Source organism: Wolbachia endosymbiont of Culex quinquefasciatus Pel, assembly GCF_000073005.1.
GTDB lineage: Bacteria > Pseudomonadota > Alphaproteobacteria > Rickettsiales > Anaplasmataceae > Wolbachia.
In genome coordinates this window covers 807,530-922,872 of sequence record NC_010981.1, presented here as the reverse complement: position 1 = coordinate 922,872, position 115,343 = coordinate 807,530, and the positions used below count along the sequence as shown (strand labels likewise).

Annotated in this window: 97 protein-coding genes, 2 tRNA genes and 4 pseudogenes (2 of these 103 running past the window's edge); 41 read left to right on the top strand and 62 right to left on the bottom strand. The window is 33.9% G+C overall.

Annotation, left to right across the window (positions count from 1 at the left end; genetic code table 11):
* Positions 1–509, bottom strand: the 5' portion of a protein-coding gene (locus WP_RS04205) for an IS982-like element ISWpi16 family transposase (RefSeq protein WP_007301954.1). Its footprint begins 364 nt before the window's first position; only the first 509 of its 873 coding nucleotides appear in the window; it begins with the start codon at positions 507–509; the stop codon falls past the left edge of the window.
* 95 nt (positions 510–604) lie between these two features.
* On the opposite strand from WP_RS04205, the pseudogene WP_RS07405 reads away from it, so the two are divergent.
* Positions 605–823: pseudogene (locus WP_RS07405) on the top strand (transposase); the annotation flags it as partial.
* Positions 824–1,062: 239 nt separating this feature from the next.
* Here WP_RS07405 and WP_RS04200 read toward each other — a convergent pair.
* Positions 1,063–1,881, bottom strand: a complete 819-nt coding sequence (locus tag WP_RS04200) for a transporter associated domain-containing protein (protein ID WP_007302250.1) — start codon at positions 1,879–1,881, stop codon at positions 1,063–1,065.
* Positions 1,882–2,283: 402 nt separating this feature from the next.
* Between WP_RS04200 and hemE the strand changes: the two genes are divergently transcribed.
* From hemE to WP_RS04185, 3 genes are all read left to right on the top strand, one after another.
* On the top strand, positions 2,284–3,300 hold the full coding sequence (hemE, locus tag WP_RS04195; RefSeq protein ID WP_007302249.1) for a uroporphyrinogen decarboxylase: 1,017 nt from the start codon (positions 2,284–2,286) through the stop codon (positions 3,298–3,300).
* A 438-nt stretch (positions 3,301–3,738) separates the two neighbouring features.
* A complete protein-coding gene (locus WP_RS04190; RefSeq protein ID WP_007302247.1) occupies positions 3,739–4,932 on the top strand; it encodes a pyridoxal phosphate-dependent aminotransferase in 1,194 nt (397 codons plus the stop codon).
* A 48-nt stretch (positions 4,933–4,980) separates the two neighbouring features.
* Positions 4,981–5,298, top strand: coding sequence for a DMT family transporter (locus tag WP_RS04185; protein WP_010403511.1), 318 nt, complete (start codon positions 4,981–4,983; stop codon positions 5,296–5,298).
* Positions 5,299–5,314: 16 nt separating this feature from the next.
* Here WP_RS04185 and WP_RS04180 read toward each other — a convergent pair whose 3' ends face one another.
* Entirely contained in the window at positions 5,315–5,827 is a 513-nt protein-coding gene (locus tag WP_RS04180) for a hypothetical protein (RefSeq protein ID WP_007302245.1), read from the bottom strand.
* 388 nt (positions 5,828–6,215) lie between these two features.
* On the opposite strand from WP_RS04180, the gene WP_RS04175 reads away from it, so the two are divergent.
* From WP_RS04175 to rpe, 6 genes are all read left to right on the top strand, one after another.
* Positions 6,216–7,451, top strand: a complete 1,236-nt coding sequence (locus tag WP_RS04175) for an MFS transporter (protein ID WP_007302244.1) — start codon at positions 6,216–6,218, stop codon at positions 7,449–7,451.
* Positions 7,423–8,700 (top strand): serine hydroxymethyltransferase, encoded by a 1,278-nt coding sequence (glyA, locus tag WP_RS04170; RefSeq protein WP_007302243.1) that lies wholly within the window; start codon positions 7,423–7,425, stop codon positions 8,698–8,700. Before WP_RS04175 ends, glyA begins: the two co-directional genes overlap by 29 nt.
* A gap of 79 nt (positions 8,701–8,779) precedes the next feature.
* Positions 8,780–9,967 (top strand): phosphoglycerate kinase, encoded by a 1,188-nt coding sequence (locus tag WP_RS04165; protein WP_179943647.1) that lies wholly within the window; start codon positions 8,780–8,782, stop codon positions 9,965–9,967.
* Between the two features lie 49 nt (positions 9,968–10,016).
* On the top strand, positions 10,017–10,844 hold the full coding sequence (locus tag WP_RS04160) for an EndoU domain-containing protein (RefSeq protein ID WP_012481925.1): 828 nt from the start codon (positions 10,017–10,019) through the stop codon (positions 10,842–10,844).
* A 74-nt stretch (positions 10,845–10,918) separates the two neighbouring features.
* Positions 10,919–12,394 (top strand): N-acetylmuramoyl-L-alanine amidase, encoded by a 1,476-nt coding sequence (locus tag WP_RS04155; protein ID WP_007302240.1) that lies wholly within the window; start codon positions 10,919–10,921, stop codon positions 12,392–12,394.
* Positions 12,395–12,547: 153 nt separating this feature from the next.
* The gene (rpe, locus tag WP_RS04150; protein ID WP_007302239.1) at positions 12,548–13,222 is read left to right on the top strand and encodes a ribulose-phosphate 3-epimerase; all 675 of its coding nucleotides are present in this window, start codon (positions 12,548–12,550) and stop codon (positions 13,220–13,222) included.
* Positions 13,223–13,322: 100 nt separating this feature from the next.
* Here the strand turns inward: rpe and pnp are convergent, their stop codons facing one another.
* From pnp to truB, 3 genes are read right to left on the bottom strand one after another with little or no spacing between them, the layout of a single operon-like run.
* Positions 13,323–15,599, bottom strand: a complete 2,277-nt coding sequence (gene pnp / locus WP_RS04145; RefSeq protein WP_012481924.1) for a polyribonucleotide nucleotidyltransferase — start codon at positions 15,597–15,599, stop codon at positions 13,323–13,325.
* Positions 15,600–15,613: 14 nt separating this feature from the next.
* The gene (gene rpsO / locus WP_RS04140; RefSeq protein WP_007302237.1) at positions 15,614–15,886 is read right to left on the bottom strand and encodes a 30S ribosomal protein S15; all 273 of its coding nucleotides are present in this window, start codon (positions 15,884–15,886) and stop codon (positions 15,614–15,616) included.
* A 7-nt stretch (positions 15,887–15,893) separates the two neighbouring features.
* Entirely contained in the window at positions 15,894–16,955 is a 1,062-nt protein-coding gene (gene truB / locus WP_RS04135) for a tRNA pseudouridine(55) synthase TruB (RefSeq protein ID WP_007302236.1), read from the bottom strand.
* Positions 16,956–17,089: 134 nt separating this feature from the next.
* Here truB and WP_RS04130 point away from each other — a divergent pair, with 134 nt between their 5' ends.
* On the top strand, positions 17,090–17,767 hold the full coding sequence (locus WP_RS04130; RefSeq protein ID WP_007302235.1) for a hypothetical protein: 678 nt from the start codon (positions 17,090–17,092) through the stop codon (positions 17,765–17,767).
* Positions 17,768–17,821: 54 nt separating this feature from the next.
* Here WP_RS04130 and ribD read toward each other — a convergent pair whose 3' ends face one another.
* Together ribD and WP_RS04120 are read right to left on the bottom strand one after the other, a co-directional pair.
* Entirely contained in the window at positions 17,822–19,039 is a 1,218-nt protein-coding gene (ribD, locus tag WP_RS04125) for a bifunctional diaminohydroxyphosphoribosylaminopyrimidine deaminase/5-amino-6-(5-phosphoribosylamino)uracil reductase RibD (protein WP_012481923.1), read from the bottom strand.
* Positions 19,039–20,220, bottom strand: a complete 1,182-nt coding sequence (locus WP_RS04120; RefSeq protein WP_007302233.1) for a deoxyguanosinetriphosphate triphosphohydrolase — start codon at positions 20,218–20,220, stop codon at positions 19,039–19,041. Before WP_RS04120 ends, ribD begins: the two co-directional genes overlap by 1 nt.
* A 47-nt stretch (positions 20,221–20,267) precedes the next feature.
* Here WP_RS04120 and WP_RS04115 point away from each other — a divergent pair, with 47 nt between their 5' ends.
* Complete coding sequence (locus tag WP_RS04115; protein ID WP_007302232.1) at positions 20,268–20,714, top strand: HesB/IscA family protein; 447 nt, start codon at positions 20,268–20,270, stop codon at positions 20,712–20,714.
* A gap of 26 nt (positions 20,715–20,740) precedes the next feature.
* Positions 20,741–21,415 (top strand): ABC transporter ATP-binding protein, encoded by a 675-nt coding sequence (locus WP_RS04110; protein ID WP_007302231.1) that lies wholly within the window; start codon positions 20,741–20,743, stop codon positions 21,413–21,415.
* A gap of 246 nt (positions 21,416–21,661) precedes the next feature.
* Here WP_RS04110 and WP_RS04100 read toward each other — a convergent pair whose 3' ends face one another.
* Positions 21,662–22,360, bottom strand: coding sequence for an alpha/beta hydrolase (locus WP_RS04100; RefSeq protein WP_007302230.1), 699 nt, complete (start codon positions 22,358–22,360; stop codon positions 21,662–21,664).
* 135 nt (positions 22,361–22,495) lie between these two features.
* Here WP_RS04100 and WP_RS04095 point away from each other — a divergent pair, with 135 nt between their 5' ends.
* The 3 genes from WP_RS04095 (at position 22,496) to WP_RS04085 (ending at position 25,144) form a co-directional block, all read left to right on the top strand.
* Complete coding sequence (locus WP_RS04095; protein WP_007302229.1) at positions 22,496–23,683, top strand: cysteine desulfurase family protein; 1,188 nt, start codon at positions 22,496–22,498, stop codon at positions 23,681–23,683.
* A gap of 201 nt (positions 23,684–23,884) precedes the next feature.
* On the top strand, positions 23,885–24,607 hold the full coding sequence (locus WP_RS04090; RefSeq protein WP_007302228.1) for a Bax inhibitor-1/YccA family protein: 723 nt from the start codon (positions 23,885–23,887) through the stop codon (positions 24,605–24,607).
* Complete coding sequence (locus tag WP_RS04085; RefSeq protein ID WP_010407017.1) at positions 24,608–25,144, top strand: cytochrome c oxidase assembly protein; 537 nt, start codon at positions 24,608–24,610, stop codon at positions 25,142–25,144.
* Positions 25,145–25,188: 44 nt separating this feature from the next.
* Here WP_RS04085 and WP_RS04080 read toward each other — a convergent pair whose 3' ends face one another.
* Both WP_RS04080 and WP_RS07720 read right to left on the bottom strand, forming a co-directional pair.
* On the bottom strand, positions 25,189–25,680 hold the full coding sequence (locus WP_RS04080; protein WP_019078644.1) for an ankyrin repeat domain-containing protein: 492 nt from the start codon (positions 25,678–25,680) through the stop codon (positions 25,189–25,191).
* Positions 25,677–25,889, bottom strand: coding sequence for a hypothetical protein (locus WP_RS07720; RefSeq protein WP_231834395.1), 213 nt, complete (start codon positions 25,887–25,889; stop codon positions 25,677–25,679). The genes WP_RS04080 and WP_RS07720 overlap by 4 nt, the downstream gene beginning before the upstream one ends.
* Before the next feature lie 120 nt (positions 25,890–26,009).
* Here WP_RS07720 and WP_RS04070 point away from each other — a divergent pair, with 120 nt between their 5' ends.
* Positions 26,010–26,987 (top strand): quinone oxidoreductase family protein, encoded by a 978-nt coding sequence (locus WP_RS04070; protein ID WP_007302226.1) that lies wholly within the window; start codon positions 26,010–26,012, stop codon positions 26,985–26,987.
* A gap of 127 nt (positions 26,988–27,114) precedes the next feature.
* On the opposite strand, the gene dapA is transcribed toward WP_RS04070, so the two are convergent.
* From dapA to elbB, 9 genes are all read right to left on the bottom strand, one after another.
* Positions 27,115–27,996 carry a 4-hydroxy-tetrahydrodipicolinate synthase gene (dapA, locus tag WP_RS04065; protein ID WP_012481921.1) on the bottom strand — a complete coding sequence of 294 codons (882 nt, stop codon included), beginning with the start codon at positions 27,994–27,996 and terminating at the stop codon, positions 27,115–27,117.
* Between the two features lie 9 nt (positions 27,997–28,005).
* Entirely contained in the window at positions 28,006–28,488 is a 483-nt protein-coding gene (gene ssb, locus WP_RS04060) for a single-stranded DNA-binding protein (protein WP_006014313.1), read from the bottom strand.
* Positions 28,489–28,556: 68 nt separating this feature from the next.
* Positions 28,557–28,630: transfer RNA gene (locus WP_RS04055), tRNA-Arg, on the bottom strand.
* Between the two features lie 12 nt (positions 28,631–28,642).
* On the bottom strand, positions 28,643–29,431 hold the full coding sequence (locus WP_RS04050; RefSeq protein WP_007302224.1) for a hypothetical protein: 789 nt from the start codon (positions 29,429–29,431) through the stop codon (positions 28,643–28,645).
* The gene (locus tag WP_RS04045; RefSeq protein WP_007302223.1) at positions 29,428–30,036 is read right to left on the bottom strand and encodes a hypothetical protein; all 609 of its coding nucleotides are present in this window, start codon (positions 30,034–30,036) and stop codon (positions 29,428–29,430) included. Before WP_RS04045 ends, WP_RS04050 begins: the two co-directional genes overlap by 4 nt.
* Positions 30,037–30,040: 4 nt before the next feature.
* Positions 30,041–31,480: a hypothetical protein gene (locus WP_RS04040; RefSeq protein WP_019236785.1), complete on the bottom strand. Its 1,440-nt coding sequence runs from the start codon at positions 31,478–31,480 to the stop codon at positions 30,041–30,043.
* A gap of 270 nt (positions 31,481–31,750) precedes the next feature.
* Entirely contained in the window at positions 31,751–32,677 is a 927-nt protein-coding gene (gene ispH, locus WP_RS04035) for a 4-hydroxy-3-methylbut-2-enyl diphosphate reductase (RefSeq protein ID WP_007302221.1), read from the bottom strand.
* 58 nt (positions 32,678–32,735) lie between these two features.
* Positions 32,736–33,044 carry a hypothetical protein gene (locus tag WP_RS04030; protein ID WP_007302220.1) on the bottom strand — a complete coding sequence of 103 codons (309 nt, stop codon included), beginning with the start codon at positions 33,042–33,044 and terminating at the stop codon, positions 32,736–32,738.
* A 129-nt stretch (positions 33,045–33,173) separates the two neighbouring features.
* Entirely contained in the window at positions 33,174–33,872 is a 699-nt protein-coding gene (elbB, locus tag WP_RS04025) for an isoprenoid biosynthesis glyoxalase ElbB (RefSeq protein ID WP_007302219.1), read from the bottom strand.
* A 141-nt stretch (positions 33,873–34,013) separates the two neighbouring features.
* On the opposite strand from elbB, the gene WP_RS04020 reads away from it, so the two are divergent.
* Entirely contained in the window at positions 34,014–35,027 is a 1,014-nt protein-coding gene (locus tag WP_RS04020) for a hypothetical protein (RefSeq protein WP_007302218.1), read from the top strand.
* Positions 35,028–35,078: 51 nt separating this feature from the next.
* On the opposite strand, the pseudogene WP_RS04015 reads toward WP_RS04020, so the two are convergent.
* The 10 genes and pseudogenes from WP_RS04015 to WP_RS03970 form a co-directional block, all read right to left on the bottom strand.
* A pseudogene (locus tag WP_RS04015) lies at positions 35,079–36,309 on the bottom strand (IS256-like element ISWpi15 family transposase).
* 641 nt (positions 36,310–36,950) lie between these two features.
* Positions 36,951–37,502 carry a 5-formyltetrahydrofolate cyclo-ligase gene (locus WP_RS04010; protein ID WP_007302216.1) on the bottom strand — a complete coding sequence of 184 codons (552 nt, stop codon included), beginning with the start codon at positions 37,500–37,502 and terminating at the stop codon, positions 36,951–36,953.
* Positions 37,486–38,115: a ferredoxin reductase domain-containing protein gene (locus WP_RS04005; RefSeq protein ID WP_007302215.1), complete on the bottom strand. Its 630-nt coding sequence runs from the start codon at positions 38,113–38,115 to the stop codon at positions 37,486–37,488. The genes WP_RS04010 and WP_RS04005 overlap by 17 nt, the downstream gene beginning before the upstream one ends.
* A gap of 33 nt (positions 38,116–38,148) precedes the next feature.
* Complete coding sequence (locus WP_RS04000; protein WP_012481918.1) at positions 38,149–39,276, bottom strand: SurA N-terminal domain-containing protein; 1,128 nt, start codon at positions 39,274–39,276, stop codon at positions 38,149–38,151.
* 118 nt (positions 39,277–39,394) lie between these two features.
* Positions 39,395–39,485, bottom strand: a tRNA-Ser gene (locus WP_RS03995).
* 98 nt (positions 39,486–39,583) lie between these two features.
* The gene (gene ppa, locus WP_RS03990; protein WP_007302213.1) at positions 39,584–40,090 is read right to left on the bottom strand and encodes an inorganic diphosphatase; all 507 of its coding nucleotides are present in this window, start codon (positions 40,088–40,090) and stop codon (positions 39,584–39,586) included.
* 80 nt (positions 40,091–40,170) lie between these two features.
* On the bottom strand, positions 40,171–41,469 hold the full coding sequence (locus tag WP_RS03985) for a WD1261 family protein (protein ID WP_012481917.1): 1,299 nt from the start codon (positions 41,467–41,469) through the stop codon (positions 40,171–40,173).
* 112 nt (positions 41,470–41,581) lie between these two features.
* Positions 41,582–42,688 (bottom strand): tRNA 2-thiouridine(34) synthase MnmA, encoded by a 1,107-nt coding sequence (mnmA, locus tag WP_RS03980; protein ID WP_007302211.1) that lies wholly within the window; start codon positions 42,686–42,688, stop codon positions 41,582–41,584.
* Positions 42,689–42,907: 219 nt separating this feature from the next.
* Positions 42,908–43,975 carry a rod shape-determining protein gene (locus WP_RS03975; protein WP_007302210.1) on the bottom strand — a complete coding sequence of 356 codons (1,068 nt, stop codon included), beginning with the start codon at positions 43,973–43,975 and terminating at the stop codon, positions 42,908–42,910.
* A gap of 20 nt (positions 43,976–43,995) precedes the next feature.
* Positions 43,996–45,414 (bottom strand): gluzincin family metallopeptidase, encoded by a 1,419-nt coding sequence (locus tag WP_RS03970; RefSeq protein WP_007302209.1) that lies wholly within the window; start codon positions 45,412–45,414, stop codon positions 43,996–43,998.
* A 274-nt stretch (positions 45,415–45,688) separates the two neighbouring features.
* Here WP_RS03970 and WP_RS03965 point away from each other — a divergent pair, with 274 nt between their 5' ends.
* The 3 genes from WP_RS03965 to ftsH all read left to right on the top strand — a co-directional run bounded on the left by WP_RS03965 (position 45,689) and on the right by ftsH (position 49,445).
* Positions 45,689–46,168, top strand: a complete 480-nt coding sequence (locus tag WP_RS03965) for an OmpA family protein (RefSeq protein WP_007302208.1) — start codon at positions 45,689–45,691, stop codon at positions 46,166–46,168.
* Between the two features lie 142 nt (positions 46,169–46,310).
* Positions 46,311–47,603: a tRNA lysidine(34) synthetase TilS gene (gene tilS / locus WP_RS03960; RefSeq protein ID WP_007302207.1), complete on the top strand. Its 1,293-nt coding sequence runs from the start codon at positions 46,311–46,313 to the stop codon at positions 47,601–47,603.
* Positions 47,604–47,615: 12 nt separating this feature from the next.
* Positions 47,616–49,445, top strand: coding sequence for an ATP-dependent zinc metalloprotease FtsH (ftsH, locus tag WP_RS03955; RefSeq protein WP_007302206.1), 1,830 nt, complete (start codon positions 47,616–47,618; stop codon positions 49,443–49,445).
* A gap of 124 nt (positions 49,446–49,569) precedes the next feature.
* Here the strand turns inward: ftsH and WP_RS03950 are convergent, their stop codons facing one another.
* Positions 49,570–50,511: a hypothetical protein gene (locus WP_RS03950; RefSeq protein WP_007302205.1), complete on the bottom strand. Its 942-nt coding sequence runs from the start codon at positions 50,509–50,511 to the stop codon at positions 49,570–49,572.
* A gap of 246 nt (positions 50,512–50,757) precedes the next feature.
* On the opposite strand from WP_RS03950, the gene WP_RS03945 reads away from it, so the two are divergent.
* From WP_RS03945 to WP_RS03935, 3 genes are all read left to right on the top strand, one after another.
* Positions 50,758–51,252 (top strand): WBM0748 family T4SS-associated protein, encoded by a 495-nt coding sequence (locus WP_RS03945; RefSeq protein ID WP_007302204.1) that lies wholly within the window; start codon positions 50,758–50,760, stop codon positions 51,250–51,252.
* A gap of 284 nt (positions 51,253–51,536) precedes the next feature.
* Positions 51,537–52,799: a pyruvate dehydrogenase complex dihydrolipoamide acetyltransferase gene (locus WP_RS03940; protein WP_007302203.1), complete on the top strand. Its 1,263-nt coding sequence runs from the start codon at positions 51,537–51,539 to the stop codon at positions 52,797–52,799.
* A 57-nt stretch (positions 52,800–52,856) separates the two neighbouring features.
* Positions 52,857–53,618, top strand: coding sequence for a hypothetical protein (locus tag WP_RS03935; protein ID WP_007302202.1), 762 nt, complete (start codon positions 52,857–52,859; stop codon positions 53,616–53,618).
* A 99-nt stretch (positions 53,619–53,717) separates the two neighbouring features.
* On the opposite strand, the gene WP_RS03930 is transcribed toward WP_RS03935, so the two are convergent.
* From WP_RS03930 to WP_RS03910, 6 genes are all read right to left on the bottom strand, one after another.
* On the bottom strand, positions 53,718–55,463 hold the full coding sequence (locus tag WP_RS03930) for a type I secretion system permease/ATPase (RefSeq protein WP_007302201.1): 1,746 nt from the start codon (positions 55,461–55,463) through the stop codon (positions 53,718–53,720).
* Positions 55,464–55,747: 284 nt separating this feature from the next.
* Entirely contained in the window at positions 55,748–56,941 is a 1,194-nt protein-coding gene (locus WP_RS07715) for a hypothetical protein (protein WP_231834394.1), read from the bottom strand.
* 32 nt (positions 56,942–56,973) lie between these two features.
* A complete protein-coding gene (locus WP_RS03925; protein ID WP_231834393.1) occupies positions 56,974–59,373 on the bottom strand; it encodes an ankyrin repeat domain-containing protein in 2,400 nt (799 codons plus the stop codon).
* 111 nt (positions 59,374–59,484) lie between these two features.
* A complete protein-coding gene (tsaD, locus tag WP_RS03920) occupies positions 59,485–60,495 on the bottom strand; it encodes a tRNA (adenosine(37)-N6)-threonylcarbamoyltransferase complex transferase subunit TsaD (protein ID WP_007302199.1) in 1,011 nt (336 codons plus the stop codon).
* Between the two features lie 72 nt (positions 60,496–60,567).
* Positions 60,568–61,305 (bottom strand): WD_0702 family putative metalloprotease, encoded by a 738-nt coding sequence (locus tag WP_RS03915; protein ID WP_012481913.1) that lies wholly within the window; start codon positions 61,303–61,305, stop codon positions 60,568–60,570.
* 176 nt (positions 61,306–61,481) lie between these two features.
* Complete coding sequence (locus WP_RS03910; RefSeq protein WP_010403276.1) at positions 61,482–62,909, bottom strand: sensor histidine kinase; 1,428 nt, start codon at positions 62,907–62,909, stop codon at positions 61,482–61,484.
* Between the two features lie 64 nt (positions 62,910–62,973).
* Here WP_RS03910 and WP_RS03905 point away from each other — a divergent pair, with 64 nt between their 5' ends.
* Positions 62,974–64,143 carry an aspartate aminotransferase family protein gene (locus WP_RS03905; RefSeq protein ID WP_007302196.1) on the top strand — a complete coding sequence of 390 codons (1,170 nt, stop codon included), beginning with the start codon at positions 62,974–62,976 and terminating at the stop codon, positions 64,141–64,143.
* Here WP_RS03905 and WP_RS03900 read toward each other — a convergent pair.
* A complete protein-coding gene (locus WP_RS03900) occupies positions 64,140–67,790 on the bottom strand; it encodes a DEAD/DEAH box helicase (protein ID WP_007302195.1) in 3,651 nt (1,216 codons plus the stop codon). The genes WP_RS03905 and WP_RS03900 overlap by 4 nt on opposite strands.
* A gap of 97 nt (positions 67,791–67,887) precedes the next feature.
* Between WP_RS03900 and rimM the strand changes: the two genes are divergently transcribed.
* From rimM to WP_RS03885, 3 genes are read left to right on the top strand one after another with little or no spacing between them, the layout of a single operon-like run.
* Entirely contained in the window at positions 67,888–68,388 is a 501-nt protein-coding gene (gene rimM, locus WP_RS03895) for a ribosome maturation factor RimM (RefSeq protein ID WP_007302194.1), read from the top strand.
* Positions 68,389–68,447: 59 nt separating this feature from the next.
* Positions 68,448–69,014 carry an elongation factor P gene (gene efp / locus WP_RS03890; RefSeq protein ID WP_007302193.1) on the top strand — a complete coding sequence of 189 codons (567 nt, stop codon included), beginning with the start codon at positions 68,448–68,450 and terminating at the stop codon, positions 69,012–69,014.
* Positions 69,015–69,707, top strand: coding sequence for an inositol monophosphatase family protein (locus tag WP_RS03885; RefSeq protein ID WP_007302192.1), 693 nt, complete (start codon positions 69,015–69,017; stop codon positions 69,705–69,707). It abuts the gene before it with no gap.
* Between the two features lie 280 nt (positions 69,708–69,987).
* On the opposite strand, the gene hemA is transcribed toward WP_RS03885, so the two are convergent.
* The 11 genes and pseudogenes from hemA to priA all read right to left on the bottom strand — a co-directional run bounded on the left by hemA (position 69,988) and on the right by priA (position 86,528).
* Positions 69,988–71,184: a 5-aminolevulinate synthase gene (gene hemA / locus WP_RS03880; RefSeq protein WP_007302191.1), complete on the bottom strand. Its 1,197-nt coding sequence runs from the start codon at positions 71,182–71,184 to the stop codon at positions 69,988–69,990.
* 64 nt (positions 71,185–71,248) lie between these two features.
* Positions 71,249–73,080: pseudogene (locus WP_RS07895) on the bottom strand (ankyrin repeat domain-containing protein).
* Between the two features lie 150 nt (positions 73,081–73,230).
* Positions 73,231–74,895: an ankyrin repeat domain-containing protein gene (locus WP_RS07705; RefSeq protein WP_012481910.1), complete on the bottom strand. Its 1,665-nt coding sequence runs from the start codon at positions 74,893–74,895 to the stop codon at positions 73,231–73,233.
* A gap of 5 nt (positions 74,896–74,900) precedes the next feature.
* On the bottom strand, positions 74,901–76,406 hold the full coding sequence (locus tag WP_RS07700) for a hypothetical protein (protein WP_012481909.1): 1,506 nt from the start codon (positions 76,404–76,406) through the stop codon (positions 74,901–74,903).
* 38 nt (positions 76,407–76,444) lie between these two features.
* On the bottom strand, positions 76,445–78,349 hold the full coding sequence (gene htpG, locus WP_RS03855; RefSeq protein WP_007302187.1) for a molecular chaperone HtpG: 1,905 nt from the start codon (positions 78,347–78,349) through the stop codon (positions 76,445–76,447).
* A gap of 158 nt (positions 78,350–78,507) precedes the next feature.
* Positions 78,508–79,728 (bottom strand): KAP family P-loop NTPase fold protein, encoded by a 1,221-nt coding sequence (locus WP_RS03850; protein WP_007302186.1) that lies wholly within the window; start codon positions 79,726–79,728, stop codon positions 78,508–78,510.
* 55 nt (positions 79,729–79,783) lie between these two features.
* Entirely contained in the window at positions 79,784–80,866 is a 1,083-nt protein-coding gene (locus WP_RS03845) for a hypothetical protein (RefSeq protein WP_007302185.1), read from the bottom strand.
* Between the two features lie 118 nt (positions 80,867–80,984).
* The gene (gene recR / locus WP_RS03840) at positions 80,985–81,572 is read right to left on the bottom strand and encodes a recombination mediator RecR (RefSeq protein ID WP_179943646.1); all 588 of its coding nucleotides are present in this window, start codon (positions 81,570–81,572) and stop codon (positions 80,985–80,987) included.
* Between the two features lie 132 nt (positions 81,573–81,704).
* A complete protein-coding gene (locus WP_RS03835; RefSeq protein WP_007302183.1) occupies positions 81,705–83,093 on the bottom strand; it encodes an ankyrin repeat domain-containing protein in 1,389 nt (462 codons plus the stop codon).
* Between the two features lie 558 nt (positions 83,094–83,651).
* Positions 83,652–84,440, bottom strand: coding sequence for an ankyrin repeat domain-containing protein (locus WP_RS03830; protein ID WP_007302182.1), 789 nt, complete (start codon positions 84,438–84,440; stop codon positions 83,652–83,654).
* A gap of 123 nt (positions 84,441–84,563) precedes the next feature.
* Positions 84,564–86,528 carry a replication restart helicase PriA gene (priA, locus tag WP_RS03825; RefSeq protein WP_007302181.1) on the bottom strand — a complete coding sequence of 655 codons (1,965 nt, stop codon included), beginning with the start codon at positions 86,526–86,528 and terminating at the stop codon, positions 84,564–84,566.
* A 98-nt stretch (positions 86,529–86,626) separates the two neighbouring features.
* Here priA and WP_RS03820 point away from each other — a divergent pair, with 98 nt between their 5' ends.
* The 4 genes and pseudogenes from WP_RS03820 to WP_RS03805 all read left to right on the top strand — a co-directional run bounded on the left by WP_RS03820 (position 86,627) and on the right by WP_RS03805 (position 94,358).
* Entirely contained in the window at positions 86,627–88,273 is a 1,647-nt protein-coding gene (locus WP_RS03820; RefSeq protein WP_012481906.1) for a hypothetical protein, read from the top strand.
* A gap of 144 nt (positions 88,274–88,417) precedes the next feature.
* Complete coding sequence (locus WP_RS03815; protein ID WP_007302179.1) at positions 88,418–89,386, top strand: hypothetical protein; 969 nt, start codon at positions 88,418–88,420, stop codon at positions 89,384–89,386.
* Between the two features lie 9 nt (positions 89,387–89,395).
* A pseudogene (locus WP_RS03810) lies at positions 89,396–92,850 on the top strand (ankyrin repeat domain-containing protein).
* 335 nt (positions 92,851–93,185) lie between these two features.
* The gene (locus WP_RS03805; protein WP_007302177.1) at positions 93,186–94,358 is read left to right on the top strand and encodes a hypothetical protein; all 1,173 of its coding nucleotides are present in this window, start codon (positions 93,186–93,188) and stop codon (positions 94,356–94,358) included.
* 24 nt (positions 94,359–94,382) lie between these two features.
* Here the strand turns inward: WP_RS03805 and thyX are convergent, their stop codons facing one another.
* The 5 genes from thyX to acpP form a co-directional block, all read right to left on the bottom strand.
* Positions 94,383–95,225 (bottom strand): FAD-dependent thymidylate synthase, encoded by an 843-nt coding sequence (gene thyX, locus WP_RS03800; RefSeq protein WP_007302176.1) that lies wholly within the window; start codon positions 95,223–95,225, stop codon positions 94,383–94,385.
* A 9-nt stretch (positions 95,226–95,234) separates the two neighbouring features.
* A complete protein-coding gene (gene murA / locus WP_RS03795; protein WP_012481905.1) occupies positions 95,235–96,512 on the bottom strand; it encodes a UDP-N-acetylglucosamine 1-carboxyvinyltransferase in 1,278 nt (425 codons plus the stop codon).
* A 4-nt stretch (positions 96,513–96,516) separates the two neighbouring features.
* Positions 96,517–96,654: a hypothetical protein gene (locus WP_RS07485; RefSeq protein ID WP_158307661.1), complete on the bottom strand. Its 138-nt coding sequence runs from the start codon at positions 96,652–96,654 to the stop codon at positions 96,517–96,519.
* A 413-nt stretch (positions 96,655–97,067) separates the two neighbouring features.
* Complete coding sequence (gene fabF / locus WP_RS03790) at positions 97,068–98,330, bottom strand: beta-ketoacyl-ACP synthase II (RefSeq protein ID WP_007302174.1); 1,263 nt, start codon at positions 98,328–98,330, stop codon at positions 97,068–97,070.
* 6 nt (positions 98,331–98,336) lie between these two features.
* On the bottom strand, positions 98,337–98,597 hold the full coding sequence (gene acpP / locus WP_RS03785) for an acyl carrier protein (RefSeq protein ID WP_007302173.1): 261 nt from the start codon (positions 98,595–98,597) through the stop codon (positions 98,337–98,339).
* A gap of 127 nt (positions 98,598–98,724) precedes the next feature.
* Between acpP and WP_RS03780 the strand changes: the two genes are divergently transcribed.
* Both WP_RS03780 and WP_RS03775 read left to right on the top strand, forming a co-directional pair.
* Complete coding sequence (locus WP_RS03780) at positions 98,725–99,507, top strand: polyprenyl synthetase family protein (RefSeq protein WP_006014603.1); 783 nt, start codon at positions 98,725–98,727, stop codon at positions 99,505–99,507.
* Positions 99,500–100,381, top strand: coding sequence for an FKBP-type peptidyl-prolyl cis-trans isomerase (locus WP_RS03775; RefSeq protein WP_007302172.1), 882 nt, complete (start codon positions 99,500–99,502; stop codon positions 100,379–100,381). Before WP_RS03780 ends, WP_RS03775 begins: the two co-directional genes overlap by 8 nt.
* Positions 100,382–100,451: 70 nt before the next feature.
* On the opposite strand, the gene hslU is transcribed toward WP_RS03775, so the two are convergent.
* Entirely contained in the window at positions 100,452–101,903 is a 1,452-nt protein-coding gene (gene hslU / locus WP_RS03770) for an ATP-dependent protease ATPase subunit HslU (protein WP_007302171.1), read from the bottom strand.
* Position 101,904: 1 nt separating this feature from the next.
* On the bottom strand, positions 101,905–102,459 hold the full coding sequence (gene hslV / locus WP_RS03765; RefSeq protein WP_012481904.1) for an ATP-dependent protease subunit HslV: 555 nt from the start codon (positions 102,457–102,459) through the stop codon (positions 101,905–101,907).
* 82 nt (positions 102,460–102,541) lie between these two features.
* Here hslV and gshA point away from each other — a divergent pair, with 82 nt between their 5' ends.
* Positions 102,542–103,699, top strand: coding sequence for a glutamate--cysteine ligase (gene gshA / locus WP_RS03760; protein ID WP_007302169.1), 1,158 nt, complete (start codon positions 102,542–102,544; stop codon positions 103,697–103,699).
* Here the strand turns inward: gshA and WP_RS03755 are convergent.
* From WP_RS03755 to WP_RS03745, 3 genes are all read right to left on the bottom strand, one after another.
* Complete coding sequence (locus WP_RS03755) at positions 103,687–104,550, bottom strand: hypothetical protein (RefSeq protein ID WP_007302168.1); 864 nt, start codon at positions 104,548–104,550, stop codon at positions 103,687–103,689. The two genes, gshA and WP_RS03755, sit on opposite strands and share 13 nt — an antisense overlap.
* A gap of 61 nt (positions 104,551–104,611) precedes the next feature.
* A complete protein-coding gene (gene hemH / locus WP_RS03750; RefSeq protein WP_007302167.1) occupies positions 104,612–105,565 on the bottom strand; it encodes a ferrochelatase in 954 nt (317 codons plus the stop codon).
* Entirely contained in the window at positions 105,562–106,323 is a 762-nt protein-coding gene (locus WP_RS03745) for a hypothetical protein (protein WP_012481903.1), read from the bottom strand. Before WP_RS03745 ends, hemH begins: the two co-directional genes overlap by 4 nt.
* Before the next feature lie 105 nt (positions 106,324–106,428).
* Here WP_RS03745 and ndk point away from each other — a divergent pair, with 105 nt between their 5' ends.
* The 6 genes from ndk (at position 106,429) to folD (ending at position 111,201) form a co-directional block, all read left to right on the top strand.
* The gene (gene ndk / locus WP_RS03740; protein ID WP_007302165.1) at positions 106,429–106,848 is read left to right on the top strand and encodes a nucleoside-diphosphate kinase; all 420 of its coding nucleotides are present in this window, start codon (positions 106,429–106,431) and stop codon (positions 106,846–106,848) included.
* A gap of 122 nt (positions 106,849–106,970) precedes the next feature.
* Positions 106,971–108,149 carry an aspartate aminotransferase family protein gene (locus WP_RS03735; protein ID WP_007302164.1) on the top strand — a complete coding sequence of 393 codons (1,179 nt, stop codon included), beginning with the start codon at positions 106,971–106,973 and terminating at the stop codon, positions 108,147–108,149.
* Between the two features lie 68 nt (positions 108,150–108,217).
* Positions 108,218–109,495, top strand: a complete 1,278-nt coding sequence (locus tag WP_RS03730; protein ID WP_007302163.1) for an HlyC/CorC family transporter — start codon at positions 108,218–108,220, stop codon at positions 109,493–109,495.
* Between the two features lie 9 nt (positions 109,496–109,504).
* Positions 109,505–109,762, top strand: coding sequence for a DUF2312 domain-containing protein (locus WP_RS03725; RefSeq protein ID WP_007302162.1), 258 nt, complete (start codon positions 109,505–109,507; stop codon positions 109,760–109,762).
* Complete coding sequence (locus WP_RS03720) at positions 109,755–110,330, top strand: UbiX family flavin prenyltransferase (protein WP_007302161.1); 576 nt, start codon at positions 109,755–109,757, stop codon at positions 110,328–110,330. Before WP_RS03725 ends, WP_RS03720 begins: the two co-directional genes overlap by 8 nt.
* The gene (gene folD, locus WP_RS03715; protein ID WP_007302160.1) at positions 110,314–111,201 is read left to right on the top strand and encodes a bifunctional methylenetetrahydrofolate dehydrogenase/methenyltetrahydrofolate cyclohydrolase FolD; all 888 of its coding nucleotides are present in this window, start codon (positions 110,314–110,316) and stop codon (positions 111,199–111,201) included. The genes WP_RS03720 and folD overlap by 17 nt, the downstream gene beginning before the upstream one ends.
* A gap of 99 nt (positions 111,202–111,300) precedes the next feature.
* Here the strand turns inward: folD and WP_RS03710 are convergent, their stop codons facing one another.
* The 3 genes from WP_RS03710 to leuS form a co-directional block, all read right to left on the bottom strand.
* A complete protein-coding gene (locus WP_RS03710) occupies positions 111,301–112,038 on the bottom strand; it encodes a hypothetical protein (protein ID WP_012481902.1) in 738 nt (245 codons plus the stop codon).
* Positions 112,039–112,148: 110 nt separating this feature from the next.
* Positions 112,149–112,808: a hypothetical protein gene (locus tag WP_RS03705; protein ID WP_007302158.1), complete on the bottom strand. Its 660-nt coding sequence runs from the start codon at positions 112,806–112,808 to the stop codon at positions 112,149–112,151.
* Positions 112,809–112,928: 120 nt separating this feature from the next.
* Positions 112,929–115,343: the 3' portion of a leucine--tRNA ligase gene (gene leuS, locus WP_RS03700; RefSeq protein ID WP_012481901.1), read on the bottom strand. Its footprint extends 45 nt past the window's final position; the window shows 2,415 of its 2,460 coding nt (coding positions 46–2,460); its start codon lies off the right edge, out of view — the gene reads right to left on this strand; it ends in the stop codon at positions 112,929–112,931.

Here is a 115,343-nt window from a genome sequence, read left to right as displayed (position 1 = left end):
TTGGTTAGGGTAAGTGCTTGAATTTCACCAATTTCGTTAATCACTAAGTGCAACTTGAAGCCAAAAAACCAACCATACGTACTCTTACTAATTTCTGCTAGATGATTAAAAACTTTATTCCTAGAGATCCTTTTTTTGTGGCAAACGGCAATCGTAGAGGTGTCGATGTAGGAAGTGCCGGTCATTTTCGCTTGTTCACAGAACCATTGCAAAAGTAATGCTAAATACCACAAAACTCGCGGCTTTAAGGCAATAAATCTGTGATATGAAGGCAGCTTTGAAAACTCTGATCTATAGAATAACTGAAGATAACAAAGATAAAAAGCCTTGAAGTTTTTACATGGTGATTTATGGTATAACAGGATTATGGTTAGAATTTCTGAGTGCGCTATTTCTGGTACTCTGGTTGGTTTTTTGCCGTTTGATAAGAACCTATTTGCAAAATTATCATCTACCGCACGACAAAAATCCTCGACGCAACAGTACAGTTCTGTAATATCTTTCTTCATGGGTAACCTCTTATTATTACTAAAATACTCGAGTTTACCCTGTTTCCCTCTTCTTAGTTATACTTTTATCTATTTTCTAATCCATAACTGAGGTTGTAAGAAAATTAATTTATACCACAAATCCTATTGAAGGGTTACATAGACAGATCAGAAAATTTACTAAAACTAAGGGCTCATTTACTAGCACAAATGCCTTCTATGAACAGGTATATTGTGCTATAAAAAAGTTAGGAGAAAAATGGGCTATGCCTATACATGATTGGGCTTTGACTATGTCTCAACTTGATATTTTTTTTCTTGTAGAGTTGAATTAAAAATGCGGCTTGACACAGTTTATTTAACACTCCCTTTTTGAAAGTTACAGATCGCTAAAAATATTTAAACAACTAATTTTTATAACTTTATACCAAAAAAACTATTCCCACCTTAATTATCAAACAGTAACGTATAGAACTACAAACTTTTGTATATTAAGAAATTGTTTAAATTGCATACCTGGCTACTATGTCTCCTACTTCCAAGATAAAGTACCTTTCACTAAAAAATATTGAATTTAATTTTTGTAATCACTTAAGTCTAGTATTATTTTGTTAATGTATCGTTCATTTGCATCCTTGATGATAAATTTTATACCATTTTTATATCTTATAACTTCATCTACAGAAGGTACCTTACCAGCAATTGAAAGAACCAAACCACTAAGTGTGGCATAATGCTCTTCAGAGTCACACAACTCTATTTTTAGATTTTCCTCTATATCCTTTATAAGGGCCCTTGCCGATATTTCAAACTTATTTTGAGATAATTCAGTAATGGTGTGTTCTGAATTTACCTCATTCTCGTTATCAATATTTGGTATCAATTCTTCTATAAGATCATTTATCGAAATTAAACCATCAGTTCCGCCATATTCATCCAGTACAATAGCTAAATATGACTTGGAAGATTTCATTCTAACAAAAAGATTTGTTGCTTTCATTGAGGCTGGGACAAATATTACATTTTGTATAATATTTCTCAGATTAAAATCTTTATTCTTATTGAAAATGATATCTTTTACGTAAAAAAAGCCTATTACGTTGTCAAAGTTATTCTTATAAGTTGGTATCTTAGCATGGTAAGTGTTTTTCACCTTCTTTATTACCTCATCCTTGCTCGATTCAATGTCTATTGCACATATCTCCTTACGTGGAGTCATTATATCCATGATACTACAATCACGGAATTTTAATAGACTATTAAGTATGTCAAGACCTGACAGATCACCCATTAATGCCTCAGTCGCACATTTTTTTAACACAGAAGTTTTGTTGAAGAGAAAGAAAAAAATTTTGTATGCTATTTTTTCTACTAAAGTTCTTTTCTTATTCAATTTATTCCCTTTAATGGTGAAAATATCTTTAGATAAGGTCTATCAAGAAAACTGTTATTAAATGTTTAATAAGCATGTGAATAATGTCAAATTAATTTGTGAATTATTTGTTAATATAAAATACTAACAATTGATCAACAACTTTCTCAACGACATATACATAATTGTGTAACAATACATGATAGTAAAGTATTTTCCGTAAAAGAAAATTACTAACATTATAAATATCTTACTTATACACATAAATTATAAGGCAAAATCAATAGTATATAGAAGTTATTAACATATTTATCCACAAGTTAAGTAACAATAATTTTTACTGAATTTTAAGTTAATAACAATTTATTGATAGAACTATTATTACTACTATACTTTAGTATAGAAAAAAGTAGATAAAATAGATTGGAAAGCAACAAACCAGCGATAGTAAGAATTATTAAGCAGAATAAGCCAAATGAAAAAGTACCTATTTGGTTAATGCGCCAGGCTGGTAGATCTCTTCCTGAGTATCGCAAAGCCGTAGAAAAAACGAGTAATTTCATGGAGATATGCTATAGCATAGATTTAGTGGTAGAGCTGACGCTACAGCCAATAAAAAGATTTGATATGGACGCAGCCATAATTTTTTCAGACATTTTAATAATAGCTGACGTTTTAGGTTGTGATGTGAATTTTGTTCGCGGTGTGGGTCCAATAATAAAACCTGTGAAAAGCTCTGAGGAGTTAAAAAATTCACAAGAATTTGAAACTAAAACCTTTCCAATCTTAAATGCCATCAGGAAAGTAAGAAGCCAATTATCAGAGGAAAAGTCCCTTATAGGCTTTGCTGGAGGGCCGTGGACGGTAGCTTCCTACATCATAGAGGGTGGTAGTAGTAAAACTTTTTCTAAAGTATTACATTTCTGTTCCCTAGAACTAGAAGAAGTAATTAAAAAAATAACAGAAGCGACAATTATTTATCTAATCAAACAGATAGAGTTTGGAGCAGATGTTATTCAGTTATTCGACAGCAATGCTGGTATATTGCAGGGAGAACTGTTTGAAAGGTATGTAATCAAGCCAACAAAGGAAATTGTTTCAGCAATAAAGAATAAGTTTCCTGATTTTCCTATAATAGGTTTTCCACGCTCTGCTGGAAATCTTTATAAGGATTACTATGAGAAAACAGGTGTATCTGCAGTAAGTATAGATTATAATGTTCCAATAGAATGGGCGAAAGCAAATCTAAAAATTCCTCTGCAAGGGAACCTTAATCCTAGTCTTTTGGCCTACAATAAGGCAGAAGCAATTGAAGAAGCAAAGCGTATAATAGATTGTTTTAGAGGGTTACCTTTTATATTTAATCTTGGACATGGAGTGCTTCCTGATACTCCGGTTGAAAATATTGCTGCATTAGTGGACCTAGTAAGAAACTACTAAAACTCTTGTATGAAAAGCCTTTATGAGGGTGGAATGAAAACCTTACTTGACAAATCTTTACACTTTCCTTATTATGGCAATAAGAGTATTTATCCTTGTTTTTGGGCTCAACGACAAAATTCAGTAAAAAAACTCAGATATCTATTGGCAGGTTACAAAAAATTATAGCGGCTGCATGTCTTTTTTATTTCTTCTACATTCAGCCAAATCGCGCTTATTTTAAGCGTTAGCACATTATTACAATGCCAATTTACATTATTATAGGGTCAAAACTCGCTATACGGGGATTTATTTGCCTTTTTAAATTTATTAAGCTTTTTAATATCTATAGTTAATATATTTAAGAGTACAAAAATACCAACCTTTATGTAAAATAATAAAACTTCTAGCTTTTTTGTTGTGTAGAGTTTATCATTTTTATTTAACTTTAGTGAGATTATGTCAGACCTTGCAAAGAGGATGTCTCTGATAAAACCATCGCCTACAATCGCTGTGACCGATAAGGCAAACAGATTAAAAAGCGAAGGAAAGAAAATTTGCGTTTTAGCTGCGGGAGAGCCGGATTTTGACACTCCAGATCATATAAAAAAGGCAGCTATTCAATCGATAAATGAAGGCAAAACTAAATATACTGCTGTTGATGGAACGCGTGAGCTTAAAGAGGCGATAATCAATAAGTTAAAAAGGGATAACATTCTAGAATACACACTTAGCCAAATCTGTGTTGGTGCTGGTGCTAAGCAGGTGTTATTCAATTTGTTCATGGCAACAATTAACCCTGGGGATGAAGCTATAATACCAGCTCCTTATTGGGTTTCATATGTTGATATGGTAAGTCTTTTTGGCGGACTGCCAGTTGTTGTAGGGTGCAAACAAAACTTTAAGCTGATACCGGAGTTACTGGAAAGCAATATAACTGAGAAAACTAAGTGGTTAATTCTCAACTCACCAAATAATCCAGCAGGAATTGTCTATACATATGATGAATTGAAAAGCATAGCGCAAGTATTGCTTAAACATCCACATGTGAATGTTGTTACAGATGATATTTATGAGCACATAGTATACGACGAAAAGTTTTTTACCATTGCTCAGGTTGAGCCAAAACTTTATGATAGAGTTTTTGTGGTCAATGGAGTATCAAAAGCCTATGCAATGACTGGCTGGAGAATAGGTTATATTGCAGGTAGGAGTGATATAGTAAAAGCTATTTCTACACTGCAGTCTCAAAGTACTTCTAACCCAAATTCAATAGCACAAGCAGCAGCAGTTGAAGCGTTAAACGGTGATCATAGTTTTTTGAAAGAAAGAACAAGAATCTTTAAGGGTCGTAGAGATTTTGTAGTAAAGAAGCTAAATTCTGCTCCAGGATTGTCAGCATCTATTCCGCAAGGTGCATTCTATTTGTTTGTCTCGTGTGAAGGTTTATTGGGTAAGAGTACGAAAAGTGGTAAAGTAATAAATAGTGATCTTGATTTCGCCGAATATTTATTAGAAGATCATTTAGTTGCTGTTGTTCCAGGAATTGCATTTGGTCTGAAAAATTTTATCAGAATTTCTTATGCAACCTCTCAGGAACAATTAGAAATTGGATGTGATAGTATTACTAAAGCATGCGAAATGCTAAGTTAACTTTTTAATATTCCTATATATAATATTTCAGTAAGATAGAGTTGATTTATGGCTTGGGTGTATTTGCTATTAGCTGGTTTGGTTGAAATAATATGGACCACAGCACTGAAATATAGCAATGGCTTTACTCGTGTTATACCTGTAGTAATTATTTTAGTTAGCGGTTCTGTGAGTCTTTACTGGCTATCGTTAGCAATGAAGTCTATTCCTCTTGGAACATCTTATGCAGTTTGGACTGGTATAGGCTCTATAGGTGCAGCGATAATAGGAATAATGTTTTTTAATGACCCAGTAAATTTTGGGCGTTTATTTTCCCTTGCTTTGGTAGTGCTGGGTATCATAGGATTAAAAGTATTTTCCAATTAGGAAAAGTTAAGTACGTCTATTTTACCACCTCAGGACTTTCTACTAAAGTTGCTTTGGATTTTTCAGTTCTCGAAGAGGGCATTCCTATTGATTTAGAAAGTACCTTTCTAATGTTCAATATTTCATTTTTCTCATTTTGTTGAGTTAAGTTAATGTCGTTTATTTTATTCACTAAATCTTTTCCTTCCTTTAAAATTTTTAAATCGCTTTCGTTGATATGATGTTCATTTTTAAATTCTGCAACGATTTCTTTCTTCTTTGGATGAGTATTCAGAAATTCTAATATCTGGTGTTTAGCAACAGCTTGAATAAATTTCTTATCGTGAAATATTGAATTGTTATGTAGTTCTTCTAGGCTTTTATCATATTGTTTTGCTTCGTTTACAGTAAGTTTTATTATTTCTTCTGCGCTACTTAAAAGTTCCCTGTATAACTTGTCGTATCTATTGCCTGTGTGTGCGGCAAATGTTTGTTCAATGTATTTTGTTATGTAGTTTTGTAGCGTATTGTCTATTGTACCTATGTTCATTCACTCACCTTGCTTTTATATTATATTTTACACACAAAAAGGTTAATATTTAGTTAACTACAGCGTTTCTGATACTGAATTTCATTAAAAATTATATTATTTAAAGTATAATCGGTATCACGAAATAAAAGCGTAAGTAAAATGAATTTTGTAACAAAACTAAAACTTATAGTAAAAAAAATAAAGCTTAAGATGAACAAGGGTAAAATTATAAAAATCCTTATCATCTGTGGTATAATTTTTTTCATATACCTTATCCATGAACCAGTTATAGATATGCTAAAAGGTCTCTTTTAAGAAAGATACTCGGATTAGAGTAGCTATTTACAAAAGTGTTGCTCCTTGCTGATAAAATACCTATAATTCTGTTTTTTAGGTAATATTAGGATTGCAGAGAAACTTTTTCATATGGTTGCTAGCATCACTATTTTATGCATACCAGTATATATTGCGTGTAATTCCAAATATAATCGCGCCTGAATTAATAACAAAATTTAACATAAGTATTACAGATGTTGGTCAATTTGGTGGGCTATATTATATAGGCTATACGCTTGCTCACATACCTGTTGGTCTTGCCCTTGATAGATTTGGGCCAAAGTTTGTTTTACCTGCGTGTATTGTCTTAACATTTGCTGGAACATTGCCGCTAATATGCTTTGATCAGTGGTATTACTCAATACTTGGTAGAATGATTGTTGGAGTTGGGTCATCTGCTTCAGCAATTGGGCTTTTCAAAGTTGCAAGCATGTATTTTTCACAAGAAAAATCAGCAAGGATGGCTAGCTTATCTATAATAATAGGGTTACTGGGAGCTATTTATGGTGGATTACCTCTAGACTTCTTGCTCAATAAATTTGGTTGGAATTATGTTATATACACTTTCTCAGCGTTTGGTTGCTTGCTCGCCCTACTTTTATTCTTAATAACGCCAAATTCTAACATAGAGGAGAGTAGAAATGACAACATACTTCAAGATTTAAAAACTGTACTTTTCAATAAACATATCATTCTAATCAGCTTTTTTGGGGGCTTGATGGTTGGGCCACTAGAAGGTTTTGCTGATGGTTGGGCAAAAGCGTTCTTATGTGAAGCATATCAAATGACCGGAGATTTGGCATCTTCACTTTCCTCTCTCATGTTTATAGGTATGGGAGCTGGATCATTCTTTCTCGCTTATTTACTGGAGAAGTATCCAGACAAACATTACGAGGTGATTATTGCGTGTTCTTTTGCAATGATCGCTAGCTTCCTCTTGCTTTTTACACAATTTGGCGGTTTATATATTGCATTACCTACACTTCTTGTTATCGGCTTTGCATCTGGGTATCAGGTAATTACTATTTACAAGGCAATAAGTTATGTAAACAATAACTTGGTAGGCTTAGCCACAGCTGTATCAAACATGATAGTTATGGTTTTTGGCTATTTTTTTCATACTGGAATTGCAAAAATAATAGACTTATGTTGGAATGGAACGGTAATACAAGGAAATCCTGTGTATGGTACTGAGTTACTAGTAAAAGCAATATCAATTATTCCTGTATGTTTGCTTTTGGCTGTTTTTGGATTTATGTGGTTAAGGAAAAGGTCTTATGACAATTGCTTCAGAAAGGATTTGTAACTCTGAAAATAATTTAAAGTCTTGTGATAATGAAGTTTATCTCTCTATAGAGAAGGAACTGCAGCGTCAAAGATCGCAGTTGCAATTGATTGCATCGGAGAATTTTGCAAGTAAAGCAGTGATGGAAGCACAGGGTTCTTTTCTGACTAATAAATATGCAGAAGGTTATCCTGGTAAAAGATATTACTGTGGCTGTGAGTATGTAGATGAAGTTGAAAATCTGGCTATAGAAAGGCTTTGTAAGCTGTTTAATGTTAAATTTGCAAATGTTCAACCTCACTCTGGTTCTCAGGCAAATCAAGCAGTGTTTGCTTCACTACTTACTCCGGGTGATACAATACTTGGATTGTCACTGAATTGTGGTGGACATTTAACTCATGGTGCAGCACCAAACCTTTCTGGTAAGTGGTTTAAGTCGATCCAGTATACAGTTAATAGAGACACTTACCTGCTTGATATGGATGAGGTGGAAAGGCTAGCGCTAGAGCATAAACCGAAGCTAATCATTGCTGGTGCTTCTGCTTATCCAAGAAAAATAGATTTCGAGCGCTTTCGTGAAATTGCGAATAAAGTTGGTGCATATCTGCTTGCAGATATTGCTCACTATTCAGGGCTTATTGCTGCAGGTTGTTACCCATCACCTGCTGAATATGCGCATATTATAACTTCTACAACTCACAAGACTCTACGTGGTCCTCGTGGTGGAGTGGTAATGACAAATGATGAAGCGTTACATAAAAAAATTCAGTCTGCAGTTTTTCCAGGATTGCAAGGTGGGCCACTTATGCATGTGATAGCTGCAAAAGCTGTTGCATTTAAGGAAGCATTAGCGCCAGAGTTTAAAACTTATAGTAAAAAAGTTGTGGAAAATGCGAAAGTGTTAGCTCAAGCGCTGCAAGGGCATGGGCTGAACATTATAACCGGTGGCACTGACTCTCATATAGTGCTAGTTGATTTAAGATCACAGAAGTTGAAGGGAAAAGACGTTGTAAATAGCCTTGAGAGAGCTGGCATTACCTGCAATAAAAACTCCGTGCCGTTTGACACAGAAAAACCAACCATTACTTCAGGGCTCCGTTTTGGTACCGCTGCTGAGACAACACGCGGACTTGAGAAAAAAGATTTTAAAGAGATAGCTGATCTGATAAATGAAATAATTCAGGGATTAATTGATGGAAATAGCCCTGATGTTGAAAAAGCAGTGAAAAATAAAGTTGAAAGTATTTGTAGTAATTTTCCTATTTATTAATTTATTTAGCATTGGAATTTCCTTCCTTTACTTTGGATTAAACTATTGTATAGTGATTTTATACCTCTTTAATTTTATGATAAATGTACCTAGCATAGAGAGTTGTGATTTTCACAATAAAAATGTTCTGCTCAGGGTTGACTTCAATGTTCCTATAAAAAATGGAAGAATTTGTGATGCCACTCGTATTTTGAGAGCGCTACCTACCATTCAGTATTTGGCAAATGCGGGTGCAAAAGTTATTGTTATCTCACATTTTGGGCGTCCAAAAGCCAAAGACAGTAACTTATCGCTAAAAAACGTAGTTGAAACTTTATCGCGGCTGCTAAGCAAAGAAGTGAAATTTATTGATGATTGTATTGGTGAGAGAGTACAAAGAGCAATAAATGCGATGGATGGAGGAGATATAATATTACTAGAGAATCTGAGGTTTTATAAAGAAGAAGAGCAGAATGATTCAAATTTTGCTAAACAATTAGCATCTCTAGCAGATATATATATAAATGATGCGTTTTCTTGCTCTCACAGAGCTCACGCTTCTATTTCACGCATTACGGAATTTTTACCTTCTTATGCAGGATTTTGCTTGCAAGATGAGCTAAAGTATCTTGAGCAAGCTATATCGTTTGACGCTAAACCTATTACTGCGATAGTTGGTGGAGCTAAAATATCAACTAAAATAAAAATGCTTATAAAGCTAGCAGAAAAGGTTGATTACCTTATTCTGGGCGGCGCAATTGCTAATAATTTTTTGTTATTTAATAAAGTTAATATAGGCAAGTCTTTTTTTCAAAATGGCGTTGATGATCTTCTGCACGATATTGTTGAGACGGCAAATAAAAACAATTGCAAAATAGTTGTGCCAGAAGACGTTTTGGTTGCAGTAAATTCTGATTATAGCACTGGCGTTTTAAGAAAAATTGAATCCATTTTGGACGGTGATATAATTTTAGATATCGGACCTCAAACTTTAAGCACAATAAGCGGTATAATAGCAAGCAGTAAAACTCTGCTGTGGAACGGACCTATTGGTGTTTTTGAACATTCAGCTTTTGCAAATGGTACAGTAGAGGTGATGAGAGTAGTAAGTGATTTGACACACGAAGGAAAATTAACCAGTGTAATAGGAGGAGGAGATAGTCTATCTGCAATAAATACTGCAGGTCTTGCCGATAAAGATTTTACATATATTTCAACTGGTGGGGGAGCGTTTTTAAGTTGGCTAAGTGGTGATGAGATGCCAGGACTGCGATCAACATTAGATTAAAACTTTTTTAAGTTGTTGCTTATACCCTAGCTTCTTTATGAATATGATTATGTCGAAAATAGCTAAGTTAATCTTGTGCTTAATAATACCAGTAATAGGATTTGTTTTTTACATTAAGGAGCATTATCTCAATGATGCAAATTCACAAATTGGCTTTGAGCCGTTTTTCAAAACAGATTCTTCAGATCCAGACTATATTCCACCACTTCCAGAGTTGACTGATTTTGATAGAGGAGTGTTAAGGGTTTGTGGAGATTGGGGAACACAGCCTGATGAAGAAGATTTCAGAATTTTGCTTGATTGTCCGCAGCATCAAGAAGTGGTGAAAAGGATATACGATAAGCTTGATCATCAGGTGATTACACCTAGTGCAGACTTGGGGTTGTTTAAAGATGAATTGACTAAGATTTGGTTTACAAATAGCGGAACTGAAAAAGAAACTATAGGGTTTGGGCATATTTTTTGTGGTGAACCAGATAGATTGGGGCTAGGTGGTATGCATTTTGTAGGTAGATATGTTGAGGCTCAAGAAAATAAGTGGGCGGGTGCGATTTGGGATAATGAATCTCTGTGCAATAAATTAGATATTAAGCCACCTGTTTACACATTTGGAATGAAATATCTAGGTAAGGATGGAGAAGTGAAAGTTAAGTGCCCAAGTGGGTACGCGTATAACCTTCATGCTGATGATATTTTAGTTTCTGCAACTAAGGCGTTTAAGGAGCTGGGAAAAGATGGAATGTGTCTGTATAAAATGGAAGATGACAATTATCAATCAGTGTTTGTGAGAAAGAAAGACGCTATACTCACATTCTATCCTGACTTAACACCAAAATGTAATGATAAGAGTATTAATTGTAGCTGTAGCAAGTCTTGATTGGCTGAAAAAAAGTAAACATTTTATGTGTGTTATGCTAATTTAGTTATATTAAGGGCAATTTGTAGAGCTACATGAAACTTATAGTAAAAAAATGTTTGTCTGTTTTATTTCTGTTGCTGCTTGTAGCGCCTCTTTTATATGGACAACAATCTTGTTTAAGTGATATTGAGAACGATTTTCAAGATTTGAAAACATCATTAAAAAATCCAATATTTTTAGATCCTGCACCGAGTTTAAATTATGATGATAGAGAAGGCAAAAAAGTGTTGATGGTGGTGGTGCACCATACCGAATCACCAACATTAAAAAGTACAAAATACGCATTAAATTCTTCAGGGATATCAGTACAGCTTATTGTTGATAGAGATGGTAGCATTACTCTGATGGTTCCACTTGAAAAACGAGCATGGCATGCTGGTATAAGTTATGCGAAAGTTCAAGTAGATAATGTGGTTGAAGAGCTACGAAAACTGAATGATTATTCTATAGGTATAGAGATTGTAAACACAGGGCTTGAGCCTTTTCCAGAAGAGCAAATGAAATCTGTCAAAGATCTGATTTTGTACCTCATGAAGCGCTTTAAGATTAGAAAAGATATGATATTTAGTCACGCTGAGATAGGCACTATAGTGTACAACTCAGCAATTGAAGGTTACGCAATGCGTAAGCCTGATCCACATAAGTTATTTGATTGGGAGTTATTAGAGAAAAGTGGTATTGGATTGCATATAGGTGATAGAATCAGTCCTCAAGACGCAGAACAAAAAGTAAATGAGGTTTTGTATAAGGTAGGTGATAAGAGTGAAAATATTTTGAAATTAAAAAAAAGGTTAAACGGTTTTTTTTATAAAATACTGCCTTGGAATGATAGGGAAGGTAATATGATTTTTCCTGACAATAATGCTAATTACTCAAATGAGTTTGATGAAAATTTTGCGTGGGTTATCAATCAGTTTTCAATGCACCACTTGCCGAAAGAGATTAGAAAAGACTTGCCTCTAAAATTAGAACAAGAAGATATTTTGCCTGAATTTTTAGTTAAGTATAGAAATCTTATTTTTAGTGAATTCTTATCTTTAAGTGATAAAACTCAATTAAGCTTAAAGCCACCATTTTTGAATGAAGAGGATTATAAGCATTTATTATCTTCTCTTGCAGAATATGAAAATAATATTTCTTCTGATGCATTTGCTATGCTCATGTACAAGATTAAGCTATATTATGACTCTTATCTAAGATACAATATAAGATCTTCACTTTATATTCCATTTAGACTTAATTCATTTGAAAAGCTAGATATTTTAAAGAATGAAATATTATCTTTTAAGTCTATAAGCCCTGAAAAGGCTATAGAAGTCTCGAATTTGATTAATGAGTTTAGGTCGAAAATTTTATCTGATTTCCAAAATTTTGAAAAGCAATGGTTTCAAGAATTTAAGGACACTTGGAAACAAAAATTTATACCGAATATGGAAAGGCAAATGTCTTGGACTGCGCTACATGAAACTGTGTTGGAATATTTAGAAAAGGCGAAGAAAGAAGTCTAATGAGTATTACAATGACCAGATGCATGGGCAGAGAAAAATAAAGGCACATGCATCTGGAAGTATACAAAAATTTCTAAATGAGATTAATATAGTATTGGGATGACAGAGTTTAAAAAATAAGTTACTTTTTTTATTTTTGGTAAAAAGTATTCTATGGGTATTAAAATTGCACCTTCTATACTTTCAGCAGACTTTGCAAAATTAGGGGAGGAAGTAAAAAGAATTAGCGACTTGAATGTAGATTATATACACATAGACGTTATGGATGGAAATTTTGTTCCAAATATTACAATAGGTCCGAATGTTATCTATGCGATACGTAAATATAGCAACCTTCCTTTTGATGTGCACTTAATGATTAAATCTCCTGGTGACCATATTGAAAGTTTTATAAATGCTGGTGCTGATATTATCACTATACATGCAGAAGCAGAGATACATCTTGAGAGGCTAGTAAGAAAGATAAAATCATATAAAAACAATACAAAAAAAATAATACAAGTTGGAGCTTCAATTGTTCCTTCAACTTCTCCAAGCGTGCTTGAGTATATAATAGATGAGCTAGATATTGTGCTAATTATGACAGTCAATCCTGGATTTGGAGGACAGGAGTTTATTCATTCGCAGTTGAGTAAGATATCTACTGTGAGGAAAATGATACAGGACCGTAATCTTAAAACACAAGTTTCAGTAGATGGTGGAGTTAACTTTTCTAACGCAGCTGATATAATAAAAGCAGGTGCAAATATATTAGTTGCTGGATCAGCAATATTTAAAGCTGAAGACATGAAAAAGGCTGTAAACGATCTTAAAAATCTTTCGTTATAACCCTACAGATAACACAAACCATTTTTGTTATCTTGTCAGTTTTAAAAATTCCTATTATCCCAGTGTTTCGACACTGAGATAATAGAAAGTAAGTTCAACCTCAATAGAAACCTGATGACGAGTCATTATTACCAAATTTTGGTCTGCTTCTATTACTAAAACCAGAACGAGGACGAGTAGGTCTATTACTATGATAATTATCTTCAGGTTTTTTATTAAACGAGTTGTTATAATAATTATCCCTATTATTTAAACCATCTCTCCTTTCTTCATTGTAAAGCTTACCTTCAAAAAATTCACCTGTTTCTTGATCAACACGACGTCTTGATAATTTTGGACATCCACCTTTTTCAAAGTCAATTATCAAAGCTTTGAAGGTATCACCCTGTTTAAGTATATCCTCAATGGACTCTACATGTTGATTAGCTACCTCGCTTATATGCATTTTTCCTTTTCTTCCATTAAGAAGTTCTAGCTCTACAATAGACTTCTCTATCTTTACAACTTTAGCATCAATTATAGAACCTTGTTCTAGCTCTGTTATTGAATCAATCATCATATTCTTTGCAGCTTCAGCTTCAGTACTACTAATGGCAAAAACAGAAACTTTACCGTCATCCCCTATTTCAATTTTTGCATTACTTCTTTCACATACACTGCGTATATTTTTTCCTTTAGTACCAATAGCTGCAGAAATTTTATCTTTATCTATATAAAACGATAACACTCTTGGTACATGATCTTTTATATCCTTACGATGTTCTGAAATTACTGCATTCATTTTTTCTAAGATATGTAATCTTCCGACTTTTGCTTGTTCTAAAGATTTTTCAACAATTTCAAAGCTTATACCAGGAATTTTCATATCCATCTGCAGTGCTGTAATCCCTTCGCTAGTTCCTGCTACTTTGAAGTCCATATCACCAAGATAGTCTTCATCGCCCAGTATATCAGAAAGTATTATATGCTCATTTTTGTCTTTGATGAGACCCATAGCAATTCCTGCAACGGGAGCCTTTATTGGCACACCTGTATCCATTAATGCAATGGAAGTTCCACAAACTGTTGCCATAGAAGAAGAACCATCAGATTCCATAATCTCAGATACTACCCTTATTGTATAAGGAAATTCAGATTTATCAGGTAAAACAGGATGAATTGCTTTCCAAGCAAGTTTACCATGACCAATTTCTCTCCTTCCTGGTGCGCGTATAGCAGAAGCCTCTCCAACAGCAAATGGAGGAAAATTATAATGCAACATAAAATGTTCACGTCTATCCCCTTCAATGTCATCCACAATTTGCTCATCTTGTGTAGTACCAAGAGCAGTAACAACTAGTGCCTGAGTGCTACCCCTTGTAAATAGCGCAGAACCGTGAGTCTTGGGTAGAATGTCAGCCTCAATTTCTATCTGGCGTATTTCATCATACTTACGGCTGTCTATTCTCACACTTTTCCTTCTAATCATTTCACGCACTAAAGATCTTTCAAAGCTTTTTACTGCATAAGTAATTAACTTTTCGTCTTTTCCAGCCTCTTTAAGAGTATTCAATATATTATTCCTGACTACTTCTAGAGCTTGGACTCGCTCTTGTTTTACTGTTTTTGAATATGCTTCTTCAAAGTCTTTTCGATATTTTTCAAGTTCTTGAGTTATATCTGATATATCAACAGGAGCAAAGCTTTCAGGTTTATTGCCAACTGTATCAGCAAATTCTTTTATGAGCTTAATAACAGGTTGAAGGTGTTCATGACCAAATTTTATTGCGTTTAAAACATTTTCTTCAGAGAGCTCTTTGACTTCCGATTCGACCATTAAGATCGAATTTTCATCACCAGACAAAAACAGATCCAAGTTGCTCGCTTTCATCTCTTGAACGGAAGGATTGAGTATATAATTGTTATTTTCATCACAACCGACCATGACTCCAGCTATAGTAAAGTGGAAAGGAACACCAGAAATTGCAAGAGCTGCGACGGTACCTATCAATGCTGGTACTTCAGGAGAATTGACCGTATCGTAAGTTAACAGATTACATACTACACTAATTTCATCATGAAAACCTTCAGGAAATAACGGCCTTATACTTCTATCTATTACTCTTGAAATTAAAGTTTCTCTATCAGATGGTTTTCCTTCTCTTTTAAAAAAACCACCAGGAATCTTACCCATGGCATAACTTTTTGCAATAAACTGCACATTTAAAGGGAGAAAATCAACACTTTCTTCCTTCTTTTTTCGTACAACAGTGACTAAGATAGAAGTATCTCCATAATTTACAACTACTGAACCATCAGCTTGACGTGCTATTTTCCCAGTTTCTAAAGATAAGGTACGCCCCTCCCAATCTATAGATTTTTTTATAATTTCAAACATACAAAATTCCTCGATTATTTTCTAATGCCTAACTTCTCTATTAACTCTTGATAGGCTTCATTACCAAATTTACGTTTTATATAATTTAAGTGCTTGCGCCTTCTACCTATCAATATAAGTAAACCGCGCTTAGAATTATGGTCATGCTTATGCGCTTTAAAATGCTCAGTTAAATTACTGATCCTCTCGGTCAAAATTGCACACTGTACAAAAGATGAACCTGTATCATCTTCTTTAATTGCATATGTACTAATCAAACTTTTTTTCTTTTGGGATGTTATTGACATCTAAACCTCATTTCAAAATATTAAAAACACGAATAGGCTTCACATAACCATGAGTAAAACTGCAAATTGCAATAGGTACATTACCCACTATCGTACAAAAAATATCATAATTCTTTAAATTACGCAAGTTATTTAATATAATTTCTTGACCTTTTCTGATTTTCTCCGCTTCCTCTAAGGAAATTTCAACTTTGAACATCGATTTTAAAGCCGATTCAATGGGAATGATGAAGCCTTTTGTATTACCTCCATCATCTTCTGTCATCCCACCCTCCGATGTCATCCCAGTGTCAAGCACTGGGATCAAGCCTATTTCATCACGAACATTGTTTTTGACATATGCTCCTAGAATCTTTTGTCCATTACATGATTTGTAAGTATTTGTATCCAGTGTCAAGCACTGGGGAGAGTAAGTTGTTGTGTTTTTTTTAGTAAGTTGCTCAATTGTCACTGATTCATCTTCCTTAAAATCACCTACCATCGTTCTTCTTAATTGTGTAATATGTCCAAAACAATTTAATTCAATTCCAAGATCTCTTGCAATTGATCTTACATATACGCCGCTACCGCAGATCATAGAAAAATCGGCAATATTATTTATGGTGTCCAAAAATATCATCTTTAGTTCATGTATTTTGACTTGTCGAGGTTTTATATTTACCTTTTGCCCACTTCTTGCTAATTTATATGCTCTTGCTCCCTTGATTTTCACTGCTGAAAATTGAGGAGGAGTTTGTGTTATCTCACCAATAAAATCCTTAATCGCACAGTTTATTTGGTTATATTCGGGTTTTATATCGCTAGTTCTAATGATATCACCACCCAAATCATCCGTAGTTGTTTGTTTTCCCCATTTTATTGTGAAATTGTATGCCTTTAAGTCACAAGATAAATACGGTATAGTTTTTGTTGCTTCACCAAGAGCGATCGGTAATATACCTGAAGCCAAAGGATCAAGTGTTCCCAAATGTCCGGCTTTTTTTATTCCAAAAATCCTTTTAATTTGAGTTACAGCTTGTGCAGAACTCATTCCTGTTGGTTTATCAAGATTCAGCCAGCCATTTACCATGTATCAATCTTACATAATTAGTAACAATTTAGAAAGTAGATAAAATATTAAGTTGTTAATAAAAATGCTTGACTAGTGTGCATTGTTAATATACAATTAACTTTTTATTAACCTTAATTAAGGAGGAAGTAATTATGACTACTATATGGAAATTGAAAAATATAGCACCCATAACAAAAATGAGTATTGAAAGTACAGTTGCAACTGCATCTTTAGCAGCAGCAATAACAACATTATTGATTGCTACTAAAGTAATTGCTGGACCTGCGTCTTTAGCACTTATTGCTAGCCCTGCTGGAATTGCAGTTCTATTTATTGCCGCTGTATATTTTGCCGCAGCAGCTTATGCTTCATATCAGCAAATGCATAAGAATGAAGAAATAGGAGTGAATGTTAAAGATACAGATTTCTTTGTTCTTCTTGGTGATATGGTAAAGAGTGGTGAAGTTGTTGAAGAAAATCAGAAATTAAATCTGAAACTTTCAAAAGATGATTATGAAGCATTAACAAATGGTAAAAATGTTGGTGATGAAGTAACTCTGAATGTGTTGCTAAAAAATAAATCAGTTGAAGTTAAATTTAAACACGTTGCTGTTGCTAACGATAATGATAACTATAAATTGGAATTAATTAGCGTAGATGGTGAAGTTCAGCTTGCTGAAATGAAAGAAAGGTTAGCTATGGCTCCTGATTCTAAGTCATTAACAGTTGCGGTAGGTGATAAAGATCTTGAAGCTTTAAAGAATGAAGTTCAAGCTAAATTAGCAGAGGTTGCAGTAAATGCAGCTCTATCAAAAATTGCTCAGAAGTAAGCAGTTTTAAATCGAGAAAAAAAGAGGTAGAGTTATCTCTACTTCTTTTCTCTATCATTTAGGTACGTAAGATCTATCCCACACCTCAACTACATCCTCACTGAACTCTATTATCTTTACTTTTTTGAATTTATGGCAGTTGTTTATGGATTGAATCCCTAGATCTCCTATAAAAGGAGTGGCATCATTGCCTAGAATTTTACCACTGCGACAGATTATTAATCTATCAATCAAATTATGCTTTAATAGCTCTGTAATTAATATTCCTCCACCTTCAACTAATAACCTTGTTATGCCAATTTCTGAAACAAGTTTTGATGCCATGTCTTTTAGGCAGACTTTGCCAGCATTGTTTGAATTAACTACTAAGTAGTTAATGTTTTTTATTTTTTTCTTTACTTTATTGTTTGTAATTACCCAAGTTGAACCTCCTGTCATCCCAGTGCGTGACACTGGGATCCATTCTTCTTCTTTTTTTCTAGATTCCAGCGTCACGCGCTGGAATGACATCGAAAGGTATGCTGTTGGCTCTTTGCTTAAATCATGGTTATATAAGGTATCTGCAGTCTTTGCAATATTATGCTCTTCCTTCAATTTCCCTTGGCTATCGATAATTAGCCTTATTGGCGACCTGTCTTCGAGTCCTGGTAATCTGCAAGTTAAGAGAGGATCGTCATTGATAAGGGTACTACTGCCAATCATAATTGCATCATATTTTGCTCTGAGCTCATGTACCCAATTTCTCGTATCTTCACTTGTTATCCATTTGCTATCACCTGTAAATGTTGCGATTTTTCCGTCAAGAGTTGTTGCGATTTTGCAAGCTATGAATGGTCTATGAAATTCTTTAGTGGTGAAAAAACCGACATTCAATACTTCTGCCTCTTTTTGCATAATACCTTGCTCAACTTCAATTCCTGCTTCTTTCAGAGCTTTAATTCCTCCACCTGAAACTCTACTATCTGGATCAATTGCTGCAATTACTACTCTTTTTATTCCTGATTTTATGATTTCTGCAGTGCAAGGTTCTGTAACTCCAAAGTGGCAGCATGGTTCAAGAGTGACGTACATAGTTGCACTATGAGTTAAATCTTTAGCATTTTGCAAAGCAACTACTTCTGCATGTGGACGTCCACCGATTCCTGTGTAGCCTTCACCGATCACCATACCGTTTTTTACAATGATACATCCAACAGCGGGATTTGGTGCAACACTTCCAAGACTTTTTTCTGCAAGTTTTAATGCGATCGACATGAAATAATCATCGGTCATTAGAAAGAAGTCATTTCGTATGAGGTATCAAAAATTCTTCTGTGCTCGTGTATGGCAAATCTATCTGTCATACCTGAGATATAATCACATATTATTACTGAACGCTGAGATTCACAAGCAAGCTTGTTCCACTCTATAGGTAATAACCCTGGGTTTTCATAAAAGCATTGAAAAAGCTCCTGTACTATACGTTTTGCTTTGTTCATTGTTCTGGTCAGTTTATAACTTCTGTATATTTTTTCCATGTTAAATTTTTTCATCTCTTTTGTGGCATTTGCAATTTCTGGTGAAAATGTGACTAGCATTGTATTTAGACCTCTTACATCTTCTACGCTTTTTATTTTGTAGTCTTTAATATTTCTTTCAGTCTGAAAAACGACATCATTTATCATAATTCCTATAGTTCTACTCAGTGATTCATGTATGAGTTTGCTTTGAGCCAATTCTGAATGTTCGCTTTTTACTTCTTTGAACATTTTGCCAATTAAAGGAACATCGAGCAAATCTTCGGTTATTACTAAATTTGCCCTGAGTGCATCATCAAGATCATGAACACTATAAGCAATGTCATCAGCAATCGAAGCAACTTGTGCTTCAAGACTTGAAAATTCTTCAAGCTTTAGATCATATTTTTCATTGTATTCTAATAGTAGCTGATTATTTGTGTGGGATACCGTATTTTGACCGAGTAAAGGACCGTTATGCTTTGCAACGCCTTCAATCACTTCCCAACTTAGATTCATGCCATTAAAGTCAGCATGTTTTTGTTCAAGATAAGTTAAAATCCTTATAGCTTGAACATTATGATCAAACTTATACTTCTCCTTATCAACTTGAACTAGAGCATCCTCACCTGTGTGACCAAATGGAGGATGACCAAGGTCATGTGCAAGCGCTATGCATTCAGTGATGTCCTCATCTAAGCCAAGTCTACGAGCAATGGATCTTGCAATTTGTGCAACTTCAAGGCTATGAGTTAGCCGAGTACGATAGTAATCATGCTCATAATTGATAAAAACTTGTGTTTTGTACCCCAATTTCCTAAACGCATTAGAGTGAATAATGCGGTCCCTATCACGCTGAAAGCAGCTGCGATTTTCATCTTCTGGCTCTTTAAAATTTCTTCCTTTTGTTTTATTTGGAAAGCACGCGTAACTTAATAGAAAATTATTGTTTGACATGTAAAATTTCTACTATAATAGGTTATCAATAATGAACGGTGGTTGTTATGTCAACAGATTACAATATTAGCTTAACTGACAATGCATTAAGGAAAATCCACTCCCTTGTAGAACAGGAAGGAGATGAGAGTTCTATTTTGCGGGTTGCAGTTTCAGGTGGTGGATGCTCTGGCTTCAAGTATAATTTTCTTATGGATCAAATAAATAAGAAGATGTCTTTGGATGACGATTTTGACGATGATGAAGACGACGATTTTGACGATGACGAAGATAGCGAGGATTATAGAAGCCACTCCAGTTTTAGTGAAAAAGGTAAAGATATAGTAATTAATGATGAGAATGGAAACCCTGTATTAATGGTTGATAATTGTTCAGCGAAATTTTTAAATAACTCAACTATAGATTATACTGAAGATCTAAGTGGTTCTGGTTTTCAAATCAAGAATGCTCTCGCTAAGTCTCGATGTGGGTGTGGTAACAGTTTCTCGGTCTAATTCTCCCTCCTGGATCTTTTTATAATATGGACAGTGATGTAGCACTAGAGCTAGCTTCTGTGAGTAAGAGCTTCAAAAAAAGTCCTGCCATTGTAAAAGATATCAACCTGAAGATTACAAGAGGGCAAGTAGTTGCATTGATTGGTAGTTCAGGATCAGGAAAAACAACTATATTGCAAATTGCAGGTCTATTGGATGAGCCAACTTTAGGTATAGTGACGATAGATGGAATAAATTGCACACAAGCCAGTAATAAGCATAAAACTCATGTAAGAAGAAATTTTCTTAGCTTTGTTTATCAATTTCACTATTTATTACAAGAGTTATCAGTGTTGGAAAACGTTATGCTTCCTCAGCTCATTGCAGGAAAAAGCAAAGCTGAAGCAAAAAAAAAATCGCAAGCAATATTGGAAAAATTTGGTTTGGAAAGTAAAGCAAGTAGTATGGTATCTGAAATTTCTGGTGGAGAGAGACAGAGGGTTGCAATTGCAAGAAGCATTGTAAACTCTCCAAAGCTTTTACTTGCAGATGAACCAACGGGAAATTTAGACCCAACAAATTCTTTGAATGTATTTTTACTGTTACATTCCTATGTAAAGGAAAATAACAACTCTATGCTTATAGTAACGCACAACTATCTCCTTGCAGAAAAAGCAGATCACATTTTTCAGTTAAAAAACCGATCATTAGTAAAGCTGTAAATGGAAGAAACAGTACAATACAAAGCTACCTATAACTTGTACTTATTTAACCAATGGTCATTAACAGAGTGTAATTCGCATGAAATGCTTTCATTGTTTTTTATACACGGGCTCTTTAACTTACGCTGTTTACTTAGAAAGCATCCTGACAGCATAAACATTGCTAAAACGAGAAATAATAATTGCCTAAACATAACAAGACTTTTTTTATTTATATTAATACGTTCATTTCTCTCATTTGTAAAGTTAGGCATATTCTTTTACTCTTATCTCTTTTTTAACTTTTTTGGAGGAAGTGACTGCACTGTTTAAGCGTAGTTTTATATAATTATCTATAATTTGAGCTACTTCCTCTTCTTTATCCCTTAAAAAGTGGTTAGTATCGTCTACTATATGGTATTCCATATGGTTATTTTTTACCGAATTTATTAACCTTTGTGCTAATTCTGTTACATCGCTTTCTTCTGAAATTGTATCATTATTACTTTGTATTATAAGTCCAGGAACTGGGCAAGGAGAGAGAAAAGAGAAATCGTACTTAGTTGCTGGAAGAGAAAGGGCAACAAAACTTACTATCTCTGGACGGCGCATTGTCAACTGCATAGCTACCCATGCTCCAAAAGAAAAACCGACTATCCAAATTGGAACGTTGTTAGAGTTATGCTCCTGAAGCCAATCAATAGCTACTGCAGCATCAGTTAATTCTCCTATACCCTTATCAAAAGTTCCGGTAGATTTTCCGACACCACGAAAATTAATTGTCAATGCAGAAAAGTTATTATCGATAAAAGATTCATATATAGTATGTATAATCTTACTATCCATACTACCACCATATTGAGGGTGATGATGTAAAATTAGCACAACTGGTGCATTGGTATCTTTGCTTTGATGATATCTACCTTCTATCTTTTTTGTTGCATTATTTAAAAAGACTTCTACCATGATTGCTCCTAATAAAAACCTGTTTTGACAGGGCTTGATAATGTAAATTATTTATTAATTATGTATTAATTTCACTGTTTTTGCAATAAATTTTTTATCGTGTTAAAGTTAACATACATAATTGGTTAATGGTAAGTGACAAATAAGCCTGTGAGTTTATTCTCTCTGGAAGAAAGTAGTTGCGTGTATGCTGATTATAATGCAACTGCTCCAGTGAGTAAAAATGTAAAAAAAAGTATACTTGAGATTTTGTCAAAACAAACACTAAATCCATCATCTCTGCATAAAAGAGGACAAGAAGCGAGGAAGATTCTTAAAGAGGTAAGAGATAACGTACGTGATGCTCTTAGCATTCCAGATGATAAAGAAATAGTTTTTACGTCTGGTGCAACTGAAGCAAACAACCTCGTCATGAGAGGAATGAAAGGCTATCTGCATGTAATTTCAGCTACAGAGCATCCTTCAATTCTTAATTCTGCATGTAATCCACATATAATACCCGTTAATCAAGAGGGTATTGTTGACTTTTTAGAGCTAGAGAAAATTCTAAGCGAACTTGAAGGGAATAAAGTAATAATTTCAGTGATGATGGCTAATAACGAAACTGGAGTTATCCAGCCTGTTAAGGAAATAGCTAAAATAGCACATAAATTCGGGGCAATCTGTCACACTGACGCTGCTCAAAGTGTTGGGAAAATCAAAGTAAATATGGAAGATTTAGGAGTGGATTTACTTACTTTATCTGCTCACAAATTTGGTGGTATAGCAGGTAGTGGAGTTTTAATATTTGACAAAAAGCTTGTAATAGAACCTACTATAATAGGTGGTGGGCAAGAAAGAGGATTGCGTGGTGGTACAGAAAACATTGTTGCAATTGCAGGTCTTTCTGCTGCATTGCAAAACATTCCAGATCTTCTATCAAAAATGAATGAAGTGGAGAAGCTGCGTGATCAATTGGAGTGTGAATTATTAAGTCTTGTCAGTGATATCAAGATCTTTGGCAGAAATTCTGAAAGATTGCCAAATACAAGTTTTATTTATATGCCGAGGGTAAAGAATGATCTGCAGCTCATGCATTTTGACTTAAATAATATTGCAGTCAGCAATGGTTCTGCATGCTCTTCTGGAAAAGTTGGGCCTTCTCATGTTTTGCTTGCAATGGGAGCAACAAAAGAGCAAGCAGAATGTTCAATTAGAATCAGTATAGGTCCGGAGGTTAAACCGCGAGACATAGAAAAAATAGTGGATTGTTGGTATAGTATCTATAAGAAGAATGCTTTAGTAAATGCAAAAACTACTTTCACCATTCCCCTTAAATCATGATAGAGGGAATGGTGAAAGTAATTTCTATTGCCAGAGGTTGTTATAATAGTTAAATGCTGCTGAAAACCGATTTGCTTATAGTTATGGAAGAAATTCTCTAATTGCATACCACACCATTCAATTGTAGTATGTCATTTTATACTTGATAAAAACGCTGTATTGTATTATAATATATCATCAAGAGATAATAAGGAGTTACATATGTCTTATATGAAAAACGAACAGGATATTCGCTCTCAGGGCGTTTATTATAGTGCTGGACTCAGGAGTTACCTAACTAAAGTATACAATTATATGGCTTTAGCTTTAGGTGTTACAGGGCTTGTTGCGTTTTTAACAGTGTTTTCTGGTCTTTTCCAGGTGATTTATTCCAATCCTGTTCTATCGCTTGTGGTAATGCTATCTCCAGTTGCATTGGTGTTTTATATGTCTTTTAGGCTTCAACACCTAAGTGCTCAGTCAACACTTACTGTATTTTTTCTATTCTCAGTTTTAATGGGAATTTCTTTATCTCATATTTTTATAATTTATACTGCAGAAAATATAGCGAGAGCATTTTTCATTACATCGATCATGTTTGGTTCTATGGCTTTATATGGTAATACTACAAAAAAAGATCTTACCAGCATGGGTTCTTTTTTGATTATGGGAATCTGGGGGTTAATCATTGCATCTATAGTTAATCTGTTTCTTGGAAGCAGTCCTCTCTATTTTGCAATATCGTTTGTATCAGTGATAGTGTTTACTTTAATGACCGCATACGATGCTCAGAGAATCAAAGATGTTTATTATAGATATAATGATGGCTCAGAAGTTGCAACTACTAAGCTGGCAATACTTGGTGCAACTAATCTTTACTTTGACTTCATCAATATATTCCTCAATTTACTCAGGTTACTTAACTTGTTCAACAATAAGGATTAGATGATTTCCTTTTTAAGGGGAAACAATAAAAGTTCTATAGTTTTCCTCCTAATATCTTTAGTGGTATTGATGCTGTGTCTTGCATATGCTTCAGTACCGTTGTATAGCATCTTTTGTAAAGCTACTGGATATGGTGGCACAACGAGAAAAGTAACTAATGCAACAATAAATGCAACTGACCAAAAAATCAGGGTTCACCTTAATGCTGATATAATATCAGGTCTGCCTTGGGAATTTAAATCAGAAACTAACTACATCGATACAAATATAGGGCAACAAAGTTTAGTATTTTATTATGCAAAAAATTTATCTGATCAGCCTTCTTTTGGAATGGCAGTGTATAATGTCACACCTTTTAAAGCAGGTAAATATTTCAATAAAGTTGCATGCTTTTGTTTTGAAGAGCAAATGCTGCTACCAAAACAAAAAGCGGCTATGCCCGTATCCTTTTACGTAGACCCTGAAATAATGCGTGACAATAGTACAAAAGATTTAAGTGAAATAACACTATCATATACGTTTTTTAAGCTTAAATAACAAACCTTTTCCTATTGTAATCCGAACAAGGTTGTACGATACATCTATTGAATTGAGCAGGAGCTCTTATTTGCTTTTTGCACACTGACTACTTGTGTTTCAGTGTTCGTTGTTGCTAATTCCCATCCTTCATTATTTGCTTCACAAGCATTCCAACATTGAGCCAACTCCTTATTATTTTTTACAGAATCTGGTATTTCTATGTTGGGTTTTTTTTCTAATGTATGCTCAATTAGAATTTTACAGCAATCCTTGGATTTCGTTGACTTATCTCTACCATATAATTTAGCAACATAGTCTAAAGCGGTATTTCCACCATAGTTTTCATTTGGGTTATCATTTACTCCCGCTTTTATGAGAGCTTTTAATATATCTGGAGAACGAGCCAAAACGCAGGCATGTAAATATCCTTTTTCATTTTGCACATTAGCTCCTGCTTTTATTAAAACTTGCGCTAAATTTGTTAAAGTGTATAATTTATAATTAATGGCAATAGAAAAAAGACTATCTATTGGAAAGCCATCATAATCTTTCAAGTCAAATTGGTGATTAATATCAAATCCTTTTTTTCCCAAGAAGTATATAAATATTTACAATAATCTCTTTTTTTATCTGATTTTTGTATTCTATATTCTAACCTTTCTTTTATTTTTTTTATTACATTGTTAACATCCAAATCATTATCTTCATCCACTTTGCACAACACATTGAATAAAACACCATAAAGCCAAATTTCTCTGTTCATGATAATTTGTGCCTCAAAACTATTAACAATACGCTTATGTAGTGTATAAACTCTAAATAACATTTTGCAAAAATATTAATTGCTAGATAACATAATTAAAGTTTTTGTCTTACATTTATCATGGTTAGAGCTATACAAATTAAAAAAACTGGGGGGCCAGAAGTATTAGAATTTGTAGATAAGAGCATAGGTGAGCCAAAAGATGAGGAAGTCTTAATACGTCATACAACTATCGGCTTAAATCGTTATGATTTAGAACACAGAAAAGGTACACGCAAAATTAAAGATCTGCCATCAGTACTTGGAGTAGAGGCAGTAGGAGTTGTTGAAAAGCTTGGTAAAAAAATTAGTGATGGACTTAAGGTTGGAGATAGAGTTGGATATTGCACAGCTCCTCCAGGGGCATATTGTGAAAAGCGCATTGTACACCAGAAATATTTGATAAAAATTCCGAATGATATACCTGATGAAGTTGCTGCTGCAGTATTGTTTAAAGGTATGACAGCTCACTATTTAGTTAATCAATCTTATAAAATCAGGCCTGGTGCTTTTGTACTAGTTCATGGAGCTAATGGTGGTTTGGGGCAAATAATATGCCAATGGGCAAAGGATAAAAAAGGTATAGTGATAGGTTCTATAAGCTCTGACGAAAAAATGAAGATAGCTTTACAAAGTGGCTGCACATACGCAATAAACTACAATGATAAAGACTTCGTTTCTAAAATCATGGAGATTACGAAAAATAGAGGAGTAGGTGCAGTGTATGACCCTATAGGTTACGCTACAAGCAAGCTCTCTTTTGAATCTTTAGGTAAGTTTGGCATATATGTTTCCTATGGGCAGATATCAGGTAATGCTCCTATTAATTTCTCTTTACTTAGTTCGCGTTCGTTATTTGCAGCTGGAACTTCGATATATCACTACAAGCACAATAGACTTACGTTAGTGCTTACTGCAATGGAAATTTTTGAAATGATAAGAAAAAAACTTTTAATTGTACGAATTAATAAAAAATATAAATTTGATGAAATAATAGAGGCTCATCGTGACATGGAAAATAGAAAAGTAAGTGGGCTAAATATTATCAAAGTTTCTTAAATAACTTAGTAACCTAAAATAATTATTCATTAAGTCATATCAACAAGAATTTCACATGGTTAGTTTTCTTATAACAAGTTAGTTTATTTGATGCAGGTGTAGAAGTTGATGATGTGTGTTCCTAGCTTTAGCTATTAGTCAATTCTTTCCATCCAAGAATCATTTTATTAGCTTGCCTCAATGTTTCAATAGAAGGCAAGTCTTCTGTGCTTAGTGGTAGACGAACAGTTTTGTGTTCTATAAGCCCAATGTCATGCAAGAGTGCTTTAGTAGGTATTGGATTGCTGGCAGTAAATAGAGTTTTGCAAGCTTGTTGCCAACTGTCTGCCTGAGGGTTCTCGCCACTCATGCATTGCTTAACATATTCATGTACTACACTTGGCCAAACATTGGCAGCAACAGAAACCAGACCAGCCGCACCCTTAGCAGCCATATCGGGTATCATATTATCATCTCCGCAAAAGACCTCAATATTTGGTGCAACTTTCTTATACTGAGTTAAAGTATCAACGGTGCCACTTGAATCTTTGATAGCCCAAAATTTTTCGTGGCTGGATAAGTTGCGTACAGTTTCAGCGTGAAGACTCACTCCTGCTCTTGATGGAATATTGTAAAGCATGGCTGGCACATGTGCTTTTTCAAGCAGCTTTTCAAACCATAAAGTTTGCCCCATGATTCCAGGCTTTGCATAAATGGGAGTTGTCATTAGATAGCCATGAATAGGCATACCCTTGCAAAAATCAAGCCATTCAAGAGTCTGATATAGATTCACTCCTGGTACACCAATTATAATTTTCGTATTTAATTTTAGCTCACATACAAATTCAACTAATGTGCGCTTTTCAGAATCAGTAAGTGATAAGCTTTCACCTGTGCTACCTAGCAACACTACACCATTTTCAGTTTCAGCTTGCATTGTTAGTAAACGCTGCAAGCTTTGGTAATCTATACTATCTCCACTGCAATTAAAAGGAGTAACACAAGCAGTCCATAAAAATGTAGATTTCAATTGAAGTTATTAAAATGGTATTTCATCATCGATTAGTTCGTCTTTTATATCGTTGTCAAAACTTCCGTGTTTATCTTTTTGTTCTGTTTCATTTTGTTTGTATTCACTTGGCTTGTAATCGGAGTTTGACATACTGTTTCGTGAATCTAAAAGGGTAAGGGCACTATTAAAGTTATATAGCACCACCTCTGTCGTATACCTTTCGCTACCATTTTGGTCAGTCCATTTTCTAGTTCTCAGAGAACCTTCAACGTAAACTTTACTACCTTTGCGCGCAAAATCCTTAACAATTTTTACTAATCCTTCACTAAAAATTACAATATTATGCCATTCTGTCTTTTCAGAGCGCGTACCAGAAAATTTGTCAGTCCAACTTTCAGACGTGGCTATTGAAAAACTTGCCATCTCTTTTCCATTTTGTGTAGTCCTAATTTCAGGATCTTTTCCTAGATTACCAACTAATATGACTTTATTTATAGTACCACTAGACATAATTATGCTTTAAAATAAATCTCTTTATTATCTTATGTGAGAGTATTATTGTCAAATTTAATTAAAAACGCGCTTGGAGGGATTCGAACCCGCGACCTTTGCCTCCGGAGGGCAACGCTCTATCCAACTGAGCTACAAGCGCAGATGTATTAGATTATTTAATAGATAAACTATCTAAATCAAATTTTTGTTCTGGATAAAGCGTAAACATAATACCTCCATGTCCAAAATGTACATTTTTAGAATTGCTTATCCGTTCTTTTGTTATCTTTTGGTTTACAGCCCATGAAAAAGTTACATAATTTTCAGTTACTGAGTGCACTTTTAAATCCTTAGTATTTATAAACAACTTTCCATTTACCCATATTTTCCATGTATCGGGGGAAAAGTATAAAATTGAATCTAAACTGACTACTTTACAATTGAAATTTTCTTCCTCTGTAACTCCTGAAGACTGTAAGTTAAACTTTTCCATCTCACTAACTATTCTATTAACCTGCTCTTCATCAAAAAAAATGCTTTTTATGCTACCATATTGCGATAAAGTACTCTCTGCTGCCTCTTTTATTATATCGTCTAGATCTATATAATAATTGTTGATAAAAAAACACTCCTTCGCACGCAAATTTGCTATATCAATGAAGTCATTTATTTCTTGATTTCCAACTTTTAAAATACTTTTTAAGTACTTCTTTTCTATAATCATTCCATCATTAGAATGATGACAGACCATTTCATCATTGCCTTGTCTTTCTATATATACACATAAATTTTCACTATTTAACCCTAATATTTTATGCTCAATAAAATCTTCATTACTAATATGCTGTTGGCAAGAATATTTTTTACAAATCCCTATATTTTCTACAAGATCTTCGCAATTGCAATATGCACTAACATTAAAAAACAGCAGCGTAAAAATAAAAAACAACTTTATATTCATCTACTTAATATGGTATACCAATCAAAAACTATACTAGCTCTCACTATCTCTATCATATTACCACTTAAAATCTGGTTTATAACTTTAGCATCTATATTTCTCTGCTTATTCAAGGTAAGAGATCTGATCATAACATAACCAGGAAGATTTGGAATAGACTGTAGAAATAAAAAAATATGCTTATCGCTAATTGAGCTTAAACTTAGAACCACTTCACTTCTTATTACTTTTGTATGTTCACTTTTATTGTGGAGTTCAGCTTCTTCAGGTATAGAAATTGATATTTCAGGTTCTAACATGTAGTGTTTTTTATATAGCTTGTTAAGCTCAAAATTTAAATTTGTAATGTATCTGCTACTATGTAAATTTGAAGAAGAAATTCTTTTCCATAAATCTAGGTTTTTATTTAGAACGACTTCTTTCTTTTGAATTTCAATGATCTGTAAATTAATAGAGCGTATTTCTTCAGCTGCAGTTTGATTTTTATTATAAACCTTTTTGTTATAGATAATAAAACACGTTGATAACCCTATTAATACAACAGATAACAATAAGTAATATATGCACTGAATTGTAGCTTTTCTTTTTAGTTGAGAGATAGTCATCAATCTACATTGCCTCTCCTATTTCAACATCAATAGATAGATTTTTCTCTTTAGTAGTAGGTAAGCTAGAAATACTAATATCATGAGTACGGAAATTATCGTTTAAATTTTTCTGTAGTTTCTCGTATTGATAAGAAATGTCTTTACCAGATTGAAAATTAAACCTTAAAGTTGTGGTAATATAACTTTTTGCCTCATTATAATTCCACTCAAATAATTGAAGCTCTACATCTGGTACTTTTAGCTTTTCTACATACTTAACTTGTGTGAGAGGAGAGTACTCTATTTTTGATAAAATATTATTGATATTAATAAAATCGTAAACTTCATCTATCTTTTTTACATTATAGCTTTGGCTAAGTTTTATTAGTTTGTTATTTAAAGCACTCCGCTTTGCAGATAAATTATCAGCAATATTAAAATTCGAATACAAATTCCGCAAACAAAAGGTGTTAATTACAATTAAAGTCAAAAGGAGGTATAGAAAAATCCGAGGAGAGTTTAAATAAAGGTAATTGAATAGATAAAATTCTTTAGTTTCTTTTGTATTAAAAACATCTGTTGGCTTATTCTTAAAGCTGTGAAACAAAATTGTAGTATCACAAAAGCTATCTTTTTCGCTTATAGCTAATTCTGCCCCCAATAGTTTACCCAGCTCATATGGAGTCAATATGTTCACACTATTCTCTGAAAAATTTATAACTGATAAACTAGATTTAATAGCTTCTGATACTATAATGCAGAGGTCGACAGGGTCATTTTTTTCAAATCCAAACTTAGTTAAAGATTGAATTGTATTTTTCACTTCCTGATATATTTCACCAGCAATGATTCCTGGTAAATTATCATTAGTAAATGGTATTAAACGTGTAAATATCATTTTGTTCTCTTTAAGAACCACTTGTCTATAGCCACCTGTTTTAGTTGCAGCAACTATAATTTTCCAGTTACTAGGATCTTTGTGTAGAATCTTTTTTGCTATACTGACTAGTTCTATAGGAAACATTAATATTCCTTTAAAGTTAGAGCCTATTTCAACAAACACGTCCAACCAATATTCTATTAAATGATTTGCTTTTGATGAAACAAATAGATACCACCAGTTTTGATTAAATTTATTCGGCTTTTCGACCAAGAGAATAGAATTTATATCGTTATTATGAGCAAAATGCTCTACTTTTGTTTTTGCTGATAGATAAGCACTAATCCTATTTACTCTTGGGATAGACTGTAGCAAATAGTTCTGATCAGTGTGATTGAGAACCAGATATAAGGGTGCTTTTTTATCTGATGAAAGACATGAAATTAAGTCAGAAACAGCTTTATTATTTTTGTCCTTAGCAAAATATCTTTTATTTAAAGTATCATTTTTAAAATATAGTAACATTGTGCCTTCTTTTCCTATAGAAAGCATAAACTTACTTTTGGGTTTTGACCCAAACATATTAACAAAGTGTATACTCATCTAGAATTAAAAAGGTAATTTATTGAAATTCATTAAACATTAGATGACAATATTACTTATATTATAAGTTTTTGATAAAATTAGTAGTAATATTAACCCTTTTGTATGATGAAGGTTTTTTATATTTGTGCTAGACACAACTTAACCTGACAAACGAGGATTAATTATATCTCAGCTTGATATTTTATTCTCCAACAGACTGAAAATTGAATTAAGCTAAAGACTTGATTTGACGCACGTTGTTGCACATTACCATTTAGTATACTTGAACTGAACATTTTCAGTGAATCCATCTGGCATGACTGAAACTTTTGTATTCATATTTATTTTTAAGTAATTTACTAGCTCATCAACTAATATATCAGGAGCAGAAGCACCTGCAGTAATTCCTATTTTTTCTGCGCCCTGCAACCAATTTTTGTTCATACATTTATAATTATCAATCAAATAGGCTCTTTTTCCTGTGGAAATGCACAGGTCTAATAAACGGTTTGAATTTGAACTGTTTTTGCTTCCTACAATTAACACTACGTCTGTAATTTTAGCCAATTTTTTAACAGCGTTCTGCCTATTTTGTGTTGCATAGCATATATCTTTTAAGTCGGGGCCTGTAATGCTTGGAAATCTGAGCTTCAGTGTAGCAATAATTTCTTTGGTATCGTCAATACTTAACGTGGTTTGTGTTACATAAGATAAATTATCTGGATCTTTGATTTGTAAATTGTATACGTCTTGCATAGTTTGCACTAGAGATATAGGATTACTTACTCTTCCTATAATTCCTTTAACTTCTGGATGATTTTCATGTCCAATTAGAATTAATTCTTTACCACTATCCTCATACCTTTTTGCCTCTTTATGTACTTTGCTAACTAATGGACATGTTGCATCAATCACTTGAACACCCTTTCTTTTTGCCTCATCCTCTATACTTTTCGACACTCCATGTGCACTGAAGATCAATATTCCTCTATTGTCTTTAATGTCTTCTATGCTGCTTACAAAAACCACTCCTTGTTTCTTAAAGCCCTCTACTATATATTTATTATGAACGATTTCGTGTAGTACATAAACTTGGCGTTCATTTTTGTATTTCTCTAAAGTGATTGCTAATATGTCTACAGCTCTTTTAACACCTGCACAGAAACCGCGTGGTTCAGCTAAGATAATCTCCATTTTTTAAGTAAGTATGTAAACATTGCTAAAAAGTAAGCTCCGCTCACTATGTTTCATATCATGACTGCTTTACTATAATTTCAAATTTATCATTACCAAGATTCTTATTAATATACCAGGAACCGTCATCTTTAATTACAAATTCGGGACTCTTGAGGTCTCTTTTTATTGTCTTTCCATCTTGGCCATCCATAGCAATATGGATATCGAATGTAACGATGTCTATATTTACCATGGCTTTTTTCCCACTGTGTGAATTTAGACTAAACTTGCCCAACATGACATCATTAATACTCACTTCTCCTGCATAAGTATCACACTGACCATCTACACAACACTCACTTTCAATATAAAAAAGATCTGACATATTTATATCTATAAAAAAAAGAACTAAACTTACATACTAAATATAGCTTATCATTAATAAGCAATTACAGATTACTTTGGCTACAACAATAATGCAACAGACATAATTAATTGTATAAGAAACTACACTTTAGAGAAATGGTTGTTTGGTTTTTTTATTAATTTTTTTCACCATACTGTCAATCATGTGTTTTATTCCTTGATATACAGAGTGTGTACTTTCATCACTACGCATATAAGCAGAGCAGGAAAATATATTATGCTTTTCGTCTTCTATTGATAGCTTTGTATCGCATGTTATATGTTCGCCGCCGAGCTTCTCTATCAACTGGTCTTTGTCGTCTCCTATAGTTACCTTAATCTTACTTTCTTCTTTACCTATTTTGCTACTTAAAATTAAAACAATAATGGCTGGAGATATACATATAGTTCCTATTGGCTTTTTTGCAACAAAGAACTCTGAGACTAATCTTTCAAACTCAGGCATTACTGTTTTATTTTCAGCTAAGTCAGATAAATTTTTCGCAACTCCATATCCACCAGGTACGACTAGCATGTCAAAATTTTCAGCTTTAGCTTCTCTTAGGTCATATATCTCACCTCTTGCGATTCTTGCTGCTTCTACAAGTACATTCCTTTTTTCTTTTACCGCCTCTTTTGTTTTGTGATCCATAACTTGTGTGATATTGATATCAGGTGCAAAACATTTAACATCCACTTCCTGCTGATCAAGCACAAGCAAACTTAAAACTGCTTCTCTCACCTCTGTGCCGTCGAGGTGGCCGCATCCTGATAAAACCACAGCGGCTCTTAATTTTTTCTCACCCATAAAATACCTTGATTTCATATAATCTAGGTATTGTAATACAAATTCCATATTTGGAAAGGAGTAATTATTTTATGTTAATTATAATATAATTAATAATTAGTATATATAATTAGGCATATTTATAATTGATGGGAATTGAATATGGTACAAGGTGGTGCAGTAGATACTGGTAACAGCGAGTACCTTGCTCAAGGTATATTTGAAATTATTCAAGGAGATAAAGCTTTACAGGAAGAAGCAAGAAAGTTTTTGGATCAAAATGAAGATCTGAAAAATTTAGATTCAATTAAAAAGGCAGACATAATCAGTTTATTAGAAAATGAGAAAAGCGAAAAATTTTTTACAGCTGTGTCAAAAAAATTATCAGGAAGAGAAAAATTCAAAAAACTAGCTGAGCAAGTTGGTAAAAATCTAGTAATGGAGGAAAAACTTGAAGCTTTAGGCAACCAACTGTTAGTTCAAGGAGTTATAAGTGGAGCAGCATTTACAACATTGACAGGTGCATTAGTAGGTACATTAGCAATAGGGGGAGTGGCTGGTGCATTGTTGGGTGGTGGAATAGCGTTGTTAGGGCTTTTAGCAATAGCGGCTATAGCTGCTATTGGTTATGCCATATATCAGCATAGAGATGAAATAAAAGAAAATGCAGATAAAAGTATTGGTAAAGTAAAAAAGGGTGCAATTAAATGCGGAAAAGCAGTGAAAAGTTTTGTGAAAGATGTGATCGATGAATTGACTTGGGAAAAGATTAACTTCTCTAGATTAGAGAAAGAGTTCATTGATGATATGGTATACCCTGAAAACGCTGAAAAATCAAAAGAGGCCCAGAATAAAATAAGGATCATAAAAATGCTTAAAAATGAAGAGCAACGATCTGCTATACAAGAGTTAGTAAAGAATGGAAATATTCAAAATTTTTCAGAAGCTGATATGATCAGACTTCTGGAAAAAGGCCTCAGTACTCATGAGGAAGATATGCAGAAATTGCTAAATTTGATGGAAGATTTTCTACCTGCAATTATGGACAGTGGTAATAATAAAATAGAGAAAGTGGAAAAAATAGTTGGTGATAAAGTTAAACAAATGGAGCCAAATTCTGAAGTGAAGAATCCAAGTTCTGAACGAGTTAGTGAAGAAAGGAAAGGAGTGAATTGATACATTTGAAGAGCGTTGGGAGTGTTAAATAAACTGTGTCAAACCGCATTTTTAGTTCAACTCAATTTTCAATCTGCCAGGAAAGAAAACATCAAGTTGAGAGATAGTTAATGCCCAATCATGTACAGGCATCGTCGACTTTTCCTCTACCTTCTTTATAGCACAATATACCTGCTTATACAAGGCATTTATGCTGGTAAATGAGCCTTTGGTCTTAGTGAATTTCCTAATTTGCCTATGTAGCCCCTCTATGGGATTGGTGGTGTAGATTATCCTCCTAACTGGACCAGAATACTTAAAATAACCAGACAAGTTTTCCCAATTATTCTGCCAAGATTTTATAACCATAGGGTACTTTGTGCCCCATTTTTCATCCAATTCCAACAGATAATTCTCGGCAATTTCCTTGCTTGAAGCTTGATATACCTTCTTTAAATCGCTCAAAAAACTCTTCGCATCTTTACTGGCCACATACTTCAGTGAGTTGCGTATCTGATGCACTATACACATCTGCACTTCCGCATTAGGAAAGACACTGTTTATAGCTGCAGGAAAGCTTTTCAGCCCATCAACGCAGGCAATAAGGATATCTTCTACTCCTCTTTCTTTGAGGTCATTTAGCACTCCCAACCAGAACTTCACTTTCAGCCAAATAAAAACCTAATACTTCTTTTTTGCCATTTTGATCTATGCCTAATATGTTATACATGCATTTACTTACGCAATGCCCGTCCTCTTTGACTTTAAAAAACATGCCATCCATGAAAACTATCGGATATACAGACTGCAGCGGGCGACTACGCCATTCGTTGATTACTGGTAGCAATTTGTCAGTAATACTTGATATCTCTGCCGCCGATATTTTGTGATCATAAATTTCCTCAACATGTGACACTATATCTCTATAGCCCATACCACTGGCAAATGTGCTCAAAATCTTCGTTTCAAGCTCTGGATGTAAGTTTGTTTGCCTTTTTTTGACTATTTGTGGTTCGAAACTTCCTTCCCTATCTCTTGGCGTCAAAAGCTCAAATGACCCTGCGCTTGTACGTAAAGTCTTTGCATTCCTCCCATTTCTTCGATTATTCTCTTCGCTTTCGGCCGACAAGTGGTTTTCTATTTCACCTTCCAGGCTTACCTCCAGCAACTTTTTTATAAACGGTGTTAATGCTCCATCTCTTCCTGTCAACGGTCTTCCTTCTCGTATAGACGACAGGATATTTGTTTCTAATTCTTTATAATCTACCAAACCGGTAGTTCTGTTTACTACTTTCTGACTCATTGTCAAACCTCCATTTTTTTATATCAATTTATTACTTTTTTTTCGGTTTGACACAGTTTATTTAACACTCCCAGAGCGTTTTAATGTATCTGTCTATCTTATTTTGCCACCCTGCTAAGCGGACACAAAAAATTACTTCCGCATATTTTAAATCTCATTATAATGACAATTAGAGATATCTTTAGAGCTCAAAAATTTATCTTTGTCTGCAGACTTTTTCTATTAAACAACAAAAAAATGTAGCGTATCCTCTTCAGCGTATGTGGGTGCACACACACATACTTAATTTCTGTCGTATGTGCACTGCATTTTTTCTAATCTTTTTTTCACAGGGGGATTTTATGTTCAGAATTCCAGATATTTGACCTTTACTTTAGCTAATAAAAACCAACTGGTACCTGCGGTTTTTATAGCTACGTTTCTCAAACAAGTTTCAAATGAATAGATTTCTTGCATAACTGGAATTTAAAAGTTGATGTCATTCTAGCGCGTGACACTAGAATCCAGTCCTTTTGTGCAAAAAACGTTGTAAAGTAACTTAGTTGGATCCCAGTGTCAGCTACTCTGATGACAAGACAGGTTTCAATATTTGCATGCATCTGAACAGATAAGCAATTACTATCAGAAAGAGGGAGACTATGCTACTCCTTTCTATCCACTTTTTTGAGCAATCCACTTCTACATCTAACACACATCTCAGTGATTATAATATCCAATTTTTGATCATGTTTTTCTACAGGTAAATTTTTACAATATTGCTTCTCATAGGCTACACCTATAAATATTTTTCCAAGTGGCCGTAATTTTTTTATCATTTCATCATACCAACCACCGCCAAAACCTAACCTATTAAAATGATCATCAAAAGCAATAACAGGAGTAATGATTGTATCGGGGATTATATCTTCATCTGCTTTATTCCATTCCTCAAATTTTAATAACTTATTTTTATTAGGAATTGCTACTTTATATCCTAAATCGAGTAAATGATGCATCAAAGGCACAACATTAATTTCTCCGTCTGTTGGAATGTACGCTGCTATTGTTTTACCTTTAACGTAGCTTAAGTTCTGATTAAAGAGATTAATAAGGGAACTTGCTGCATAACTGGAATAACTTTCATCAACATCTTTTCTTATGGTTCTATATTGCTTCCTTAGTTCCTCTTTGTGCTGTTTAGTGTCTTTGAACATGTTCTATCCATTTTGCAGTGAGCTTTTCTTGTAAACTATTTTGCTTCAAGCGCTCACTTAAAAAATCAAAGTCAACAAGCTCCATATCCTGGTCTTGATTACTGCAACTATAAACAAAACTTATTTCTCCTGTTTCCTTATTTATGTGTTGCTGAATACATTGAGCGCAGATTTCTTTCATCATGCACTGCATAGGAGAGTTAACTGATGATATTGCTATGTGTTTTGGTTTTAGATATGGCTTTAAAATTGTTTTTCTAGCTTCATTTATAGCTTTCATCATTTTATCAGAACCAATAGTGATGATTTTATCTATAGTGTTTAAATTAATAGTAATTTTACCTAACTTTCCTTGCTGATATGAGATTATTGCATCAACTATATTACCATGAAAGGATTTATCCTGTTCTCTGCTTGTTTCTATCAATCCTTCTTCACATGCCCAAATTACTGCACTTGATGCACGTTCTATCAGTGCTCGTTTAAATACATCACTTAATTTTTTATAGCCAGCGAAATATAAAACCTTATGATTGTTTTCAAGACATGCCTTCCCTATCGAAAATAACACTGCATTTCCAACTCCACCGCCAATGAGCATTATATTCTTCATAAACTTTTTATGGAGTAGAAAACCTCTCTAACTTCAATTAAACTGATAACTAACAGCTGCATTTTTACGCATATTATCCAATAACAGGTTGCTTTGTATCATAATCTTTTGTTGATACATTTCCTGTTTGATTGCTTCTATATCCATTGCATTATTTTTGATATCACATAACATCATCAACTTTGCAGTGCTATTTTCTCTTAATTCTACTATTTCATTCATATTTGTTTTACTAAATAAAATCTGTAAATCAGGATTTAAATTTCGCATTTTTATTTCAAACTCTTTTACGCTTGGCAACTTGAAATCATCTGCTAACTTGTCAAAATTTAAACAACTGACCTTTTGCTCCTTAAAACTAGAGAGTAAACTTTCTGAACCTTCAACTACAACCTGTTTCAGTTTTAAAGTACTTTTCAGCAGTGTATGATCGAGCTGTACCTTATCTATGACTTTTATAACAGAGTAACCTTCGCTTAAACTAACCGGACCTGCTACATCACTGATTTCTAATCCTTCCAAAACGTCCTTGAGTTTACCTTTTAGCTGACTTAAATTAACGGTTGCTTTGCTCATCTTTATTGAAGATTCTGGATTATTACTGGTACGTAATTTTTTTACTAAGTCTTCAGCTATCTTCTGATCGGGAATTATGAACTCCTGAAACGTAATAAGGTAATCAGACTTCTCTTTTTGCTTTCTTGCATCATCCACTTCTTGATCGCTGATATTAATAAGCGGTACAACTCCTACTTCAATAATCTTGTTCCACAGCAGCTGACACTTTATTTGTTTTTTTAGGGTATTGAGATCTATATTATGCTTTTTTACGTATTGATCAACTTCATCAGCCTTAAGTTTTAAACTTTGAGTTAAGAATAACGTGACAGCATTATTTAACTCCTCGTTACTCAATTCTATATTCATCTTCTGTGCTTCGCTGACAATGATAATTTCGTCTATTAACTGTCTTAGAATTTGAGATTTTACCTCTTTTTGATTAATCTTCTGAGTGCCAAGCAATGAATTTATGAAGTTTATACGTCTTTCGATATCTAAATTTGAAATTGGCTCACCATTTACATCTGCAACAATTTCAATCTCAGTTGCAAGTAACCTAAGCGGCAGCATTATTAATATCAAAATTAGTATTTTATGCATATAAAATTATTTAGCTAATAACTAATTCTATAATAAATACTGAATAAACGCTAGCTAACTTTTTAATAATTAAAAAAGAGGGTGAAATTACTGTAATGAATACCTAAACAATAATATACGGAAGGAGAGGGATTCGAACCCTCGATACGACTTTTCAATCGTATAACGGTTTAGCAAACCGCCGCCTTCAGCCGCTCGGCCACCCTTCCAAATTATTACTATAATATCAAGACCTTTACTGCCTGTCTAATGCTTTTAACCGCAATATAAAAAACAACAATATTTTTCTGAGCAGCTCTAATGCAAACTAATTTCTACTTTTTTCAATGATTTTTTTTGCTTTTTCCACATTAGCCCATTCTCCAACTGTCACCGTTTTTCCCTTTTCTAAATCTTTATAATGAGAAAAGAAATGAGCTATTTTATCTAGTAAGTTTTTAGATAAATCAGAATAGTTTTTTATATTCTCATAATAGCTGTCAACACTGGAGATAGGTACAGCTAATATTTTTTCATCCTCTCCTTTCTCGTCTTTGGTAAGTAATGCACCTACTGGACGCACCGATATCAAAACTCCAGGCGCTAAAGGAAATTGAGTTAGCACCAAAACATCCGCAGGGTCACCATCACCTGCGCAGGTATTTGGTATAAACCCATAATTGCAAGGATAAGTCATTGAGGTAGACAAAAATCTGTCAACTTGTAACAACCCAAGCTCTTTATTAAATTCATACTTTACAGGCTCAGCATTTGCACTTATTTCAATTACTACATTTATTTCATCTGGTTTTGTTGTTACTTTGCTTAAATCCATGGATTACCTCGTTATTCAAGAGAAGATATTATATAGCATACACTTTAAAAGTGCTACATTTATCATTCATAAGTAGAGATTCATGATTGAATAGGACCATTTGCAAAACTGTTAATAGTTGTATCATTGATCGTTGAATGTGGCGGTTCTTGAGGTGATTTTAGTAGTTGAAATAAAGCATATACTATTACGATAGTAAGTACTGCAGCAACTATGAAATTGATGAGATTATTTTGTGGCAAAATATTTGTTATTGAGTTGAATAACTTTTGCTCCATAAAGAAATAATCAGCAGTATATAATCCAATAGACAATATAAACATACCTAAAGCTAATTTACAAAATGTGTTTTTATGATTTTTGTTTTTTTTGTTACTGATACTAGAGTTTAGTCTGCATTCACTTTGTGGCACTGAGTAATACGTATTCTCAGGGTTTGTTACTAATTGTTCAAATGCATCACTATTTTGGTTTTTTAGTAGTTGCTCTAGAGTACGTTTGATATTTTTAGGATATAGAGAATCTTGACTGTCTTGCTCTCTTGCAGCTGTAAATGTCCCGTTCAATTCACTTATACCTCTATAATTAAGTGTATACTTGGTGAATCCATTTCTATACGGTAACTCAATTTTTCTTAATACCTTTATTAACTGTAAGATGTAACTGTAATACAGTGGTGTGTTGATTACTCTAGCTTTCTCATTAATATATTGATTGAGTGATAAAATATCTCCATTTCCAGTACATGTAGAAAATATACCATAACTAGAAAATAGTAATGCTATGTCTTTATCTATTTTTATACTGTGAATCGAGTAATAATGATTTATTACCTCTTTACATAAGCTAAACTCTTTATCAAATTCATTTGCATAGCTTATTTTGAGTAACTTTTTAATATTATTGAGTACTTGTTTCTCAAAGTCATCATTATTGTTAAATAGAGCTTCACCTTTCGGATTTGCTAGAATATTAAAAAGCTTTAGTTTTTTTTGATCTTCTGTCAATTCTACTTGATCTACAATTTCCCTTAGCAGTTTCTTCGAAGTGTCACAAAGAGTAGGTATTTTTTTACTTTCAACTGCAGCATATATTTTATCAATTACTTCTTGAGTATTGAACTGAGCATTTTCTGCAAGAACTCTATAAGCTTGAACATAAATTAAAAACAATCCTTGTAGACTAAATTTTAAGTTAAAATATTTATCTAATGGCTCTTGTTCTTTTTTATTAATGAATTCGAATAGACCTATATGATTTCTGCAATCCATGCAATGATGTAAGTCAGCATGTTGAAAACTGCCCAAACGAATAAATGCGGCTTCTAGTAAATTGCCCTTACCAACAATTTTTATTAACTCTTCAACTTCTTTAACCATCCCTCTAGTCCACAATATAATAATTATCTTTATAGTATAAAGAATATAGGATAAAACAGCAATAAATTTTATTGTATGTTTACATTCTGCATTAAAAAATTAAACCACCAAGTTAGGAGCATATCCAACCTCCACCTATAACTTGTTCGCCCTTATATGCTACACAGGCTTGACCTGGACTGATGCCAAAGTAATCGTCGTTTAAAATTACACAGGCTTTGTTCTTTTCGTCAGTTGAATATATTGTCGCTGAGCTTCCTGCATGTGATGACCTAAGCTTCACAGTTACTTCCATGCCTTCTTTTGGTTGTTCTAACCAATTTAACTCTTTGACCAATATCTTTTTTTGCATTAGAGCGTTGATCGGGCCTACTACAACTTCATTATTTTCTGTATTAATTTTTATCACGTAAAGAGGCTCATTGTGTGCGATGCAGAGGCCTCTTCTCTGTCCCACTGTAAAATTTACTATGCCGCTGTGCTCACCTAGCACTTTTCCATGAATATCTACTATTTTACCTTTCTGCACAGATTGTGGAGCTAATTTAGCTATTGTTTTACTATAGCTTTCGGAAACAAAGCATATATCTTGACTATCCGGCTTTTCAGAAATTTGTAAGCCAAAATACTTTGCTAATTTTCTTATATCACTTTTATAGAACCCACCTAATGGAAATCGCAAAAGCTTTAACTGCTCCTCAGTAGTTGCAAACAAAAAATAACTTTGATCTTTACTTTTATCAATACTTCTGCACAACTTTACCTCACCATTTTCTTCTAATCTTCTTACGTAATGTCCTGTTACGAGCACATCCGCACCAAGATTTTTTGTAACTTGCAATAGATCGCGAAATTTTACTGTTTGGTTACACCTTACGCACGGTATGGGAGTTTCTCCACGCATATAGGTATTTGCAAAATCCTCTATTACTTCCTTTTTGAATATTTCCTCGTAGTTTAAAATATAGTGGGGAAAGCCAACACTTTCAGCCACGTATTTGGCATCATAAATATCCTGTCCAGCGCAGCATGCACCCTTTCTCGCATTACCATCACTGCCATAGAGCTGAAGAGTCACACCTATCACTTCGTACCCAAGGTTATACAGCAGTGCTGCAGCAACGGAGCTATCAACTCCCCCGGACATTGCAACAATAGCCTTAGTTTGATGCGGAGCTTTATCTTTTAATAAAGGTTCAATTTCAAATTCTTTTAGCATATAATTTATAAACACAAACCTGTGTCAAGCACTGGAATCCAGTTTCTATTACACAATTTCATCGAAACAGCATACTTATTTGTAGTCAAGTTCCAGTGTCAAGCGCTGGGATGACACCCCTTCCTGCTGGAAGTTGCCTTTAAATTACTTGGTGCGTGACACTGGGATCTCATTTATATTACATAATTCCATCAAAACAATTCGATCTTCAAAAACAATTTAATCTTGCTTGAATAAAACATGGCCAAAATAGTCCATGTTTTCAAGTACTTTTCCGCTACCCAGGGCAACACAACAAAGTGGATCATCTGCAACACGAACTGGTAATTTTGTTGTTTCACTAATAACTTTACTCAAGTTGCGCAATAACCCACCTCCACCAGATAAAATTATTCCTCTATCAACTATATCAGAAGAAAGTTCGGGTGGAGTACTCTCCAGTGCAGTTCTAATAGCAGAAATTATCTGATGTACAGGCTCTATTAGGCTCTCTGCAACTTGATATTCTGATAAAAGCATTTCTTTTGGCATACCACTCACTAAATCCCTGCCTTTAATTATCATTCCCTCTTTGTTGTTTTCAACTGGCAGACTGGCTGAACCGACGTTTTTCTTAATTTTTTCAGCAGTTGTTTCGCCAATCAATAACTTATGATTTTCACGAATGTATGACTTTATTGCCTCATCCATAATATCACCACCTACTCTGGCAGAACGTGAATAAACAATTCCACCTAAAGAAATAATTGCAACTTCAGTTGTACCACCTCCTATGTCAACAATCATAGAACCTTCAGGTTCGGTAACTGGAAGTCCAGCCCCAATTGCTGCAGCCATTGGTTCTTCAATTAAGAATACTTCATTTGCACCAGCACTTTCTGCTGCATCTTGTATAGCACGCCTTTCAACTGGGGTAGATCCAGATGGAACACATATGATAATACTAGGCTTATTAACAGTGAATCTTGTGTTTGCGCTGCGTATGAAATATTTTAACATTTCTTCCGCGCTTTTAAAATCAGCAATAACTCCGTCTTTCAAGGGCCTTATCGCTTCTATTTCTCCAGGTGTTTTTCCGAGCATCATCTTAGCTTTTTTGCCAAAAGCATAAGGAACGTAACTTCCTTTTTCTTTTACTCTTGCTACAACTGAGGGTTCATCAAGCACTATCCCCTGACTTTTCTGATAAACTAAAGTATTTGCAGTACCAAGATCTATAGCAATATCGCTAGCAAATAAACCTTTGAAAGTAAAAAAATTTCTGATTAAATTCTGAACAAAACTCATACACAACTCAAGAAAACCATTTATTGAGACAAATTATACTTTTCAGATAAGTAACTAGTGTAGCACTCAATATCTAAATCCCTACCTGTTACCTTTTTTAGCTGTTCCAAAAAGCCATAATTTGCACTATATACATTTTTAGAGAACCAATCGATAAGTAAACTGAAATCTCCTTTTACTATAGAATCTAAAAATTCGTAATGATTTTTCTTAATGAAAGAAAAAAACTGCACAGCAGCGATTAACGCTATGACTTTAATAGGAAAGTAGCCTATAACACCACTTATCCAATACTCATCTTGAAAATAAGTGTCTAGCTCATTTTTAGCTTTTACTGAAATCTTGTAATGCTTCATACCTTCCAGCCATTTATCGTGTAGATCTTTAACTTCTAACGTACCATTTATTAGATCTTGTTCTAATTTAGTTCTTAGCATAATGTGAGCCAATAAACTAAATTCATCCGCATTCTTCAAAAAAGATGAAAGATTTACTTTATTGAAAATCAAATACAAATTTTCAACACTACTATTAATTTTGCCTTTTGTAGAAAGTTTCTCCTTTATGTGTGGTTGAATGAACTCAATAAATTCTCTCGATGTTCCAATGATCTTTTCCATGAATAACCCTTGAGTTTCATACATAATATGTTTTGTAATTGAGCTCTTTATAGAATTTTGCGCTAAACATTTTTGATGAATTGCATAACCAGTATGCCGTAAAAGTAAAAATAAACCATAACAAAGGTCAGATTCATCATAATCGATAGAATCGTAATAAGAAATGGAAATCTCATTTGGTGTAACACTCATTTGCTGTAAGAATAAGGAACCAAGTTCAATCTGTCTCTGAACCGTAACTTTTTGTATATTAGTAACCTTATCCTTCTTCTGCTTTTGAGTTACTTTCTCTACATTTTCACTAAAAAATTTACCTAGCTTAGGAAATATTTCCTTTATGTTCTTTTCTGTGATATTAGAGTCATAGTCAGCAAGCAATGACTCATAGTTTGAGCGCTTTAATTGCTGCGATTTTATAGAAGCTGCTTCACGAGTAAGCTTAATTAGGTTAGTAAAGCATTCTTTCAGCTTTTCTAAGTTACTAATTTCAGAATTAGTTAGCCTCCATAAGTTTTGGCATTCAATCTTAGCTTTGGACAAAGATTTTACTAAATCAACAGGAATAGCACTGCTGCTTTTGTGTATCCCCTCTATTAACTTTAGCTGCTGAATATTAGCACTCTTTTTATTCCTAAGAGCATTCGCTAATGATTCCTTTATTGCATCATGAGAGATAATTTCATGTCTGATTTCCTCTAGAAGACACATTTGTTCAACTTTGTCCTCTACATTCAATTGGCTTTTGCTTAGTAGTTTTAGTGTGTTTTCGATATTCCTTACCTTATGTAATACTTCCTCTAAAAACTTATAAGATCTCATTTTTATTCATTGCTTTGAAACATCTGCTTAATATCGTAATAGATTAATAATAAAGTTAAAAGTATATTTGCTTAAAGTACAATAAAAAATTGTATTTTTATTCTTTTATTGTACTTCATTGCTAAGAATTGAGCATCTTATCAGAAAATTAATTATAAGATTGTAAAGAAAACATTTAGTATTTTATTTCCCTTGACTCTATTCTAGTATAGAGGGATTATTAGTACTAAAATTAAAATTACGCACTATATTTTAAATTTATGGAGGTTTAGTGATGTGGAGTAGACTGATTATAATGTGTTGTTTTTGTTTACTGCTTACTGGTGTAAGTTCTTGCCCTAAAAAAGGAGTAAATACGACAAATAAAATGAATGCTGTTGTTAAGCAGATAGGTGATAAAAGAGTTTTCTTTGGTTATGATGAATCTAGTATCAGTGAAGTGAGTGCAGATGCATTACTTGACGTGATGGAAGTGTTACAAAATAATCCTGACGCAAAGGTCACTTTAACTGGTCATACTGACAATCGTGGTTCTCACGAGTATAATCTTGCACTAGGAGCTAGAAGAGCAGATGCAGCTAAAAAATTTATGGTCAGCTGTACACCTTATCTAGAAAATAGAATAAAAACTGCTTCTAAAGGTGAAACTGAGCCTTTGGTTAATGTAAAAGATGATTCTAGAAATTCTAAATATGAAAAAGAGCATGCTAAAAATCGTAGAGTGGAATTTTCATTTTCTGGAATAAAGAAGTAGTTTCTTGCATTAAAACCTGGATCCCAGTGTCAAGCACTGGGATGACAAAAGAGAGCAATTCCGCTGCTTGTTAGCGGGATCTATATATACCACAAATAAGTCGCTGTATGACGTAGAGACTATCTGGCCATCAAGAAACATAATGAAATTAGAGTTATTATTTCAAAATATAGCTAATAGTTTTGCTTTCCATAACCAAATCGCAGTTGCAGTATCAGGTGGTGTAGATAGTATAGTCTTACTGCATTTAATGACTAACTGGGCAAAAAAAAACAAGCTTTCACTTCCTATAGCATTAACAGTAAATCATGGGTTACGTTCAGAGTCTCAAAAAGAAGCTGATTTTATTATAAGTTATGCAAAAGAACTTGGAGCAAAGGAATCGTTCATATTAAATTGGGAGAAGCAAAATATTAAAGGTAATATTCAGTTACAGGCACGAAAAGCACGATATAAGTTACTAGCAGAGTGGTGTAAAAACAATAATGTTAAATGTTTGCTCGTTGCTCATCACAAAGATGATCAAGCAGAAACGTTCTTATTAAGATTGGAGCGAGGTAGTGGAGTAGATGGATTATCATCAATGGATTACAAATCTTTCTTAAATGGTATTTATATATTTAGGCCGTTGTTAAATTTTAGTCGTAGTGAAATAGAAAGGTATGCTAAGCTTCATCAGTTAAGATGGATCGAAGATAGAAGCAATTATGACTTAAAATACAGACGAACTTTATACCGTAACTTACTTAAAGCAAGTGATAATCAAGATGTTCTAACAGAGCGAATATGCCTTACAGCACTTCATATGAAAAGAGCTGCAAAAGCGTTGATGCACTACACACGCCTTGCATTTGATGATTGTGTTAATGTTCATGATTTTGGTTATATTGAAATTAAACTAAGTGAATTTTATCAATTGCCAGAGGAAATAGCCTTGAGGCTTCTTCTTTACTCTATAATGGCAATTGCCAGCAAACATTATAAACCAAGGTACAACAGCCTTATCGTAATATTTAATAAAATATTGCAAAAGGGTAGTAATGTTAACTGTACACTTTCTGGGTGCAAAATAAGAAAATATGGAGAAAATATCTTAATAATTAGAGAATCGTCAAAGATACAAGAAATTACTGTACACTTACCATTAAATGGTTCTATTGAATGGGATAACAGGTTTAGCTGCACAATATTTGGAGATCAGGAGTGTTCAGTAACTATTGCTCCACTAAAGAAAACACAAAAAATCCCTGAATTTCTAAAAAATTATGATTATTGCTCTGAAGTTTACTATTCTTTGCCTACAGTACAAAAAGATGGAAAGATGCTTGCTTATCCTGATGTAAATTATAACGGAAAAAATACCGATGATGATAAGGTTCGATTCATTATTAATAGCACGATAAAACAAAATTTGGTAAGCTTGATTAGTATTTAATTAGAAATGTAAATGAAAAAATTTTTAGAAGGCTTATTGATCTGGTTAGTGATTATTGTTCTTATTTCAGTTGCTTATATTCAATTTAGCGGAAGTATAGGTAAGAGTAAAACAACCATACCTTTTTCAGAATTTTTAACTAGACTAGAAGATAATGATATAGAAAATATTACAATAAGAAACCAAAGCATCGAAGGGAAGTTTAGGGATGGGTCAGCCTTTAACTCAAGTGGTGTTATATATAGTGACTTAATAAAAAGTTTGCATGATAGGAAAGTGAAGTTCTCCTTTTCAATTGGAGACTCTGCAATAGGTATAATTGGTGGATTACTTATTCAATGGGTTCCGACGCTTATCTTTATCGGTTTATTACTTTTCCTTTTTAAACAAACGCAAGCAGGAGGTAATAGAACTATAAGCTTTGGCAAATCAAAAGCTAGGCTTATGACTACTGGAAAAAAAGTGACATTTGATGATGTTGCTGGGATTGATGAAGCAAAAGAAGAGTTGGTTGAAATTGTTGATTTTCTTAAACAAAGGCAAAAATTTCAAGTGTTAGGTGGGAAGATACCAAAAGGATGTCTTTTAATTGGTTCCCCTGGAACTGGTAAAACTCTACTTGCTCGTGCAATTGCAGGTGAAGCTAATGTACCGTTTTTTAGTATTTCTGGATCTGATTTCGTTGAAATGTTTGTCGGTGTTGGTGCAAGCCGTGTCCGGGATATGTTTGATCAAGGCAAGAAAAATGCTCCTTGTATAATTTTCATAGACGAAATAGATGCAGTAGGTAGGCATCGCGGCATTGGTCTTGGTGGCGGTAACGACGAAAGGGAACAAACATTAAACCAGTTACTGGTTGAGATGGATGGTTTCGAGTCTAATGAAGGTGTGATAATAGTTGCTGCAACTAACCGTCCAGACGTCCTAGATCCAGCACTACTTAGACCTGGTCGTTTTGACCGACAGATTACTATTTCTTTACCTGATATAAATGGGCGTGAGAGAATATTAAATACGCATATAAAGAAAATATCGATAGCACCAGATGTAAACGTAAAAACAGTTGCGAGGGGAACGCCAGGTTTTTCAGGGGCTGATCTAGCAAATTTAGTGAATGAGTCTGCGCTTATTGCTGCAAGAAGAAATAAGAAAATTGTTACCATGGATGATTTTGAGTATGCACGTGATAAAGTGATGATGGGCATGGAAAGAAGGTCCTTAGTCATTACAGAAGAAGAAAAAAAGCTTACTGCTTACCATGAAGCTGGTCATGCAGTAGTTGCAGTTAATATGCCTGCTTCTGATCCTATACACAAAGCAACAATTATTCCACGTGGTAGAGCACTCGGTTTAGTTATGAGACTACCAGAAACAGATAGAGTGTCCCTCACAAGAGAAAAGATGCTAGCAGATATAACTGTTGCAATGGGTGGACGTGTGGCAGAAGAGCTAATTTTTGGCTATGATAAAGTCACAAGCGGCGCATCTTCAGATATAAAACTAGCATCAGATTTATCACGTGCTATGGTGACAAAATGGGGAATGAGCGACAAAATAGGGCCAATATATCACAATCGTGAACAAATCACACATGATTCTGAGACAATTTCTGAAGATACGTTAAGACTTATAGATGAGGAAATAAAGAAAGTTGTATTTTCTTGCTATGAAAAAGCAAAAGACATTTTAACCAAGCGTAGGAAAGACTTGGAGCTCATTGCTGAAAATCTACTGGAGTTTGAAACTTTAACAGGAGATGAAATAAGAGACATATTAAGTGGAAAAAAAATTGTTAGAAATGAAAATGAAGGTAAAGAAGAGGTAAGGAGATCCTCTCTCTAATCAAATCTGGCTTTATTTAACCGCTAAAACAAAAATTTTTAATTAATTAGCTTAAGTTATAAGATCATAGTTAAGCCGATGTATTTTATAAATGGACTTTTCTGAACATTCTTCCAATTTTTTTCTAAATAACTCTTTGCCTATTTAAATAAGTATGTTCAGTATTAGAGCTTTCCAGACCGCTACTAGGAGAAAGATTAGGTTCTTGCATCTCTATTAGCTTTAATACAGGAGCAGTTCCTGCTACAATAGCTCCTATAACAGCAGTAGCACCCATGATGAGAAGAATCGGTTCTGCAGTGGTGATTACACAAAGCTCAATACATAAACCAGCAATGACCATACCAACCATTATACCAATGAAAGCACCTACAATTATGGATGAAACTACACCAATTAATTGTCCTATTTTTGAACTAAGTGGTACTTCTCTTTCACGTCTAACAAAATTTGGCCGCATTCGCCTTCCCGCTCTTCTTCGTTCTCTCATTATTGTATATTCATCCCTATTTTCGGAGAGATTCAGTGATACTTCACTTGGCTGCATTTGTTCTCCTGGTCTTCTTATATTTTCACTCCTGTTTCCAGAGAGATTCAATGACGCTTCTCTTTCTCTAACAAAATTTGGCCGCATTTGTTGTTCTCTTGCCCTTCTTCGTTCTCTCATTATTATGTTTTCCTCAAAGAGGTTTAGTGGTACTTCTCTTTCACCTCTAATTCTAACATGATTTAGCTGTGCTTGTTCTACTAACAACCTTATTATACTTTCTATTTCATTTAGCGGTGCTCTTCCTCTAATATCCTTAATTGCCTTCTCAAATTTTAATAGTGACTTGTTATTTAGTCTGACATTATTCTGAGAATCACAAACAATAACCCAATCTAAAATTGGCTTTTTTTGACCACCATACTCTATATCATCATTAATGTGTTCCTTTAGTTTTTTAATTATCTCTACTGCTCTTGTTTCCATAGTTTCTATGGTGCTATCTTCATTTTCTACGAGTATATTGAAAACAATTCCTAATAACTCCTGCTGGAAATCCTTGCGTTCTTTAATATTCATAATTAGCCTCAACTTTTATATGCTATTTCACCAAAGTAATTTTACCAAATAAGTAATATATAGTACAGATAAATTCAATTTATTCGTTTAAAAATTTTCTTACATTAGCCTATCTAAGTTATGTTTTAGGATGTAAAAGCTTCTTACTTTAATACTTTATTAAAGTAAACCATATATGGATTGCTATTTAGGAGCAGCTGTTGTACTTTAATCAGAAGGTACAGTAATGTAAGAAGGAGGTACTTTATGTCTTTAAAAAATGAAATTTCTGAGTTGATAGAGCAACAGCTTGGCATTAAATATCATGACAATTGCTTAGCTTACACTATCCATAATTCGGCTGCAGGTGAAATATCCGATTCTATTGCTCTTTGCATAGTTGGCTGTGGCGATTGTGAGATTAAGTATCAAGGTATTGCTAATTCATTTAACATAACGAAAGAAGAAATTAACCAAAGTAATATAGAAAGCATAAAAAATAAGATAGAAAGTGAAGCTAGAAAAGAAGGTAGTAAATTTTCCGAGTTGATTTCTAGAATGGATCAATCGCTGAAAGAACAAAGTGAAAAGTCTATTATACAGATTTTAAATTCATCTGCTGAAGAGATGTTAAGGAGTTTTTGTGGTAGTTCTATACAGAGAACAGAGGATAAAGAAGTTAGTCTGTCCTCTGCTTCACATGAAGAGCCTGCTACAGAAGATTCGGAAACTACTATTAATTCTGATCTTTTATCAATTTAACCAGCTCCTCATATAAATTTTTTCTGTACCCAAGCTATATGTTTGTGAGAGGATAGTAAGCACTACATTTTTCTATTTCCATTATAACAGATTCGTCTATTTTCATGATGATCTTACTATTTGTACTCTGTCTAGGACTAAGCAATAGAAATAGTAGGATAACAGTAGTCAACCAAGATTCCAGCATCACGTACTAGGATGATATAAGTATCATAATTTACGATTAGATTGACATAGGGTAAAGAGTAAATTAAAAGTTAAATAGATCTTTTAATACAGAATAAATGCCTATAGAAATATTGATGCCTGCTCTTTCGCCAACAATGAGTAAAACTGGAGGAAAAATTGTAAAGTGGTGTAAAAAAGAACAAGATAAAGTTGAAATAGGTGATGTAATCGCTGAAATTGAGACTGATAAAGCCATAATGGAGTTTGAATCTGTCGATGAAGGAGTTTTGGCAAAAATTTTAGTGTCGGAAGGAACAAGTGGCGTGCCTGTAAATCAACTGATAGCTCTAATGTTAGAGGAAGGGGAAGATAAAAGCGCACTTGATTTAGCTTCTGCCATCAATACCAAGGTTGAGAAGGAGGTTGAAGCCGATTTTTCAGTATCATCCAACCCTTCGATTTCATCTAGCTCTTTAATGTCATCCCAGTGCGTGACACTGGGATCTAAAAAAGAGGATAGAGCAACAGAAAATAGAATAAAAGTAAGCCCCTTAGCTAAAAAAATAGCTCAAAATGAAGGTGTTGATATAAAGCGATTAAAAGGTACAGGTCCATATGGTCGTATCATCAAAGCTGATGTATTAGAATTTTTAGATCAAACTAAAAGCTATGAGAGATTTGAGGAAAATACAACAGTTGAAGTAAGTAATATGCGCCAAGTGATAGCGCAGCGCCTAGTTGAATCTAAGCAAAATATTCCACACTTTTATTTAACTGTAGACTGCCACGTTGATAAGCTAATATCGCTCAAAAATGAGGTTAATTCAGCAAATGAGAACAATAAAGTAACAATTAATGACTTAATTATAAAAGCTGTGGCTTTCAGCATGAAAAAATTTCCTGATATAAACTCATCGTGGATAGATACTAAAATAGTAAGATACTCAAATATAGATATCTCAATTGCTGTAGCGCTTGAGGATGGACTGATTACTCCTATAGTAAAAAATGCTGATGAAAAAAGTGTTTTATCTATATCAAAAGAAGTGAAAGATTTAGTAAATAGAGCAAGATCTGGAAAATTAAGGCCTGAAGAATTTCAAGGAGGAGGGTTTACCATTTCTAATTTAGGCATGTTTGGTATAAAAACTTTCAGTGCTATAATCAATCCACCACAGTCTTGCATTATGGCTGTCGGCGCATCTAAAAAACAACCAGTTGTCATAAGTGAAAAAATAGAGATAGCAGAGGTAATGACAGTTACTCTCTCTGTTGACCACAGAGCAGTTGATGGAGCACTCGGAGCAAAATTTTTAAATGCCTTTAAGTACTATATAGAAAACCCTACGGTGATGCTTCTTGAGCCTTTATTATTATAATAAAATTAATACCTCTTAGTTTATACTTTTATTAGTTAATAGGTTTAGAGGTAAAATATGACTTATAAAAAGATAGAAAAACGTAGTATATCTTTTGATGCTACAAAATCAAAATTTTCAAACGATAGGTTTCAAATAGATTCCTCATCTAATGAGTCAATAGATACCATTGGTAAAAAATTTAAGTATGAAGTGAAACTTCCAGGTGTTATTCACACTACAACAAGAAAAAATAATGTTGGAAGCGGATTAAATGAGTTGGATCTAAGAAAGAAAAATGAAAACTCTTTCAAGACACCAATAAAGAATATTGAAGAATCAGATAGTAAGAGAAACCAAAGTCATTTGCTGTTTCAGGAGGACTCATTTCCAGAACTACCAGCATGTGCATATAAGCCAGCACTGCTGCCAAAACCATCAAAAGAAAAAATAAAGGAAGCTGTAGATAAAATGCGCAATAATAGAAAAGCTCATAATTCTGCAAGTGTTGAAAATGGTGTTAGTTCAGACAGGTTCAAAGTGCGCCCGTTCTTATGTAGTGATATAGATGGATATGTAGCTCCTGACAAACGTGACCGTAATCTAGAAAGGTGTAGGGTTACACATGATAGCAGTAAGCTTGAAGCACAAATGGAAAGAAAGCATGGGTTTCAATCAGATCCAAGTGTTAAGCATGTAAAGGCTGATACTGTAGTATGTTCTATTACTAAAGGTCATGACAAAAAAGGCGTTAAATCTGATGTCTCATATACACAAGAGCCTACATCAGAAATGTCTAAGGTTAATGTGAGAGAATTAGCAAATAGGTTCCGTGGCTAATCATTATTGGATTTTTCGAATAACAATTGCTTAAGATTTTATAAACTGTGCATATAGTACTCTATAAGAGAAAGAGAGGTGTGACAACTTCTCTCTTTCTTAACCACTTGCTGAAGAACGTTTATCTTCTGTGGCATCTGGTGATGGAGCAACTAATCTACTCAAAATCTCATCTTTTGGTCCCATAGCATAAATAACCCCATCTGACATGACGATCACTGTATTGACTACAGATAGTAGCTGTAGCTTATGAGTGATGATAACAGTGGTAGTATTTTGCTCTCTTGCAACATTGATTGCATTAATCAAGCGCGCCTCTCCATTACTGTCTAAGTTAGCATTCGGTTCATCAAGCACTAAAAGCTTAGTATTACCATAAAAAGCCCTTGCAAGTCCAAGAAGCTGTTTTTGGCCACCAGAGAGTATTACTCCTCCAGGTCCTCCTATTGTTGTATCATACCCATTTGGTAAGCTCAGTATTAATTCATGTATTCCTGCAATTTTTGCTGCTTTGATTATTTCTTCAGGATTTGGATCTGGTCTCATGCGGGCAATATTAGCTTTAACGCTCGTGTTAAATAACTCAATATCTTGAGGTAAGTAACCAACATAATTACCAAAGTTCTCTCGATTCCAAGTATATACATCAGCGCCATCTAGTCTGACTACACCTGATATGGGTTTCCAAACACCAACGGTTAGTTTTGCAATGGTCGACTTACCAGAAGCACTTGCACCAATAACACCAACAACATCCCCTGGTTCTATTAAAAATGATATTCCTTTTACTGTTGGCTTATTACTCCCATAAGGAGTAAAGAATACTCTATCAAATTCCAACTTCCCTTCAGGCTCTGGTAGAGCCATAGTTTGCTCTCTTTTTGGTGATGTTAGGATAAGTCTTTGCAGCCTGCCATATGACATTTTGGCTTGATTTAAAAATTTCCAAGTATGAACTGCTGCATCAAATGGAGCCAATACTCTACCCATCAAAATTGAGGCAGCAATGATACTACCAGCAGTTTTGTGAGCTGTGATTGCGAGTAATGCACCTGTTCCAATTACTGAAATTTGGAGAGTCGAGCGTAAAAACTTAGTAATCCCAGTAATCACATTAGAACGATTCTGCGCTGTAACTTGCATTGCACGATTTTGATCATTCCGTTTACACCAATCAGAAACTATAAATTCTGACATACCCATAGCTTCAACCACCTCTGCATTTCGTGTTGCAACATCTATAGCATTAATATTACGTATAGTTTCTTCATTGGTTTCTCTCAATATACGCTTAGTAGCAAGTTCATTCCATACTGCCATTGAAACTAATATAATAATTCCGGCAATAGCTATAAACCCTGTAGAGGTATGTATCATAAAGATCACAACAAGGTAAATTAGCGACCATGGAGTATCGAACAGTGAAAATATACCATTTCCTGTAATGAAATTTTTTATTACTCCAAGATCTCGTATTGCTTCACCACTTGAAGTTGAGCTTTGTACTGATGTTAACCTGATTGACCTTACTATTAGATCTGGTGTTGCAGTTTTATCAATCCAATCACCAATTTTAGCCATAGCTAAATATCGACAAGTTTCAAGCATTGCAGAACATGCAAACGCAGATAAAGTAATAATCGTCAGCATAACTAGTGTTGACACACTCTCGCTCGATATCACTCGATCAAGTACCTGAGAGGTATAAAGTGGCAAAAATAACATTAACGCATTAATCCCTGAGCTAAACCAGAAAATGAACCAAAACGCACTCTTGCACTTCTCTAGACAAGTATATAGTATACTTTGCTTTAATTCCTTTTTTATTGACGGAGTGATTTCCACAATCTTCCTTTTATTTAATTATATGTACCATATATAGTTTTTATTTCAAAAGTATTAACAGTTATTGCCTTACCATATCATTAATGTAATAAAATATTAATGATATGCGAATATAAACTTTTTCATGGAAATTTAGCAAGGCTATCTAATTTCTTCTCTACTATAACCTTATACGATAGCCTTGCCAATTGTTCTACGTTTTTCTTATCTACTACTCAATGACAGTTCTTACTATCACTCCTCTGAAAGTTGATGCTATCAGAGTCAGTGACTACAATCTGCATCTATTTTCCTCTTTCTATATGATCAGGAAGTATTACATATTCCAATGATCTAGCTGTAATTGCTCTTTTTCTCACACAAGATGGACTTGAATATACCCTTGGTCTATATCTTTCGAATTTAAAACAGTCAACAGTAATCCCCTCCTCAAAGTTAGAAAGTATTAGAGATGGAGATTTACTAACTTCCTTATCACTCACAGGATTATTTGCACTACCATAACTCACATGACGCGCTGCACTATGATTGTTACCACACTCTTCTCTTGAGGTTGAACTGCTTGGATTAAAAGGAGTCGAAAATATTGAATACCCATTGGTATCACCAAATCGTTTTATCAACCCACAGTTTTCTTCATTCATTTTTGTAATATTCTCGTGATTAGCACCTTCTGATAAGCTTGATGAAGCGATAAGATCTTCTTTTTTCTTACTAAAGATATTGCCTATTTTTAGCTTAGTTGCAACATTCTTGAATTTGTTTTTCGGAGCTTTTGGTTTAATTTCTGAATTCTCATTTATAGTAATTACACATGATGGATTATCTAACTTGTCCATTGTATTTTGTACTCTACTGTTGCGTCTTGAACACAGACTAAGTTTTGCTGTTAAATCATTCAAAACAGGTGAACTTTTTTTACCTTCTAAAGACTTATTCGAACATAGTAGTGCACTACCACCCCTACTCATTTTCTGAGGAGAAATATTGAGTTTGTCTTTACTCTCTAATCTAGTTTCATGCGTAAACTTGTAAAGTTCATTTTCCAATCGTGAAATATCTTCTGCATTCTTTATTAATAGTTCCAATATTGAGTTGTATTCCTCCAAATCATGATCCCCTACTTTTGTCTTAGCTAACTTTCCTGTAGCCTCTTCAATTCTGTTCAATTTTTCAGTATAGTTTTCTATCTTACGTTTAACAGGTTCTTTTTGAAGGCCAATCACTAAGTTGTATAAGATAAGTAAAAATGATATCGAAGAAAATGCAATGGAAATCCAGGTAGGAATTTCTTCCTTTTCAGATTCTGCATTATTATACTTAATGCAAACAGAAATAATCACACTTGATATTGACATGGCCAGATTATAGTAGTCTAGAAGCTTTTTGCTTCTTTCTTGATCTTCCATATTAAGTTTATCATATTTCCTTTTTTTGTTTTCCCTTATTTCATAAAAGAAATCTAAAAATAACCTCAAGATATTTGTGTCACCATGTTTAAAAGCATAATCTAAAGCTGTTTTTTTGCATTATCCTTTATATCAAAATTTATCTTTTCATTTAAAGTTTTCTCTCCGGTGCTGATTGTTAGGTAGAATAAGGCTTTAATAGCTTTTTCCCTTAAGTGCTCATTTTGTTTACGCTTTTCTAAAACTAACTTTTTCAAAAATTGACCTTGCTTAAAATCCTCATTTATAGTTTTTTCAAAATCATTATCACTCATTACAAGATAGTGTAATGCTGTTCTTCCAGATTTAGATACAACATTTAACATTTTCTTATTATAGGGGTAATGATTATCTTTCATAAAATATTCTATTAACTCAGCATTAAGGCTCATGGCAGCTAAATGTAGAGGTATAAGCCCTTGACTGTTTGTGTTAAAAAGTGGTACTGTGTTCCTAATAGTTGACTTAGCAATACTTTCAATAACATACTGAGAGAATTCTATGTCGTTGGCAAGAGCAGCCATGTGTAACGGTGTATTGTCATTTTCATCATATAACACTTTGATGCTAGCAGCCACCTTTTTACCTACAAGTTCTTTTGACACAAATTCAAGACATTCCTTATTGCCGCTCAAAATAGCTGCAAATAACAACTTTTTTTGTGTATTTTGTTCTAAAAAAATACCCTTTGGGCTTTTTTTTACCAAATACTTAACGCATTCTACTCTTCCACTGAGGATAGATAAGTGTAGTAAAGTTTGTCCATCCTTATTTTTCTTACTTAATATTTCTCCCACTCTCTCTTTTTTAAAAAGGTGCTCAAGGCATGATTTATTACCAACACGTGCTGCCATATGAAAGACGGTGTCACCGTTGCTATTCTCACGCAAAACCTCTTGATAAACGTCAAATTTCTTCTCTTCCAACTTTTTTTCTATCATGCTTAAAAACGATAAATCAAGTTGGGCAGCAAAATGTAAAGGGGTGTTTCCTTCATTATTACTCTTATTTACTTGCATGCTTCTGTCTATTAATAGACTCACACATTTTTTTCTTAGTTCTGTTTCTGTATTACTCGATAGAGCTAAGTGTAGGGCCATATTTCCTTTGTGTGTTTCTGTGCTTAAATCGTAATCAGGAAATTTCTTGAGTAAAGATGTTAGACAATCATACTTCCCGTACATTGCAGCTAAATGTACAAGATCTCTTCCATAATCACCTTTGGATTGAAGTATGCTATTTCCTATATTTTCATAAAATAGGTCTATACAATATGAATTACCATGTATAATAGCAATATGTAAGGGGGTGTTACCTTGTTTATTCTGAACAATTTTTGCACCTGATTGAGTAAACAATTTCATTAGCTGGTTATTTCCATGTTTTGCAGCTATATGCAATGGGGTGTTACCATCTACATTTTCTTGATTAATTTCACTTTTTAGTCTACCTAAAAATTTTAGATGCTCTATAAGAAAATTTATGGCATTTTCTTGAGTTTCTGAGTTACCTACAATCTTATGAAAAGGATTCTCATTATATTTATTTTTTAAAAATTGTACTTGATTATCAATGAAGAATTTTATGCACTCAGCATTTCCAGATTGCACAGCATAGTGTAATGCGTTATTTCCATATTTATCTGTTTTAATTTTCTCCCTATCAAAAATTCCTTTTGCTGTCAATATTTCTTTTAAATATTCTAGGAGGTTAGGACTTCCGCTTCTGGCAGCATAGTGTAACTCGGTTTTATTATTGGTAGTGCAACTAAAATCTGCTTCATTTTCTATGAGAATTTTCAAGCATTCTTTATTGCCAGATTTAGCCGCATAGTGTAGTGGTGTTTTACCATCTCTATCTTTATTCCTTACTGCTTCTTTAATGTCAAAATTAGAATTTTCTATCACAAAACATAAAATATCTTCTTTACCCGACTCAGCTAAATAATGTAGAAGTGTTTTATCATTACTATCTGCAAAATTCTCCAATTTTATAATCAATTCTCTGCCCATACTAAGAATTAGAGATACAGCTATTTCAACATGAATATCATAATTCCTATTTTTCTTTTGTTCTTTCCTAATTCTTTCAATAGCCACTGTTAATAGCGAAGAACCATCATTACTTATTATATTCCATCCATCTTGACGAAATTTTTCAGCTAATGAATCACTTATATTTTCTGCTAAAATCCTGCTTTTTATACAATCAAGATTATTAGTACATATATTATAGTTTTCTTCTTGAGTTACTTTATTAATATAATCATATATGATTATTAGGTCTTGCTTATTGACTTTATCTTCTGAATTGCCTTGTAATGAAGAGAGGTCTATCTCACTAATTGCTCTGGCCATAACAACGTTTCCTGCAACAAATAAACCTGAACTGAGTGTCTTTGCGCTTGTACTAGATTTAGCTTTGAAAACACTAATAACTGTGTCAAATTTATTTTTGAACATACTGTACCTCATAAATAATAATGCCGGTAAGGCTTTAGTAGATACCACTGTAATTTTTAAGCCTACAAAAATTCACCAGCGGCCGCATTATATAGTAGATAATTTTTTGTGCTAGTAATATTTTTCTAATTCCCACTTTGGCCTTGGTGCAAAGTCAAGAGAGTCTACATAGCTTCTCTGTAACCTTTCAATTCCTGTCCATCCAACCATCACTGCATTGTCTGTACATAAATTGCTTGGAGGAGAAAGCACGTTCAAGTCTATGTGCTTTTTTAATCTCTCTTTCAGGAAATTATTTGCTGCAACTCCACCAGTAATTACAAAATCATTGATTTTAATATTTAAAGATACAGCGATACCAATAGCATTTCTGACTCTATCGAGTAATATGTCGCTAATACACTCTTGAAACGAAGCACACATATCACACACATCCTGTTCACTCATTACAAATTCTCGTGCTAAGTTTTTTACCGCTGTTTTAATTCCAGAAAATGAAAGGTCACATCCAGAACGTTTTATCATTGCTCTTGGCAGCTTAAATCTCATACCATCACCTTTTTTAGCTAACTCTTCAATTAATGGACCTCCCGGATAGCTTAGACCCAGCGTTTTAGCGACTTTGTCAAATGCTTCTCCTAATGAGTCATCAAGCGTTTCTCCAAGTTTGATGTATTTACCTACATCCTGTGCAATTAAAAATTGGCAGTGACCACCTGATATCAGCAGGACTAAAAACGGAAATTCAACCTCATATAGTAGCCTAACAACTAACGCATGTGCTTCTAAGTGATTAACTGCAATAAACGGTTTTTGTGTTACGTGTGCAATTGCTTTAGCCATCATTGTACCAATTATTAATCCACCTATGAGTCCTGGTCCTGATGTTGCTGCAATTGCATCTAGATCACAAAAGTTAAGGTTAGATTTTTCCATAGCACTTTTTATTAAACCACTTAAATGCTTCATATGAGCACGTGATGCTATTTCAGGAATCACTCCACCGCACTTTTTGTGCTCTACCTGAGAAAGAATTTCGTTAGCAAGCACTTGCTTATCACTATTTACAATCGCAACTGCAGTTTCATCGCAACTTGTTTCAATCGCTAAAATGGTTTTCATATATATTTGAACTCTTTAAATTGCGAGAACTATAACTTGAAATGTTGAAGAAGTGAACTTTGTTCTGCTGAGCTAATTATCATCTTCAAATATAGAACCAATTTTTTTGCTTCCAGGAGAAAATTTATTAGTCCAACTGCTTTGTACTTTGTTTATATCTTTAAAAGCAGTTTTATCGCTATATTCCTTTACTTCTTTATCTATTCTCTCCATTATTTGTAGATCCAGGTAGCTCTTTTTCCATTGGTTAGTAGCAAGAAATACTCTGTTTAAATCTTGAGTGCGAATTAGATATTCTTTATCTTTAGGATAAACTTCCTGAGCCCAAGCAAACAGCTCAAAATAGCGTGCGAATAACTCAGACGCACGTGATTTTGGAGTTTGGTAAACTTGTATCTCCTTAAATATAATTTGACCAATAATTTTTTGTACCAGAATATTTGACTGCTTTAAGTTCTGCTCAATATCCTGATAAACTTTATAGAGAAATTCTTGCTCTAAGCTTAAGTTCAGTTCATTTTCAACCATATGTGAAAGTTCATGTACTATGATGTAAGGATTTGACCTTCTTAGCACAATAACATACTTATTTAAACCAGAAGAACGAATTGTCTTACACACTCCCTCTTCCATATCCACTAATCCTTCTTGATATATTTCAAACGAGAGTCTAGTTTGCTTTATTATTGACAAAGTGAGGTTTAATGTATTTCTAAACTTCTCAAATTGATAGAGATATTTGACATATTGTATTACGTTTTCACTATTTCCTACTTGAGTTGCTTGTTTTATTAAGTTCCTGATTAGCATGCTTCATTATTAAAGGAATTTTCTTTATGCTCAAGAATTATAAAGTGTTTTCAGGAAGTATAGCTAAAAAAGTTTAATTTACTTACATTCCGCTACTTATTATTAGCCAAGAGGTATCACGTCAGTATGACTTAGGAATGTACTAGATATAAAAGTGCAATATCAAATATATTTTACTAAAAATCAATCAACTTTTCACATGTTTGCTCTTCATAAAAGAAGCTCAATGTTATCGTAGTACCAAGTTTTGCTTCACTTTGAATGTTGAAAGTCCCACCCATTAACTCTACTAATTTCTTGCTTAGAGGTAATCCGATACCTGTGCCTTCGTTTCTATATCCCGAATCTGCTTGGCCAAAAACGGACATAACTTTATATATGTCCTGCTGCATTATCCCTATTCCATTATCATGAAACTCAATAGTTAATAAATTTTTTTCTATATTCTCTTTAATAATCATTCTTATTAAACCACCTTGAGGAGTGAACTTGATAGCATTTGATAACAAATTTATTATAACTTGCTTCATTCTTTTGGGATCGGCGATAACTAATAATTGTTTATCAGATATCTCTTTCTTTAAACTAATCCCTGTTTCTTTTAGTTTAGGTGATAACATTTTTAAGCACGAATCTATTATCTTATTCAGATTAAACTTCACTTTCTCTACTGTTAAACTACTTGATTCAGCTTTAGAAAAATCGAGCACATCATTAATCAAAGCAAGTAAATGTGTACCAGCATTATATATATCGTCTACGTATTCCTTGTATTTAGAGTGATCTACCGAACCTAAAGTTTCATTTTTGATCAACTTTGCAAATCCAATAATAGCATTAAGAGGTGTACGCAACTCATGTGTAACACTTGCAAAAAATTTTATCTTATTTGCATTTTCTTGCTCTAATGCCTCTTTAACCCTTTGTAATTCAATATTAGTTTTATGCTGCTTGGCTAGCATTTGGGTATTGGAAAAGTGCAAATAAAGCATTATTAGTATTAAGATAACCAGTAATAAGCCCATTAATATTGAAAATAGACTATATACCATAATATAAGAGTCATTATAGCTTTGAATGATCTTCAAAAAAAATGAAGGCTTAATGTCATCTTCATGAAATATAGGGAAAGTAGAAGTTAATGTATTTCCTGTAGCGTAAAATATTTCTTGATTGCTTAGCAATTTATCAATTTCATCATTTGTAAGCAACTGCTCATAGTCATGACCTTGAGTATTAAAATTACTGAAAATCACTCTGGCATTTTGATCATACAGTATTAAGCTAAAATTTCTTACTTTGCTTACTGATTGTAACAATTCAGCACGCAATTTTACCAACTGGTTTATGTAATCAAAACTGTTATATTTAATATGATGTTTTTCTATTAGTAAATAATGATATTTTTTTATTATACTATTTTCCAATAGATCTTTTAAGTTTGCATTTGAATTACGGTAAAAAGAAAGAAAATTATTCTTTAATGAATAACTGCGGTATATTGTGCCCAATAAAACCACAAAAATTAATAAGAATAGCGAGATAATTTTTGTATATCTATTTGTTTTTAGTGTAGTAAAAATTAATTTACTTAATTTATACATATTCTTCTCATTGTGAAATAACGTCTTTTATGGTATTAATAAAAAATTAGCATATCATACTTTTATGACAATTTCTCCTATCTTGCCAGTTTATTCTCCTGTTAACATAAATTTTTCTTATGGCAAAGGTATTTACTTGTATGATATCGATAATAAGCGCTATATAGATTTTCACTCTGGAATAGCTGTTAGCAGTTTAGGTCATGCCAACCCACGATTAACTGATGTCCTAAAATTACAAGGAGAAAAACTATGGCATATATCAAATACCTATAATATATCTACTGCCAACAAATTTGCAGAAAATTTAATAAACAACAGCTTTGCTAATACTGTATTTTTTGCAAATTCTGGATCAGAAGCAGTGGAATGTGGACTTAAAATCGCTAGGGCCTATCAAAATGGAAAAGGTAATAAAAATCGCTATAGAATTCTAACATTTCATGGTGCATTTCATGGAAGGACATTTTTAACTTGTGCAACAAACGATAGACAGAAATTTTCTGAATTACTGAATCCTTATATTGACTGGTGTGATAACATAGAGCCCAATATTGAGAGTGTAAAGAAAGCAATTTCTAATGGCATAGGTGTTATATTAATAGAACCAATACAGGGACAAGGTGGTATTAAAGTAATGAGTGAAGTCTTCATGAAAGAGCTAAGAGAACTATGTAACGAAAACGACATACTGCTATTTTTTGATTGCGTTCAGTGCGGTGCTGGCAGGACAGGAAAGTTATTTGCATATGAACACATAGGAATTAAGCCTGACATATGTGCTCTTGCAAAAGGAATAGGAGGAGGTTTCCCTCTGGGGGCTTGTCTTGCAACTGAAAAGGTTGCTAAGTACATGGCGGTCGGTATGCATGGTTCTACTTTTGGTGGTAATCCACTTGCAACTTCAGTAGGTAATGCTGTATTGGATGAATTGCTCAGCCCTGGCTTCTTAGAAAATGTTGAAGTTAGAGGTAAGTACTTAAAAAACAAACTAGAAAATTTAGCAAGCAAGTTTCCAATGATAGAAGAAGTGAGAGGAAAAGGGTTGATGCTAGGAATAAAAGTAAAAATGAATAACCAAAAATTTGCAGAAGAGCTAAGTCACCGTGGTTTACTCACTGTTGGAGTAACATCAGATAACGTTCTAAGAATCTTGCCTCCACTCATTATCACTGAAAAAGAGATTGATGAAGGCATTGAAATCCTCACTCAGTATTTATCTGAAAAGTTCTAGTTAAAAACTAAACCTTCCTGCTCACTAGTTGTTGGCTGTATCAAAATTGCAGATAAAGCAGTAGCTACAACTTTATCAGCTACTTCATTTGTACACTTTGCCTTTTCCTGTTCTCTTATCAGTGTAAGCTCATTTATATCACTTAGTGAGTCAAATTTTGTTATATCCTCAAATATAAACGATTGCACGATGTCTTTCGGAATATTGAGAAAAGCCGAGTTACCAAGCGATAATGTCATATCTAACAAACTTTTCATTGAGCCGTTTCTCAAAACACATTTAGACAGTTCTCCTAAAAGAATTGGCACTCCAAAAATAAAAAATGCTCCTCTCACTAAATAGGTCGTTATTTCATATAACAATGCACCACACAAGAGTGCCAGTGGTCCAAATACTATAAAACCGCAAAGTAAAGGCAATTGCATGGTCTGACCTGATGATATTCTACCTATAAGCTCCATTGAAATTATAAACCCAATAAGTAACATAGCTCTACCTAGATATGTCCTTTCTTTAGAGCGTTTGTTAAAGTTTTTCTCACGTAACTTAGAAAAATCATTATTGACTCTTACGTCAAAAATATTATGGCCATTTTTTAATTTGAGCTCCAAGTTCTCTATTCCATGACGCCACTTATGGCACCTTACAACTTCATTAATTACCATACTAATTCGATCATTGATCTTGCATAATTTGCTTTCTTGATATAAATCTCCTTGATAATACTTTTCTCTAAATTTCACACAGTCTAATTTCTTTAAATCAGATAAAAAATCTTTAATTTCTTGTGCCATTTTATCAGTATCACCTCTGTAGCCTACAGCTTTCAAAATTGCTGCTAAGTGTTCATTTTCAATTTGAGCAATTGTTCTATCTAATGCACGTATATATTGCTTGGATTGAAAATATGAGATGATTTTTTCTTTACATCTATCCTCATTGCCTTCGTACAAACTATTTCTTTTGAAACTGCTGTCATGTTCTTTGGCAATTTCTAATGCATGAACCAATACATTTTGCGCCTTCACACTACTTTCACAGTGACAGTTTCTGATTATGTGTACATACGCTCTTGCACTGGTATCTCCAGATTTATCTATATTGTACGCTTTAGCCAAAAAGACTAAATAGTCAAACCCTGCCCAAAGATAATACATTACCTTTGTTATAGCACTCCCCACAGAAAATAAAGCTGAGCGTGTGCAAGATAATTTACCGTTGTTTTTAATTCTGTTCTCATATGAACGAAGGTATGCCTCTGTACTTTTTAAAATCCTATGTAAATCTTGTTCTGTCTTTTTGACATCAAAATCATTTATATCATGAACTTTTTCATACGTTTCTTTTATCAAATCACTAGAAAACTTCTTCAGAGCTGAATCATCAATATTTCCTAATGCATCAATATTTTTACTAATATAGATTTCTATTTTTCTTCCAAGTTCTTCTCCCATTCTATTTTTTAGCAACTTATTGTATTTATTAGTAGCTGGAAACAAAACTTTCTGACAAAATTTCTGTGGTTCCTTTTTAAAATTTGCTAAGATCTTATTCACAAATAGCTCAACTTCTTCACCTGCAGCAGTGAAAAACCATGATTGTCTGCTCTCATTACGCTCTCTATTTCTTCCAAGATTCTGTAGGGCTTCAGATGGATTATTGAACTGACTAACCGAATCTGCAAATATTGATGCAACATGATTATATTCACTATCAAATCCACGACCTTTCGATCCATCTATAACCGTTGTCAACGCATATTTAGCCAATGAATCAAAATCTCTTTTTTCATAATCACAATAAATAGTTCGATATTTACCTATTTGATTACGTATTATCGCTGAAAAGGGTCTATTTTCTCCAATACCAAGATCATTTTTCCCAATTCCTGCAAAGATACATTTATTTTGTTTGCAGAAATCAATGAGACTATGTAGTATACCTTCCTCTCTTTCCATGAGGTCATGGAGCTCTTTGCTTAAGCGCCAATTATCAACTATTAAGCTGCATTGCTCATTATCACTTTTACTCAGTGCTTCAATTACTGTCTTTATTTGCAGTAAGAGCTCATCTCTAGCAAATTGCTCACTAAAGCCTTTTCTCTCTAGGTAGCTTATAATATTGTTATCATTAGTGGTGCTAACATTCTTTTTAACATCTTCTATCAATTCACTCAAACCTTCTCTTCTTTTTTTATCTAAAGTAATATTATCACACTTCATTAAATATGAGAGAGTAAGATCGATCATTGAATGCATTACTCTATATTTTAGATATTCAGCAGTACTACTGAAATCCACCTTTTCTTTTAATTCAGATATCTGCTCTTCTGTCAGACTAGGATGTTGCTTTTTAACGCAGCTTATAAAGTTCGTTTCACGTAACTTGAGCCTATAGTCTTGATAAGACATCCCTTCAGGCTGAAATTTATTATACACTTCATAACGTGTACTACCTTCATATACTAAATTATCTCTACCCTGCAACGCAAAGTTAAGATTAACTATACTATTTACATCATCAGCTAAAAGCAGAGCACTTTCTCCAATTGGGCTTTGCACATTCCATCTTATAGAAGTTAATAAATCATCGGTATCAACAAGCTTATTGTAATTAAAAACTTCTTCGCTCTCTTCAACATATTCATGAGCTGGGCTCAATTTTTCTCTAGTAAATAAGCTACGCACGTTAGCAAGAAATCTAGAAAGCAGTTCTTTTGACTCTACACCAGTTGCTTTAGTTAGTACCCACCAAATTGGCAACATTACTATACCAAATATAAACATAGAAATTGTATAATATAAGTTTCCAATCAAAGCAGAATACAGCCAATAATCTGAAGTTAGACCAATTACATCAGCAACATTACTATTTATAACAGGAAATAATGTAATCATAGGTATTATAGTAACAGCAATATTCACTACAAATGCTAGAGTGAAATTTGTTCTCCTATTGGTTTTTGCAATAACACTTGCTGTTTCGATGGCGTTTGCAATACAACGTCTACTCAATCTTGTCGGGCTGATAACTTTTCCGCATCTATTTAAAATCCTTCTCTTTGGTGTTGCAGTGAGGTAAGTCGTAGGATATTTCTCATCAAGCTTGCACATGTTCTCAAAATCCTGCTGCTTGTTAATACTGTCTGCTTCATCAACACTAATCCACAACTTGGTATTTTGGTCTTTAAATTTACGATCATTTTCTTGCTGTAATAACAGGTCATGTGTCACTATAATTGTTGTAGGTTTAGTTGCCTGCAGTGCATTTTTAATTTCCTCAGCAGTTTTGGGTGTCCTAATGTTTACAGTAAATGCACTACTCATCATTTTTTTAGCTTGGTTTACTAGATCACTGTTTGGTACTGCAACCAGATGATGAAACCCTGCTTGGGCTAGTACATGGCTCCACATTCCAATATCGTAAGTCTTGCCAAACCCAGTTTCTGCATCGATCAGAACATTACAGTTAGTAGTAGAAGGGTTGCGTAAATGTTCTAATGCCTCTTCAACAACAGGTTTACGACGTGCTACTATTATAGATTCCTTTGTATCATCAAGTTTTATAGATTCACCTTGCAACTTACAGTTGATTTCTTCTAAGCCACTTATAATACTTTGCTTTTCTTGATTGCTGATAGAACTCACACATTATCCACTATAATTATCACAATATTAATTGTATGTTAATTCAGTAAATTGTCAATTCTATAGACAAAAAGCTGATTTCAACTATCATATTAATATGAATATATGCCTCGGAATAATTACTTCTCCCCATGGAATCAAAGGAGCTGTTAAGATAAAAACCTTTACTGAAAAGCCCGAAAATATTTTCCTATATGGTGAACTAATAAGCGGAAGTGAAAATTATAAAATAAGCTTGGTGTCTGTTGTCAGTAATAATTTAGTAATAGCAACAATTAGCGGTGTGAACTCCCGTAATGAAGCAGAACTTTTAAGAAATAAAAAGTTATATATAGAGAGAAATAAGCTACCACAATTAAATGATGAGGATGAATTTTACCAAAATGATCTTGTGAATATGGAAGTAAGATTAGAAAGTAATGAATTATATGGCTATGTGAAGTCTGTACATAATTTTGGCTCAGGGGATATATTAGAAATTTTGGTTATCAGCACAAAAAAAAACATTATGCTATCTTTCACTAAAGAAATATTTCCATACATCAACATGAAGGAAAGATATATAGTAATCAACATGCCAGAATTCATTGGCCAATAAAAATTTTGATATTTGTATAAAGTTATTTATAATCATCAGACTAAATTAAAAGTGTAATTATGGCAGAAAGGGCTAATGATATCAGGCCAGGTCAGGTACTAGAACATAACGGTGGTTTATTTTCGGTTATAAGTATTATGCATACTCAACCTGGTAAGGGTGGTGCATATATACAAGCTGAAATGAAAAATATCCAAACAGGAGCAAAGTACTATGAGAGGTTTCGCTCTGATGCAACAATCAGAAGGGCAATTTTAGATGAAGAGGAATATGTTTATCTCTTTACTGAAGGGAATATCGTAAATCTTATGCATCCAAGTAGTTACGAGCAGATTGTTATAAATTTAGACTTATTAGGGGAAAAGAAGGCTTATTTGCAAGATAATATGAAAATTAAAGTAGTAACTTATCAAGATAAAATAATTTCTGCACATGTGCCTGATCACGTTACACTAACTGTAAAAGAGACAGAGTCTGTTATCAAAGGTCAGACTGTTACTGCTTCTTATAAGCCTGCAATTTTGGAAAACGGAATACGTGTTAACGTGCCTCAATTTATAAAAGAAGGGGATAAAATTGTATTACATACTCCTGATAACAGCTATTACGAAAGAGTAAAAGAGTAAATGGCAATTTCATCACCACGAATCAATGTGATGCTTGATTCTGTACGCAGTGCCTCCAAGCAGCTTATACGTGATTTTAATGAATTGCAAATTTCAAGCGTTAAGTCAGCAGACTTTATCAATAAAACTTATTCAAAATCCAAGCAACTTATATACGATTGCTTGAAAAACTACAACCAGAACTATGACTTTATTTTTGAAGACGATGTGGGCCAAGATCTAAAAGACGGCGGTTATACTTGGTTTATTATGCCTATAGAAGGCAAGGAAAACCTTTTTAGTTGTATGGTTTATTTTGCAGTATCAGTTTGTCTCATTCATAAAAACAGAGTTGTAGCAGCTGTGATTGATGCTCCAGCCCTTAGAGAAACTTTCTGGGCAGAGGAAAAGAAAGGAGCTTTTCTTGAAGATTTCAAATCTCGCCATGTAAAAATGCGGATGAAAGCTCGTGAAGGGGGAATAATAGACATAAGTGGTAATTTGTTAAATAAATTACCACTTGACAATAATAATCTACGCTCCCTTGGCTCAACGGTACTAGGTTTTGCATATCTTGCTGCCGGAAGATACAATGGAATAATTTACTCTGGAATTAATAAATATAAAACTTCACTCGGTAGGCTTTTTCTGCAAGAAAGCGGTGGGAGATTAAGGGAAGATAACGCGCTTGTCATTGCTGGAGATATAAACTAAAGTTCATTCAAAAGAGCAAAAGTCACGTAGTGAAAATAATAAATGGTCTTACCTACCCCTCATTGCAGCAGGGTAGCAAAATAAGATAGACGAGAAAAGACAACTATAGGAACAAATAGTCAGTGTGTGACAATGGCATCTAGTCCTTTTGCACAAAAAATGTTGTAAAGTAACTTAGTTGGATCCCAGTGTTAGCTACTTTCATGACAAGAAATAAAGCACTGATTTTGTACATTAACCATGCTTTTAAATAGATACCTTATTCTTGGCAACTTTAAACTCAACAACAGACACAAACAGATAATTTCTCAAAAACTTTTACAAGAGATTTTGTTAAATGCTCTATCATTTCATTTGTATGGTAAGGCGTAGGAGTAATACGGAAGCGCTCAGTCCCCTTTGAAACTGTTGGGTAATTTATATGTTGTACATATATTCCATACTCATCAAATAACAATTTTGATGCTTTTTTGGACAACTCAGGATCGCCAATTATGATTGGAATTATATGAGTTTCTGTTTGCATAAAATTCACTCCTGCATTTCTCAGTGAGTCTTTTACTTTCTCAACCACCTGCTTCTGCTTTTCTCTTTCAATGTTGCTTGATTTTAGATGCTCAACGCTTGCCTTTGCTGCTGCTGCTAAAACGGGCGACATAGCAGTAGTAAAAATAAATCCTGGGGCTGAACTTCTTATTACATCCACCAAGCTCTTTGAAGACGCTATATATCCACCCATCACTCCAAAAGCCTTTGATAATGTACCCTGAATAACAGTTATTCTATCCATCAAACCTTCTCTTTCTGCAATTCCGCCACCGCGCGGTCCATACATGCCAACTGCGTGTACCTCATCCAAATAGGTAATTGCATTATACTGATCTGCTAGATCACATATCGCTTCAAGCGGTGCTACATCACCATCCATTGAGTATACAGATTCAAGTGCTATTATTTTCGGCGTTTTTATATCTATAGACTTTAGCAACTGCTCTAAGTGATCAACATCATTATGCCTAAATATGTGCTTCGGTCTTTTTCCTGATTTTATACCTTCTATCATTGAAGAATGGTTTTTCTCATCTGAAAAAATTACCACGCCCGGAATAACAGACGATAAAGTACTAAGTGTAGTTTGGTTGGCAAGATAGCCACAAGCAAAAGTTAAAGCAGCTTCTTTTTGATGCAAGTCAGCCAAAGATTTCTCGAGCTCAACAACTTCCTTTGTTGTACCTGATATATTTCTTGTTCCTCCAGCACCAACAGATGAATTTTGAATAGCAGCAATGACACTATCGTTTTGTGACATTCCCAGATAATTATTACTGCACCAGACAATAACCTCTCTATTTCTTTCATAATCCATAATATAGGGAAGTTTGCCAGGTAATGACGCAAAATGCGTAAATTCACGATAGCGCCCTTCTTCTTTTATATCTTTGATTTTATTTAAGAATATTTTTTCGTAGTCTACCAAGTTTTTATCTATTAACAATCAATATAATTATAATAAATTATTAAATGATAGACTACTATATTTATTACTTAGACTGACATTCTTCTGTCTGCATAACCTTTGTGACCTGATTATCCTCAACTAAGCTTTTAGGCCTATAGCAGTACGTAATTGTAGCTGCAATAAGACAACAAACTGCAACTGCTATTCCTATTGCTAACATTTCCAAGTAAACTGCAACAGCTGCTCCTAAGGCAATAACAGTTATTGCAAGCGCAGAAGCAGCTACGACATACTTTTTTGTGTTTTGTGGATCATTCTTTGAATTGCTTGGTACGGTTGCTGAATAGCCTAAAGATGACATAAATTCCAAAAATCCCTTATTTCCTCGCTTTTTTGCCATATCTAAAGAGCTTCCTTTCAAAAGAGTATCTGATGGTTTATTAATAATTGGATCGTTTTCTAAATACGGGCTTGTACCATTGTCTATTAGCAATTTTGCAGATTTTTTATGCCCTTCATTTATTTTTCGATTATAAGCTATAACATGTAGCGCAGTACCAATATCCCTACTTTGTGTATTAACATACTTTTTTTATCTTTTGCTGCACCTATCAAAATGGCAACTACATCAGAATGACCATTATCAGCAGCTAAGTGCAATGCAGTTTCACCATTATGATGTTGTAAATAAAGATCTGCCTTTTTTTTTAAAAGTAATTCCACCATTGCCGAATTACCTTCTGCAGAAGCATACATCAAAGGAGTAAGATTATATCGTTCTTTAGCATCAACTGTTGCGCCACGCTCTATTAGCAATTCTGCAACATCTGAATGTCCACTATATGCTGCTTCATGTAAAGGAGTTACTCTGCTGCCTGTACTGCTTACTGAATTAACATTTGCGTCATTATCAAGTAAAAGCTTCACAAAATCTTTATGACCACTCTTGGCAGCTAAATGAAGTGCAGTGTCACCACCTACTTTTGTTTTTGATTTAATCTCAATATTTGCACCACATTCTAGTAAATGCCTGCCAAGCTCAACATTACCTTTTTGTGCTGCAACGTGTAAATGAATAAATCCATCATTATCATAATCTGTGAAACGTTCATTAATATCGTCTAGTAAACTTTCCCTACCAGCTTTTAATTCCTCAGAAATGATAAGTGTTACTTTACCATTTTCATACTCTACTTCACCATTATGAAATTTAAGTGTGAACTCTAAAATAGCATCAACCCTGCATATTTCCCTATTTGTATCAAGTTTCCTGACAGGCATACTTGGACAATACTGAACATTGAGAGAACCTTGGCTATTATATACAATACTTATCTTTCTATCATTGGCATGAGGCAAGATTAGTTTATGCTTAGAGAATATAGGAGAGAGCTGCATTAACAAAGAGCCATCATACCCAGCTTAATTGCAACTAGTAATTAACTCTTCCAGTATATAGTCATTTGGAACCTCTGCTTTAGCATGTTTAAAAATTTCCGTAAAAACATACTTTGCAAACAGACGTTTATCATCTCCCTCATTATATTTATCATATAACCCTTTAATGAAACTATTATCTATAGTGCGATCATTGATTACAAAAAAATCCGTTCTATATAGGTCTTGATAAGCTGTGTTACCAGACTTTACATCTTCATTATTCTCATCTGCCTTTACTTGACCCAGCAGAGATTGTGTTAGCTGAAATTCTAACGTAGTTACTGCACTAGATTTAGTATCAGAATTATTAACGCCAGATTCCTCTTGACTTTCATTACCTGAATCCTCAGAACGACGGCGCTCTTTTTCCTCTCGTTCTAAAATTTCAAACCCTTCTTCAGTTCCCGAATCCCTAGAATCTGATTTCTTTAAAATTTTGTTTGATTCCTGTGATACAAAATCTGAACCTAACATGTTTTTCCTCACTAATTAGTAGCTAAGCTAAGTGTAGCATTAAATGGCAATTTTGTCAACTTAGCAAGCATCTCTTCGTAGTCTACCAAGTTTTTATCTATTAATAATCAATATAATTATAATAAATTATTAAATAATAGACTACTATATTTAGTATACAGACCTTTCCTTGAACACAATCTCTGCAGGCTCACCATTCTCAATTAAGCTTTTAGGTCTACAGCAGTATGTAACTGTAGCTGCAATAAGACAACAAGCTGCAACTGCTATTCCTACCGCTAACATTTCCAAGTAAACTGCAACAGCCACCCCTGAAACAATACCGGCTATTGCAAGCGCAGAAGCAGCTACAACATACTTCTTTGTATTTTGTGGATTTTTTTTGAGGCCACTTTTGCTGCTTTGCTCATTAATTCTTGGCAATTCTGTTTTTGGCTGTCCATTTCCGTTAGCAACTTGTTCTACATGCTCAGTAGGTTGATTAACGTTAATATCATTATTAACATCTTCAATTTTAATCGAAAGAAATTCATCTTCATCATCACTTGTTAATTCTACTCTTAAAGTACAAGGAACAGAATTACTAGAAACAGTACCATTAGCTGTTGCTTCAGCTTCCACTGTGTCAATTACAGATATTCTTGTTTCATGACCTTCTTCACTAATTTTTTCAAATGGAGAATTACTATTAGAGTCTGAGGAAGTTCCGGCAGAGCAATCACTTTTATTACCTTCAAGTTTAGAAAAATCATCCTCCTCAGAACTCAGTGATGGTGAGCTTTCTTTAGACTCTACCAAAGGAGCTTCTTGGCTACTTGCAGCAGCTTCTACATTGTTGTCTACTGGTAATGTAGCAGCAGTGTGCTTGAGCTCATTTTCAAGAAATAGTATTATTTTTTCAAGAGCCTCTTTTTGCTCACCCTCTTCCAAATTTGTAATTTTGTCATTTGCTTGGTCCAAGAGCTTCTGTACAGTAGGTTCATATGTGCTGACTTCTAATTTCTTTAATAAATGTATCAAACGAGTAAGATTGATTCTATCGACAGCATTAGACAATTTTTCTCCTATAATTTTTTCATTTCCAGGCATTTTACCCTCCTCACAATTATTACCTATAGCTTCTTCTATTGAAGCCTCTTCATTATTCATAATATTCTCTACTTTATCAACAATGTTTCTTTGCGGCTGTTGATTATCAATATTTTTGGATTCTGGATCTTTTTTAATATTTAAATGCAAAGGTGTTTTATCATCTAAACCTTCAAGAAATTTTGTGATTTTTGATTCACTAGAAGATTTTTCCCTGTTTTCTTCCCTTACCAAATATAAACTTTTCGTTCCTACCAGATCTAAAGCTGTTTTGCCATCTCTATCTTGAATGTTCCAATCAGCTCCCTTGTTTACAAGTAATTTTACTATTTCAAATTTATCATGGTAAGCAGCCCAATGTAAAGCTGTTCTGCCATGCCTCTCATCTTGAATATCAATCTCAGCGCCATTTCCAATAAGCAAGCCCATTAATTCTAAATTATTACGTGCCACAGCCCAATGCAAAGGTGCATGCCCTGAATTGTCTATACTATTAATATCAGCAATTTTATGATTAATAATAGTCTTTGCTACATCTATAAAATCTTGTTGTATAGCATAGTGCAAAAATTTTTCTGACATATCAGAAACTCTAGACCTGGCTTCAGTATCTTTAAATTTATCTAATACCGCTTTCACGCATTCTTGATTACGAATAGACAACGCCCTTCGAAGTTTTTCACATATGCTATGCCAAGGTAGAATAGTACTTCGATTTTTTTCCAAATCTTCTAATAAAAGCTTAGTATAGCGCTGTCCACCAACACCAATAAGTAGCCTATCGAGACCTTCATCTTGCGTAAATAATATACTTTATGCGTTTCTGCATACCTTTCCACAAGTGTGTCATCAGCTGCAATGGCTAGTAGTGAAAGCTCTTTTACTGAATAATTATAATAACCATTTGTTTCATCATAGCTATTATTCAACAGCACATTGTGCATATGATCAGTCAAATTAAGCTGTTGAGAGCAAAAATCCTTCAAATTACCACAATTTAAATCAGTAATAAATCTATCGCTTTCCTCTATATTATTTATAGTTTTATCTAAATCTGCATAATCACCATAATTTTTTGCTTTATTTATAACGTCTATTAATCCATCAAAGGTTAAATTTTTAGGGGTAATGGTAAATTCTTCTTCATTATGCCTTGGTTCTATATTAACCTGATCTTGAGGCCAAAATAACTCTGTTGCTACAACTGCTGTAACTTCTGCAACACCTACCAATACATTCGCAACATTACCTAAAATGCCTGGATCAGTAACTACTTTGTTTGCTACTTCACTACTATCAGATGAACTCTCAGTAATAGACAAGTCTTCAGCAGCAAATGACTTAGGTCCTTCATTCATATTTTTCTCAAGAGTCTCTGTAATTCTATTATCCTCATCTTCGAAATGCCTATTTATTTCATCTAACAAACTTTTGCCATCAACTTTGTAATTCTCTAATTGTTCAGGAATAGCAAGTGTTACTTTGCCGTTTTCATACTCTACCTTACTATCTCGAAACTTAAGGGTGAACTCTAAAATAGCATCAACCCTGCATATTTCCTTATTTGTATCAAGTTCTCTAACAGGCATACTTGGACAATACTGAATATTGAGAGAACCTTGGCTATTATATACAATACTTATCTTTCTATCGTTGGCATGAGGCAAGCTTAGTTTATGCTTAGAGAATATAGGAGAGAGCTGCATTAACAAAGAGCCATCATACCCAGCCTGATTGCAATTAGTAATTAACTCTTCTAATATATTGTCATTTGGAGTTTCTGCCTTAGCATATTTAAACATTTCTGTGAAAACTTGCTTAGCAAACAGGCGGTAATTTGCATTTTCACTCGAAATTAAGTGATTGTGCTGGCAATATAACTCGTGAACATACGCTTTGCTTATTGTTTGCCCATTAATTACAAAATCCATTCTTTCCAAATCAAGTTGTGCTTGCTTGCCAGAATTTGCATTCCTATTATTCTCACCTGCCTTTACTTGACTTAGCAAAGATTGTGTTAGCTGAAATTCCAATTCAATTGCTCTGTTAGTATTTTGTCCTTCCTCAACCTCTGAACAATTGCCTGAATCTCCAGAATGACGATGCTCCTTAATTTCTTCTTGTTCTAAAACTTCAAATTCTTCTTCAGCACCTGAATCTCTGGAATGGCGACGCTCCCTTTCTTCTGCAGTATCTACTGCTGGCGGCATGAGCCCACCAAGTAAATTCCACCCCATGTTTTACCCCCTAATTATTAGCTAAACTAAGTATAGCATTAAATAGAAATTTTGCCAAGCAAGTTATTGAGCCTTTTAGCAAATAGACTTACGTCTTCCATCTCTTCACCTTCCACTATACAAGCTTGATAGAACAATAAGTAAATCATATCTCCAAGTGTTGGATTTTCACCATTTTTAGCGTGAGATTCCATTATGTTTCTTATCAAAGGATGCTTAATGTTAATTTCAAGTACTTTTGGCGTGCGGTAATTTAGCTGCTTCTGTTCACGTAAAAAACGCTCCATACGGAGGTCCATAGTTCCTTCATCAACTGCTAGACACACAGGACTATCGGTTAATTTCTTAGAGATCTTTACACTTTTTACTAAGCTTCCAAGAACCTTGGTGAAGTATTCGAGTATAGAATCCGCGTTTTCTTCGCTTTTGTTTTCATCTGATTTATTTTCTTCATCTTTCTTGCCTTCTTCTGAAGAAAATTTTTCTAAATCAACATCAGCGCGGGTCACAGACTTAAATTTTTGATCTTTATATTCATGAATCACGCTAGTCCAGAAATCATCAACTGGATCAACAAATAGAAGCACTTCCAATCCTTTGCTGACGAATCCTTCAAGTTGTGGACTGTTTTTTACTGAATCGAGACTATTACCTGTGAGATAGTAGATATGTTCCTGTTCAGGCTTCATTCTGCTTATATAATCATCAATGCTAACTAGCTTACCATCACTGGTGCTATGAAATCTGCAAATGGAAAGCAATGCTTCTCTTTCATCAGTTGGCATAGCTTCGCAAAGACCTTCTTTTAACACCGCACCAAAATTGCCCCAGAATTTTGTATATTCCTCTAAATTCTCTTTTGCTTTTTTGCCGAGCTCTGATATTATGCGCTTAGTTAAAGATTTCCTAATCTGCTCAACAACGCGATTGTTCTGCAGTGTTTCTCTGCTGATATTGAGAGGCAAATCCGGTGAATCAACCACACCTTTCAAAAAACGCAAGTACTGCGGTATAATCTGCACATTATCTTCAGTGATAAACACTTTATTTACATACAATTTTACAGAGCAGCGTCTATCTGGATGAAATAAATCAAAAGGCTTGATAGAAGGAACATAAAGCAAGTTCGTATACTCTATTGCACCTTCATTTTTATTATGAAATATCATCCAAGGCTCACCGCCCACATGTGCAACACCACGGAAGAAGTCGTTGTGCTCTTCTGGAGTAACGTCATTTTTTGGCTTAGTCCAAATTGCAGCTTTGCTATTTAATTTTTCACTTTTTCCTTCTTCATTTACAAACTCAACGGGAAAATTTATGTGGTCAGAGTAAGTAGTAACGATGTTTTCAATACGGAATTTGTCTAAAAATTCGCTTTCTTCAGGACGCATGATGAGCGTAATTTTTGTGCCACGAGAGATTTGACCATCTAATTTGCTGATTGAATACTCTCCATCTCCTTTAGATTTCCACACCCAAGACTCTTCTTCTCCGGCTTTCCTTGATTCTACTATAACTTCTGAAGCAACCATGAAGCTTGAATAAAAACCAACACCAAACTTTCCAATCAGCTCTACAGCTTGGCTCGAATCTTTATTATTCTTAATTGCATCCAAGAATTTTTGCGTACCAGAACTTGCAATCGTGCCAAGATTATCTATTAAATCCTGTCTGTTCATTCCAATTCCATTATCGGTTATATACAGCTCATTCTTATCTTTACTGGAGCTAATAGTAATCTTCAACTCATCACTTGAATCTAATAAATCAGCATTTAATTGTGATTCATAGCGCAATTTATCACATGCATCTGATGCATTTGATATTAACTCACGCAAGAAAATATCCTTATTAGTATAAAGTGAATGAATTACTATATTTAGTACTTTGCCTACTTCAGCGTCAAATTTTAAACTTTCAGTTTCTTGTATGTTGTGCATTTTGAGCTCCATTATTAGCCTACTACTCTAATAATTTAAGTATTGCACTGCGATCTTTCAAGGTCACACATGCTAAAATTTATGTGGGCCAACTTATGGTTCCAATGCTAAACTGGAATAAGTACAACCATTGTGTCATGCAAATTAAGAAGAAAGTGCTAGAATATAATATCTCTTATTTGCTTCAAAGATTTGTTAGTCTTTGATTCTTTTTTTTTAAAAGTAGTCTCAAGAGAGATTTTAAGCTTTTTCCATTCTTCTTGACCATTTGGCATTAAATCACTCTCAATCTTCTCCAGTACTTTCTGAGGTGATGAATATAATTCCTCGTACAAATCAGTGTTTACTGACTGTAGTATTACTAAAAATGTAAATAAATTCGGATCAAGTAATTCTTCTTTTGCATGGTTCAAAAAACATAGCTTTATTCTTCTTATACAGTATTGTATTGCCTGCAGTGATAATGAGAAGCTTTCTGCATAAAATATAAAGCTATCTATAATTAAGCTCTTTGATTTTTTCGGTAATTCAGAACTTTCAAACAGTTTTCTTATAAACTGCTCTGTTGGCTGTTTTGGCAAATGCAAAGAGAGATCAGTAAAAGATTTTAGGCTAAAATTTGGTCCAAGTATTGTGCTAATTGCTCTTTGCACATTACTCTTATCTTGGCTAACAGAGATAATGAAAACCAGTCCCTCAACATCAAGCATGTACTTTATGGATTCTAAAAAATCGACAATGAATTTAGGGCGACATATATCAAGATCATCCACCATTATATAAATGTTTTTGTCTTTCCTGATTTTATTAACCACATCTGCTAGTTGTATTTTAAAATCTCTAATGTTCTCTTTTCTCCTTTGGAGAAGATTTAACTCACCCAAGACAAAACCAATGTCTTTCTTATCAGCCTCTTTTGCAGCATCGAGAAATACTGAAAGCATAGCAAGTGGAGATTTACTGATCAGCTTTCCTAATGTATTGAGAGAAAATAGTTCTTGGTTTATGTTTTTGAACTGCTGTATAACACTCCTTTTTACTTTGTATGATGCGAATAGATCCTCAAACAGGAAATGCAAAAAAGAAGGCAATGGTTGATCTAGCGCACTAATATCCCATGCGCTGTAATAAGCTGCAATTTCATTTTGCTGCTCTAGATCCTTTACCCATTCTTTCAAAAAAAACGTCTTACCCCATTTATCATATCCTTCTAAGGATACAATAGAAAAAGACTTACCAATTGTCTTGATTATAGAACTAAATTTACTTGCAACTTGTTTATAGCCTAAGCAATCATTCTCCCAAGTTATTACCTTAGGTAATTGCTCGTCTTCTTTTTTTCTGAATCTTACTAATGATATAAGTTTTTTAAAGCACATAAGATCCTTATGCTATATTTTACTATAGTATCTTATAAGTTAAGGGTCCAGACAATCATTTGCTTAGTAATCCATGTTTTTCTAACACATTAATAGAAATGTTTTTCAAGCTACTTACAGGATCAAGCACACCACATGGATCATATGTGATAGTTTTTATTCCTGTTTTTTCTTCTATGCATCTTTCCATGTATTGCACGTAATTTTGTGTAAGATCGTCTATTACTTCCTGTGTTTCCTTTAAACTTTTACAATCTTTGAATTCAGTTACTAGTTGCTCAATTCCACTTTCATAGAGTCCAGAATAGTTTTGAATTATAAAACTCCTGTTTTTAATAGCTTTTTGTATTAAAGGAAACATCCCGTTTATATAAGCTAAGCTTCCTGCATCCAAACTGATATCTATTGTTAACTTTCCTTTTTCCTTCCATAAGTCTATTTTTTCCTCCATGATTTTCCTACTATCACAAGTTTTTATTAATTCTATTAGTGCAGAATTACCATACTTATCAGATACCCAGTCACTATGCACAAAGTTTTTATACACCAGCATTAATGGAAATATAAAGCTTAGGTTATCAATATATCGAACATATTCGTCTTGATTTAATTTTCTTATTATTTTGCTGAAATTAGGTTTAATAATAATATCCTTATATCGAGCATATTCGTATTCGTCTAGATTGAATTTTCTTGTTATTTCGCTGAAATTGAAATAAGGCTTAATAATAATATCCTCATATCGAGCATATTCGTCTTGATTTAATTCTCTTATTATTTTGCTGAAATCAGGATCCTTATATCGAGCATATTCGTCTTGATTTAATTCTCTTATTATTTTGCTGAAATCAGGTTTAATAATAATATCCTTTAATAAATCTGTATTGTGAAAATTAATATCGCTTTTTGTTAAGAGTAGATCATTTGATTTAAAATCAAACTCTTTTAATTTTTTCACTTCTAAATTAGGCACTTGTAGTCCTAAGTCAATCTTTATATCCTTTAATATGTATCCAATTCGTTTACTATCTGCGTATTCTTTGTTAAATAGCGCAATGAAATCAAGAGCGATTGATCTTGATTTTTTGATTAACCAACTATAAGTATCACGTACTCCATCTAGTACAAAAGTTAACATAACCCCTCATTTTTAAATACCATATTTAAATGTATAATATTTTCAATTAGCAAGCAAGTTTCTAGGCTGAAGTATGTTACAGTATTTTTAAAGTATGTTGCTCAGAAGAAATGGAATATTATTTAATATCCTGTCTTGAAGTAAGCGCTATCTTCAGAGTCCCTTCATCTAGGTAGTCAATTTCTCCACCTATCGGTATACCACAAGCAAGGCGCGATATTTTTACATTCGAATTCTTTAGCAATTCAATTATATATTGCGCAGTAACTTGGCCTTCTAATGTCGGATTGATTGCAATAATGACCTCTTCAATTTTAAATTCTGTAACTCTTTTGGGAATGTTATCAAGATTCAGTTCTTTTGGACCTATGCCATTTATTGCTGATAGCCTTCCACCCAAAACATGATACATACCTGAATATATATTCCCTTTTTCAAATGCCCATAGATCACCCAATTCTTCTACTACACACATTAACTTGGTGTCACGCTTTGGGTTAGTACAAATAGAACACGGCGATTTAGTATCTAGGTTTCCACAAATTTTGCACTCTATTATAAGATCCGCTAGCTCTCTAATCAAAGATGCAAGCGGTAGCATGACTCTCTCTTTGTTCTGGAGCAAATGTATAACTAATCTTCGTGATGATGATGGACCTAAACTTGGCAATTTAGAAAAAGCATGAACTAAATTCTTTATATTAATGTTCATTTAACAAATTCAGGATATAGTTTATAAAATGATAACATCAAACCTTTCGTAAAGAAAGCTTAGTTTGATTGGCTATGAAAAAGATTTCCCACTTTTTTTAGAACTGTCTTGAAAAAATTAATGTAATCACAATCTACTGTAACCTAACTCTGATTCAGGTATAACTGAAATTATCTCACACATTTGCGTAGTTACTACGGTACTTCTTTTTTGAAAATGACGTAATTTATTTTTCAACATATTTCTTTCTTCTACATAACTGTCTGACTCTTTATTCAAACTAGAATTTTTTTCTTCATACTTGGAAAGTATTGTATCGATCAAATAATTAAAAAATAATATTAGACCTGTAGTGTTGGCAAGCAATGCAAGAGAATAATATAACATATCTTCACTCACTTCTTCATTTATTATGTCATGGGAATTTCTATACATTCTAAAACAAGAGCCGAAGGCTGCTAAGCATACACAAGTAAGTTTTGTTTTGTTTAGGACGCACTTAATTCGTGCTAGTTTTTTATTATTATCTTCTAATTTTATACGCAACTCACTAATTTTACTACTATAGTGCTGAATAAACAATTCTATGGCCTCTTTGTTATTAGCATAATTATATGCTTTGTAAGATTCCTTATCTATGAGTTCAGTATCTATATCCTTTGATTTGAGAAGCTCTTTGATTGCTTCATTTTTGTTAAGAAGCATAGCTTCGTGTAGAGGTGTGTACTCATTTTCAACATCTTTTCTTCTGTTAATATTTTCACGAGTTAAGTAGTTAAAAAGAGCTGAAATGCATTCTGAATTATTGCTTTCAATAGCCAGAGTAATTGCATCTTTTCCATCCTTGTTATTAGTATTAATAACTTTGAAAAGCGGCTTTTCATTCTCTTGCTTATGTTCAAAATATTTGCGTTTGTAAAACTCACTTGAACAGTATGGTTCCTTAAGAATACACAAAAGTTTTTCTACAAAACAAGTACGATTTCTTTTTATAGCTACATGTAAAGGTGTGTCATGATTCTCCTCGTCTTGCAACAATAAGACATCATACAAATAACCCTCTTTATATAAAAAATTAATCTCTTGATCAAAAGAGATATCTTCTTCTCCTTTACAGATATTTAGTAGCCGTAACCCTATACTTTCTGTAGTACTGTAATCAATTGCAGAGCTACGTTGCACTTTAGATTGATAAAGGGTTACGTCCATACTATTCCTACCTTTAAACAACCCAGCTATACCTCTAAATATTACAGCTATACCTGATTCACTCCGAGCAGCACAAGGTGTTTCATCTGGAATGTTAATCTCAACATTTTCACTAGAAAAAAGTTCTAAAACATGCGAGTTGCTTTTTCTACTGGAAAAAGGCACATCGTTCCTTTTATCTTTAATCTCAGCACTCTTTGCATTCAAAGAATTTAGAGAGTTAGCTAAACAATCAAGATCTGTAGCATTTTTAGACTCAAGGTCTTCTGCTTGAAAATTTGCTGCAGTGTTTATTTCACCTTTCATATTTCTTTTTTTACAGAAGTTGCATTTCAGGTAGGGTATCTCATCTTTAAAATTTTTCAACTCTATTTAAATTTTTTTAAAATAGTTTTTGATAAAAATACTTATGAAACTAACTTCTGTGTTAATTTTTTAGAAGATTTTATAGCTAAAAAATTACTTCCGCATATTTTAAATCTGATTACAATTACAGTTAGAGATATTTATTGAGCTCAAAAATCTATCTCCGTCTGCAGACTTTTTTATTAAACTCATTAAAAAATGTAGCGTATCCTCTTCAGAGCATATCTGTCGTATGTTCACTGCATTTTTTCTAATCTTTTTTATACAGGGGGATCTTATGTTCAGAATTCCAGATACTTGACCTTTAATTTAGCTAATAAAAACCAACTGGTACCTGCGGTTTTTATAGCTACGTTTTCTCAAATAAGTTTTAAATGAATAGATTTCTTGCATAATAAGATGTCATCCCAGTGCTTGACACTGGGATCCAATAAGAAAAATGCGCTGGAACTTTCGAATTCCAGTTATGCAAGAAATCTAATGTTAAAAAACTCACAGTTATCCTAGTACTGCTTTATTATCTACAGTCTTTTCATACTTGACAGAAGAGAGTTGAGGATTAACAGCTTCTTCTATTGATTTAGCCTGTTTATAGTCTTGACTTAGGAAATATATAGCCACTCCAACTGCTATTCCAGCAACAAGAGCAGATACTGCGAGTGTGCATAATATAATAGTCATTGAAGGGACTAAAGCACTACCAACACCGAGTCCAATGCCAAGAAAAACGCCAGGTATAATGCCAATCAAACTATTACATCTAGCACTTTCTTTTTTCGATTTAGCTTGGTCTTTCATAGATTTAATGAGTGCTTCTCTTGTTTTTTCTTCTTGATCTAAATCTAATGGGATTTTCTCTTCTTTATTCTTTATCAAAGGGCTTGCACCATATTTTAAAAGGGCTTCTATTGCCTCAGTGTTATTACTTATAACAGCTTGGTGTAATAATGTATTTTTACTACTTTGATCTTGAAAATTTATCAATTTGTAGAAATACTGAGGAGTAATAAACCTATTCACAGTTTCATCTAAAATCTTCATCACGTCTTGAAATGATAATTTCTCTTTTTTCTCAGATATTGCACTATTGTATTCAATGCAGTGGTGCAAAATAAGATACACCATCTTTTTTCTTATATCTACAGCATCCTTTATAGATAAAGCTGATTTAAATAACTCTTTGTCAATAGGTATTTTGATATTTTTATTAAGGAATTCCTTCAATTCTGTAATTTTTTCGTTATGCCTTATCCCTTTCCTACAGACGATTTCAAGTAAAGTATTCATACCATCTCCTTATTCTAGTTATATCAATAATATAATAAACTCTAATAAAAGTCAAATTTTTAATTAAAAAATTAATAGAACTTATTAGCAATTCCTACAAATGTCAAATAAATTCCGACCGCATCAAAAGAAACTCACAGGGTCAACATCTATTGTTACTTCAATATTTGAACTCAAGTTACAGCAATGTTTCAGCTTTTTCTTTATAGACAGACTGTATTTATTGTGTATTTTGAGTAACACTCTATACCGATATTTATTATTTAAGAAATTTATTGCTGCTGGTGATGGGCCAAAAATTTCAAATTCTTTCAATGTCAAGTGCTGAGAGGTAGTTGAAAATTGATTATGCAAAAAGTTTGTTATCTCATTTGCTGCTTTCTGCGTTGCAAATTGATCCTTACCACAAACTATAAGCGCTATTAGCCTACTAAATGGGGGCATTTTAGCTTTGCGTCTTGACTCAAGTTCAATTTCATAAAACAAATCCCTTTTTTGCTGCTGCAATGCTTTTATTATCAAACTTTCAGGATTATTAGTTTGCACTATTACCGTTCCTTTTTCGTTGAACCTCCCAGATCTACCCGCAACTTGATGCAATAATTGATACGTCTTTTCTGCTGCCCTGAGGTCAGAATTTTCAAGTCCTAAATCTGCATTTATCACTCCAACCAAAGTTAATTTAGGGAAATTATGCCCTTTAGCAATTACTTGTGTACCAATTATAATATTCACTTCTTCCTTGAGCACTGAGTCAATGACGCTACCAAGCGATTTCTGATCGCTGCTGATAATTGCAGTTTTTGCATTTGGTAATAGTTTTACTATCTCTTCAAGTAACCTCTCAATTCCTATACCACAAAGGGATAATGACTGCTCACTTTGACAATTCGAGCATTTTTCTGGAAGTTTTGATTGGTAAGAACAATGGTGACACAAAAGGACGTTCTTTTTCTTGTGGTACGTAAGCCATACAGTGCAATTTGAGCAGGAAATTTTATATCCACATTTTTTACAAACTGCAAGTTGCGCATACCCCCTGCGGTTTAGAAAGAGCATAACTTGCTGTTTTTTCTCTATGGTTTGTTTTATCCCTTCGAAAAGCTCATTTGAAATCCATTGTTTATTATTCACTACTTTTATGTGCGGCAACTCTGCACCACCGAATCGTTCGGTTAGCTTTACATGGTTGTAATTCCCTTTTTTAACATGATAAATTGTTTCAAGCAGCGGAGTAGCGGATGATAAAATAATCGGAATATTTTCGAGTTTGGCTAAGATAATTGCCATATCTCGAGCATTATATATAATTCCTTGTTCCTGTTTAAAGGATGAGTCATGCTCTTCATCAACGATGATCAATTTTAGGTTCTTATAAGGCAAAAAAAGTGATGACCTTGCCCCAATAATTATCTGCGCACTTCCATTTGCTATATTAAGCCAATTATTTCGGCGAGCTTTGGGAGTAAGTCCTGAATGCCACTCAGCTATATTTCCAGATATCTGACTGTGAACACGATTTACTAATTGTGAAGTTAGGACAATTTCTGGCAGAAGGATCAGGACTTGTGCATCGTTTACGATTTCAATTAACCTTGCAATCACAGAGAGATAAACTTCCGTTTTTCCAGACCCGGTTTCACCGTCAAGCAAAGTCACTGAATACTCATTCAAATTACTTATTATCTTATCGCGAGCTGCTTGCTGCTCAGGGCTTAATTGGTAATCTATTTCACTTATTTCCTGCTTTTGCTTAGTGAAAACTAACTTATCTATCTGATTTACCTTTAATACTCCTCCCATTATTACTTTGGCAAGCATACCGATAGGTATTACATTATACTGCGCAACCCACTCTGCAAATTCGATCAGTTTTGGTCTGATACTCGGTAACTCGATCTTTTGTTCAATGCATTTTAATTCTCGATCACTCTTGCCGCTATATTTCCAAACTATTCCAATCAAACGCTTTCTGCCAAATGGTACCACTACGTAATCTCCAATTGAAACTTCAGTATCTTCCTCAACTGCATATGAAAATAGCTGATCAATTGGAAGTGGTAGTAATACGTCAACTGCTTTCTTCATAGTACCTTAAGTTTAGCACCGTTTTGAAAATATTCGTTTTGATTTTTGTGGGCTGATTGGTTAAACTGGTATTAAGTTAGCTTTTTGAGGGTGAAGGTATGTTGACAGATCAAGCAGTAGATAAGCTCAGGGAGTTTGTTTCCGTCCATAATGAATATAATAAAGGTAGAAGCCACACTTTCACTGAAGAACAAGTATTGCAAAGCAATAAAAAATTTTTCGAAACAAATACACATGTTAGCCTCAAAAGAAATGAAAAAGCTAATTACAACACTTTCTGTGCTCACGGTACTAATGCCTTTGTATTATTTTTAGCATTTGCTTTTGCAACCGCACAATTATTACCAGGCAACACAAGGAAGCTAACAGGAGTACCTAGGATTACAGGCGAATCACAAGGTAAATCACGAGTAAATAGTAACTTTGTATCGGCTGTAACATTATTAGATAATGATTCCGCTTTGTTCTCATCATATAAATTTGACTCATCGTATCCGGCATTTTACGCAAATAAATCAGTGTTATTACCCCCTGAAGTATCGTACGATGAATTGTGTGATGCAGGAAAGAGAGAATATAAAAGAGTAGTAGATACAATGTATAGCAAACTTCAGAGGCAGTTTTCAAAGAAATATACAAAAAGAAATAAAAATCAAGAATTGCAAGATAAAATAGGAAAGATTTTCCAAGATGAGTCTATGCGCGAAGTGTGTATAAAGTTATTCAATACTTCTGTTATAATTCTAGGAGATGGTATAGGAAAATGCGAAGGTAAAAAACTAGACCAAGCAGAAATGGGTTTTGAACGAAAAGAAGTCTTGTACGAAAAAATAAATATTAGATGTATCATAGTTGACAAAGATGTTCTTATACCCCTGAAAAATTTAATTAATATGGTCAATCCAGAAATAGGAGAAAGTGTTGCGTGGTTTAATAATCAAGAAATACAAGATTTTGAAGAGGAGAGAAAAAATAATGCGAAAAATTCTGGCGCAAAAGTACCAGAAGATAGCTTTTTGAATACGTTTATAGAAAGATTTGGTGGTAAACTGCCTTTTGAGATTTCTAAGAAATTTGGTAGCACCACTATTGAAAAAGATTTATTATATTCATATTCATCAACTGGTAAGCGTGACAATAACAGACTTACTATACTTAAAAAAGAGGATCAATTAAAAGTATACAAAGAATCAGTAGAATATTCTACTCAAGAAGAAAATACAACAGGCAGTAGTAAAGAAAGTAACTCATGCCTTGAGCAAATCAATACTGAAGTTATAAATAATATTTCAGAACAACCGACTGCAAGTGATACCACTACACAACCGGTTGTTTCAATCCCTCCACAACAGAAACAACCAGTAGATGGCGGTCCACAAACGGCCACAAGCAGTGCAGCTCCATTGCAACAAACACCTTTCAGTAATGGAAATAACAATAATCCGTACACAAAACAAAATACTCAGACACTATTTGTAGTAGACAATAAAATACATGATTCCTTACAAAAACAATCTTCAGGAATTTCTTCGAGAGAATGGACAATGGGCTTAGCATTATTGTTTGGTACTGTAGGAGCTACATTAGTTGCAATAGGAATTATACCTGAAATTACTGCTATTGGAATAATTGCAACTGCTGTGTTATTAGGAATTGCGAGTGCAGCATTAGGTGGCGTAGTAGGGTATCTTATAGACATAACAGTAAACAACTTTCATAGCGAAGCTACTATGAAAGTAGCATAACTCATCTCATTCAAATAAAACATACTTTTTCTAGGTTTCAGCGTTATACGCTGAAATCGCAGGTTGTAATCTAAGCAGAATTAACACATTTTTCATAGTACACAATTTATAATCATAAATATTAGAAATGTGAGGAAATTCTGTATGTTTAGCGATAAAATAGTCCTAGACTTTGAAATAGAAAAAGGTGACCGAATAGATCGGTGTTACTTCTCTACACGCATCAAACTTACAGATAAGAGCAAGAGTTTTCTATGTGAAAAGCTCGGTAAACCTAACAATTTAGATGATTACTTTAATCTTAATCCTGAGAATTTTTATATTTATTACAACAAATATAGTGGGCACTATGGTATAAATGAGCTGTATGTCAGAGATAATAATGGTAGATATTTAGCTACTAAACTTCCACTTGATCAGAGCGGATTTTCGATAGAGTTATCATTCGACGAGGTGAATTATGGCTTTTATCCTATGTATGCAATCTATAACCCCACTCAATATGACAAAAAGCAGGAAAAGAGCTTTGAAGATAATGGTGAATTGCAGCCGTTTGTGTCAATTGTATTGGATTACTTTCTAAATGGCTTAACCGTTCAAGATATGTTTTTGCAAATACAAAATGAGCTTGTTGAAAAAGAAACAAAATTAGAAGAAGACAGAAGAAAAGCAGAGGAAGAATTAAATAAAAAGAATGAAAAGTTAAGGGAACTCATAGAAAATGATGAGATTAAAGTACTTAAAGTAATAAAAGGCCATAGTATTGGGAATGGACGTTCAGCGGCAATTTTGCAGCTTGATGGTGATCTTGATGCAAGTAAGTACTACATAGCAGAGTATGAAGGCAATGAATACTTACATTGCACGAGCTCTGGTTATGACATACTGCTTGACCAGAGCGATTTATTTTTTGTTCTCAATAGCAGCTCTTATCTTGAACTTGAAAGCGGTTTCTACTCAATACCTGCTGGCAACTATGCTAAATATCTCGATACTAAGAATCTGCTTTTTAGCGATGATCAACTATCTAAGCAGTTATGCAAAAACAAGGTAAAGGCTGAATCTACAGTTAACGCATTTTTCTCAAGACTTATTTATAGTGAAAATTTTTAAGAGGTGAATATGAAATTTAAAACAAATTCTGAATATGATAAATCACAAACTTTGATTAAAAAATTATTTCCAAATAAAGAAAGTATAGTAATAAACGATCAGCTTACAATAGAAGTAAAATATGGGGGATTAGCTAGTTATACCCCTGAGTATATAAAACAAACTGTAAAAGATGCTTACGGAGCCTGGTCTGATAATTTCTATTCACAAAAAAGCGTTCATTCTGGTCCAGTAAAATTGCAGCTTTATGTGCTGAAAAATTACGATGATTACAAAGCTCACATCAAGGAACTTTCAGGTGGTAAGGACCATAGAGAATTATGGGGTGGTGGAACGGTCAGAGCACACGAAGCTGACGGCACGATAGCAAAGACTTTTATTGTTGGAGATGTAAATGGTTTACTTTGCGCAAAATCTAAAATTTTAATGGAGAAAATGAGCGATGCATTTCTTGAGTACTCTACCGGTAATATGGATACAGTACCTGAAGTTTTACGTACCGGTATGAAGCTTTTCATGTGGAGCTATGATGCAGCTAAAAAAGAAAGCACTCGCGATATGCATTATACAAAAGAAGCATACAATAAAATGCATGAATCTGGGCATGATACACCATATAAAATAGCAAGTATGTCTAACGACTATAGAATATCAGATTGCTTAGTGACATTCCTACAAGAAAAACATCCTCAATTCATAAAGCAATTGCTTACTGAAATGTCCTTCGATAGAGTACAAGCGATATCAAAATTCAAACATCTTTTGAATAACTCAGAAGTTGAAAAAGAATTTAAGCAGTGGATGGATGTAAAAAGTGGCGATAAAATTGTGGCAGATCTTGTCCCAGATAGTGAAGTTATGACTTTTGGCGAACACAAGCTTCAAATAAATATAAAATATGATGATGAGGAATTAACTCAGAGCAAATTGAGTAGTGTAAAAAATGCCATCGAGAGTACTATAAAAGATTTTGATTCAGCATTTGGCATTAATAATTCTCAGCCTTGGCACAACATACCAAATAAAGTTAATGTTTTCGTATTTAATACAAAGAGTGACTACGAAAATTATCTTAAGGAGTTGAACGTTAACTATAAAGGCGCTTCTGGCTTAACAGTTCAAGGGCGTGGCTCAGAAGTTCATGTTTATTTTTATCTACAAGACCAATTTGATGACTCGTGTAAAACTTTAAAACACGAATTGGGGCACGCCTTAACTATCATTAATTCCTATTATGGTACAGGTGATGTCTTATCTAAGGCCATGCATGAAGGGGTTGCTAACTATATGGCAAGTTTAGAAGATGGTCGGCATGTCAATGACCACGGAGATAAAGAGGCCTTGATTGCAATAAGAAATAAAGATCTCAAACCAGATGAAATATTGCGCAATAATATTTGGAGTAATAAAGGGGAACATTATCATTCCGATGCTGAACAAGTGATCAAATTTCTTGAAGATAAACACCCAGATATGATTGATAATTTGCTCAAGAGCCTTTCTAAATCTGGTGCAAATAGGTCTCAAGGTAATAAATTATTTGAGGATTTTTTGGCTGAGCTGAAAGGTTATGATCAAGAATTTAAACAATGGGTTAAGGCTGAGCTGAGTGGTGAACAACATATGGAATATAATGTTGTTGAATCTAACAGTGTTGAAAGTTCAACAAGCCAACAAAGTGCAGGCAAGGGTCTATATGGTTATAGCCCAGTACATAATGTAAGTGGTGATAAAACCAAGATAGAAAGTGTCAGTAGAGAAGATTCTATGCAACCTGCTAAAAAAGTGAGTGAAGACGAACAAGGAAAAGCTGTTACAACAAAAGTTATGAAGTATAATAAACAGCCTTTCTTAAAGGTGAATATTGATGACAATAATGTAGAAAACACTATAGGAAAAGTAAACGAGATAAATAAGGTAACAGGTGCGACGAGTTTACATTTTGCTGCTTCATTGGGAGATTTAAGCAAAGTAGCAATGCTACTAAAACACAATTCATATACTGATACAAGAGACCATAATGGACAAACGCCACTACATTATGCCATTCAGTCAGGAAATACGGAAGTAGCAAAATATCTTATTGATCATGGAGCAAATCTTAATGTTCATGACAATTATTATCAGAAAACTAATACTAAATATGTGTATTATAAGACACCTTTACACTATGCCATTGAGTCTGGAAATATAGAGATAGCTAAATACTTAATAGATCGTGGTGCAAATCCTAATATTCAAGATGCTTATTCCAAAACGCCATTATACAGTGCTATTTATTCAGGTAATACAGAAATAGTGAAGTATCTATTAGATCATAACGCAGATCCTAATAGTAAAAGTTATTATACTTTTCCGTTACTTGCTGCTATTAAGCTAGGGAATGCGGAAATAGTTAAGAGTTTAATTGAGCATGGCGCAGATCTTGGTATCAAAAACACGTCAGCTCAAACACTGCTGCACTATGCAATTGAGCTAAAACATACGGAAATTGCTAAATACTTAATAGATCGTGGTATAGATGTTGATACCCGTGATATTAGCTCTGGTAAATCTCCACTACATTTTGCCATGTACATGAAAAATATGGAAGTAGTTAAATATCTCATAGAGCATAATGCGGATATTGATATTCAGGATAGCTACGGCTTAACACCTTTGCATCTTGCTGTTGATCTTGGGAATAAGAAGATGATAGAGCAGTTAGTTGAAAAAGGTGCGAATATTAATGCTCAGGATAATGATGGTTGGACACCTTTAGTTCATGCAGTGAGGCATGGAAAGTTAGATACAATAGAATATCTAATAAAAAACAAAGCTGACGTTGACGTTGTAGGCAAAGATGGCAGGACACTTGTTGAACATGCTGAGTTATGGGCAGAAGAGAAAGGACTAGCAAGAGATGTAATAGATAGCAAAGGCGGTAATGATTCTTATTATCGTGAGCTTTCAAAAGAAGCTGCAACTTGGGAAAAAGCTGGAAAGGATATGCTTAGCTATCTCAAAAAAATTACTATGCAAGAAGAAGAATCTAACGATATAGACCAAATGCCAGCAGATCAACCTGCGAGTGAAGAAAGGAGTAAAAGATCGATAAGAGGAGATGAAGAGAAGCAAGAGGAAACAATTGTTATAGATAATGTGAAACAACATCCTTTAAAAATCAAAGTGGGTGAGGCTGTTGAAATAGGGAAATATAAGGTAGAACTGCAAGTTACGTATGATGATGTAAGAAATTTTTATGACACTATACGTGGTAAATATCATGATGGTAGTGGATACAATTATGAGCAAGTAATGGTTTTGTACAATGAAATTGTTAGGCCAGCATCACAGCATCATGATGAACCATTTACTCTTGCTGAGTCCTATATTGCAGATGGGCATCTATTTATTAAAAATCAAGATTTGGAATTTTGAATGATTTTAATGAGATGTTCTATAAAAGTGATGAGTTTATGTAATGTAAAAGGTGGATGAGAATTAATTGATATAAGGAATTAGATCTTTCACTGTCATCCCAGTGTTTCTTTCCCCTGCCATTCCGGCGTTTCCTTCTCCTGTCATCCCAGTGCCCCGACACTGGGATCCAGTGTTCATATAATCTCATCACAAACGTTTATTTTAATTTTAGACCAATACCCAATTTAGAATCAAAATTCCTAGATTCCAGTGTCAAGCACTGGAATCTACTATGCAATTTACTTTTTTATATAACAAATAATATTAATTTATTAATTGACAGGTGGCGTGGGTTATACTATTATTAAGATATATAGTTAATATCTTAATAATCAATATGCCAAAATATGTTAATCGCATTGCTCAATCTATTGTATTAAAAGTCTATACTGATAAGGAACATCCTAGAGTTAAAGTGTTTTATAAAACTGAAGATAGAGAAGATGGACAAGTTGAAACAAGACTCTCAAAACAGGAAATTGCGGAGTTTTTAAATCAATTTGCCAATAAAGGAAAGCACCAAATTTCTATCAGTAAAAATGTAGAACAAGGTATAATTAAAGATATAGAAGGTATACGTAGAGAAAATGGTAGATATGTATACAAAGCACCGGATTTATCAGCTGAAGAACAATATAATAAATTATTTGAAAGTGAGAAAGCTATTCAATTTAATTTGAATACTTTTATGTCAGATAGTATATCTAAAATTGTACAATTAAAAGATAGATTTGAAGAAATTTTAGGTTTTTCTCTCGAAAGAGGGTTATGTCACTCATTAAATTACTTTGTTACTTTTCTAAAATTAGAGAATAGGCAAGATTTTGTTGGATTTCTCGAGTCTGATAATATTATATCTGAACAAGATTTTATGAATTATATTGATGGAAAAAAAGAACAAACGAAAAAGTTATTAATGATGCAGTTTTTATCGCAATTCTTACCTATTCTTGATATTCAGAGCATTGAAAAGCGAGAAGGAGATCCATTTTATTATGATGAGATAATATATAAGCAATTATGTAACGATCTATCTTCAACAAAAGTATGGGTCTATACTAACCAAGAACAAATCAAACGTTTCTTAAATGATGTGAAGATAGGATGCTACTTAGAATTTAGTTATTTTTGCTATACTTGTAATGAAGAAGATGTCATTGAGGATGAGGGGCATTCTATGTTGGTGTATAAAGCAGAGAATGATAAATACATATTTTTTGACCCTAATAAAGGAGCGGTTGGCTTTTGTCCTGATACAGGAGCTGCTAATTTTACATTAGAGGAAGTTTGTAGGGTAATGGAACTTGCTGTAAACCATTATTCATATGATATGTATGTTGAAAATTTTGCAGATTATTGCGAAGTTCATATTGGACTTAGAAATGCAACACTGATTTCAAAGAAAGCTGAAAAACTTTATGAAACAACAGAAAGAACAAATTCAAAAATAATTGATATATCAGTTGATAAAGGTATGAATAAATTGTTGCTCACACCTGCAAGTCTGTGAAAGGACATAACTCGATCTTTTTGGCTATTTACCAAGTATAGACATCAGCTCATTCCATTCTCTTTTACCAATGCCACTTTCTTCTCTCGCAACATTTTCTCCTTTTATTAGCTTGCGAATTATTTCAAGACCAGTTTTTGAAATACAGGCTGATTTTAAGGAGTATTCAATGAAAGCATTATAGGCCAGCGGGACCCATTTCTTTACTATGTCCAACATAACTTCTGCATAGACTCTAATTTCATATTGGGCGTGCTGATCAGCTCTAAGCCTTAAAAAGTGAAGAAGGTTGTGTAAATCTATTTTCCAATAAAACTGAGTATAGTAATTAAGTGTTAGATTAGTTCGGGCAATTTCCCTTGCAAGGCCCTGTTCAATAAATTTCTCATAATGAGAATATACTAAATTAGAATCATTTATTAGAGAATCTATTATTTCTTTTGAAGTACTTGAGTCAAAAGCTTCACCGCTGCCTTGTTTATTATTATCAGATTGTTTTGCAACCTGTTCTGGTATATAAAATTCATTATCAAGTATCGAATACCTTCCGGAATATTCATTCACATTTGCAGTTCTGTGTCTTATCCACTGTCTTGCAATAAAAATTGGAAGTTTCACGTGAAACTTAATTTCACACATTTCAAATGGAGTTGTATGATGATGCCTCATCAAATACTTTATAAGCGCTTCATCTTGATTTATCTGTTTCGTTCCTTTTCCATAAGAAACGCGAGCAGCTTGAACTATGGCGCTATCAGAGCCCATATAATCAATTACTCGAACAAATCCATGATCTAATACCTTATGTTCTTCGTATAGAATGTCATCTATTTCTTTTACTGTAGTTCGCTTAGTTGTCTCATTCATAATATATCCTCAAGATGAAACGAAAATATCAGCCCCGCATGAATTGAGTTTTTCGTGCATTGCCTCATATCCTCTCCATAAATGATGTGAGTTATTTATTGTAGTTTCTCCTTTAGCTACCAAAGAAGCGAGAATTAAAGCTGCTGTTGACCTTAAGTCATTAGCATGCAGATTAGCTCCAGATAAGCTCTTTATTCCACTTATAGTAGCTTTATTTTTTTCGATGCTGATATTAGCACCTAATTTTCTTAGCTCATTTGCATGTGCAAATCTACTTTCAAAAACGTTCTCTTCAATGATTGATATTCCACCTGCAATTGACATAGCAGACATTAGTTGTGGTTGCATATCACTGGGAAAGTTGGGATATGGATTTGTTGCAACGTGAGCAGATTTAATAGAGCCATTTTTTCTAGAAATAATAATACCATCATCATGTAACTCAACTCTGGCTCCTATAGTCTTCAATTCATTTGCAATACATTCTATATCAGACAAACTTACTCCTTCTAACTTTAGCTCGCCGTCGGTAATGATAGCAGCCAAAGCATAAGTACCGGCCTCTATGCGATCTGGTATTATTTTATGCTCACACCCATTTAATGCTTCAACACCTTCTATTGTGATTTTTGTATTATTAACTTCAATATTGGCACCCATAATCTTCAGAAACTCTATTAAATCAAGAACTTCCGGCTCCGTTGCGGCATTGTTTATTGTTGTTACTCCTTCTGCAAGTGTTGCTGACATGATTATGTTTTCTGTTGCGCCAACACTTACTTTTTCAAATGTTATTTCTTTGCCTTGCAATTTTCCCTTTGTTGTTGCAGTTATATTACAGCTATCAATTTCAATTTTAGCTCCCATTGCTTCAAGTGCCTTGATATGAATGTCAACAGGACGTTTTCCAATATTACATCCACCAGGAAATACTGTTGAAACTCTACCAAATCTGCTGAGCATTGGACCTAGCATTAAAAAAGATGCTCGCAGTCTGCTTGCAATTTCATGTGATATTAAATGGTTATTGATATTGCTACAGTCAATTTCCAAAGTATGATTTGCTTTATAGTCTTTATTGCATATAAAATTTACTTCTGCACCAAGACTCTTAAGCAGCTCAGACATCAAATGCACGTCAATTAAATCAGGTACGTTATGCAAAGTTATTGAAGAATTACTAAACAAGCTTGCCGCCATTATTGGCAAGACTGCATTCTTTGAACCATTAATCTTGATTTTTCCAATCAAGGGCTTATGGTTACTTCTTACTAATATTTTATGCATTTAATCAAGCGATAGAACTTATCAAGTAAGTATAATAGGTTAGCGGTAAAAGGCAAAATTTTGCTTTTTCTTCTTCAGTCATTCGAGTAGCTGACACTGGGATCCATTTCTTCATCATCATCAAAATGTTATATTTCAACATTACTTTTATGCTGACCAATTTAACTGGATTCCAGTTGGCTTTGTTGCATCGCTATCTACGGCGGATTAAAGATAAAAAAGATGAAGAATATCAGTAGCTTATTATTCTAGCATTTATAGTAAGGACGGTCAGTGAATATCTAAATTTGAGTAAAAGAAATTTTACTACCATTCACTAATCTAGCTAAAATTCAAGAATTTCAATGCTTTAGCTATTTTAAGTAGAATTAAATTTACTAATACAAACAATAAATTACTATTCTTAAATTTGATCAGATTGACTGCAAAAAAAAATAAGATTTTCAATAAGTTGCTTGTATAGTTAGCCTTTCATAGGTAGCGATGCAACAAAGCCATTCCAGTTTCAGCTACTCGAATGACATTTTCGTAGTCGATTCAAAATAGCATAATTAACTACACCTTTCCAAAGATGAGAGACGCGTTGGTACCACCAAAACCAAATGAATTAGAAAGCGCATATTGAATTTTATGCTCTTGAGCTTTAAGTGGTACAAAATTTAAATCACACCCTTCTGAAGGTTTGTGTAGGTTTAAAGTTGGTGGAACAATTCCATTGTTTAATGCAAGGATACTAAATATTGCTTCAACACTTCCTGCGGCACCAAGTAAATGTCCTATAGAAGATTTAGTCGAGGAAACAGGTATTTTATAGGCATAGTCACCGAATAACTGCTTCATTGCTATTACTTCAACTTTATCCCCAAGTTTTGTTGAAGTTCCATGTGCATTGATATACCCAATTTGACTTGGGCTTACTTGTGCACTCCTTAAAGCAAGTTCCATTGCCTTAAGTGCGCCTCTTCCTTCTGGATGTGGTGCTGTAATGTGGTGCGCATCTCCTGTGAGTCCATATCCAGTGAGTTCTGCATATATTTTTGCTTCCCTTTTTTTTGCATGTTCATATTCTTCCAGAACTAATATACCGGCCCCTTCGCCCATGACAAATCCATCGCGTTCTTCGTCCCATGGCCTTGAGGCCTCTTCAGGCTTATCATTGAATTTAGTTGATAGCGCCTTCATCGATGCAAAACCTGCAATTCCAACTCTGCATAACGCACTTTCTGCTCCGCCTGCAATCATAATGTCAGCTTCACCGAGTTTTATAGCTCTTGCTGAGTTTATAATCGCATGCGCACCTGTTGCACATGCAGTAACCGCTGAGTCATTTGGACCTATAAATTCGTATTTAATAGAAATATGACCAGATATCAAATTTATTAGACTTGCAGGAACAAAAAATGGGCTAACACGTCTAGGCCCCTTCTCCTGCATGGTAATTACATTTTCCTGAATTGATGGAAGACCACCTATACCAGAACCAATAGCTACACCTATTCGCTCTTTATTAATATTTTTATTTTCCAAAATTAGTGAATCTTCTACTGCCTGAACAGCTGCTGCAATTCCGTAGTGAATAAAACGATCTGTTCTTTTTAGGTCTTTTTCAGAAATATAATCTAGCGGATTAAAACAGCTTTCAGCGTTGTAGGATACCTGTCCTGCAACCCTGCAAGCAAGATCAGAAGAGTTGAACCTATCTGTACTGATTGCTTTTATGCCAGATTTACCTTCTTTCAGCTTTAACCAGGTGTTATTAACATCTGGTGCTAGTGGAGTAATTAAGCCAACACCGGTAACTACTACTCTTTTGCTCATTCAACATCAATTGTTTGCTTTGTTTACTACATATTCAACTATCTGTTCCATAGTTTCCATTTTTTGCGCATCTTCATCAGGAATCTCTATACCAAATTCTTCTTCAGCTGCCATGATTATTTCAACTGCATCTAAACTATCTGTGCCATGGTCTGAAAGCTTTGAAGAACTACTAAATCCCTCTACATCCTTACTGATGTGCTCTAGTATAATCTTCTTTACTTTTTCTTCTATATCTTCTCTAGTGCTTTTTGCCAATTCGTTCATTTCTTACTAAAAAATAACCTATTCTCTGATGTTATAAGAAATTTTGATGTTTGCAATAGCTTTTATGATTATATAAACTATTAAAAACTTCCTATCTCTTAGCACTCGATAGTTAATAAATTTAAAAATGCTAGACGAAACAACAAAAAATTTGCTTGTTGTAGAAGTGAATAAGCTCTTACCTGAAAATAGCGAGAATAAACTTATATCAGCTATGCGTTATGTACTTCTTGCTCCTGCAAAACATATACGTTCTTTTTTAGTTATAGCATCTTCGTCGATATTCAACATAAAGGTTGAAAAAGCAATAACAGCAGCAGCAGCAATTGAATTTATTCATGCTTACTCCCTAATTCACGATGATCTGCCATGTATGGATAACAGTGACACTCGAAGAGGCCAGCCAAGCTGCCACAAAAAATTTGGTGAAGCAACAGCAGTACTGGCCGGAGATGCATTACTTACCCTGGCTTTTGAGGTATTATCTTTGTTAAATTGTGAGATCATAAAAGTGCTCTCTCAAGCAATAGGAATGAAGGGAATGGTGGGAGGGCAGATTTTAGATATAGGTGCAGATTTTGACAAAATAAAAGAAATTCATTTGATGAAAACTGCAAAACTATTTGCAGCTTCATGTGAAATAGGGGCTATAATAGGAGGCGCTACAGACAAGGAGCGGGAAGCATTATATAACTATGGAATAAATCTAGGGCTTATTTTTCAAGCCAAGGATGATATCGAAGATTATGAGCAAGATAAAACAAACAATTTAATGTCCGTGCTTGGAAAAAATGAAATGGAAAACTATATAGATAGTCTCTTTAAACAGGCCTCAGATAATTTAAGTACGCTTTCAGGGAATACTAGTGACTTATATGATTTATTGAATCAAGTAAAAAAAGATGGTTAGAAAAATTATATTACAAATGTTTATCTCTGTAGTAATGATTCTCACTTTAGCTTCTGCTTTTATAATTACGATTGTTTATATAAACAAAGATAAACCAGAGAAAAGGGAAAAGCTTTACGAAATAAATGCTACACATGGTGGTTTGACACAGATGATAGCAAGTTATTTGGTCAGGCCGATACTTGAATCAGCTCTTGATCGTTATATTGAAAAGCATGGGTTAGCAGAATATTTAGAAGAAATAACACAGCAAAAAGAAGAAGAGATGATAAACTTTTATGAAATTACTGAAGGTAGTGGCAGTAAAGTTTTCTGTGGCCAAGAAGTTCTGCTACAAATGTACAAAGTCTCCAACAACCTAGCAACGCTACTTCCGACTGATGTCAATTTGAAAATAGGTCAGGATTACTTAAAAGAAGTGAGTTTAGGGGTAATAGGTATGAAAGAAGGCGGAGAGCGTGTAGTTACTATTGCTGCTGATGACAACAAAATGAGTTTTAACTCTTATTACATCAAACTGATTGAAGTAAAAGATAAATATCCCGATTCAGTAAATAACCTGATGATTTTTAATGACTTAATTAACAAAACTGGAAAGCGAGTAAAATGTGGCGATGAGATATCAGTTCAATATAGCATAAAGAGACATAATGGTGAGTATATAATCAAAGATCAAATAGTGCAGTTTAAGGTTGGTGACAAAAAAATACCACTTGCTATAGAACTTGGAGTTGTGGGAATGAGGGCTGGTAATAAAAGAACAGTTCTTTCTCCACCTGATCTTTTAACTGGTATATTAATAAAAGAAATAGATTTTGATGAAGAAAATATCTCAATAATTGATTTAAGCTTGAATTCTACTATTGAAAAATAGCTTAAAGAATTACGAAGTAAGAAAAAATAAAACCTCTTGAATGCTCTATATTACTTAAAGCAGGCTTCCTCTAAAGTATAAATTTAGATAAATCAAGCTGTTTTGAAATTGACTCTAGTTTATCTCTTACATATTTGCTATCTATAACAAATTTTTCACTATTTTTTTCAGAAGCGATAAAACTTATTTCATCCAAAAGCTTCTCCATGACAGTATGAAGTCTTCTTGCACCTATATTTTCCACTTCTCTATTAACTGTAAATGCTATTTCAGCTATAGTCTCTATACCATCATCAGTAAACTCAAGTGTTACATTTTCCGTTTTCATTAACGCTATATACTGTTTTAACAAACTAGATTCTGGTTCCTTTAATATTTTTATTAGATCCTCTTGAGTAAGCGCCTTAAGTTCCACTCTAATTGGCAATCTACCCTGTAATTCTGGTAAAAGATCAGATGGCTTAGATAAATGAAAAGCACCAGATGCAATAAATAATATATAGTCTGTTTTTACGGGGCCATACTTAGTTGAAACAGTTGTTCCCTCAAGTAATGGTAACAGATCGCGCTGCACTCCTTCTCTGTTGACTTCACCTTTTATTTCTGTACGTGCTGCAATTTTATCTATTTCATCTAAAAACACTATGCCTTCATTGCTAACAAGATCAATCGCTTCTTTGATTATCTTGTCTTCATCCATTAACCTTTCGCTTTCTTCATTAATCAATATTTCACGTGCTTCTTTCACTTTAACTGTAATAGTTTTTGTTTTTTTGTTCCCATTAAACATCTTACCCACTATTTCTGTTACGTTCATCACGCCAATTTGCCCACCTGGCATACCAGGTATATCAAAAGTGGGTAGCATACCCTTGCTCTCCCTGACGTTAATAGAAACTTCTCCATCTTCAAATTCCTTATTTCTCAGTCTTTCTCTGAAAACTTTTTTGCTTTCCTCGGTTGCATCTTCACCAACCATGGAGTTGACTATTATCTTTTCAGCCAAACCTAAAGCTTTTTTAGTTAAGGCTTTACGTGCTTTTTCCTTAACTAAAACTATTGCTGCGTCAACTAAATCACGTATTATCGAGTCAACATCACGTCCAACATATCCTATTTCAGTAAATTTCGTTGCTTCAACTTTTATAAAAGGTGCACCAGCAAGCTTTGCTAAACGGCGAGCTATTTCAGTTTTACCAACTCCCGTATGGCCTATCATGAGTATATTCTTAGGTATAATCTCTTCACGTAGTGGAAGTGGGACTTTATTTCGACGCCAACGATTTCTGAGTGCAATAGCAACAGCGCGCTTTGCATCATTCTGCCCGATTATAAATCTGTCTAATTCTTTAACTATCTTCTGTGGTGGTAGATCATCTAATAAAGCTTGTGAGCTTTGAATGCTGCTACTTCCTGTACCTTCATTTTCATAGAGGCTATTTTTCTCATTATAGTCATCATTATTATCAAATTGACCTACTACAGATTGACTAGAAAAATTATCACACAAAGTTCTTGACATATTACTCCTCTATTTTTTCGATAATTAGATTATGGTTTGTATAAACACATATATCGGCAGCTATCTTCATAGCCTTTTTTGCAATCTCCTCTATTGATATTCCTTCAACGTCAATCAAAGCTTTTGCTGCAGATAAAGCAAAATTTCCTCCAGAGCCAATGGCTGCAATGCCATCTTCAGGTTCAAGAACATCACCCGTTCCTGTAATGACCAATGAAATGGACTTGTCTGCCACGATCATCATAGCTTCTAATTTTCTTAGATATTTATCCATTCTCCAGTCTTTTGCAAGTTCAACACATGCCCTCATTAACTGTCCTGGGTGCTTATCAAGTTTAGATTCTAGCCTTTCGAAGAGAGTAAATGCATCAGCTGTTGCTCCAGCAAAACCGGCAATTACGGAATCACCAGAAAGACGCCTAACTTTTCTTGCTCCAGATTTTATAACGGTATGGCCTAGCGAGACTTGCCCATCACCTATTACTACTACATTTTTGTCTCTTCTAATTGACAGTATAGTAGTACCATACATTTTACTGCTGTCATGATGAATCATTTTTTTGTTATTTTAATTCGTTATATTATATTAAGATTATAACTTATAATATAGTACTTTTCTTATAACATTTAAAGTGTAGATGCAAAACATAATTCATCCAAATCTGGAAAAAGATATAAATAATTGGTTCAAAACAAAATTTAATGGTTTTACATTACCATTTTATAGCTCCATAGATCTTAGGAATTCAGGCTACAAAATTGCTCCAGTAGACGCCAATTTATTTCCTGCAGGGTTTAATAACCTAAGTGAAGTATCAAAAGCGATAGCAGCAAAATTGATAAAAAGCTACTTCGAAACAAAACAATATAAAAAGGCCCTTATAATACCGGAGAATTACACACGAAATAAAATGTATATAGAAAATGTATTTGCCATAGAAAAGGTAATGCAACTCGCAGGTTTTGAAACTAGAATTGGCCTCTTTCATAATGAAACGTACAATTTAATAGAACAGTATGAAACTGTTGTGAAAGAAAACTCTTTGCTGAAGACAACTTCAGGATTTGTGCCTGATATTATTATACTGAACCGTGATATGACGAGCCACATTCCAGACACGCTAGAAAACGTAAAACAAGAGATAGTGCCAAGTCCATTATATGGCTGGCACAGTAGGCAGAAATTTCAATATTTTGAAATCTATCAAAAATTAGTGTCCGAATTTTGTGGCGAATTTAAAATGGACCCATGGCTTCTTTCTGTGCTTACAGAAAGCTGTAATGGAGTTGACTTTAATGATGATTCATCACTAGGAGCAGTAGCGACTAAAGTTGACCAAATATTATCTCTAGTGCAAAAAAAATATGAGGAATATGAAATAAAAACACAACCTTACGTTTTTATCAAAGCAAGCAATGGCACATATGGAATGGGCATTATAACAGCAACAAGTGGAAAGGAAATATTAAATCTCAATAAAAAAAAGCGTCATAAAATGAAAAAGATAAAAGAAGGAATAGCAATCAATAGTGTTATTATACAAGAAGGTGTACCAACTATTGACATATTTAAAAGTAGTTCTGCAGAACCGCTAATATACTATATAGGAGATACTCCAACATGTTACTTATACCGATGTAATAGCAGGAAAGATGTATATTCTAGCTTGAATTCCACTGACTGTGAATTTTATGACATCAGCCAAGAAAATAAAACTTTGCCACTTTGGAATATTGTTAGCAAATTAGCAGTGCTAGCATTGGCAGTAGAAATTAAGTCTTTTCATCTCGAATAATTAATTTCTACAATGCTGCCATTATGCTGAATATGGTGAGCGTCATCAAGTCCAGTAGAAGGATCAGTACCATTATTAGGTTGATTGACAAACTTATCGATGTTTGATACTAGATATGCTATACTTAGTATCAAACTAACCGTAACAGTTAAGTTGAAATTATAGATTATGCCACCACCCAAGTCTATCGGTATAGTTGCAATTTCCATTCTTTTTAATATGAAGCTTAACAAGCCCAATGACAAAGTGAATGTGCTAAACATAACATTCTTCTTGCATTTAGCAAGCTCAGCTTCACATTTCGTAAGTTCGTCATCACCCTTTTTGTATTTTTTACATGCTTCTTGATATTTTTTATGCACTTCCTTATATTCTTCGCACTTATAATAACAGCTTACGAATTCTGAAAATAGAAATAGAACTGCTGATGTTAAGCTAATATAACTTATTACATCCTTGTTGTTTCTAGCTAAGAAATGAATGATTTTTGCCTGCATCAATATTCCTATGATACAGCTTGCCAAGTACGCTGAGTTACCTACAACCTGTATTGGTTTTTCAGGTTTATTTTCCTCTTCACCATTCGCAGGTTTCTTAGATTTATATCCAGCTAAATTGAGACCAAAATGAAGAGCAAATATTATTGATGTTGGTAGTTTTATGAACTTAGAAATATCTAATATAGTACAAATATTGGATCTGTTGTTATCAATAAACTCGCAACAGAATTGCAATGAAATTTTACACAATATGCCTGTTAAACCTACTGCAATACAATACATCTTTCTAATATCATGATTGTGAACATCATGTATACTTTCTATAAATGTATTTGGCTTACCTTTTGGCATAAGTAGATAATAAAATAATAACTTTTTAATATTATACTATAAAAATCTAAAAAGAAAAGTGCTATAAATCAGTACTTTGAGAGTGATCTAAACATAAATCGGCCAAGCACTTGATAAATAAGAGATCAGTACTGAGAGTTGGTACGCGAAAGTAATATCCGTCTTTGATAATTGCTTTATACTCTATATCAAGTTCAACCAGTGTTTCAGAATGCTCAGAAACAAAAGATATAGGTGATAAAACTACAGGTATATTATCGTCTTTCGCGCGTGATAGCTCACTTTCAGTGCTAGGCTCCAACCATTTTACAGGGCCAACCTTACTCTGATAACATATTCCCCAATCAAGATCTTCAATATTCAATTTTTTTACTATTAATTTTACTGTTTTTTCTATCTGTGAAGCGTAAGGGTCGCCTTTTTTAATGATACTAAGAGGTAAGCTATGAGCCGAGAATAGGACTCTTGGCTTACCGATTTTGCTAGCTAATTTATAATATTTAGACGTCAGATTAACATGAGCTTCAATAAAGTCTTCATTGTCATAATAATGGTGAATTGTTTTTGTGTTACATTCCAGTTTGGCATTTTTTTGCCAATTCTCGATGGATGATAGAGTTGTGGTGGTTGAATATTGCGGATATAGTGGTAACAGAATGATTTCGTCAGGATCGAATTGCTTTACGCTTTTAACAACTTCATCAGCAAATGGATGCCAATAACGCATGCAGATGAATATCTTATATACATGGTTTCCATTTTCATTTAATTTTAGTTCTAAAGCATCAGCTTGTGCTTTCGTATTCTCCAAGATTGGCGATTTACCTCCAATGTGCTCGTATATTTCTTGTGCAGTACTTTCTCGCCTTTTGGAGATAAACTTTGCTAAAAGGAAGCGAAAAGGATTTGGTAGATTTATTATTCTTTTATCGTAAAAAAGATTAAATAAGAAAGGACGGACCGCACTTAGTGAATCAGGTCCGCCTAGGTTAAATAAGATTACTGCCTTCTTCACTGACAGCACCTTTCTTCAGGTTTGCCTATAAAATCAGCTACACACTCATCAAGTTTAGTTACAGGCACTAAATTTCTTACACTGGCATACAATAGATGAGCAGATCTCTTCATGTTACTCTGTGTAGATGCAAAGCCTCTATCGAAAACCACATCAACACAAAAACTTGGCACTGCTTCAAGAAGTTCAACAGCAGCCAAAGATATCATTATGCAGCTTTGTAGAGCCTTCAGAAAAATCGTAAGGGGGAAAAGTAAAACCTTAACAAAAAGAGAGGGAGGACTTTCATTCATTAGTTGTCCTGGATTAGGAGAATTATATTCAATATGCTGTCTGTTTTTATCAAAGATAGGAAATTTTATAGTGTCTTTCTTAAATTCCTGCTCTATTTGTTCCTCGGTATAATTTTCATTATTAGTCATTTTTTTCAATAACTTTTCACGCAAGTAAAAGGTTCTCACAACAAAACATGTTGCAACCATCAGTGCAGCACATATAAGTGCGCACTCGATAAGGCTTATGTTGCCTACCATAGCTGGTAATACAAAGCAAAAAAACAGCGGTATGGCAATCATTTCACCAAATGGAACAACGTTCCTTTTCATCCCAAAAGCGGCACCTTCTTTTAATTTTGTATTATTGTGTAAGCTATACTCTAAATAACTTAAAAATGCCAAATTAAAGGTTAAAAAACCTTTTGTTCCGCAGAAAATTGATGATTTAAGATTATTCACTAGTTTCTTACGACAGTAAACCATAAACTACCCCTTGATGTTTTATTCTTGACTATAAATAAAAAATCTCTTTGATGGAACAAAAATTCACAATAAAGTAAATATACGATCTTAATATAAGGGAATGATATGGCAATTGAGAGAACACTTTCGATATTAAAACCTGATGCAGTAAAAAATAATATTACAGGCAGTATAAATTCTTACATTGAAAAATCTGGACTAAAAATTATAGCACAGAGAAAGATGCTGCTGACAAAAAAACAAGCAGAGCTGTTTTATGAAATTCATAAGGATAGGCCTTTTTTTGGAGAGTTGGTGGAATTTATGACTTCTGGGTCTGTGATAGTTCAAGTTTTAATCGGTGAAAATGCAGTCAGTAAATACAGACAAATCATGGGTGCTACAGATCCAAAACAGGCAGATAAAGGTACAATTAGGGGTGATTTTGCTAATGATATTAGTGAAAATAGAGTGCATGGTTCTGATAGTCTAGAGAATGCTCATAGAGAAATAGCTTTCTTTTTTGCTGAATGTGAATTGGTGTAGTTTTACCTTTTTACATATTAAATTTCTGAATTTTATGTTGAACTGTATAATACTAGCCCAATTTTTAGTTTAAGCAATATTAAGGGAAAGCTTTTTCATGCACAGTATAGATAATATTTAAAATGGATCATGTTGTTAACGCTTATAATAGATCTGAAGCTTCTATAGTTAGAGGAGAAGGAGTATATCTCTTCGATAAGGATGGTAAAAAATATTTAGACTTTGCTGCAGGAATTTCTACAACCTCTCTAGGGCATTGTCATCCATACATTACAGATAAACTGAAGGAGCAACTGGATTCATTATGGCACTGCTCTAATATTTTTACTATTCCTCAGCAGGAAAGGCTTGCTCAGCGTTTAACAGAACTTACCTTTGCCGATAAAGTTTTTTTCTGCTCAAGTGGACTTGAAGCAACAGAAGCTGCAATTAAATTTATTCGCCGCTATTTCTACTTAAATGGACAAGAAAAGCGCAGTCACATCATTACAATTGAAGGAGGTTTTCATGGCCGCAGTATTGCTGCAATTTCAGCTGGGGGAAATGAAAAATCACGCGAAGGTTTTGCTCCACTCCTTTCTGGTTTTGATAAAGTTCCAAGAAATAACATTGAAGCATTAGAAAAGAAAATCAATAGCGAAACAGCTGCCATATTTTTAGAGCCCATACAAAGTGAAGGCGGAGTACATCCATTGGACGTAGAGTATCTTAAAAAAGTAAGAGAGATAACAAAAGCTCAAGGAATAATTTTATGCTTTGATGAAGTGCAATGCGGATATGGACGGATTGGCTCTCTATTTTACTATCAAAATATAGGAGTTGAACCTGATATGCTCACTTGTGCGAAGGCTATGGGTAATGGATTTCCTCTGGCTGCATGTTTAGTAAAAGATTATATAGCAGAAGCAATCACTCCAGGAACTCATGGGTCAACTTATGGAGGTAATCCACTTGCCATGACTGTTGGTAATGCAGTACTCGATGTAATGCTAAAGGAAGGCTTTTTTGACCATGTTAAGAAGGTCAGTAAATATCTAAAAGAAAAGTTGTTGCCTTTGACTGAAGAATTTCCGAAGATCATTTCAGAAGTTCGTGGGGAGGGTTTATTGATAGGGATAGAGCTTAGAGTACCTTTGGCTGATAAAATTGTTAAACAATCTCTTGACAAAGGCTTAATAATGACTAATATTTTAAATAATAAGGTAATAAGAATAACTCCTCCACTTGTTGTTGAGAGTATGCATGTGAATGCAGTGTGTGATATATTTCATGATTTATTTTTTTATATTAAAGATATATAGACTTGCAAATGCTTCTTACAACATATAAAATCAACTCTGTTTCTATATCGCAATAACATCATACTTTAATGGATTGGTTATTGATTTCAGTATTGTCAGCAATTTTCTTCTTGTTGATCTTATCGTTTTTGTTTTCAGGAGCAGAAATAGGGTTAACCTCAATTAGCCGCTCCCGAGTTAATAAACTAAAGCTAGATGGCAATAAAAGAGCTAAGATAATAGAACGCTTGTTGAATACAAAAGAATTAACAATAGGAACAATATTACTGTGCAATACAATTATTAACATTACTTGTTCCGCTTTATTTACAGCAATATTTATACATTTCTTTGAAAGTGAAGGCATCTTTCTTTCAACATTCATGATGACGTTTTGTATTTTGCTATTTTGTGAAGTTTTACCAAAAACTTACGCCATGCAAAATCCTGAAAAATTTACATTGCTTTCTTCTTATTTTATGCTGTTTTTTGTCAAGATTCTTTCTCCATTGACATTAGGCATTCAGTTTATTGTCAATCTCATTCTGAAGTTATGTGGGCTTCATAAGAATAGGGAGGTAATATCTGCAGCAGATGCAATGCGTAACATGATTACTCTTCATCGCAGTGAAGGAACTATGTTACAACAGGATTTAGATATGCTAAGTAGTATACTTGATTTGGCTGAGACAGAAATATCACAGATTATGACTCACAGGAGAAGCTTATTTTCTCTTGATATAGATCGAAACAAAGAGGATTTAATAAGAGAGATTTTAACCAGTAGCCATAGCAGAGTACCTTTATGGCAAAAAGAACCAGATAATATTGTTGGAGTGGTTCACGTGAAAAATCTAATAAATGCCTTGCGTGAAAAGGATAATAAAATAGAGATTGCCAAAGTTATGTCAAAGCCTTGGTTTATACCAGAAAGTACGCCACTCAGTGTACAACTTCACAACTTCCGTAAAAACAGGAAACACCTTGCATTTGTTATTGATGAGTATGGAGCACTACAGGGAATCGTAACTCTTGAGGATATACTGGAAGAAATAGTTGGAGAAATTTCAGATGAACATGATTTGATCACAGAGAATTTTATAAAAAAGATATCCGATAATATGTATCACATAGAAGGAAAATCTACTATTAGGGATATTAATAGACAGTTACATTGGGATCTTCCTGATGAAGAAGCTACAACTCTAGCAGGTATGATTGTAAACGAGATAGAGCGCATTCCTGAAGAAAATGAAGAGTTTTCCATGTACGGTTTTTACTTTAAGATTTTAAAAAAAGATAAAAATATTATTACTATGATTGAAGTACAAGTAAAAACTGATAATACTGTAGTAGCAATTAATTAGTTGGGTTCTATGGAAGATACATTAAAAATAACGGCTGAAGATTTGAAGAACTATATAGAGAGAATAGAAAAACTTGAACAAGAAAAGAGGGATGTGCAAGATCACATTCGTGATGTATATGCAAAAGCTGCAGATGAAGGTTGGGATATAAAAGTGATGAAACAGATTATTAGGCTAAGAAAGATGGATGATGATGACAGGGAGGAACAGGAAATATTACTTGATACCTACAAACGTGCATTGGGAATGAATTACGAAGGTGAATAGTAGGATTGTAATTGGAATAAGTGGAGCATCTGGTTCTATTTACGGTGTACGGATTCTAGAGGCACTAAAAAATACCAATCATGAAACTCATTTAGTGATCAGCAGTGCTGGAAAAATAACTATAGCTCATGAGATTAAAGAAAAACTTGAAGATATTATGTCGCTTGCAGATTTTTACTATTCTGAAGAAAAAATAGGAGAAAAAATAGCAAGCGGCTCATTTAAAACCTCAGGTATGGTTATTGCTCCATGTTCTATGAAAACAATGTCTGAAATAGCATCGGGGGTGACTTCCAATCTATTAACAAGGGCTGCAGATGTAACTCTAAAAGAAAGAAGAAAATTAGTTCTTATGGTGCGAGAATCTCCACTACATCTTGGACATCTACGAAATATCTTAAAACTAACGGAGATGGGAGCAATTATTGCTCCGCCGATGCCTGCTTTTTATATTAAACCAAAATCTTTGGATGATATTGTAAATCATTCTGTTGGTAAAGTATTGAATTTATTTGATATCGCATTACCTGACTTCGAGGAGTGGCAAGGAAATGTCAATTATTATTAACGGTAAAAAAACAGCAAATGATCTCTGTGAGGAGCTATCAAAAAAAATTGATATTTTAAAGAAAGAGTATAATGTTTTTCCTTGTCTTAAAGTAATTCTCGTGGGTAGCAATCCAGCAAGTCAGGTCTACGTTCGTAATAAACAAAGAAAAGCAGAATCAATAGGCATAAGTTCTGAAACTATTGTTTTGCCTGATAGTATCTCAGAAGATGAATTGATTGAAAAAGTTAATACATTAAATGAAGATTCATCTGTGCATGGAATTTTAGTTCAGTTACCTTTACCAAAGCACATCAGTGCAAGCAGAATAATTAATACAGTAAGTGTTGAAAAAGATGTAGATGGCTTTCATGATGAGAATGTTGGCAGGTTAGTTAAAGGTGAAAAAAATTGTCTGATACCTTGTACTCCCAAAGGTTCTTTGCATTTAATTAAGTCAGTTGAAAATAATCTGTCCGGTAAAAATGCGGTAATCATTGGCAGATCAAATATTGTGGGTAAGCCAATGTTTCACCTATTGTTGCAAGAAAATTGCACTGTTACCATCTTGCATTCACAAAGTAGGGATTTAGCTGATTATTGCTCTAAGGCGGATATAGTAGTTGCAGCAGTTGGAAAGCCAAATTTTGTTCAACCAGATTGGATAAAAAAAGGTGCAATAGTGATTGATGTTGGCATAAATAGCATTAACATAGGAAATCAAAGTAAGCTTGTGGGTGATGTTGACTTTGAGGGAGTAAAAGAAAAAGTCAAAGCTATTACTCCAGTGCCTGGTGGAGTTGGCCCGATGACAATAGCATTTCTTATGATCAACACTTTAGTTGCTGCTTGCTTACAGAAGGGAGTTGATCCTTCTGATTTTATTGCTTAAGGTTTAGCTTAATGTTAGCATAAACAGAATACCTTTGCAAATAGCACATATATAGCACCAAGCATACAACTGTGTATAGGGATTCAAAGTGTTCATAGCTTAAAAATTATAACGTATACCTACTTCTATGATTGCATCTGGTTTTTTCATCGGTGGTTTAAAGCCACTTAATTGACCGCTTGCAGCAATAGCAACTGTGCCAACTATCTGCGGAATAATTTCACAATCAACACCTAACTTTACTTTATAGGAAATAGCACCCAGTATTTTATCTAGTGTTTCATTTTGACCTGCGGCTGCAGCTACAGTTGCAGCCGAATTTGGAGTGTTAACTGCATTTGTATCCTCACCAAGACCAAAAGATGGCAATATTCGAATATATCCACCCAGTCCTATACTAGCATATAATTTAATAGGATCAATTTCAAGATCAGGATAGTAAAGGTAATTTGCCAACAAACTAGCTCCTACTTTCCTTTTTTGTTTATCAGTTATATCACTTATGTTAGCAAGAACCTCAAGTTCAAACTTAGAATTTTTGTTATGATGATAACCAAAGACAACGTTAGGGTTCAATTTAAAGCTTTCACCCCATCGAGTCCCAAAGTTTAAACCTACATAACCTACATAGTAATGATCTTCGTACTGGTCTTCATATCGATCTTCGTATTGATCTTCACAATGATCTTTGTGTTGATCTTCATACTGATCTTTGTACTGGTCTTCATACCGATCTTTGTACTGATCTTCTAACTCACTTGTACCATTACTAGCTGTACTTGCTAAAGCAATCAACACAGCGAACACTTTCATCGTTCTCATATAATTCATACACATTACTTCCTTAAAACAGACTGGAATAAGTGTTCAAACATGCTAGCAGCAAGTTTTGAGCATTGCTTATGGTTACACCTAACCATTAAACATGTACACAATGCCATCCAGCATTAAAAACTATAACGTACTCCTACTTCCAGCATCGCATCTGGTATTTGTTTTGCTTTTAAACCACTCAGTTGCCCGCCTACGGTTAAAGCAGCTGTACCAACTATCTGTGGAGCAACTTCATAATCAACACCAACCTTCAGTTTGTACGAAATAGCACCCAGTATTTTATCTAGTGTTTCACTTTGAGTATCAGCTGAACTTATAACTTCAGTTTTAGGGTTAAATTCTGTACTTTTAGCTTTAGGTGGTTTATTTTCATTAACTTTAGTTGGTTTATTTCCAGCTGTACCAGAGCCAAAAGGTATTACTTGGAGATATCCACCTAAACCTCCACTGACATATAGTTTCACAGGATCAATGTCAACGTCAGGATAATAACGGTAATTTGCTAATAAACTAGCTCCCATTTTCTTATCTTCTGCACCAAACATATCACTTACGTCAGTGAGAATCTCAAGTTCAAACTTAGAGCTTTTATCATAATTATAACCAAAAACTAAGCCAGGTTTTATTTTTAATCCAGTGCCCCATCCACCACCAAAGTTTAAACCTGCGTAGTACTGCTCTTTTGCACTATTACTAGCTGCTTTATTACTAGCTGCACCTGCTAGAGATGAAGTGAGCAAAACAGCTAAAACACACAATCCTTTTATTTTCATATAACTACCCATACAAAAAAATATATAATGCACAAGTATATATCCTTTATATTAAAAAAGATATAACCGCATATCAAAAAAAGTATACCTACGAAATTAGGGACATGCTACTCAAAATTTTTATATAACTATGTTTACTACCTTATTTGGTACAGCATATATAGTGCGAATTTTGCTTTGATCGATTTTGTTAGATACAGAATCTGTTGCTATTTTCTTCAATTCTTCTTGAGGTAAATCAGTTTCTACTTTGATAGTCGCACGCAACTTTCCATTAATCTGTACTGCCACAGTTACCATATTATCAATTAGTAGTGATTCATCAGCTTTTGGCCAAGGTTGCATATATAGCATGCCTTCGCCTCCTATTTCTTGCCATAAATTTTCAGCCAGGTGTGGCATTAATGGCTCAATTACTCTGATTAGTATGCATATACCTTCATCAATAAGAGATTTTCCAGTTTTTACGTCTATTTCAGCTATTAAATTTGTCATTTCACGAAACTTTGCTACCACACAGTTTAATCTGCAGTTTTCCAAGTCATCTGTAAGTCCGTGTAAGAGTTTGTGGATTTTTTTTCTGTACTCTAGGAGTTTACCTACAATGTTTTCATTATCATAGTGTATGTTTACGGTCCTAAGTTGCACTACCATACGCCACAATTTATTTATGTAGCGAAAACAACCTTCCACTCCATCATCAGACCATTCCATATCTTTTTCCGGAGGAGTGTCAGATAATACAAACAAACGAGCAGTATCAGCACCGTATTTTTCTATGATAAAGTTTGGGTCAACTGTATTCTTCTTTGACTTACTCATCTTTTCGACTTTTCCAACTTGGATCTTAGCACCCTTCGCAATCAACTCTTTTGCTTCTTCGGGAAAGAGCCATTTGCCATTCTCATCTTTATAAGTTATATGGCAGACCATTCCTTGAGTGATTAAAGTAGAGAAAGGCTCTTTAACGTCAAAATAGCCACATTTAGTTAAAGCACGGCAGAAAAACCTTGAGTAAAGCAAATGTAGAATTGCATGTTCTATTCCACCTATGTAATAATCAACAGGCATAAAACGATTACAAGTATCTTTATTAATCGATTTATTTTCACTGCAAAATGCAGCAAAATACCAAGAAGATTCAAAAAAAGTGTCAAATGTATCAGTTTCACGTTCTGCTTGCTTTCCGCACTTTGGACAATCAACAAATTTCCAGGTTGGGTGCTTATCCAGGGGATTACCACCACTTGTAAATTCTACATCCGTTGGTAGAACAACAGGGAGGTCTTTTTCTGGAACTGGAACAATTCCACAATCTTTACAATGTATAATAGGTATAGGACATCCCCAATAACGTTGCCTTGAAATTCCCCAATCGTGTAGACGATAGTTTATTGTTTTCTTACCTATTCCTTTTTCTTCAAGTTTTTTTATGATTACTTTTTTTGCCTCATTAATCATTAGTCCGTTTAAGAATTCAGAATTGAACATCACTCCATCACCGAAGTACGGTTCTTTTAAGATCTCTGTGCTCTCTTCACAAACTACAGGAATAATCGGTAAACCATACTTCTGTGCAAATTCAAAATCACGCTGATCATGTGCAGGGCAACCAAAAATCGCACCTTCTCCATACTCCATCAACACAAAATTCGCTATATAAAGTGGTAATTCTTTATCAAGAAATGGGTGTTTTACGTTTAATCCAGTGTAAATTCCTATTTTTTCATCATTCTCCCCCTTTGCCTTCATATTACCAATAAAGTCTCTTATTTCTTTGTCCTTAAGGTCTTGTACAATAGGGTGCTCTGCTCCTACTGCAAGAAAAGAAGCTCCAAATAAAGTATGAGGAGAAGTTGTAAAAATCTTTAACTTCTTATTCAAGCCAAATATTTCAAAATCTATAGTTGCCCCTTCAGATTTTCCTATCCAGCGCTCTTGCATAGTTTTGACTTTTTCTGGCCAATTTTTTAAACTTTGCAAACAATGAAGCAAATCTTCAGCAAAATCAGTAATCTTTAAAAACCATTGGAATAACTTACGTTTTTCAACAACTGCACCTGATCGCCATCCTTTTCCATCAACCACTTGCTCATTTGCAAGCACTGTTTGGTCCACTGGATCCCAATTAACCCACGACTCTTTTCGATAGGCAAGACCATGCTTTAAAAAATCCAGAAAAAATTTCTGTTCGTGTTTGTAATAATCAGGCTCACATGTGGAGAGCTCACGATCCCAATTGTATGAAAGACCTATAGATTTTAGCTGCGTGCGCATATTATCTATATTATCTTGTGTCCATGCTGCAGGGTTAATGTTATTGTCCCTTGCTGCATTTTCAGCTGGTAATCCAAACGCATCCCAGCCAATTGGGTGCAAAACCTCAAATCCACGAGCTCTCTTGTAACGTGCTATAACATCTCCTATTGCATAGTTACGCAGGTGCCCCATATGAATCTTACCAGATGGATATGGAAACATTTCCAACACGTAACATTTCTTCTTTTTACTATCTTTGCTTACAGAAAAATCCCA

Excerpts from the sequence above, each read along its gene's own strand:
- rimM (WP_007302194.1), top strand. The coding sequence starts at position 67,888 with ATGAATATATGCCTCGGAATAATTACTTCTCCCCATGGAATCAAAGGA.
- WP_RS03845 (WP_007302185.1), bottom strand. The coding sequence starts at position 80,866 with ATGTTAACTTTTGTACTAGATGGAGTACGTGATACTTATAGTTGGTTA.
- WP_RS04115 (WP_007302232.1), top strand. The coding sequence starts at position 20,268 with ATGTCAACAGATTACAATATTAGCTTAACTGACAATGCATTAAGGAAA.
- WP_RS03815 (WP_007302179.1), top strand. The coding sequence starts at position 88,418 with ATGTTTAGCGATAAAATAGTCCTAGACTTTGAAATAGAAAAAGGTGAC.
- WP_RS04045 (WP_007302223.1), bottom strand. The coding sequence starts at position 30,036 with ATGACTATCTCTCAACTAAAAAGAAAAGCTACAATTCAGTGCATATAT.
- WP_RS04050 (WP_007302224.1), bottom strand. The coding sequence starts at position 29,431 with ATGAATATAAAGTTGTTTTTTATTTTTACGCTGCTGTTTTTTAATGTT.
- WP_RS04100 (WP_007302230.1), bottom strand. The coding sequence starts at position 22,360 with ATGGTAGAAGTCTTTTTAAATAATGCAACAAAAAAGATAGAAGGTAGA.
- rpsO (WP_007302237.1), bottom strand. The coding sequence starts at position 15,886 with ATGTCAATAACATCCCAAAAGAAAAAAAGTTTGATTAGTACATATGCA.
- WP_RS03945 (WP_007302204.1), top strand. The coding sequence starts at position 50,758 with ATGTCTTTAAAAAATGAAATTTCTGAGTTGATAGAGCAACAGCTTGGC.
- ftsH (WP_007302206.1), top strand. The coding sequence starts at position 47,616 with ATGAAAAAATTTTTAGAAGGCTTATTGATCTGGTTAGTGATTATTGTT.
- WP_RS07720 (WP_231834395.1), bottom strand. The coding sequence starts at position 25,889 with ATGAACAGAGAAATTTGGCTTTATGGTGTTTTATTCAATGTGTTGTGC.
- pnp (WP_012481924.1), bottom strand. The coding sequence starts at position 15,599 with ATGTTTGAAATTATAAAAAAATCTATAGATTGGGAGGGGCGTACCTTA.
- WP_RS03705 (WP_007302158.1), bottom strand. The coding sequence starts at position 112,808 with ATGAAAATAAAAGGATTGTGTGTTTTAGCTGTTTTGCTCACTTCATCT.
- WP_RS03775 (WP_007302172.1), top strand. The coding sequence starts at position 99,500 with ATGGTTAGAAAAATTATATTACAAATGTTTATCTCTGTAGTAATGATT.
- WP_RS04120 (WP_007302233.1), bottom strand. The coding sequence starts at position 20,220 with ATGTCAAACAATAATTTTCTATTAAGTTACGCGTGCTTTCCAAATAAA.
- murA (WP_012481905.1), bottom strand. The coding sequence starts at position 96,512 with ATGCATAAAATATTAGTAAGAAGTAACCATAAGCCCTTGATTGGAAAA.
- WP_RS03820 (WP_012481906.1), top strand. The coding sequence starts at position 86,627 with ATGTTGACAGATCAAGCAGTAGATAAGCTCAGGGAGTTTGTTTCCGTC.
- ribD (WP_012481923.1), bottom strand. The coding sequence starts at position 19,039 with ATGACCGATGATTATTTCATGTCGATCGCATTAAAACTTGCAGAAAAA.
- WP_RS03780 (WP_006014603.1), top strand. The coding sequence starts at position 98,725 with ATGCTAGACGAAACAACAAAAAATTTGCTTGTTGTAGAAGTGAATAAG.
- WP_RS03830 (WP_007302182.1), bottom strand. The coding sequence starts at position 84,440 with ATGAATACTTTACTTGAAATCGTCTGTAGGAAAGGGATAAGGCATAAC.
- ndk (WP_007302165.1), top strand. The coding sequence starts at position 106,429 with ATGGCAATTGAGAGAACACTTTCGATATTAAAACCTGATGCAGTAAAA.
- gshA (WP_007302169.1), top strand. The coding sequence starts at position 102,542 with ATGCAAAACATAATTCATCCAAATCTGGAAAAAGATATAAATAATTGG.
- WP_RS03975 (WP_007302210.1), bottom strand. The coding sequence starts at position 43,975 with ATGAGTTTTGTTCAGAATTTAATCAGAAATTTTTTTACTTTCAAAGGT.
- WP_RS03925 (WP_231834393.1), bottom strand. The coding sequence starts at position 59,373 with ATGTTCAAAAATAAATTTGACACAGTTATTAGTGTTTTCAAAGCTAAA.
- WP_RS03910 (WP_010403276.1), bottom strand. The coding sequence starts at position 62,909 with ATGTATAAATTAAGTAAATTAATTTTTACTACACTAAAAACAAATAGA.
- WP_RS04190 (WP_007302247.1), top strand. The coding sequence starts at position 3,739 with ATGTCAGACCTTGCAAAGAGGATGTCTCTGATAAAACCATCGCCTACA.
- WP_RS04010 (WP_007302216.1), bottom strand. The coding sequence starts at position 37,502 with ATGTTCAAAGACACTAAACAGCACAAAGAGGAACTAAGGAAGCAATAT.
- WP_RS03725 (WP_007302162.1), top strand. The coding sequence starts at position 109,505 with ATGGAAGATACATTAAAAATAACGGCTGAAGATTTGAAGAACTATATA.
- WP_RS03950 (WP_007302205.1), bottom strand. The coding sequence starts at position 50,511 with ATGAATATTAAAGAACGCAAGGATTTCCAGCAGGAGTTATTAGGAATT.
- WP_RS04000 (WP_012481918.1), bottom strand. The coding sequence starts at position 39,276 with ATGCATAAAATACTAATTTTGATATTAATAATGCTGCCGCTTAGGTTA.
- WP_RS03735 (WP_007302164.1), top strand. The coding sequence starts at position 106,971 with ATGGATCATGTTGTTAACGCTTATAATAGATCTGAAGCTTCTATAGTT.
- WP_RS04180 (WP_007302245.1), bottom strand. The coding sequence starts at position 5,827 with ATGAACATAGGTACAATAGACAATACGCTACAAAACTACATAACAAAA.
- WP_RS03985 (WP_012481917.1), bottom strand. The coding sequence starts at position 41,469 with ATGGTTAAAGAAGTTGAAGAGTTAATAAAAATTGTTGGTAAGGGCAAT.
- WP_RS03940 (WP_007302203.1), top strand. The coding sequence starts at position 51,537 with ATGCCTATAGAAATATTGATGCCTGCTCTTTCGCCAACAATGAGTAAA.
- rpe (WP_007302239.1), top strand. The coding sequence starts at position 12,548 with ATGGGTATTAAAATTGCACCTTCTATACTTTCAGCAGACTTTGCAAAA.
- efp (WP_007302193.1), top strand. The coding sequence starts at position 68,448 with ATGGCAGAAAGGGCTAATGATATCAGGCCAGGTCAGGTACTAGAACAT.
- hslU (WP_007302171.1), bottom strand. The coding sequence starts at position 101,903 with ATGTCAAGAACTTTGTGTGATAATTTTTCTAGTCAATCTGTAGTAGGT.
- WP_RS04090 (WP_007302228.1), top strand. The coding sequence starts at position 23,885 with ATGTCTTATATGAAAAACGAACAGGATATTCGCTCTCAGGGCGTTTAT.
- WP_RS03885 (WP_007302192.1), top strand. The coding sequence starts at position 69,015 with ATGGCAATTTCATCACCACGAATCAATGTGATGCTTGATTCTGTACGC.
- priA (WP_007302181.1), bottom strand. The coding sequence starts at position 86,528 with ATGAAGAAAGCAGTTGACGTATTACTACCACTTCCAATTGATCAGCTA.
- hslV (WP_012481904.1), bottom strand. The coding sequence starts at position 102,459 with ATGATTCATCATGACAGCAGTAAAATGTATGGTACTACTATACTGTCA.
- WP_RS04020 (WP_007302218.1), top strand. The coding sequence starts at position 34,014 with ATGGTACAAGGTGGTGCAGTAGATACTGGTAACAGCGAGTACCTTGCT.
- tilS (WP_007302207.1), top strand. The coding sequence starts at position 46,311 with ATGAAATTAGAGTTATTATTTCAAAATATAGCTAATAGTTTTGCTTTC.
- WP_RS07700 (WP_012481909.1), bottom strand. The coding sequence starts at position 76,406 with ATGGGGTGGAATTTACTTGGTGGGCTCATGCCGCCAGCAGTAGATACT.
- WP_RS03755 (WP_007302168.1), bottom strand. The coding sequence starts at position 104,550 with ATGCCAAAAGGTAAGCCAAATACATTTATAGAAAGTATACATGATGTT.
- WP_RS04130 (WP_007302235.1), top strand. The coding sequence starts at position 17,090 with ATGACTACTATATGGAAATTGAAAAATATAGCACCCATAACAAAAATG.
- WP_RS04030 (WP_007302220.1), bottom strand. The coding sequence starts at position 33,044 with ATGTCAGATCTTTTTTATATTGAAAGTGAGTGTTGTGTAGATGGTCAG.
- WP_RS04160 (WP_012481925.1), top strand. The coding sequence starts at position 10,017 with ATGTCGAAAATAGCTAAGTTAATCTTGTGCTTAATAATACCAGTAATA.
- WP_RS04155 (WP_007302240.1), top strand. The coding sequence starts at position 10,919 with ATGAAACTTATAGTAAAAAAATGTTTGTCTGTTTTATTTCTGTTGCTG.
- ispH (WP_007302221.1), bottom strand. The coding sequence starts at position 32,677 with ATGGAGATTATCTTAGCTGAACCACGCGGTTTCTGTGCAGGTGTTAAA.
- WP_RS03745 (WP_012481903.1), bottom strand. The coding sequence starts at position 106,323 with ATGGTTTACTGTCGTAAGAAACTAGTGAATAATCTTAAATCATCAATT.
- thyX (WP_007302176.1), bottom strand. The coding sequence starts at position 95,225 with ATGAATGAGACAACTAAGCGAACTACAGTAAAAGAAATAGATGACATT.
- WP_RS04005 (WP_007302215.1), bottom strand. The coding sequence starts at position 38,115 with ATGAAGAATATAATGCTCATTGGCGGTGGAGTTGGAAATGCAGTGTTA.
- glyA (WP_007302243.1), top strand. The coding sequence starts at position 7,423 with ATGACAATTGCTTCAGAAAGGATTTGTAACTCTGAAAATAATTTAAAG.
- acpP (WP_007302173.1), bottom strand. The coding sequence starts at position 98,597 with ATGAACGAATTGGCAAAAAGCACTAGAGAAGATATAGAAGAAAAAGTA.
- mnmA (WP_007302211.1), bottom strand. The coding sequence starts at position 42,688 with ATGCTAAAAGAATTTGAAATTGAACCTTTATTAAAAGATAAAGCTCCG.
- WP_RS04040 (WP_019236785.1), bottom strand. The coding sequence starts at position 31,480 with ATGTTTGGGTCAAAACCCAAAAGTAAGTTTATGCTTTCTATAGGAAAA.
- ssb (WP_006014313.1), bottom strand. The coding sequence starts at position 28,488 with ATGTCTAGTGGTACTATAAATAAAGTCATATTAGTTGGTAATCTAGGA.
- WP_RS03935 (WP_007302202.1), top strand. The coding sequence starts at position 52,857 with ATGACTTATAAAAAGATAGAAAAACGTAGTATATCTTTTGATGCTACA.
- fabF (WP_007302174.1), bottom strand. The coding sequence starts at position 98,330 with ATGAGCAAAAGAGTAGTAGTTACCGGTGTTGGCTTAATTACTCCACTA.
- WP_RS03835 (WP_007302183.1), bottom strand. The coding sequence starts at position 83,093 with ATGAAAGGTGAAATAAACACTGCAGCAAATTTTCAAGCAGAAGACCTT.
- htpG (WP_007302187.1), bottom strand. The coding sequence starts at position 78,349 with ATGCACAACATACAAGAAACTGAAAGTTTAAAATTTGACGCTGAAGTA.
- WP_RS03970 (WP_007302209.1), bottom strand. The coding sequence starts at position 45,414 with ATGAGATCTTATAAGTTTTTAGAGGAAGTATTACATAAGGTAAGGAAT.
- WP_RS03905 (WP_007302196.1), top strand. The coding sequence starts at position 62,974 with ATGACAATTTCTCCTATCTTGCCAGTTTATTCTCCTGTTAACATAAAT.
- ppa (WP_007302213.1), bottom strand. The coding sequence starts at position 40,090 with ATGGATTTAAGCAAAGTAACAACAAAACCAGATGAAATAAATGTAGTA.
- WP_RS07485 (WP_158307661.1), bottom strand. The coding sequence starts at position 96,654 with ATGTTGAAATATAACATTTTGATGATGATGAAGAAATGGATCCCAGTG.
- folD (WP_007302160.1), top strand. The coding sequence starts at position 110,314 with ATGTCAATTATTATTAACGGTAAAAAAACAGCAAATGATCTCTGTGAG.
- WP_RS03710 (WP_012481902.1), bottom strand. The coding sequence starts at position 112,038 with ATGTGTATGAATTATATGAGAACGATGAAAGTGTTCGCTGTGTTGATT.
- elbB (WP_007302219.1), bottom strand. The coding sequence starts at position 33,872 with ATGGGTGAGAAAAAATTAAGAGCCGCTGTGGTTTTATCAGGATGCGGC.
- WP_RS04070 (WP_007302226.1), top strand. The coding sequence starts at position 26,010 with ATGGTTAGAGCTATACAAATTAAAAAAACTGGGGGGCCAGAAGTATTA.
- WP_RS04085 (WP_010407017.1), top strand. The coding sequence starts at position 24,608 with ATGATTTCCTTTTTAAGGGGAAACAATAAAAGTTCTATAGTTTTCCTC.
- WP_RS03730 (WP_007302163.1), top strand. The coding sequence starts at position 108,218 with ATGGATTGGTTATTGATTTCAGTATTGTCAGCAATTTTCTTCTTGTTG.
- WP_RS03965 (WP_007302208.1), top strand. The coding sequence starts at position 45,689 with ATGTGGAGTAGACTGATTATAATGTGTTGTTTTTGTTTACTGCTTACT.
- WP_RS03915 (WP_012481913.1), bottom strand. The coding sequence starts at position 61,305 with ATGCTAATCAGGAACTTAATAAAACAAGCAACTCAAGTAGGAAATAGT.
- truB (WP_007302236.1), bottom strand. The coding sequence starts at position 16,955 with ATGGTAAATGGCTGGCTGAATCTTGATAAACCAACAGGAATGAGTTCT.
- WP_RS03805 (WP_007302177.1), top strand. The coding sequence starts at position 93,186 with ATGCCAAAATATGTTAATCGCATTGCTCAATCTATTGTATTAAAAGTC.
- WP_RS04110 (WP_007302231.1), top strand. The coding sequence starts at position 20,741 with ATGGACAGTGATGTAGCACTAGAGCTAGCTTCTGTGAGTAAGAGCTTC.
- WP_RS03850 (WP_007302186.1), bottom strand. The coding sequence starts at position 79,728 with ATGTGCTTTAAAAAACTTATATCATTAGTAAGATTCAGAAAAAAAGAA.
- tsaD (WP_007302199.1), bottom strand. The coding sequence starts at position 60,495 with ATGAAAACCATTTTAGCGATTGAAACAAGTTGCGATGAAACTGCAGTT.
- WP_RS04185 (WP_010403511.1), top strand. The coding sequence starts at position 4,981 with ATGGCTTGGGTGTATTTGCTATTAGCTGGTTTGGTTGAAATAATATGG.